The organism is Pseudomonas fluorescens (assembly GCF_002837185.1).
GTDB lineage: Bacteria > Pseudomonadota > Gammaproteobacteria > Pseudomonadales > Pseudomonadaceae > Aquipseudomonas > Aquipseudomonas fluorescens_AM.
The window spans coordinates 1-115,343 of record NZ_KZ477991.1 but is presented as its reverse complement, the minus strand read 5'-3'; the positions used below and the strand labels follow the sequence as shown (position 1 = coordinate 115,343).

The following is a 115,343-nucleotide window of genomic DNA, read 5'->3' as shown; positions in this document are numbered from 1 at the left end:
TATGTCGACATGACTTCCAGTAACTGGAGCGAGTCGTCGCTGTGTACGTTCTTCTGCGGCTGGCGCAGCCCGGACGGCGCCGCCCATGCTGTCTCAAGCATCATAGTGCGCATTCTCCAGGAGTCGGCATCCCTGGCCGACGACGCTCGGCTGCAGATGCTCGACGCGGCGGCGCACTGTGGCGAGATCATTGTCGAGGACATCGGATTGGGCGAAATGCACGGGCATCCGCACCACTCCAAGCTGTATTACCGCATGGCTTCGGCGATATGCGGCTCGGATGAATGGCGCCTGCAGGACAAATTCCTGAACCCGATCACCAAGGAATTTTCCGGCTGGGTTGGCGAAAAACGCCCGTTGGCGCCGCAGCTCATTGAGGCGCTGGAAATGATGGCCATGACGGAGCTGTTCAACACCGGCGAATACAACCTGATGACGCCGTTATGGAAGCAGTGGTTGCGCGATGTGCGCGGCTACAGCGCCGGTGAGGCCAGCCGCGTGGCGAGCTTTCTCAGCGTGCATTGCGGCAGCGTGGAAGCGCGCCACTTCAAGCATGCGGCAGAGGCGTTGCGGTTGTACGCCAGCGCCACCGGGCAGGCCGTGGATTACAGCCGTATCGCGCGGCTATCCGGGGAATACGTGGCCAGGGCCTGTGAGCATCTGCAAAAGATGGCGTCGGTGCTCAAGTGTGAACAGCCCGCCTGGGATTGAGGCGGCCCGATAACCCCCGTTGTGCCGCTGACCTGGAGCCTGAACCTTATGATGGACACCGAAGCGCGCCGACGCCCTCTGTCGGCGCTACTGGATAGCACCCGTTGCCTGCGCGTACTCGAAGCCCATAGCCCGATATCGGCGTTGCTCGCGCAGCGCGCCAGGCTGGAAATCAGCCCCGGTCATACGGTGGGGTACGACGCCATCTGGTCCAGTTCGCTGACCGACTCGACCCAGCGCGGGTTACCCGATATCGAAATTCTCTCGCCCAGCAACCGCTTGCTGGGGATCCGCGAAATATTCGATGTGTGTTCGCTGCCGCTGATATTCGATGCCGACACCGGCGGCAAGCCCGAACATTTCGCGATTCATATCAAGATGCTGGAGCGTGCGGGTGTCTCGGCGGTGGTGATCGAAGACAAGTGCGGCTTGAAGAAGAACTCGCTGTTCGGTACCGAGGTCGACCAGGCGCAGGAGCCCATCGATACCTTTTGCGCCAAGCTCCAGGCCGGTTGCGCCAGTCGCACCGGCTCGGGGCTGATGCTGATCGCACGGTGTGAAAGCTTGATCCTCGATCGCGGTATGGAAGAGGCGATGGCGCGGTGCCTGGCGTATGTAGAGGCGGGGGCGGATGGCATCATGATCCACAGCCGCAGACAGGATGGCCTGGAAATCCTCGAGTTCGCCAGGCAGTTTCGTCGGCAACGGCCCAAGGTTCCGCTGATTTGTGTGCCCACCAGCTACGCTCACCTGAAGTTCGAGGTGTTGGAGCAGGCAGGTTTCAACGCGGTGATTTACGCCAATCACATGTTGCGCAGTGCCTATCTGGCTATGCGCGACACCGCGGTGGGCATACTCGCCCATGGCAGGACCCTGGAACTTGAGCCGCGCTGCCTGGGCATCGAGGAGATACTCGACCTGGTGCCCGGGACGCGCTAACGCGATGCGCGGGGCTGTCGTACAGCCTTTCACTCATTGGTGCATGTGTCGGGTTGAAATCCCCGTTTCAGGGCGAAAATCGCTGTTTATTTATACAAATGCACCATTTAAATTCATAAAGGCGACATTTTGCCCTGTCGCGGTGCGAAATGAATTGATAAAGTCCGGCTCAATCTCTGTTTAACAACAATCATTTTGCCGAGACTTTTCATGAGCGAATCCGTCGAATCCTTCCTTGCCCACCTCAAGAAACGCGACCCCGACCAACCGGAATTCCATCAGGCCGTAGAGGAAGTCCTGCGCAGTCTGTGGCCGTTTCTTGAAGCCAACCCCCATTACCTGGCCTCGGGCATCCTGGAGCGCATGTGCGAGCCGGAACGCGCCATTACCTTTCGGGTGTCGTGGGTGGATGACCATGGCAAGGTCCAGGTCAATCGCGGTTTCCGTATCCAGATGAACAGTGCCATCGGCCCGTACAAGGGCGGTTTGCGCTTCCATCCCTCGGTGAACCTGGGCGTGTTGAAATTCCTCGCCTTCGAGCAGACCTTCAAGAACTCCCTGACCTCGTTGCCCATGGGCGGCGGCAAAGGCGGTTCGGACTTCGATCCCAAGGGCAAGAGCGACGCCGAAGTGATGCGCTTCTGCCAGGCGTTCATGAGCGAGCTGTACCGCCACATCGGTGCGGACGTGGACGTACCGGCCGGCGATATCGGTGTGGGCGCACGGGAAATCGGCTTCCTGTTCGGTCAGTACAAACGCCTGGGCAATCAATTCACGTCCGTCCTGACCGGCAAAGGCATGACGTACGGCGGCAGTCTGATCCGTCCGGAAGCCACTGGTTTTGGCTGTGTGTATTTCGCTGAGGAAATGCTCAAGCGCCAGGGCCAGCGGGTCGAGGGCAAGCGCGTGGCGATCTCGGGTTCCGGCAACGTGGCGCAATACGCGGCGCGTAAAGTGATGGACCTGGGGGGCAAGGTGGTTTCCCTGTCGGACTCCGAAGGGACGTTGTACGCCGAAAGCGGTTTGACCGAGGAACAATGGTCGGCCCTGCTGGCGCTGAAAAACGTGCAGCGTGGTCGTATCAGCGAACTGGCCGAGCGTTTCGGCCTGGAGTTTCGCAAGGGTCAAACCCCCTGGGCGCTGGCGTGCGATATCGCGCTGCCCTGCGCCACCCAGAACGAACTCGACGCCGATGCTGCCCGCACACTGTTGCGCAATGGCTGCATCTGCGTGGCCGAAGGCGCCAACATGCCGACCACCCTTGAAGCGGTGGATATCTTTATCGACGCGGGCATTCTGTTCGCGCCGGGCAAGGCATCCAATGCCGGCGGCGTGGCCGTCAGTGGCCTGGAGATGTCGCAGAACGCCATGCGCCTGCTATGGACCGCAGGTGAAGTGGACAGCAAGCTGCACAACATCATGCAGTCGATCCACCATGCCTGCGTGCACTACGGCGAGGAAAATGGCCGGGTCAACTATGTGAAGGGCGCGAACATCGCAGGCTTCGTCAAAGTCGCCGACGCGATGCTGGCCCAGGGCATCGTCTAGACGTCGGGTTCGATGCCCAGCACTTCGATCAACTGATCGCCGACCGGCCGTCGCCACAGCACCTCGTCACCCACCTGGGCGCCCAGCAACGCGCGGCCCAGGGGCGAACCCCAGTTGATCAGGCCCGCGTTGGCGTCGGCCTGATCTTCGCCGACCAACTGGATGCGCTGCTGCTCGTCCTGCTCGTTGGCGAAGGTCACCCAACTGCCGATCTGTACCTTGTCGATAGCGGTGGCCGGCGCAACGACCTGGGCGCTGTGTACACGCTGGTTGAAGTAGCGCAAATCCCGCTCAAGATCGGCCTGGCGTTGCTTGTCTGCCTGCTCGCCCTTGGCGGATTCGTTGCTGTATGCCTGCTGCAATTGCGCCACCTTGGCCTGCAGTTGCGCCAACCCTTGCGCGGTCAGGCGGTTGGGCTGTTCGCTGACCTGACGCTCCACCGGCTGGTCGGCCTGGGCGGCAGCGTTGTCCTCATTTACAAAAGCTCGGCTCATGACGTTCTCCTTCAATGGAGTTTGGGCCATGTTCACCGCCAGATCGTTCCCACGCTCATTGCGAGCGATAGGCTTTGGCCGCGTCACGGTCTTTTTCCTCCTGCCACTCGTGCTCGCGATCGTTCCTGCGGTTGTCCTGATACTCGCGCAGTTCCTCGTTCTCACGCATGGCTTTGCACTGGCGGAAACCGTCTTCCCAGCCTTCGGCGTAGTGCCGATCTTTCAGATAGCGTGGCACGTTCTTGCGAAACTCGCCCGTGATCACCCCGGCGGCCTGGCGACCGCTGCTGCAGCCGTCGTCAAAGCCGTCAGCGAAGGCGGGTGGATAACCCTTGGCCAGCAACTCCTGATGGGTTGTCTGGCAGCCCGTCAGCCACACCACTGCACACAGCATTAGCGCATACCGCCACATGGCGTACTCCCTGGCCGATCCACGGCTGATAGGGAGAGTCTAGAAGGGGATTTGTCTGAGGGGGGTGAAAGATGTGTGAGAAAGGTGTTGGTTAAAGGGCCATCAACGACGCTTCGCTTTAAATTGCAGGACATTTCCTAGAGAATCTCTAGTCTATTGCGCCTTAAGGTTTGGGTTACTAGTCTCCTGGCTTCGCTGTGAAAACGGCGTCCGGGTTTAGCGACCCGAACCACCGAGACTCATCCTCTTTACACCCTTGGCTGGCGAATTTTTTGCCTGCTGATACCGTGTTATGGCGGCTGTGCGCGGGAGATCTTCGGATCTGCCGGGTGTCTAGGTGACCGGTTCGCTAACCCGCGTACAGCTGCCACCCCTTCATGTTTAGCGACGTGCTGTGGTGGTCCTTTATTTCACTTAGAGGTACACCATGTCTAAAGTCATTCCTGATCCACCTCTGTCGTCAATCACTACCCTCGGCGTCGTCACCTTCGGCGATTACGGCGAAAACGAAAAGCCGCTATTCCGTGTCAATTCCGGCATGCCAATTGATGAGGCGCTGGAGCATGCCTCTACCTTGCTTTACTACTCCAAAAAGCTTGCCATGGAGGCCGCAATGGATGTGCGTGGCGAGCAATATGCGTGGGCTGCGCATTACTTGTGTGAGATGGGCAAAGCAGTAGTGGATGACCTGAGCCAAGCGATGACACCCGCGAAGTAAAACAGCATTACCCTGTGGCGAGCTCGCTCGCCACAGTTTTAACTTCGGTCTGTCGGTGTAGACTTTATTCGTAATAACCCACTGTCTTTTTTAGCTGGTCGGCGTATTCGTAAATCTCGTCAATGGATGAAATAGCGTGTCGGGTCTCATTCTTTTCTTCGTCGAATACCCCGAGGTACTTTTGGCTACGATTGAAGTGGAGTCGGCAGATGGGCTTACGGTTGTTATCGTCCAGTAATATCCCAAAATAGCTTTGGGTATCACGTTGAACGATTCGTTTGGCATCGACAACTGAGCGCACGACAGCGCGGACGATGTGGTAACCCTCCAGCTCTTCAAGGGTTGTGAGAATTTTATCTTCTGCTTCGTTTTGTTCCTGTATGGCTGCATTCGTGCTGTTCGCGATAGACAATGACGTTAGGGTCGGCTGAATTGCACCACTCATTGCAGACTTAAGTCGCTCATTAATTTGATCATTCAAAAATTGAGCTAACGCTTTTCGTGTCAGTTCGAAAAATTGCTCACGTACTTTCTGCGTGATTACTCCTTCGTAAACACGGGACGCGAAGAACTTCACGAAGTCGTCTTCTGGTTTACTGATTTGGGCGCCAATGAGCTTCTTGAGTTGGCTGACGTATTTCAATTCTCCCGCTGCGCTGATGATTGAGTCGACATCGAAGGCCGATTTGGTAAGTTTTATCAGCTCTGGTACGGAGTATTCATCAATGTCCAGCAGATCCAGCTCTAGAAATGGCTTTTCGTCCATTTTATTAGGGGCGTCCAGGTCTGTAAAAAATCTGTAGACCTGGCCGTTGGTAAGAATTGAGATTCTTGCACTCGTGACGTGAAAGTACCGAAAGAGCTGCGAAGCGTGATTAATGCTCAATGACTCGCCGATCTTTTTGCATTCGATGAGTATCTGAACTTCGCCATCTTTCATGATTGCGTAGTCGATTTTTTCACCTTTTTTCGTCCCGACATCGCAGACAAATTCGGGCGTCACCTCCTGTGGGTCAAACACGTCGTAACCCAACACGGTGTTGATAAAAGGCATTACAAAAGCATTTTTTGTAGCTTCTTCCGTCTGGATGGCGGCGCCTTGCAGGCGCACCTTTGACGCCAGACTGGTGAGTTTTTCAAGAAATTCCATATAAGCCTCTTACCCTATTCGGATCCGTGTATAGAAGTGGTGGCAAATTGATTGCCATCCGATACTAGACACAAAACCTCATAAAGAGAATGAAGTGAGAGGTAGTTTGTTTCGACTGAAAAAAGCTAAAAAGGCGTCTGAAATTTCCGGCCTATTTTTCAATGAGTTACGAGAGTGCTATGAATCAGTGCTTGCAGGCAAAAGGCTGATAATCCTGAGCAGCTTAGATGGATGGATCAGTTTCGTGGTTTGCGAGCGTTGTCCAGCACAGCATATTCAGCCAATTCTTGCTGGATAAACGCCGTAATCATCGCGCGATATACCTGCTCAGTAACCTCAGGGTTGGCGCCGAGTACCTGGGATAACCCCCGCACCTTGGCGATCACCTGTTCAACTCGTTGTGGCGCCTTGACGCCATCGGTGTCGTTTTTGAAGCGTGCGGCTTGGGAGACCTAGTGGCCATGTTCGGCGATCAGAGTGACTATTTGTTGGTCAAGGAGGTCGATGTTATTGCGGACTTCTTCGAGGGTAGTGCAGCGAACGGCCATATTGAGTGAGCTCCTGATTATGCGAGCAATGCTAATAAAATGTGGGAGGGGGCTTGCCCCCGATGGCGGTGTGTCAGTCAAGCTTCCCGTCACTGACACTCTGCTATCGGGGGCAAGCCCCCTCCCACATTTGGATTTTCACCAGGCTTGAGTCAGTAGTGGTACCACTTCACTTCGAGCATCACTTCATTGACCGGCGTCGACAGGTGGCTGTACTCGCGCTGGGCGCTCAGGCGCAGGCCCAGGTTGCGTGACAGTTCCCATTGCTGGTTGAGGCTGATGCTGCGCCGCACTTCGCCATTGGTGAAGAAATCACCCTTGGCTTCCAGGCTCAGGTTGCCCAGTGGGTTCTTCCACAACACGCCGGTATTGAAGCCGGCAGCGGGGGAGATGGCTTCGCTGAAGTCATTGTTGTGTTCCACCCGCACGGTGCCGAGGGCGAAGCCGAGCATGTCGTCCGAGAGCTGCCAGGTGCCACCGGCGCCGCCGTTGACGTGGGCCACCAGGGTTTCGTCGTCATGTTTGCCCGGCACCCGCTCCAGGCCGCCGGTGACTTGCCAGGACCACGGCTGCAACAGGGCGTTGCGCGGGGTCAGGGAGCGGATGGTGGCCAGGTCCAGTTGCTGCAATTGCCAGTGGTTGCCTTCGTACTGGCGCAGTTTCATCTGCAGGATTTCGATTTGTGCGCCCAGGGGGAAGCCTTCGGCGTTGTCGTTGAGGTCGTGATAGGCCATGCGCAGGCCGTATTCGCCGAAGGCTTTGTCGCCACGGATGCCGATGCCGGCCTGCCAGGTGCGCGACTCATGGCCGTTTTCCGGCAGGCCGGGCGGGGTGATCTTCAGGTCGGGCGCCGGGTTCTGATTGATCGCGCGCAGCAGTTCGAAGCTGCGCTGGGAGCGTGCGGTGTCGCGTTCCAGGCCGTTGGCACGGTAGCGGCCGAGGCGATAGGCGGCGTCCACCACCAGGGCCTGGCGCTCGCGAGGCAGCGCCTTGAAGGCAGGCTCCTGCAACTGTTTCTGGTCATCGCTGATCTTCAGTACCCATTGCTGCTCATCGCTGTCGAGCGGTTTGGCGCGCTCGAGCAGCTCGCGTTCGCGGGACGGACGATAGTCGATCTTTTCCACCAGACCCGCGTCCTTTACCGCTTTGACGGTATCGGTCGGGATCGCGGTGAGCGGGAATTGCTCGGTCAAGCGCAGGCCGGGGCGCGCCACTTGCAGCAGTTCCAGCAGGCGGTAGGAGCAGTTTTCATCGAAGAAGAAGTAGTCGAACTGGATCTGTTTGAGTTCCCACACGTGCTCGACCATGCGCTTGGTCTCGACTTCGGTGAGGTTCAGGCGGTATTCCCACAGGTCACGGTTTTCCAGGCTGCGGTATTCGGAGAGTTTTTCCTGGTAGGGCACCAGGGCGAACAGGCCGGGATAGCCGCCCATCAGGCCCTTCCAGGCATACAGAATGCTGTTGTCCGAGCCTTCGATATAGGCGCCGAAGTTGATTGCGTAGCTGAGCAGGGCGGTGTTGTTGCTCTGCACGTCGGCCTGGTCGATGCGCAGCAGGGTGTGGCCGAACATCGACGAGGGGCTGTTGAGGTACGCCGCTGGGAAAATCATCACCGCGCTGTGGGGCGCGACGTCCGAAAACCATTGTTTGAACTCTTTGCAGTCCACGGCAGGCAGGTCGGTCAGTTGCAACTGATCCTTGAGCCAGCGGGTGCGGGCGGGGTAGACGCATTGGGCATGTTTTTCGCCCAGGCTGGCCGGTGCGTAGAGCGCATCCACAGTGGCCTTGAGTTCGGCGTCCGGATGATGCGCGCCGTCAGCGGCGAGAAAGAATTTCTTGTCGCTGACATAGCTGCGCCAGCCATTGATCTTGCCGGCCTCGTAGTGCCCCAGCGAAAGCCAGAACGGATCATTGGCCAGTTGCTGCAAACGTTGATCGTCGAGGTGCGGGGCCGCGTGCAGCGGGGCGCAGGCGAAGAGAGCCAGGCAAGCGAGGCGTTTGAGCATGGGGGCTACTTAAGTCGGACTGAAAAAAAGACCCAAGGGGGACAGGTCGAAAAAACAAAACCCGCGCCTCGAAAGACGCGGGTGGGTCGAGCTTAAGCCTGGGTAGCGTATTTCGCCAGACGGGCATCGCTTTTCAGTACGGCAATGGTGTTGTTGTGCACGTCATCAGCAGTCACGTCAGCCTTGCTGAAGATCTGCTGGAAGTGCTCGTGGGTCACGGCCGCGAAGTGATCGCGATCTTCCGGAGCCACACCCAGTACCACCGCGTAGGTGGTCAGTGCTTCGCCGTTGCCTTTGGCCATGTCTTCGGACAGCTCGTTCATCATGCCATTCATGGCAATCCAGGACTTGCCGCCGTAGGTCAGGGCGCTGTTGGTGCTGCAACCGTTGGTGCCCGAGGTCATGCCGAAGGTGGCGTTACCCGAGGTGCCGTTGGTGGTGGAAGCCAGGAAGTGAGCAGGAGTACCGCGCTGGCCTTCAAACAACATGTTGCCCCAACCGCAGTTCGGGCCACCTGGTGCTTCTGCCATTGCATTGAGGGAGACGACGGTGAAGAGAGTACCAAGAAGGATCCGTTTCATAGCTTTGTTCTCTTTGTGTGCAAACCAATGGACAAGGGTTCAGGCGCTTCGCAGCACCCTAGGGGCCAGTTATTAGTCCAACCCGCGCAGTTTGGAGTTTAGGCACGTTCCCTGGGTTCCGTGAGTTTTTATAAAACATTCAGTCTTGAACGATTTTTTTGTGGGACGCGTACCGTGGCTATGCTTTCCCAACAGCGCGCCTTGCCAGAGCGCGCAACCGAGAGCCAGAATGCCCCCATCTGCCCCGCCTGATGTAAGGAAGCCCGATGCCTGATCCTGTTGCTGCCAGCTTGCGTCTAGCGCCCGAAGCGCTGACTCGCCCTTTCTCCGCTGAACAGTTCAGCTTCTCGACCACCAATGATTTGGAGCCCTTTCGCGGTGTGCTTGGCCAGGAACGTGCGGTTGAAGCCTTGCAGTTCGGTGTGGCCATGCCACGCCCCGGTTACAACGTGTTTGTCATGGGCGAGCCCGGCACCGGTCGCTTTTCATTCGTCAAACGTTACTTGAAGGCCGAAGGCAAACGCCTGCAAACCCCGTCGGACTGGGTTTATGTGAATAATTTCGACGAGCCGCGCGAACCGCGCGCGCTGGAATTGCCAGGCGGCGGCGCTGCAGCGTTTATCACCGATATCAACGCGCTGGTCGACAACCTGGTGGCGACCTTCCCGGCGGTGTTTGAACACCCGACGTATCAACAGCGCAAAAGCGCCATCGACCGGGCGTTCAACCAGCGTTATGACAAGGCCCTGGACGTGATCGAGCGCCTGGCCCTGGAAAAAGACGTCGCGCTGTACCGCGACAGCTCCAACATTGCCTTCACGCCGATGCTTGACGGCAAGGCGCTGGACGAAGCGGAGTTCTCGCAACTGCCGGAAGCCGACCGCGAGCGCTTCCACACTGATATTTCCGAGCTGGAAGAGCGCCTCAACGAAGAGTTGGCGAGCCTGCCGCAGTGGAAGCGTGAGTCAAACAACCAACTGCGCCAGTTCAACGAAGAAACCATCACCCTGGCCCTGCAGCCTTTGCTTGCGCCACTGTCGGAAAAGTACGCGGAAAACGCCGCCGTCTGCGGTTACCTGCAGGCCATGCAGGTGTATCTGCTCAAAACCGTGGTCGAGCAATTGGTCGACGACGCCAAGACCGATGCCCAGGCGCGCAAGTTGCTCGAAGAGCAATACTGCCCAAGCCTGGTGGTGGGGCATTCGCTCAACGGCGGCGCGCCGGTGGTGTTTGAACCGCACCCGACCTACGACAACCTGTTCGGCCGTATCGAATACAGCACCGACCAGGGCGCGCTTTACACCACTTATCGTCAACTGCGCCCGGGGGCGTTGCACCGCGCCAATGGCGGTTTCCTGATTCTTGAAGCCGAGAAAATGCTCAGCGAGCCGTTTGTGTGGGATGCGCTCAAGCGTTCCCTGCAATCACGCAAGCTGAAGATGGAGTCGCCGCTGGGCGAACTGGGACGCCTGGCCACCGTGACCCTCAACCCGCAGATGATTCCGTTGCAGGTCAAGGTGATCATCATCGGGTCGCGCCAGTTGTACTACGCGTTGCAGGACGCCGATCCGGACTTCCAGGAAATGTTCCGGGTGCTGGTGGACTTCGACGAAGACATCCCGATGGTCGACGAAAGCCTGGAGCAGTTCGCCCAGTTGCTCAAAACCCGCACCTCGGAAGAAGGCATGGCGCCGCTGACGTCGGATGCGGTGGCGCGGCTGGCGACTTACAGCGCACGCCTGGCCGAACATCAGGGCCGTTTGTCGGCGCGCATCGGTGATTTGTTCCAGTTGGTCAGCGAGGCGGACTTCATTCGTCACCTGGCGGGCGACGAAATGACCGATGCCGGGCATATCGAGCGCGCGCTCAAGGCCAAGGCCACGCGCACCGGCCGCGTGTCGGCGCGGATTCTCGATGACATGCTCGCCGGGGTAATCCTGATCGACACCGCCGGTGCCGCCGTCGGCAAGTGCAACGGGCTGACGGTGCTGGAGGTCGGGGATTCGGCGTTTGGCGTACCGGCGCGGATTTCCGCCACGGTGTACCCGGGCGGCAGCGGCATTGTCGACATCGAACGTGAGGTCAACCTCGGTCAGCCGATTCACTCCAAGGGCGTGATGATCCTCACCGGTTACCTGGGCAGCCGTTACGCTCAGGAATTCCCGCTGGCGATCTCGGCCAGCATCGCGCTGGAGCAGTCCTACGGTTACGTGGATGGCGACAGTGCTTCCCTGGGCGAGGCCTGCACCTTGATCTCAGCGTTGTCGAAGACGCCGCTCAAGCAGTGCTTTGCCATTACCGGCTCGATCAACCAGTTTGGCGAAGTGCAGGCAGTGGGCGGGGTCAACGAGAAGATCGAAGGCTTCTTCCGCCTGTGCGAAGCGCGCGGGTTGACCGGTGAACAGGGCGCGATCATTCCCAAGGCCAACGTGGCCACGCTGATGCTCGACGAAAAGGTATTGCAGGCGGTGCGCGCCGGGCAATTCCATATCTATGCGGTGCGCCAGGCGGATGAAGCGTTGAGCCTGCTGGTGGGCGAGGATGCCGGTGAGCCGGATGCGGAAGGGCAGTTCCCGGAAGGCACGGTCAATGCGCGGGTGGTGGAGCGCTTAAGGGCAATTGCCGAGATGATCAGCGAGGAAGATTTGAAGGAGGCAGAGAAAGAGCTGGCGCAGCAGGCTTTAGCGGAGGCCAAACCCACCTGATCCATGAAGCTTGATGAGATCAAAAATGTGGGAGGGGGCTTGCCCCCGATGGCAGTGTGTCAGTCTCAATATTTTTGACTGATCCACCGCCATCGGGAGCAAGCCCCCTCCCACAGTTTGATCTGTTTTTGTCATTAAATTGACAGGTGCCTGGAGAGAATGTCCGTTGGTCCCTACGAGCTTGGTTTGTCGCGTTTTTCTTCTATTCTCAATATCAGGGATATCCGCAGGAGTCGCAGGATAGAACCAGCCTCGCCTTTGCGCTGGGGCTGAACGCCGAACTACCGGGGGTCGCCGCCATGTCGTGCAACCTTTGCCTTACCCGCCAGTGCCTGGGTCTGGAAACCCGTATCGAATGCTCCATTCGCCCCCTTGCCGGGGAGAACGGGCTGTGGACGTTGTTATTTGCCGCAGGCATGTCGGGCGAGCAGCCCTCCACGGTCAAGTCTCAAGGCCCGTTTCACGGGCCGTTCGTGGCGCAAACCATGTTGGCTTCCATAGTCGACAGCCTGACCCTGCACGGTTACGAGCAATTGGACGAGCCGCAGATCTGGTGCCTGCACCTGCAAGCCCATCTGCGCCAACTCAACGGCGGCCAGGAGCGGTTGGCCCTGTAATTCGGGGCTATTTGCTTTCCGGTTTGTCCAGTTTCACCTCAAAGCCATATTGCACGGTGTTGAGGTCAGTGCGCTGGTAGCTTTCCAGGGTGGTCGGCTGGCCATAAAAATAATGCACATCAAACAACGCCGTACCGTATTCCTCGGCGCGGTGGCTCACGCCGAGAATTTCCTTGAGGTAGTTGCCGCTCGCATCCCTGGCGTAGAAGCGCCAGCTGTCGGCGGGGAACGCTTGCTGGTCGACGATCAGCGCGTTGTCCTTGAGCGAAAGGCCCTTGGGCAATTGGTTGACGTCAATCGCGGCCTTCTCGATGGTGGCAAGAAACAGCGGGACCGAACCGACCACAAACGCCGGGGTCTCCGGGAACAGGTTGAGGTCATAGGTCAGCGTGCCGCTGGCCGCGTTCAGCTCGTAGGCCTCGGTCGGCAACTCGATGGGGTCGCCGCGCTCGCCCTTATCGTCTGCGGTGAAAAAGGTGATCGGCGCGGCGCTGTTATTGCGCTCGGCGCCGACCAGATCGTCGTTGAAGGTGAAAGGGTGGTCGAACACGATTTTCGCCGCACTGGCGTCTTCGGTCGATTGGCTGATGGTCACGCTGTTTTTCAGCTGATCTTCAGTCATTGACGCGTCTTTGAGCCAGCTGGCGGCAGCGTCGTCATACACCGTGACCGGCATCGGCAAGGGTTGCACGCTCTGTTGCAGGCTGTTTTTATCGAAGCGCATTACCGGCAGGTCCAGCGCCCTGCGGGTTACGGTGGCCTTGGAAAAGTCCAGGACATTCACCTGCAGGGTATCGATCAAACCGTTGAAATACACCTTGGCGTAATGGCTGTTCTGTGTGTGTTCGAAGGTTTTTTGCGCGTCGGTGAGCTGTTTATCCAACGCTTCGGACCAGGCCTTCTGCTGTTGCAGCTGCGCCAGCTGTTTCTCGTAGAACGCCACTTGCGCAGCGCTTTCGTTGATTGAGCCTGAGCGGGTGAGAAATTGCCCGGTGCCGTCCCGGGCCTGTACCAGCAGCGGGTTGGGCGAGTCGTCGCCCAGCTCGGTGGCCAGCGGCTGGCTGTTGGTCAGTTCGATTTCGGCGTAATTCTTCTCCAGCGACAACAGCTTGAGGCTGATATTGCCCTCGGTGCGTGAATGACCGACGTCGTTTTTTGCCAGGTCAAAGGTCAGCACCCTGCCCGGCGCGGCGACTTCAATCGTGCCTTTAAGGCTGACAGGCTGCGGCTGGCTCTTGTTTTCCGTCTCGATGCCCTCGATGAACGGGTAGGTCACCGTCAGGTCGTCGGGGTTGGTCAGGTTGGAGCTGCTGGGGCTGAGCTGGATGCCGGGGTCGGTTTCCGACCACTCCGGCTGGAAGGGAATGACTTTGTTGTTGCTCAAGGTCACCGACTCCCACTCCAGGCCATGGGGGAAGGGGAATTGCTCGGGAGCGTTGAACGTGAACGGGAAGACAGGCTGCAAATCCGTCAGGTAGTCGGAATGAGAGGCCCGGCGCAGGACGAACAGGCCGTTGATATAGGTGTCCACCAAGGCCTGGGGACTCGGGTAATGCTTGAGCAGGGCCAGGCTGTCTTCGCCGTATTCGGCTTCGACGGGCTTGGTGTCGAGCTTGATGCGCGCACGTTCCAGCAACAGCAGCGAACCACCAAGGTCGGCGATGACGTCGCGCAGCTTGGGGTCCTGGATGCTGTCCAGGGACTGTTCGAACTGGGTGGTTTTCTCTTCGAGGGTGGCCTGCTTCTGCTCTTCTTTGGGGGAGCAGCCGCTGGCCATCAGCAACGCCGCGCACAGGCCTAGACTGGCCAAAGGGAATCGCACATCCATTATCTGAGTTTTCCTGTCCGACATCATCGAGCCGAGTGAATGGTCTCGACACTAGCAGAAAAATCCTCTTACAGATGCCACTTGGCTCAGTTTTCTCGCGGTGACAGGCGCCGGGTAGCCACTGGTATACTCGGCACCATTTTTAGCCAAGCTGTGTGAGATTCAATGGAACGCTTTATCGAAAACACGATGTATGCCGCGCGCTGGCTGCTGGCGCCGATCTATCTGGGTTTATCCCTGGGGTTGCTGATCCTGGCGATCAAGTTTTTCCAGGAAATCATTCATGTGATTCCCAATATTTTCAGCTTGCTGGAGTCGGAGGTGATCCTGCTGCTGCTGTCGCTGATCGACATGGCCCTGGTCGGTGGCTTGCTGGTGATGGTGATGATTTCCGGCTACGAGAACTTCGTCTCGCAGCTGGATATCGATGAGAACAAGGAAAAGCTCAACTGGCTGGGCACCATGGACTCTTCGTCACTGAAGATGAAAGTGGCGGCCTCCATCGTGGCGATTTCCTCCATCCACCTGCTGCGCATCTTCATGGACGCCAAGAACGTCGATCCGCAACACCTGATGTGGTACGTGATCATCCACATGACCTTCGTGGTCTCGGCGTTTGCCATGGGTTACCTGGACAAGCTGACCAAACACTGATGACGCGCGCCGGCCTTACTGCTCGACGAAATAGTAGGGCTGGCGGTTGATCGTCATGTGCTTGACCACGGTGACTGCCTGATTGAGCCGATCGGTATGATCCAGCAGCGCAACGTTGCCGGGTTTGGCGCTGAGAAAGGCGTGCAATTGGGGCTCTGTCTGCAGAATCGGCAGATACGCACGCAGATAGAACACACTGGCGCCGGCGATCCGTTCATTGGGTTGGAACAGCGCCACCTCTTTACCTTCGTCCTGCAGTGTCTGGACCTGACTGATCACGGGCACGAATGACTGGCGCACATCGGCTTTGGGTGCGAACCAGAAGGCGGCGCTGAGGTAGCAGGCGATGGCCAGGGTGAATACACCGCCGATGATCTGTCGGTGGTAGCGGTAGAGTGCCGGTTTGTGTTGTTTGACCCACTCCAGCAGCACCCGCGCATATTCCGCCGCTAGTACAGCGGCGGCCGGAGTCAATGCCATCAAGTAGACGGTGCGTTTGCTCGAGGCCAGGGTCAGCAGGGTAAATTGCGCCACCAGCCACACGCTGAAAAACAGACGGTAGCGGTTGCGCACCAGGCTCTTGCGAAAGTGCCACAGGCCCAGGTACACCAGGATGTTCCATGGCAGGAAGGCCTCAGGCAGTTTGACCAGGTAGTAATAGAACGGCTCGTAATGCCCGGCTTCCACAAACGAGCCGCTGAAGCGCCCGACACTGTTGGTCCACAGCACTTCGCCGACCGCCTGCAGGCCGCCGCGCTGAAACAGAAACCCCAGCCAGATCAGCAGCGGTATCAGCGCCAGCAGCGTGAACAGCGCCGGCTTGAGCCAGTCGCCGATACGCAGGCGCTTATCCATCAGGCTGATGCAGGCCAGGTAGACAAACATCACAATCCCCGGCATCGCCAGGCCCAGCACACCTTTGCTCAACGTGGCGATGACCATCCCCGCCGTAAACAATGCCCACGCCCAGGCGGTGGAACCCTGGCGCTCGGCCTCGGGGCGCACTGCCTGATAGAACCCCAGCAACGCTGCGGTCACGCCCAGGCTGAGCAGTGAATCCTCACCCACTCCTCGCACATTGCCCCAATAGCTGGCCATGGTCGCCAGGATCAGCGCAGCGCTGAACGCCAGCGTTGTGGGCCGTCCGAACCGGCGCAACATCCCGAAGAGCAACATCACGCTGAACAACCCGGCAAAGGCCGACGCCAAGCGCACGGCCCCGGTGCTCGCGCCAAACAGGCGAATCGCCCCGGCGTCCAGCCAAAGGCTCAATGGCGGTTTCTCCAGAAAAGGCTCACGAAACAGACGCGGCACCACCCAGTCATTGTCCAGGTGCATGGCCATGGCAATCCCGGAGACGCGGGCCTCGGTGGAACCTTGCAGTTCATGGTTGCCAAGGGCGAAGAAAAACAGCAGACCAACGAGCAGGAGCAGCAGGGGAACGGGACGCGTCATCGAGTGGCTACCGGGCAGGGGACCGCTCGGGGGAGCGGGCATGGCTGCCGGCTAGTATAGGGAGGGGTTTCTTAACGGTTCGTGAACGAGTGTGGGGTTTTTCTGCTCGCAGCGAGGCTTAATTTACCTGACACGCTGGTCCGCGTCCTTGGCAGCAAATAATCTCTTGGCCTGCGCAAAACACTTCTCCGCAATGGCCGAGCGCGGTTCGGTCTTGCGCATCACCATGCCCAGTGGCGCGAGCACGCTGGCGTCCGGCAGGTTGATGAACGCGAGGTTTTCGATCGGGCTTTCCAGGCCGCTGTCCAGGGGCATGATTGCGCAGCAAAAGCCTTCGTGAATCGCCTGGAACAGTTGATAGGTTGAGTCGCTTTCAAGCATGGGCTGGGGGGCGAGGCCGCGGCTGCGGAAGCTCAGGTCAATGGACTTTCGATAGTGCATGCCCGTGCTGATCATCCCCAGGGGCAATTGCGCGGCGTCTTCCCAGCTCATTTCGCTGCCCTCGAAATGGAAGTGACGGGTGTCGTACAGCAAGCCGACGCGGGTCTCGCCCAGTTCGAAAAAATCCAGGTAGTTGGCGTTAACGTGGTCCAGGTAACACACCCCCAGATCCAGTTGATTGGTGCCCAGTGCTTCGATGATGTTGTCCGAGCTCATCGACGTCAGGCTGAACTTGAGCTCGGGAAAGGTGTGGGACAGGCTCTGGATGAAGCTGATCGGGTTGAAACCGCTGAGCGGCACCAGGCCCAGGCGCAAGTTACCCACCAACTGGCCGCGACACGCGGCCGCTTCGGCGAACAACCCGTCATGGGCGGCGAGCAAGGTCCTGGCCCACGCCAGCACACGCTCACCGGCCTCGGTAAAGCCTTCGAAACGCTGGCCCCGGGTGACCAGCTCCAGGCCCAACTCCTCCTCCAGATTGCGCAGGCGCATCGACAACGTCGGCTGGGTGATATGGCAGCGCGCAGCCGCCTGGCCAAAGTGACGGGTCTGCTCCAGCGCAATCAGGAATTTGAGTTGCTTTATGTCCATCAGGTGCCTGCCAGGGAAGAAGTGAAAGGTCTGTCAGAGTGGAATCACCTGTTCCGAAGAACTGGACAACGCACTCGATAACCGGCCGCCAGACATTGCTGGATAGCCCGATCAGCCTTGACGATTAGACAGGCATTTTTCAGTTCAGTACACAGCGATGGCTTGAAGGACGGGCAGCAGCCCTGCCGTGCGCAGGATGGCATGGGGTTGAAACCGGGTCGATCAGCCGCCCGTCATGTTCATGAAGCGCACCACCTGCACCTCATCGTCAAGGGAGAAGTTGTGCCGATACGGCTTGAGTTTCATCGACTCCACAATCGCACTCTCCAGGCGTTTCGGCTCGCCCGGATAGCGCCGCAACACCGCCTTGAGGTCGACCGAATGCTCATTGCCCAGGCACAGCAGCAACCGACCTTCAACGGTCAGGCGCACACGGTTGCAGGTGCCGCAGAAGTTGTGACTGTGGGGCGAAATAAAGCCCAGGCGAATATGCGGCGCCTCAGCCACACGCCAGTAACGCGAAGGCCCCTGGGTCGACTCCGCAGAGTCGATCAGCGTGTAACGTTCGGCGATACGCTCGCGCACCTGCGCACTGGAATAAAACGCCTCGGCACGGCTGTGCTCGCTGATCACGCCCAGTGGCATTTCTTCGATAAAGGATATATCCAGACCACGGTCGATGGCGAAGGCCACCAGGTCGTTGATCTCATGGTCATTGCGACCCTTCATCACCACGCAATTGAGCTTGGTGTGCTCAAAGCCTGCGGCATTCGCGGCATCGATACCGGCGATCACCTTCGCCAAATCACCCGTGCGCGTCAGCTCACGAAAGCGCGTGGGGTCCAGGCTGTCGAGGCTGATATTCAAGCGCTTGAGCCCCGCATCGAACAACGGCGCGGCGAGCTTGCCCAGTTGCGAGCCATTGGTGGTCATGCACAACTCGCGCAGACCGGGAAGCGCGGCGATGCGTCGGCACAGCTCCACCACGCCCTGACGAACCAAGGGCTCGCCGCCGGTCAGACGGATCTTGCGCGTGCCCAGCGCGACGAAACTGTGTGCCAGTTGATACAGCTCTTCCAGCGACAGAATCTGCTGGCGCGGCAGGAACTCCATGTCCTCGGCCATGCAATACACACAACGGAAATCGCAACGGTCGGTGACGGACATCCTGAGGTAGTCGACCCGGCGCGAAAAGCTATCCATCAGGATTTGATCGGTCATGAGAAACCTCGGCGGCGGCGTCGGGCGCATAACCCTGGCGCTTTAATGGGCGCGATATCTACGCGAGGCTAGAGTTGTTTTGAGCGTACGTCTAATCAGTATTAGCAACTGGGTGATCGACGGGGTCTATGGGTTGTGGCTGATAGTTTTTAGGGGGGGGCGCGGTATTGGGTGATGAAGGGCTTGGTCAGTCAGGGTTCGATTCCGTCCTGTGGCGAGGGCGCCTCGCTCGCCGCAGGTACGGAGTGATCGTGCTGTCGGTTTCTATGGATTCTCGCCAGGTGTCTGCTTAGTGAATACCTGAGTTTCCAGCATCCGCTCCAGCAACAACTCACCCAGCACAACCAGTTGCTGAGCCGCCAGCAGCTTGTGGCGGTGTGAGCCCTCCAGTTCAAAGGCCAGGTCGGTGGTCATGACGTTCAGCGAGGCGAGGGTTTCACTGGCTTGGACCAGCAGGGTTTCGACGGGGATGCCGGGGGCGAGGGTGAACAGGGTTGTTGGGGGATTGGGGGTGATCTTTTTCATGATGAAGCTCCCACACTGTCTAAGGAGCTGCCGCCCCCCTGCTGTCAAACAGGATTGGGTGGCAGCTGTACGCGGGTTGACAGACCGGAAGTGTAGGAACCCGGCGCACCCGAAGATGCCCCACGCACAGCCACCATGAACGAGGCGGAACGCGTAGCGCATGCCGTCTTGCCAAGGGGTGTGAAAGGTTACACTTTTCGGCCTGTCAAAGCCGATCGCTGATGAGCAGCGACGTGGAAAAGTTAGCGTGGTGGAGGGGGTTGTGCCAGTTCATCGAAGGCGCGATATGTTGAAGGAAAATTCTGAGGGCTCGCCTGCTGGGTTTTTTGAACCCTAGAAACGACAAAACTCGCACTAGGCGGGTTTTGTTGATGCTTCGAATTGGTCGGCCGGGGTAATTTGAATCCGTCGCGTAAAATATTGATTTATAAGATCAATATAGTTCCAAATTTTTAATTGGAATACTAATTGGAATACTGCACTCCACTTGCCCACACGTTTGCATTCGATCTGACCAGCACGCTTCGTGACCATGAGCCATCAAATCCTTTTGCCGGCTGATGTGATTAGCGATGTCGGTAAAGAACCCCTTACCTCAGCAACGAAGCTGTCTCTCAGCGCCTTGATGATCTCCGACACCCGCGTCTTCTCCGAATCATGGGTCTTACCTCTGACTACAGCGGTGGCTGGGTCGAGGCTATAGTCGCCGTCTGCGTGCTTGTGCAGCCGGTAGACTCCCCCAGTTTTTTCGCTTTATGCGCTGGCCTGATTGTCCAAGTTCTTTTTGAGCACCTGCTCGATGTTCTGGCTCCATGCCGCTTTGAACGCCGGATCAGAGGCAAACAGCTTATAGAGCTCCAGCTCGTCCTTTCGCCTTTTCAGCATCACGTCCTGGAGCATCTTTTCCAATGCGAGGCCGCGATTGTAAGGGTCAGCATTGTCCTCGTACTTGGCTGTGTAGTCCGGGTGTGCGCGGATGCTGTTGACGATGTTGACGAACTTGACACGTTGCTCCTCAGGCGTCGCGCTCCAGCCATGAAACCACCGCTCGTTGAAGCTGCGAATGATTTCATCCAGCGGATCAGTTTCCGGATCGCCGTCGCGGTTGCCGCGTGGGTTCGGGTTTTGCGGCGTCAGTTCCGTGTCGGAATCGTCGAGGCCGATTTCCTGGTTCAGCTTCGTGCGCTCCAAGCCATACGATGACAGGTCAACGGCCTCAAGCAGTTCGTCGAGCATATCCTGATTGGGATCTTCGATCATGAGCTTGGGGATCAGAAACTTCAGCAGCCAGAACAGCTTTTCCCACACCAGCACTTCAAACGGGATGATCGACGCCATCTGACCGTAGATCTTCACGAACTGCTTGGCCTTGATCTTGAAGTCGATCTTCTCGGGGTCCAGCAACTCCAACTCAGTGTTGAAGCGATTGGCTGCAACATCGATGATCGGGCTGAGGGCCTGGGCATCTTCACCGGCAAAATAACGTGTGACGAAGTCTTCGACCTCCTGCCACTCGTATACTCCAACTTGGTCCAGTGCGTCCTTCAGCTCGTGCAACACGTTGACGTCGGTCGCCTCGGACAGCGTTGTCACGGTGTAGAAGGGATCGAAGGCCGTCTTGATGTCATCGACGCTGTTGAAGAAGTCGAGGATGAACAGATCTTCCGTTCGCTTGCCCAACTTTGGGGCCGAACGGTTCAGGCGAGACAGGGCTTGGACGGCTAGGACGAACTGCAGCTTCTTGTCCACATACATCGCAGCCAGCTTGGGCTGGTCAAACCCGGTCAGATACTTGTTGGCCACGATCAGCAGCCGATAGTCGTCAGTGTCGAACTTTTCCCGCGTCTCACTTTCAGGAAAGCCGTTCATTTCGGCTTCGGTGTGCTTCAACCCATCGACGGTCTTCTCTCCCGAAAAAGCGATCAACGCCTTAAACGGGGTTCCTTGTGCGTCGAGCAGCTTGTTTACAGCCTTGTAATAACGGATTGCGGATTCGATATTCTGGGTAATGATCATCCCCTTGGCCTTGCCGCGAAGCTTCTTGGCATTCACGACCTGTGGGATGAAATGGTCCAGCATAATCTCGGCCTTGGTGTTGATCGTGTGCTGGCTGCGTTCGACATAGGCCCGCAGCTTCTTCTGAGCCTTCTGGGTGTCAAAAAGCGGGTTTCCCTCCACGGACTTCTGGATTTCGTAATAGCTTTTATAGGTCGTGTAGTTAGCCAGCACATTGAGGATGAAACCCTCTTCAATGGCCTGCTTCATGCTGTAAAGATGGAATGGCTTGAAGCTCCTGTCGGATTGCTGTTCGCCAAACTTCTCAAGCGTGGTCGCCTTAGGCGTTGCGGTAAAGGCCAGATAGGACGCGTTACCGCGCATTTTGCGGGACTGCATCGCCGCCAGGATTCGGTCTTGCGGATCATCCTCGTCCAGGTCGGTGTCCCCGGCACCCATCGCGCGGTTCATGGTGTCATGGGCCTGGCCGCTTTGACCGCTGTGCGCCTCGTCGATGATCACGGCGAATCGTTTTTCGCTTAGGTCCGCAATGCCATCAATGATGAAGGGGAACTTCTGAATTGTCGTGATGATGATCTTCTTGCCGTTCTCCAGCGCGGATTTTAGGTCGGCTGAACGCAGCGCTGGGGCGACGATGTTCTTGACCTCAGAGAAGTCCTTGATGTTGTCGCGCAGCTGCTTATCGAGCAAGCGCCGGTCCGTCACCACAATAACCGAGTCAAACAAGGGCTGGTCTAGGCCCTTGGCGCCAGGGAGGCCGACGCTATTGGGGTACGCGTCGATCAGCTGATAGGCCGCCCAGGTGATCGAGTTCGATTTGCCTGATCCCGCCGAATGCTGGATCAGATAGCTGTGGCCGACACCGTTGGTGGACGCGTGGTCCAGCAAGCGGCGCACCACGTCCAACTGCTGATAGCGCGGGAAGATCAGCGATTTCTTCGCCAGCGGATCGGTGGCTTTGCCCTCCAGCAGAACGAAATGCTGGATGATGCCCGCAAGGCTGGCGGGCAGGAACACCTCTTCCCACAGATAGGCGGTCTTGTGGCCGCTGGGGTTCGGCGGGTTGCCCTCGCCATTGTTGTGGCCCTTGTTGAACGGCAGAAAGAAAGTCGAGGCCCCGGTAAGCTTGGTGGTCATGAACACCTCGTCGGTGTCCACCGCCATATGCACAAGTGCGCGGCCAAATTGCAGCAGAGGCTGGGTGGCGTCGCGTTTTTCGTGGTACTGCTTCTGGCCATGAAAGCGGGCAGTTTGCCCAGTCCAGGCGTTCTTTAACTCGACCGTGACCAAGGGTATGCCGTTCAGGAACAGCACCATGTCGATTTCTTCCAGAGGGTTACTCTGCGAATAGCGGACCTGTCGAGTGATGCTCCAAATATTGGCAGCGAAGTTTTCGTGGATGCGGGGGGCAGAGCTGGCCAGCGGAGCGGGGTACATCAGTGAGAAGAACGCGTCATCGACCGATAGACCCTTTTTCAGCAGATGCAGCAGGCCGTGCCTTTTGATCATCCGATCAAAGCGCTCAAGGATCTTAGCTTGCCAATCTGATGGGTTGCGCGATTGCAGCTTGGCCAGCTCCTTGCCCTGTGTCGACTCCAAAAACTGCCAGAACATGGCAGTGTCGAGCGCATACTGGGCGTTGAAGTCACCGGGCAGGCCGATGCTATAGGGGCCGCCGCCAACCGGCACGGGCTTGCCTGCCAGCTCTTCGGTCGTCCAGCCGGTCAGATATTTCTGAATCGCCTGCTCGAGTGCAACTTCCCTAGTATTGCTGACCATATACTATCCCTTAAATAACCTTGATCTTGCCGGTGACGGCCGCGTTGATTAGGCTGGCTTTGTATTCCTTGAGCGCGGCGATCTGGCGTTCTTTGATGGCAATACCATTCTCAACCTTCTCGCATTTTCTTTTGATTTCGTCCGCAATCTCACGCTGTTCATTGATGGGTGGAAGGAAAAGGTCGACCATCGCGAAATTTTCGAAGGTCAAGTCTTGCCCGTCGCGAATGAAGCTTGCAGTTGTTTGCAGGGCTTTAATATATCGAGGGCTTTTGAAAAGGTAGCCGAAGAAGGTCGGGCAAATCTCCTCGTGCGGTCGCAAAATAATGTAGGAGGACCTGATGCAGCCCGCCGCCCAAGCTCGCTCCAGGCCGCCTTGGAAGCTGCGCATGCTGATCACGAAGTCGTCCAACTCTACGTGCTTGCGTTTTTCGAGGTTCGTCTGGATTTTCACGACCCTGCGACCAACTAGCTCCTCAAACTTCTCTTGAGGAATAACCCCATAGGATTGGGTGGCAGAAAGCTGAATGTCATCCTTTCGCGCCAACTCTTTGCGTTGCGTGAAGACAAACTTGCTGCGCCGCACCTCCCAATGCGCTGGGATTTGGCCAATCCAGTCGATGCCGCTGTCTTTCAATGGAGTGGCGGAATTCAGGCCGCGGGTTACGGCTTCCTGAATGATGATCTGACGCCGCTCGCGTAGCAGCGTGATCTGGTCTTCCTTGATCTTCACAGCTACATCGATCTTGGCGCACTTCTCGTCCAAGAATGTCGCGATCGAACGCTGCTCCTCAATGGGAACGATGAATAGGTCGACCGCCGAGAAGTTGTCAAAGCGAAGCGCCTGCCCATCACGCACTAGATTGGATGTGCTTTGTAGGGCCTCAATATATCTGGTGCTTTTAAGTAGATAGCGAAAAAAGGCTGGCTCTACGCGCGGTCCAGGTCGCAAAGCGACATATGCTGAACTAACGCACCCCGTGTGTTCAGAGTACTCAATTCCGCCCTGGAAGCTACGCATGCTCATCACGAAGTCGCCAGATTCAACATGTTTTAGAATGTCAAAATCAAGAAAGACTTGGGTCACTCGGCGTCCCTCAATCTCCATGAATTGCGATTGAGGAATCACGCCGTATTTTTGAGTAGCTGCAAGTTGTGGCTCGCCCCGTCTTGCGCGCTCTTTGCGGTCAGAAAAAAGCCATTTGCTTCGCTCAACTTTCCAATGCGATGGTAATTTACCAATCCATCTAACATTGCTTTCTGCGTAGCTTTCGTACTGCTCGAACCCAAACCTATCCATCATCCCACCTCCGACAACGCCGCCATCGGGACACCCAAAATATCCGAGATCAGTCCGTCAGCCTGCTGCTCCAGCGTCAGAATATCCGCCGTAACTTCGCCCAAACTCCGCAGCGGCTTGTGATAGTGGAAGTATTTGTTGAAGCTGATCTCGTATCCGATTTTGACCGAGTCGAGGTTGATCCAGGCCTCTTCGACATAGGGCCTCACCTCGGCCAGGAAGTAGCCGTGAATGCTGTCCTTCAGCGGCACAGACTCGCTGTCGCGGAGGTCGGTGTTTGAGGCGTAGGTCAGCCAGGTGCCATCGGCCTGTGCATAAAAGCCAAAATCGCCTAGCGCTGATACGTCGCAGCCTAGCTGCGCAGCTACCGATGCGAGCTCCAGGTCGGTAAAGCGAAGAGATTTGTCTATCACCTTTTCTGCGTCCTCGGCATACCAGCTCACCGCATTCAAGATGGCGTTCTTCTCGGTCGCTGACAGCTTGATCTTTCGGGTCTTCAGCACCTTGCTAATGCGATCACAAAACTCGTTGTAGTCGGCAGTTTCATCCGTACCGATGGCCTGCATCAACTGGTGTCCGTGATCGAGCAATTCGCGCAGACGCTTCCAGTTGGCGGTATCAATTAACTTGGCGCGGGCCTTGGCGTTCAGGGTGATGCCCTGCTCTTCGCACCACTCCATGACCGGCTTAGCATGCGCATTCAGGAAGCCCGGCTCATAGACCGCCTCACCGTGTGCTTCCCACAGATACTCCATCGGTTCGCGCAGGGATTTATCGAAGCGCAGGGGAGCAAGCCGTTCAGCGCTGAACTGGGCGCGGCGGCGGTCGGGGCGCTCGATAGTGACCTTGTGATAGCCGAAATCGGTGTTGTCGTAGATCTGCACGGCAATGCCGGTGGGGTCGCCGTTGGCATCCAGCTTCCGTTCGACCGATTGGAAAGCAAGATAGGCGCTTGTGATTTCTTCGACATGTTCAGGAGCGAATTCGCAGTTCTTGTCACCAAGGTTTTTGCGTAGCTTACGAAATAGCGGGTTGGCGTCGATCAGTTGCACCTTGCCCTGTCGTGCTGCGGGCTTGGCGTTGGTCAGCAGCCAGATATAGGTGGTGATGCCGGTGTTGTAGAACAAGTTGTTCGGCAACTGGATGATGGTGTCGAGCAGGTCGTTTTCGATGATGTGGCGGCGGATGTTGGACTCGCCGCTGCCAGCATCGCCTGCAAACAGGCTGGAGCCGTTGTGGACCGAGGCGATACGCGAGCCTATGGAACTGTCCTTGGTGGACTTCATCTTGCCCACCATATCCATCAGGAATAGCAGTTGGCCGTCATTGGAGCGGGGGGTTGCGTCTTTGGTTTCCCTGGTGCCCCAGTAATTATTCAGCTCGACCTTGAAGCGCGGGTCGATGACGTCGTTGCCGTCCTTGATGTATTTGAGTTCACTGTTCCAGCTTTTGCCGTAGGGCGGGTTGGATAACATGAAATCAAAGCGCTGGGCGGCGAACTCATCGGTGGACAGGGTGGAGCCGACCTTGATGTTTTCGGGGTTGTTGCCCTTAATCATCATGTCGGATTTGCAGATGGCATAGGTCTCGTCGTTGATTTCCTTACCGTACAGATAGACGTCGCCGGTAGCTTTGATCAAACCATCGGGGTCAATGACGTAGTTCTGCGACTCCGTTAGCATGCCGCCGCTACCACAGGCGGGGTCATAGATGGTCATAACGGGGGGCAGCCGATCCTTGATCGGGTCGAAGACCAAGTGGGTCATAAGGTGGATCACTTCACGCGGAGTAAAGTGCTCGCCCGCCTCCTCGTTGTTATCTTCATTGAACTTGCGGATCAGCTCTTCGAAGACATAGCCCATGCCGAGGTTGCTGAGGGCTGGCAGGGTGTTACCGTCAGGGTCTTCGACCTGATGTGGCGTGAGGTTGATGTAGGGCGAGATAAACTTTTCTAGCACGTCCAGTAAGACCTGCTTGTTTGCCATGTGCCGCATCTGCTCCAGTAGCTTGAAGCGCGAGATGATCTCTTTGACGTTGTCGCTGAACCCGTTCAAGTAGTCTTCCACGTTGGCCAGCAGTATCTGTTGGTTGTTAGTGGCGGTTGCATGCAGCAGCTTCAGTGTCCATTTGCTCGTGTTGAAGAATACGTAGCCAGAGGCCGCCTTTAGCGGTGCATCGTCCAGCTCAGTCGCCTTCATTTCGCCTTTCTGAAAGCGGACCTCCTCCAGGACTTCGGCCTTGGTGGGCTCGAGGAGAGTATCGAGGCGACGCAGAACAACCATCGGCAGGATGACGTCACGGTATTTGCCCCGGACGTAAACGTCGCGAAGGCAGTCATCCGCGATAGACCAAATGAATGAGACAAGTTTGGTATGTGCGTAATGGTTCATGGGGAAGGGGCTATTGTCCTGGTGTCAAAGGGGCGCGACGTGTAGCTGAACGGCCGGAAACCCACCATTATCCATGAGCGTTACAGACTCGGCCACCGTGGTGTTTTTTACTTGTCAAATCCATTAAAGGAGACCCATGAATACGAACATTCGGTGAGGTCTGGACTCTGTACGAAACCAGCTGTCGTAAACACCGCAGCGAACAGTCCAGCGAGAGCATCGCAGAAAAGCTGTCCGCGAGGTTGTCGTAGCGGTTACCAATCAGGTGGTTGTCTTTCAGCCAGCAGAACATCCGCTCAATGATGTCTCGTCTCGTGTATTGGGGCTTGTTGAGCCGGCGGGGTGCCGCGGGCTTTGGCTTACGTATCATCTTGCGCAGCGGGATGACTGGCTGCATTCGATAACGGTCAGAGTGCTGACGAAATGCCTCTGCGTTATAGCCCTTGTCGGCAACCAGCCTTTACTGGGTCAGTTTTCGGTCAGCGGTAACAGTCACAGCGTCATTCCTGACATATTACGCAGCCGAAAGCTCCAACCTCCGCACAGGCAGCAAAGAAAGACGACAATAACCAATAGAGCTGGACGAAGTAGGGGCTTGCAGTGTGGCCCGCTGCGATGTCCTGAAACGCTTTCTCAACCGCGCCCTTGCTCAGGGATGAGGTCACGATGGCCACCCGTTTGAAGGTGTGAGGGGCATTCCTGCAAAACTCCACTGCAGTTCGAGAATCTGCGGTTGTGCCTCGGCATGTGCGATGAATGCCTGTTTTTACCCTGTTGTTGGTATAAAGCCGATTCCATCGCGCGAATTTCTTGGTCATGGCCGGTGCGGGCAAATTGAGATTGCCCAGGTTTTTGATAGCCTGGCTGACAGAAACGTGGAACGCGCTCGCGCCGAGAGTCAACTCCCCGTGCTTGGCATGGTAGAAGGTGATTCTTGGAGAGGCTGGATCCGTTCGGAAGCCAATGAAATCAGCCCATTCGTCACCAAGATCATCGCAGACCATAACATCGTCTTCGGGCGCGACCGTCGATAGTACTGCGCCGAACGTGGAGTCAAGATCGAACGTATGATGGACAGCGGTAAAGGCACCTTTCTCGTCCGTGACATTAGCCAGCTCTGCATTGCCGAAGAGGTAGCCCAGGAACTGATTGCCACCGTTCACCAAGGAGTCGTCCTGGTAAAGGTTGCCGTCCAGATAGGCAAAGCGAGGCTGGTCGAATAGGACAATGTACGTGTCTTCTTTGTCGATGAACTGCTTAAGCAGAACGCGACCTTCGTCCGCTCCTAGAGCGAACTGTGTGTCCTCGACATAGACATTGGCGAGCAGAGGTAGCGTGAGGCGTTTCAAGGCGATTCGCGTTTTGTTGATCGCGAGTTCGCCCACTTCGGCGCCTGTTGCAAGCTGGGACACGAGCAGTTTGCCGGCGGCGTTTTTGGCAACTCCCAAGACGTCTGTCAGCTCTGCGAGTATCGGATCGACTTCAACTTTTGGCAGCTCTCGATAGCCACCTCCGTCCCGCTTGACCAAACGAATAACTTTGTCGTCAAAGATGGCCTGTCCGAGGATGGCGGTATCAACCGCAAATTGGGTAGGGCTAGCCGTCAGATCCGATAGCTCCAGCGGTCGCGCGAAAGCTGCCAGAAAAGGGGAGGACGATGGCCTTCCAGGTCGAGGGTGCAGGCGGTCAATGATACTGCAGGCATAGTCCACCAGTTCCAGGTAGCCAGCACGATCCGCTCGAAGTGAAATCCGGCCGGTTCGCGGTGTTGTTGAGAAGTGCTCGTCCGCCTCTGTGAAGCTGTAACCCAGCGGGGCAAATCGAGCCGAGGAGGCCATGCCCACGTTATTCTGGAGGTTCTCGCCCTCAAGTGTCTTGCTGCGCAATGCAAAGCGGGACAACGTCATATGGCGCAGCCGAACCCGGGCAAATACTGAATCCTTGCTAGTGAGTCCACGGTCAACATCTTGGGAGCTGATGCGCTGCAGGTGCCGCTTGGTGAAATCTGCGGGGACGTCGATCTGGGATTTGAAAATGGCGACGTAATCACGGTGCTCGACGATCAGCAAATATCCGGTTACTCGGTCGATCACGTCGTCAGCGTCAGGTAGGAAAGCTGGTGTCTTGTCGAATTGAAAGCATAGAGCAGACCAGATTGATGCCCCGTGGGCCTGCCGTATGAAAGAGAATAGGTTGTTCGAGGGAGATGTGTGAGCACATCTGATCGCCCGGAACAACGCCGTGATTGCGCCCATTGTGATCGGAGCTTTTCGGCGATAGAAGTTGCAGGATTTGCTGGCTTGAAGCTCATCGATCATGTCCGTTTCCCTACGGCAAGGGGTAAAACGTGGAATCCATAAACTCGATGAGGGTAGCCCAATGCCACTAAGACTGTATAGATGGATTCGCTTTAACAGAGCTGGCTGCTTGCGAGCAATCATAGGCTGACATGAAGGACTGCTAATGGCGGATTACTTCCTGTAATGACTGACCGGTTTGGATCGTCTGTAGTCGGTCGTGACTATCAAAATCAGATCCTCTCTCTGGGAGGCAAAGTCCATGATTTTTCTAAACGACGAACGATCAGCCGCACGGTCAGCAAATAGTAATACCGCGTCGCGCCGTTGCGTCGATCTAGGCGATGTTCAAGGAACCAAACCACATGCTTTCTCTGCCAAGCCCAAGGCGTTTTTCGCTGCCAGCGCTCTGCAATTTCAGTCTGGATGATTTTCGCCTGTCGCACATGGCGTTGCCGGGTTGCGTGCGAGCCGGTCAGCACGCCAGCCAAAAACAGCTCCATATCGAATGGCTTACTCAAGACCACCCTCCAATGTACGCGGCGACCACGTCGATCCGCCCGTGCCCCAGCTCATAGCTGATTTGCCTCCAGGCCTCACGATCAAGTTGCCTATCTACCCGGCAACATTGGCCGCCGTTGATAGGCGCCCGGTGTTGAGTAATTTGCTCATAGCGCTCACACGCGTACGCCGCTCGTAGCTCATGGAAGCCTTTCAGGTTGTGCGCATGCAGGATGGCCCGCGCAGGGCGGATGATTTTTTGTACAAGATTCAGGTAGCTTTCGTGTGGCGCAATCAGGTTGCTGCTACCCACAGGCGACACCTGCCGTGCAAACCTAAGCGCACCAAGAATATGGTCATTCACCGTAATCCAACGGGGTGCCGAGGCGCCGGCGCGGCCGCCTTTGGTGCCATCCTGAATGTTAATCCTGCCTTGGCCGTTAGCCTCACGGCTCAGCCGTGGCAGGTCAGCCAAGATAGCCTCACGCAAACGCATGCCAGTGGCTCGTGCCAACAGAACGATCGCGGCGGCCCGTAACTGATGATGGCTGCAAAGCGCATCGACGATCTGCTTAACCTGTTCGTGGTCCTGGCCCTGCGGCACCGAGTGTCGAACCCCGGTGCGCTGCATACCCAACGCCTTGCTCGGACTTGGCAATTTCACGCACTGATCACCGCGAAGCGCCGCCATGGTCCTGTTAACGCTGGATAGCCGATTTTGCGCAGTGCTGGTGGCGAGGCCACCGCGCCCAACCAGGTCATGGAGATACGCCGCATAGTTGGCCAATACCTTCCGATCAACCTGCCGCGCATCATTGATACCGGGCCCCTGTTCGGATCGGCACCACTTCACAAATGCCTGCCACCGATCAGAATGCGCCTTGACCGTGCCGTAGTGGCCACCGCCGAACATGTCTTTCAATGCCTGCGGCCCTGCGTAGCTCAATTGCCTGCCGTAGCCGAAATTGCGGCCATCGCGTCTACCTACCAATGCCATGTCAGTCACCTCATCTTCCGTTCTCCAATCCTCGCCCCACGTCATCCCGCCAAGAATGTTGAGTGTTATCAGGGATCAAGGCCCCTGCGACCTGTGAGGGTGTCCACTGACGCAGGACTGGCGGCTCCTTACGGCCGGGAGCGAGGGCATCTCATGATCTGGCCTCCTGAGCACCGATACCGGTGGGCGGGTGGAGGCTGCACTGGCTGACGACACCAGCGCCGCGAGATCCTGAGCCGGGTAAAAGCAGCACTGCGATGACCGGGGCATGCCTGACTGTCAGTCAGATGCAGTCCATTCCGTGGGCTGCGGCACCATCATCTGCATCGCTGTTGCTGGTGACTTCGGTGTTTGTCACGCCGATTGTCACGAGGGGAAATGCCGCAAAGCCTTGTACGATGTGGGCTGCAGCAGCAGTAGGAGCGCCCGTCTCTTTCCGGAAGAAAGAGACGGGCGCAGGTTGGCGCAATGAAATGGCCAAGCGGATAGGTTGCTGCAGGGCAGCGAAGTAGGAAGTGTCGTCTGGCGCACGAGGGCAATGATCTGAAGTAGGCATCCATCACCGGGGAGGTGACCGGGCGAGCTGCCGGACGCGAATCGCCTTTTGGGCTGAACCACCGCGAAAGCGGCGTGACCTTCAAGGTTCGGGCCACCTGGGTTGCTGTCATCGACAGCGCTTGCACGGCCAGTTGTACGCCTGTGGATAAACCCGGTCAAGGTTCGAAATTCAGCGTCACTTTGGACTTGAAGAACGGTTATCCACCGGTGGAATTCCGTGGTAAATCCTGGACAACGTGGTCGATTTTAGCTCTTCAAAGTAAGGTCCATCCAAACGGGGCGGCTTTGCAGCCCTGTTTGGATGGACCCGCGCTTAGAAGCGGATAAGCGAGGCTGCTTGCCCCGAATGTTGAGTGCACAGTTGTTGTCGCTGGCATAAGTGCAACTGTATAGCGCTAGCGGATCGGCACCACGTTCTTGTCTCTGACTTGGCCGTATGCTGAGGCGAGTAGGCTACCGGTGGCAGCTTTCTGGATGTACTCACTCCACCAAGCCATCATCGGACGCCGACGCTCGATGTAGTCGGCTCGATTGTAAGCGCTACGCACCTCATCCTTGTCGACATGCGCCAGTGCGACCTCAATGAGTTCCGGGTCCCAACCATGCTCATTCAAGATGGTGCTGGCCATCGAGCGCATGCCGTGACTGACCAAGCGATCCTGGAACCCCATGCGTTTCAACGCCATGTTGGCGGTCTGGCTATTGGCGTGGGTGCGCGGATTTCTGTCTGCCGGGAAGACGTATTTGCGATGGCCGCTGTGAGTCTTCAGTGACTCCAGCAGTGCGACAGCGTGATCACTCAATGGGATGCTGTGTGGGCTACGCTTCTTCATCCGTTCCGGTGGGATAGTCCAGACACGCCTTTCAAAGTCGATGTCTGCCCAGCGAGTAGTCGCCGCCTCGGCGGGCCGAGTCATCGTGTGCAACTGCCATTCGATGAGGCAACGGGTCGTGCGCTTGATGCTGGCATTTGCGATTTCCAGCATGAGCTTGGGGAGCTCTTCGGGCGGAAGCGCAGCCATGTTCTCTTTCTTGGGCTTCTTGAATACTGCCCTGATGCCGCTGAGCGGGTTGGCGAAGATCAGGCCGGAGTTTACGCCGTAGGTCATGATCTCGTTTAGCCGCTGGCTAAGACGTTTGACCGTCTCCAGGCTGCCTTTCGCTTCGATTGGGCGAAGCAATCCGATCACCATCGGCGCAGTGATTTTCGCGAGTGGAGTCGTCTTCAAATCTGGGAACACGTGCAGCGTGAGCGACCGCCAGATGTCCTCGGCGTAGGCCGGGGTGACCGAGTCTTTCTTGAGCTCGAACCAGGCGGTGGCTACGTTCTCGAAGGTGTGTTCCGTTTCCGCGCGCTTGGCTTCATTCAACGTATTGCGTTGCACCTTCGGATCGATGCCCTGGGCCAGCAGTTCGCGGGCCTCGACTGCCTTCTTTCGTGCATTCGCCAGTGACAGTTCGGGGTAGGTCCCGAAGCCGATGTTGATGCGCTTTTTGGTCACCGGTTCGCGGTAGTTGAAATTCCACAGTAACGAGCCGTTGCTGCGTACGCGGAGCTGCAAACCGTCACCGTCCGTGAGGACGTAATCCTTAGACGCGGGTTTGACTCCCTTGAGCTGTCGATCGGAGAGACGGAGGTTTTGAGCAGGCATGAGATTCTCCTCAGGCACTGATTCGGTATTCCAAAGATTAGCACCGGATGAGGTGGAATACCGTCTGGAATACCCGAATGGCTGGAACTCAAAAACTTTCAAAAGACCGCAAAAGCGCTGGAGGCCGCGTATTTACTGGATCGCAGGCACAAAAAAAGACGTCCGTGGACGTCTTTTTTTGATCATTTGGTGGAGCCGGGGGGATTTGAACCCCCGTCCGCCAGTACTCCGCTGTCGGTACTACATGCGTAGCCGTTTCTATTAAGTTAACCCTCAGCGACCCGAAGGGCAGGGTGCTTTGGGCGAGTTGTGTAAGTTTTAGCCGCTTCGTCCACAACGTACTGCACGGCGATTCTGTTCTATATGACAATCACTTTGGGTTTACAGACATCCCCTGGTGATTGCTGGACCCGAAGGTACCAGAAGCTCAGGGCTAAGGCTGCTTACGCAGCGAGAGCGAATTCCTGGCCGTAGTTTTCGTCATTGGCAACTATAAGAAGTTGCAACAGTGGATTTACGAGTTCTGTTACCAACTCGGCATGCACCTAAAGTTTCGCGACCGGCGTCGAATCCTAAACGGCCCCGTGCTTGTAACTCGTTGTTTCTAGTGAGTGACAAGCTTGTGCAGTGTACGCCAAACCTTCACGAAAGGCCAACCCGAAGGTCGGCCCTATCGCTTACTGACCGCCTTTTTCGCTGTTCTGCAGGTCTTGCAGGGCCTTGGAGGTGATTTCGATGCACTTCTTGTCATCACCTGCCGCATGAGCGGCCTTGGCTTGGGCGACGGCGGTGTCGATTTCGCCGCTTTTGCCACTGGTGTCGGTGGACAGCAGGGCTTTACCGTTGTTGATTTTGTCCAGGTTGATCTGGCACAGGTCTTTATCACCGGCCGCGAAAGCGGGGGACGCCAGCATCGCAGCGGTAATGAACAAGCCAGCAAGAGCGGAACGCTTCATAGGGTATCTCCTTGCGCAAAAGGGCTCGACGCTGCTGGCGTTGAGGGGCTGCCAGCGACATCACTGTGAGCCTCGTTTGTCGAGGCCTATGCAGATGACTACACCGGCGCGCAGGGGTTCTGTTTTATTTTGCGGGCTTAATGGGCGCGGGCCTGGGTGACGCGGTCCACGAGGTACACCAGCCCGTGATAATCGATGCCGCCGTGCTTGCTCAGGCCGATCTCGCAGGTGCGGCTGGTGGAGATGCCTTCGCTGCAGTGTTGCACCGCGTCCTTGAGGGTGCGCAGTGAGTGGGCGTTGAGTTCCGGGGTGGTGAAGCCTTTGTCGCCGGCAAAGCCGCAGCAGTGAATGCCTTCGGGGATGACGACGGTCTTGGCGCAGCGTCGGGCGAGGTCGATCAGCGCCTGGCTTTCGCCGAGGTGCTGGGTGCTGCAGGTGACGTGGACGGCAATGGGCGCTTCCTGCGGCGTGAAGTCGAGGCGGTCCATGAGGTGCGTGCGGATGAAACGTACTGGGTCGTAGAGGTCCAGGCGTGTCTCGCCCAGGTCTTGCGTCAGGCGCAGGGTGCACGGGCTGGTGTCGCAATAGATCGGGTCGAGGCCGCCACGGCTGGCGTGGAGCAGGGCGCCGATCAGTTCCTGACGCTTGTGTTCGGCCTGTTCGGCATAGCCTTTGGAGGCGAAGGGCTGGCCGCAGCACAGGTTGTCCTGGTGGTCGGGGAAGACAACCTGGTAACCGGCTTTTTCCAGCAGGCCACGGGTTTTGTCGTACAGCGACATTTGCTCTTTATCACCCGCCGCCGGGCCCATGGCGCGTGAGACGCACGCCGCCAGGTAGACCACCCGTGGTCGCTCGTCGGTAACGGCGGGGCTGAAGCGAATGGCTTTTTCCGGTTGTGGCATGGCGTTGGTCCATTGCGGGACTTGCCCCTTGGACAGCCGGGTCACGGTGGCCGATAACTTCGCCAGGCGCGGAGCACCCAGCAGCATGCGCGCGCCGTTGGCGACATGCAGGGTAAAACGCGCGCCTTGCAGCGCGGTGGCGAAATGGGTGGCGAGCCATTCGGCGGTTTTCGTACGGTCGGCGTCACGGCTGCGCAGCTTTTTCACCAGGTCGCCGGTATTGATGCCTACAGGGCAGCGTTGGGCGCAGAGCCCGGTCGCGGCGCAGGTATCGATGCCTTGGTAGTGGTAGGCCGCTTCCAATTCGGTGGTGTCGACGCCGGCGCGCTGTTTGGCCTGGATGTCGCGCCAGATCACAATGCGCTGACGTGGGCTCAAGGTCAGGCCTTTCGACGGGCACACCGGCTCGCAGAACCCGCATTCGATGCACTTATCCACAAGCTCGTCGGCGGCCGGCAGGGGTTTGAGGTGTTTGAGGTGAATCTGCGGATCTTCGCTGAGCACCACGTCCGGGTTGAGGATGCCGTTAGGGTCGAGCAGGCGCTTGAGCTGCCACATCAGTTGATAGGCATCGCTGCCCCATTCCAGTTCGACAAACGGCGCCATATTGCGACCGGTGCCGTGTTCGGCTTTCAACGACCCACCGAATTCAACCGCGACCAGGTGTGCAACGTCGTCCATGAACGCCTGATAGCGTGCGATTTCTTCCGTGCTGTTGAAGCCTTGAGTGAAGACGAAGTGCAGATTGCCTTCCAGGGCATGTCCGAAAAGGATGGCTTCGTCGTAGTGGTGTTTGTCGAACAGTTCGATCAAGCGGTTGACGCCAAGCGCCAGTTGTTCGACCGGAAAGGTAACGTCTTCGATGATCACGGTAGTGCCGGTTTTGCGTACGGCGCCCACGGCAGGGAAGGTGTCCTTGCGAATTGCCCAGAGCCGGGCGTTTTCCAGTGGGTCTTCGGTGAAGTCGACCTGCTTCTCCACCGGAAAAGAGGCGAGTGAGGCCATGATCAGCGCCAATTGTTCATGCAGTAACGAGGAAGTGGCGGCGCGGGATTCGATCAGCAGCGCGCAGGCATTGTCCGATAGTTGCTGTACGAACGCTGGCATACCCGGTTTGTTCTGTACCGAGCGCAGGCTGCGTCGGTCCAGCAGCTCAACTGCCGAGACTGGCTGAGTCTTCAGCACGATGACCGCGTTGCAGCAGGTCTCCACATCCGGGAATACGATGAGTGCCGAGGCCTTGTGCGGGTGATCGATCACCGTGTCGTAGGTCACGGCACTGATAAATCCCAGCGTGCCCTCGGACCCCACCAGTAAATGGCTGAGGATATCCAGCGGGTCATCAAAATCCACCAGAGCATTCAGCGACAGGCCGGTGGTATTTTTCAGACGGTATTTGTGGCGGATTCTTGCCGCCAGTTCGGCGTTTGCCCGCGTCTCGCAACCCAGTGTGGCCAGGCGTTCAAGCAGCGCGCCATGGGTCTGGCGGAAGGCCTGGACGCTGGCGGGATCTTCGGTGTCCAGGCGGCTGCCATCGGCCAGGACCAGACGAATGCCTGCCAGGGTGTGGTAGGTATTTTGCGCCGTACCGCAGCACATGCCGCTGGCGTTGTTGGCGACGATGCCGCCGATCTTGCAGGCGTTGATCGATGCCGGGTCCGGCCCGATCTTGCGCCCGAATGGCGCCAGCCAGGCGTTGGCCTGAGCGCCGATGACGCCGGGCTGCAGGCGGATCTGCAGGCCTTGCCCGCGAATTTCGCGGCCATTCCACTGATCGCCCAGCACGATCAGCACCGAGTCGCTGATGGCCTGGCCAGACAAGCTGGTGCCCGCTGCGCGGAAGGTCACGGCGACGCGGTCGCGCTGGGCCAGTTGCAGCAGCGTGACGACTTCGTCTTCCGACTCGACGCGTATCACCAGCTGTGGGATCAATCGGTAAAAGCTGGCATCGGTGCCGAAGGCGAGGGTGGAGAGTGGATCGTCAAAACGACGATCCTTCGGGATCAGTTGTGCGACGTCGCTCAGGAATGCGGCAGGCAGGCTCATCGGTCCTCCAGAAATAGCTGACGCCGGAACCGTTGTCCGGCGTCGATTCTTACCCTATTGCGTGCAGGTCTCAGTGCACCAGCATACCGGTGAACCAATACGCCTGTGCCAAGGTGATCAGCCCGACGATCGTGGCAAAGAACAGGCTGTGTTTAAGGGTGAAGCGGAACAGGTCGGATTCCTTGCCCACCAGGCCGGTCGCCGCACAGGCCACGGCGATGGATTGCGGCGAAATCATTTTGCCGGTCACGCCGCCACTGGTATTCGCCGCCACCAGCAAGGTGTCGTTGACGCCGATCTGGTGGGCGGTGGTGGCTTGCAACGAGCTGAACAGTGCATTGGACGACGTGTCCGAGCCTGTCAGGAACACACCAAGCCAGCCGAGGAACGGTGAGAAAAACGGGAAGGCCGCGCCGGTGCCCGCCAGGACCAGGGCCATGGTCGAGGACATGCCCGAATAGTTGGTAACAAAGGCGAAGGCCAACACCATGCCAATGGACAGGATCGGCCAGCGCAGCTCATAAAAGGTTTCTTTTAAAGTGGTAAGACCAGTTTTAATGTCTATTTTCAGTACGGCCATCGAGATCAGCGCAGAGAAGAAAATCGCGGTGCCGGTTGCTGAAATCGGGTCCAGCTTGAATACCGCCGGTATGGCGGTGGGGTTGATGACGATTGGGGCGACTTTGATCACCAGTTGGTCCAGATGCGGAATCGCAAAGTTGAACACCCAGCTGTACATCGAGCCGCCGGCGGCAAACATCGCCTTGAAGGGTTTGAGGGTCCAGATGGTGACCAGCACGGTGAGTATCAGGAAGGGCGACCATGCCTTGAAAATCTGCCCCAGGCTGTACGGAGAAACAAGGGTGTTGCGGGGCAAGCCGAAGCCGCCGGCGCTGGCGGTAACCGCCGTGCTCGAGGTGGCGCCGGCGATCTGCGCGCCGGCGCTGCGCTTGGGTTGCCAGACTTTGAGGAATAAGGTCAGGGCGATCAGGCTGGCCAGTGCCGAGGTGATGTCGGGCAGCTCCGGGCCGATGAAATTGGAGGTGAAGTACTGAGTGACGGCAAAGCTCAGGCCGGCCACCAGGGCTGCGGGCCAGGTTTCGCGAACACCGCGCAGGCCGTCCATCATGAACACCAGCCAGAACGGCACGAACAGTGACAGCAGGGGCAGTTGGCGCCCGGTCATGGCGCCGATCTTGAAGGCGTCGATGCCGGTGACCTGGCCCGCCACGATGATCGGGATGCCCAGCGCACCAAAGGCGACCGGGGCGGTGTTGGCAATCAGGCACAGGCCGGCGGCGTAGAGCGGGTTGAAACCCAGGCCGACCAGCAGCGCGGCGGTGATTGCCACGGGGGCACCAAAACCGGCCGCCCCTTCGAGGAAGGCGCCGAAGCAGAAGCCGATCAGCAATACCTGCAAGCGCTGGTCGTCGGTAATCGACAGGACCGAGCTGCGGATAACCTCAAACTGACCACTCTTGACCGTCAACTTGTAGAGAAATACAGCCGCCACGATGATCCACGCAATCGGCCACAAGCCATAGGCGAAGCCGTAGCCGGCGGCGGCCAGGGCCATGTCGACCGGCATCTGGAAGGCGAAAATGGCCACCAGGATCGACAGCGCGAGGGTGATGCTGCCGGCCACGTGCCCCTTGAGGCGGAATACAGCCAGGGCCAGGAAGAAAAATACAATGGGGATAACGGCGGCCAGTGCGGATACACCGAGACTGCCGAGAGGGCTGTAGAGCTGTTGCCAGGTTTGCATGTGGGGTGGCCCCTGATTGTTGTTGTTTGTACGCCGTGGATAATTGGTAATACCAATTCACCGTCGCTGTGGGCTAGATTAAGAGGCTTGGCAGGGGTGTGTCAATTTGCCGCCCACGAAACTTTGGTCGTACGGGTGGGTGTGCAGCGTTCTGATCGGGATAATCCGAGGCGTTCTGATAGGTGCCGGGAGCGCGGCGATAGGCCAGAATAGAGAGCCCGGCGCGTGGTCGGGATGGTGGAGAGCGGGTTATGGGGTTTGATCAGGTGCGTCAGCGCCGTTTGTCTGACGATATTGTCGAGCAGCTCGAGGGCATGATCCTTGAGGGCACGCTGAAGTCGGGCGAGCGCTTGCCGGCCGAGCGCGCATTGGCTGAACGATTTGGTGTGTCGCGTCCGTCGCTGCGAGAAGCGATCCAGAAGCTGGCGGCCAAAGGGTTGTTGGTCAGTCGTCAGGGCGGCGGCAACTATGTGGTGGAATCCCTGGGCTCAACCTTCAGTGACCCTTTGTTGCATTTGTTGGAAAACAATCCTGAAGCGCAGCGAGACCTGCTGGAGTTTCGCCAGACGCTTGAGGCTTCCTGTGCTTATTACGCGGCATTACGTGCAACGGAAGTGGACCGTGAGCGGCTGACAGCGGCGTTTGAGGCCTTGCAGGATTGCTATGCGCGGGCCGATGAGGTGAGTCGAGTGGAGGAGGGGGCGGCCGATGCGCGGTTTCACCTGGCCATTGCCGAAGCCAGTCATAACGCCGTTTTGCTGCACACCATCCGCGGGCTGTTCGATCTGCTCAAGCGTAACGTGGTGACCAACATTGGCGGCATGTATCAACAGCGCACCGAGACCCGCGACATGCTCATCAGCCAGCATCGTGATCTGTACTTGGCCATTATTGAAGGGCGGGCCGAGCAGGCGCGGGAGATTTCAACACGTCACCTGCTGTATGTGCAGGAAGTGCTGGAGGAGGTTCGTCAGGAGGTTCAGCGCGTAGCTCGGGCGCAGCGACGTAAGGGCATGTAGCCTCGGGCGAGTCGCCCGAAGCTGCATCGTCACAAGCTTAGTCTTCCTTGCCCTTGTTGCGCACCGCGCGATGCAATTCGCGATTGGAGTCGCGCTCGCGTTCGGTATCGCGTTTGTCGTATTCCTTCTTGCCCTTGCCCAGCGCGATTTCGCACTTGACCAGGTGCTTGCTCCAGTACCAGGACAAGCAGATGCAGGCGTAGCCTTTCTGTTGCACTGCCGCAGCGAGTTTTTCCAGCTCGCGGGCATTGAGCAGCAGCTTGCGCGTGCGCACCGGGTCGGCAATCACGTGGGTGCTCGCGGTGGTCAGCGGGGTGATATGACTGCCAAGCAGCCACGCCTCGCCATCCTTGAGCAGCACATAGCTGTCGACCAGCTGCAGCTTGCTGGCACGCAGACTTTTTACTTCCCAGCCGGCCAGGACCAGACCAGCCTCGAACCGATGTTCGATGAAGTAATCGTGTCGCGCCTTTTTATTTTGCGCGATGGTCCCTGTGGGGTGTTTCTTTTGTTTAGCCATAGGGGCGGCATTATAGGGAGTTGCGAGCGTGTCGGCTACGGTCAACCTGCGTGCTTGAGCGTGTTGGACGAATCCCGGACAATGCGGTCAGTTCTTTGGTTTTTTTCTCTCGCGGATCTGGCTGTTGTTTCGCGATGTTTGCCCGCTCAGCTGTGGAAATAACGCTCACATGACGACGCATATTCAACGTTCGGCCCTGCTGCCATATCCCGCACAGGCGCTCTATGACCTGGTCAACGACGTGGCGCGTTACCCGGAATTCCTGCCGTGGTGCTCCACTGCCGAGGTTTTGGAGAGCGGTGACGCATACATGGTTGCCAGCGTCGGCGTAGCCAAGGGTGGGCTTAGCCAGCATTTTGTGACCCGCAATGTGCTGGTGCCTGGGCAATCCATCGAAATGAATCTGCAGGAAGGGCCGTTCACCCAGTTGCATGGGGTATGGGTATTCAAGGCGCTGACGGACAAGGCCTGCAAGATCAGCCTGGATCTGTCGTTCGATTACGCAGGGCCGATTATTCGCGCGACATTGGGGCCTTTGTTCAATCAGGCGGCGAATACGCTGGTGGACGCGTTCTGTCAGCGGGCCAAGCAACTGCATGGTTGACATTGAAGTGGTGCATGCCGCTGTTGACCGCCAGGTTTTATTGCAGGTGAAGGTTCCGGCGGGCACGAGCCTGAGGGCAGCGGTGCGGATGTCGGGGATCGCCGAGCAATTTGCGCAGTTGGCGCTGGCTGAATGCCCGTTGGGGATTTTCGGAAAGGTGGTTGCTGACGCGGATGTGCGTGTCGTGCAGCCAGGTGATCGAATTGAAATCTACCGGCCGTTGCTGGCAGATCCCAAGGAAGTACGCAGGCAGCGTGCGGCCAGGGCGGCGAAGAACAGGCCGCAAGGCTCATAAAACCGTCAGACAACAAAAAGCCCGGCATGCCGGGCTTTTTGTTGAGTGTCGCTTTGTTACTGCGGGCTGGTGTCCAGAGGCTGTGGCGTCGGGACTGGCACGGTTTCCACGCCATCGACGTCCTTCTGGATCTGGTCCAGCAAGGAGCCTGGCTTGGCCGGCACCTCGGATTTCGGCTTCTCGGCTTCCTGTGCAGGGGCGGTCACGCTGGTACCGCTGTCCTTGCCCAACAGCGCTTCATCGCGGCTTACGCCAGGCATGAAGTCGCCGGAAAGGCTGACAAGCTGGTCATTGCCATTGAAAATGACACTGACGCGCTCCTGCTGGCGCTCACCGCCGCCAGGCTGGAGGCTGTAGAGGTAATCCCAGCGATCGGCATGGAAAGTGTCGGTCAGCAGGGGATTGCCCATGATAAACCTTACTTGCCGTCGGGTCATTCCCGGGCGTAACTGGTCTATCATGTCCTGCGTGACGACATTGCCCTGCTGGATGTCGATTTTGTAAACCCCGGGGAATGAACAACCGGCGAGTGCGAGCAGTCCCACAAAGGTGAAACTGGTTAGCAAGAGCTTGGTGTTTTGCATCGGTGGGCGACTTCCACTATCTTGGCTGGGACAACGTAAACGCCGATCATACCCGTATTATGAGAAGCTGCGAAGCAGCATCCGCGAGAAAGCTAACCATGGTTGAAAATAGCGAACTACGCAAAGCCGGTCTCAAAGTGACTCTGCCCCGAGTCAAGATTCTACAAATGCTCGATTCTGCTGAGCAGCGCCACATGAGTGCCGAGGACGTTTACAAGGCGCTGATGGAGGCTAATGAAGACGTCGGCCTGGCCACGGTTTACCGTGTCCTGACCCAGTTTGAAGCCGCAGAGCTGGTGGTTCGTCATAATTTCGACGGCGGTCATGCAGTGTTTGAATTGGCCGACGGTGGGCACCACGACCATATGGTTGACCTGGATACCAATGAGGTTATCGAGTTCACCAGCCCTGAGATCGAAGCGCTGCAGCATAAGATCGCTGAGGAGCATGGCTTCGATTTGGTCGACCATAATCTGGTGCTGTACATCCGTAAGAAAAAGTAAAAATCGACGCAGATTTGCTCTGCGAAACGATTGAAGGCGACCCTAGGGTCGCCTTCGTGCTTTATATAAGAAGGAAAAAGCTCGCTTCAAGCCTTCGCCGCTACGACCATCTTCTTCGCATGCGCCAGGGACTCCTTGGTCAAATCAATACCGCCGAGCATCCGCGCCACTTCCTCCACGCGCTCCGACTTGTTCAGCTTGGACACGGCCGTGCGCGTCGCTTCGCTGCCTCGCACCTTGTGCACGAACAAGTGCTGATGCCCTTGGGCCGCCACTTGCGGTAAGTGGGTCACCGTAAGCACCTGGCCACGATCGCCCAGGCGTCGCAACAACTGGCCAACAATCTCGGCAGTCGGCCCGCCAATGCCTACGTCCACCTCATCGAATACCAGGGTCGGTACACGCGAAGTTTGCGCAGTGATGACCTGGATCGCCAGGCTGATCCGTGAAAGCTCGCCGCCGGAGGCGACTTTTGCCAGGGCCTTGAGCGGTTGCCCCGGGTTGGCGCTGACCAGCAACTCCACCTGTTCCAGTCCTTGGGGTTGCAGTTCATGGCTGGTATTGGCGTGCAACTGGATGGTGAAGCGGCCACCGGGCATGCCCAGCCGCTGGATTTCCTGCTCCACGGCATCGGCCAGGCGGGTGGCGGCTTGCTGGCGAAGGTCGCTCAGCTCGCGAGCTTTTTCCTGATAATGGCGGGCGAAGGAGGCGAGTTCTTCGCCGAGGCGCTCAATGGACTCGTCGTTCGCGTTCAAGGTTTCGATTTCATCCAGCAGCTTTTGCTGCATCGCCGCCACTTCGGTTGGCTGGATGCGATGTTTGCGCGCCAGGGTGTAGATAGTGTCCAGGCGCTCTTCTATTTCCTGCAGGCGCGCCGGGTCGGCATCGAAATGATCCAGGAAGCGGTTCAGCTCACCTACCGCCTCCTCTACCTGGATCTGCGCGCTGGTCAGCAGGGTAGTGGCCTCACTCAGTGAGCCGGAGGCGTTAGTCACGCTGGACAGGCGATTAAGGCTTGCCGTCAGTGCGTTGAGCACATTGCCGGAATCACTTTCGCTGCATTGCTCGATCACTTGGCGACAGATACCCAGCAGCGTCTCGGCGTTGGTCAGGTTTTTGTGTTCCTGTTCAAGCTGTTCCAGTTCGGTCTCGCCCAGGCCCAGGCTTTCAAGCTCTTCGAGTTGATAGCTGAGCAATTGGTGGCGAGCGCGTTGCTCGTCGCCGGAGTTGGAAAGACGTTCCAGTTCCTGGCGTGTCTGGCGCCAGCGGTGGGCGGCCAGGTGAACCTGGCGAGCAAGGTCGGTGGCGCCGGCGTACTCGTCGAGCAGGCGGCGATGGGTGTCGGTTTTCAGTAGGGACTGGTGCTCATGCTGGCTGTGGATATCAATCAGCAGTTCACCCAGGGCTTTCAAGTCGCCAAGGGGGCAGGGCGTGCCGTTGATGTAGCCGCGTGAGCGTCCTTCGGCGGTGATGACCCGGCGCAGAATGCACGGCCCTTCATTATTGAGGTCGCGCTCGGCCAGCCAGGCCTCGGCCTCGGGAATATCCGCCAGGTCGAAGGTGGCCAGGATGTCGGCCTTGTCGGCGCCGGGGCGTACCACTCCGCTGTCGGCGCGGTCCCCGAGCGTCAGGCCCAGGGCGTCGAGCATGATCGACTTGCCGGCGCCGGTCTCGCCTGTGATTACGCTCATGCCGCGATCCAGTTCGAGATCCAGATGTTCAACGATGGCGTAGTTATGTACGGACAGGTGCACGAGCATGAAGGTCGCTCCCAGGCTTTAGGTATGGTTATTTATACAGTGTTTTATCTGAGGCTGACAATCCTGGCGCTTAGCTCGATTTGCTTGATCAATGGCTTTTTTTAGCTCAATAAGGCATGTACAGGCAGGAAATGATCCGAGACATACGAAAGACTTTTGGTAACCCCTGCACCCTTGAACCTGAAAATTGTGGCCCCATATACCGGAACAGAAGCGCGAGTTGAGTTCGCGCATGATTTTGAAAGGAGAAATCTATGGCTGACGAACAGACGCAGGATACGCAAACGCCAGACGCCAATTCGGCTGCCGGTGATGAGCTGGGGACTCGTGTGCAAGTGCTCGAAGAGCAGCTGGCCGCAGCGCAGGATCAGTCGTTGCGTGTTGCCGCCGATCTGCAGAACGTCCGCCGCCGTGCCGAGCAGGATGTAGAAAAGGCTCACAAATTCGCATTGGAAAAATTCGCCAACGACCTGCTGCCGATTATCGACAGCCTGGAGCGTGGCCTTGAACTGTCCAATCCGGATGACGAAAACATCCGCCCGATGCGCGAAGGGATCGAACTGACCCTGAAAATGTTCCAGGACACCCTGAAGCGTTATCAGTTGGAAGCCATCAATCCACTAGGCGGTGAGCCGTTCAACGCAGAGCACCACCAGGCGATGGCGATGCAGGAAAGCCACGACCTGGAGCCCAACAGCGTATTGAAGGTATTCCAGAAGGGTTATCTGCTTAACGGTCGCTTGTTGCGTCCGGCGATGGTGGTGGTGAGCAAGGCGCCCGCACCCGTTTCGCCTTCTATTGATGAGCAGGCTTGAAATCCGCCGCAAGGCCCCCATCTATAAGTCAAGCGTTTAAGTGCTACCGCAGTTAGCCACAACTGCTGCGGCATCCAAATTCAAGTTTCGGGAGAGTGAATCATGGGCAAAATTATCGGTATCGACCTGGGGACCACCAACTCGTGCGTCTCGGTCATGGAAAACGGCAAGGCCAAAGTCATCGAAAACGCTGAAGGCGCGCGTACCACGCCGTCGATCATCGCTTACGCCAACGACGGCGAGATCCTGGTCGGTCAGTCGGCCAAGCGTCAGGCCGTTACCAACCCGCACAACACCCTGTACGCGGTAAAGCGTCTGATCGGTCGTAAGTTCGACGAAGAAGTCGTACAGAAAGACATCAAGATGGTGCCTTACAAAATCGCCAAGGCCGACAACGGTGACGCCTGGGTTGAAGTAAACGGCAACAAGATGTCTGCGCCGCAGATCTCGGCTGAAGTCTTGAAAAAGATGAAGAAGACTGCCGAAGATTACCTCGGTGAAACCGTGACCGAGGCGGTGATCACCGTTCCGGCCTACTTCAACGACAGCCAGCGCCAGGCGACCAAAGATGCCGGCCGCATCGCCGGGCTGGACGTAAAACGTATCATCAACGAACCCACCGCGGCCGCCCTGGCCTACGGTATGGACAAGGCCAAAGGCGACCACACTGTGATCGTTTATGACTTGGGTGGTGGTACTTTCGACGTCTCCGTCATCGAGATCGCTGAAGTTGACGGCGAGCACCAGTTCGAAGTGTTGGCCACCAACGGCGACACATTCCTGGGTGGTGAAGACTTCGACATCCGTCTGATCGACTACCTCGTTGACGAATTCAAGAAAGAAAGCGGCATGAACCTCAAGGGTGACCCGCTGGCGATGCAGCGCCTGAAAGAAGCCGCCGAGAAAGCCAAGATCGAACTGTCGTCGAGCATGTCCACCGACGTGAACCTGCCGTATATCACTGCAGATGCTACCGGTCCTAAGCACTTGAACGTGAAGATCTCTCGCGCCAAGTTGGAAGCACTGGTTGAAGACCTGGTTCAGCGCACCATCGAGCCATGCCGTATCGCATTGAAAGACGCCGGTATCGACGTTGGCGCGATCAACGACGTGATCCTGGTCGGTGGTCAGACCCGTATGCCGCTGGTACAGCAGAAAGTCACCGAGTTCTTCGGTAAAGAAGCACGTAAAGACGTGAACCCGGACGAAGCGGTCGCCATGGGCGCTGCCATCCAGGGCGCGGTATTGGCTGGTGACGTGAAAGACGTGTTGCTGCTGGACGTGAGCCCTCTGACCCTGGGTATCGAAACCATGGGCGGCGTGATGACTGCGCTGATCGAGAAAAACACCACGATTCCTACCAAGAAATCCCAGGTGTTTTCGACTGCCGACGATAACCAGGGCGCCGTGACCATTCACGTGCTGCAAGGCGAGCGTAAGCAAGCTGCGCAGAACAAATCCCTGGGCAAGTTCGACTTGGCCGAGATTCCACCAGCACCACGTGGCGTGCCGCAAATCGAAGTGACCTTCGACATCGACGCCAACGGCATCCTGCACGTTGGCGCGAAAGACAAGGCTACCGGCAAAGAGCAGAAGATCACCATCAAGGCCAACTCCGGCCTGTCTGATGAAGAAATTCAACAGATGATTCGTGATGCTGAAGCCAATGCTGATGCGGATGCCAAGTTTGCCGAGTTGGCTGGCGCCCGTAACCAGGGTGATGCGCTGGTTCACTCGACGCGCAAAATGGTCGCTGATGCTGGCGACAAGGTGAGTGCCGAAGAGAAAGCTGCAATCGAAGCCGCTGTAGTTGCCCTGGAAGCCGCTATCAAAGGCGATGACAAGGCCGCTATCGAAGCCAAGGTTGAGGAGTTGTCGAAGGTTTCCGCGCCAGTGGCTCAGAAAATGTACGCCGAACAAGGCCAGCCGGCTGAAGGTGCTGCGCAGCAAGCAGAGCCTGAAGCCAAGCACGATGATGTTGTCGATGCCGAGTTCGAAGAAGTCAAAGACCAGAAGTAACTTGGTCGCCCGGTTGACCGCTCACAAGCGGTGACTGGTAGGATGTCGCCGCGCGGGAGCTTGCTCCCGCGTTGGCGTGTCTGGGGTATGCGAATTTTTACAGTATGCGACAGCGTTCGGGTGCTGGCGGTGTGGTCGGGAATGCTCCTGCTTTCCGAGCAGTAAATGCCGCGTTTTTAGTCGGGTGGCCGGCTAAAAAGTAGTAATGACCAGGATCGTTGAATTGACGTGAGTTGGGTCCGGGCCTGCATTGGGGCTCAACGAGTTTGGCGAGGCTCAGGAGGGTCTGGCTGAACGTCCTTAAGAGTGCAAAGACTTATGGCAAAGCGTGACTATTACGAAGTATTGGGTGTGGAGCGCGGGGCTAGCGAGGCGGACCTGAAAAAGGCTTACCGTCGCCTGGCGATGAAGCACCACCCGGACCGTAATCCGGATAGCAAAGAATCCGAAGAAATGTTCAAAGAGGCCAATGAGGCCTACGAATGTCTGTCTGATCCCAACAAGCGTGCAGCCTACGACCAGTATGGCCATGCCGGTGTCGACCCGAGCATGGGCGGCGGCGGTGCCGGTTTTGGTGGCCAGAACTTCTCCGATATTTTCGGTGATGTGTTCAGTGATTTCTTTGGCGGTGGCCGTGGTGGTCAGCGTGGCGGGGCCCAGCGTGGCAGCGACCTGCGCTATACCCTGGAGCTGAACCTGGAAGAAGCCGTGCGCGGCACCAGCGTCAACATCCGTGTACCGACGCTGGTCAACTGCAAACCGTGCGACGGCTCGGGTGCCAAGAAGGGTTCTTCGCCAATCACCTGCCCGACCTGCGGCGGTATCGGCCAGGTTCGGATGCAGCAGGGCTTCTTCTCGGTGCAGCAAACCTGCCCGCGTTGCCATGGCCAGGGCAAGATCATTTCCGACCCGTGCGATTCCTGCCATGGCGAAGGTCGTGTCGAAGAGTACAAGACGCTGTCGGTAAAAGTGCCGGCGGGCGTGGATACCGGTGACCGCATTCGTCTGTCGGGTGAAGGGGAAGCGGGTACTCAAGGTGGGCCTACGGGCGACCTGTATGTGGTGATCAATGTGCGCGAGCACTCGATCTTCCAGCGCGATGGCAAGCATCTGTTCTGTGAAGTGCCGATCAGCTTTGTCGATGCGGCCCTGGGTGGTGAACTGGAAATTCCGACGCTGGACGGTCGGGTCAAGCTCAAGATTCCAGAGGGCACGCAGACCGGCAAGCAGTTCCGTATCCGTGGCAAAGGCGTTGCGCCGGTGCGCGGTGGTGGGGCAGGCGACCTGATGTGTCGTGTGGCGGTAGAAACGCCCGTCAACCTGAATCGCCGTCAGCGTGAGCTGCTTGAAGAGTTCCGCAGTTCGTTGGAAGGTGATGACTCCCATTCGCCAAAAACCACGGGTTTTTTCGATGGCGTGAAGCGCTTCTTCGGCGACCTGTAAGGAATTGAGTATGCGACGTATAGCCGTAATGGGCGCTGCCGGGCGCATGGGCAAAACGCTGGTCGAAGCCGTGCAGCAGCGCTCGCCGGCGTCCGGGCTGACTGCGGCGATCGTTCGTCCGGGCAGCACGTTGATCGGTGCAGATGCGGGTGAGTTGGCTTCGCTGGGCCGTATTGGCGTTTCGTTGTCCGGTCACCTGGGGCAGGTGGCCGACGAGTTCGACGTGTTGATCGATTTCACGCTGCCGGAGGTGATGCTGGAAAACCTGGCATTCTGCCGTAAGGCAGGCAAGGCGATGGTGATCGGTACCACCGGTTTGACGGTTGAGCAGAAGCAGTTGCTGGCTCAGGCGGGCAAGGATATTCCGATCGTCTTTGCAGCGAACTTCAGCGTGGGCGTGAATCTTTCCCTCAAGTTGCTGGACATGGCGGCTCGTGTATTGGGCGATGAAGCGGATATCGAAATTATCGAAACCCATCATCGTCACAAGATCGATGCGCCGTCCGGGACTGCCTTGCGGATGGGCGAGGCCATCGCTGATGCGTTGGGGCGTGACCTGTCGAAAGTGGCGGTGTATGGCCGTGAAGGGCATACCGGTGCGCGTGCGCGCGACACCATTGGATTTGCCACTGTGCGCGGTGGTGATGTGGTCGGTGATCACACTGTGCTGTTTGCCACTGAAGGCGAGCGCCTGGAGATCACGCACAAGGCGTCCAGCCGAATGACGTTCGCCAAGGGCGCGGTGCGTGCTGCGCTCTGGTTGGAGGGGCGCGAGCCTGGTCTGTACGACATGCGTGATGTACTCGACCTGCACTAATCGGTAGCTTAAACAGGGCCTCAAGCTTATGCTTGGGCCCCGTTTTACCCGCTAAGCGACGCCCTGTCGCATTCCCCTGCCTTTCAGGCTCATTAGCGGTGGACCAAAAAAGCCTTTTTCTGTAAGCTACAGCTTTAGTGTGTCCACTAAAAGCGCGCAGAATAATTCAGTGAAGAAGCGGGGTGACGTGTCCATACGTCACTCCGCTTTTTTGCAACCTGCGATCGCCCTTTCAGGCTTTATTTACGGGAGGTCTTCTTGACTAAGCCAGCCATACTCGCCCTTGCTGATGGCAGCATTTTTCGCGGCGAAGCCATTGGAGCCGACGGTCAAACCGTTGGTGAGGTGGTGTTCAACACCGCCATGACAGGCTATCAGGAAATCCTTACCGATCCTTCCTACGCCCAGCAGATCGTTACCCTGACCTATCCGCACATCGGCAACACCGGTACTACACCGGAAGACGCCGAGTCTGATCGTGTCTGGTCGGCAGGTCTGGTGATTCGTGACCTGCCACTGGTTGCGAGCAACTGGCGTAACACGATGTCGCTGTCCGATTACCTGAAAGCCAACAACGTTGTGGCGATCGCCGGTATCGATACGCGCCGCCTCACGCGCATCCTGCGTGAAAAAGGCTCGCAGAACGGCTGCATCATGGTCGGTGAGAATATCTCCGAAGAGGCGGCGATTGCCGCAGCGCAAGGGTTCCCTGGCCTGAAGGGCATGGACCTGGCGAAAGTCGTCAGCGTCAAAGAGAAGTACGAATGGCGCTCCACTGTCTGGGACCTGAAGACCGACAGCCACGCGACTATCGATGCCGCTGAGCTGCCTTATCACGTTGTGGCCTACGATTACGGCGTCAAGTACAACATCCTGCGCATGCTGGTTGAGCGCGGCTGCCGCGTGACCGTGGTGCCGGCGCAAACCCCGGCCAGCGATGTACTCGCCCTGCAACCGGACGGCGTGTTCCTGTCCAACGGCCCTGGTGACCCCGAGCCATGCGACTACGCCATCCAGGCGATCAAGGACGTGCTGGAAACCGAGATTCCGGTATTCGGTATCTGCCTCGGCCACCAGTTGCTGGCCCTGGCCTCGGGCGCCAAGACCCTGAAAATGGGCCACGGTCACCACGGTGCCAACCACCCCGTGCAGGACCTGGACACCGGCGTTGTCATGATCACCAGCCAGAACCACGGTTTTGCGGTGGATGAAGCGAGCCTGCCTTCGAACGTGCGCGCTATTCACAAGTCGCTGTTCGACGGCTCCCTGCAAGGCATCGAGCGCACCGACAAGAGCGCGTTCAGCTTCCAGGGTCACCCTGAAGCCAGCCCGGGCCCGAACGACGTAGCGCCGCTGTTCGACCGTTTCATCAATGAGATGGCCAAGCGACGCTGACTGAGCGGCCTGCGGGTGGCCCCGAACTTCGGTGGCCCCCGCAGGTTCTTCAAAGAATGTTCAAGACGGCTTGCCGACTGACCTGCGGATTTGAGTGACAAACCCATGCCAAAACGTACAGACATAAAAAGCATCCTGATTCTCGGCGCTGGCCCGATCGTGATCGGCCAGGCCTGCGAATTCGACTACTCCGGCGCCCAGGCCTGTAAAGCCCTGCGCGAGGAGGGCTACCGCGTCATCCTGGTGAACTCCAACCCGGCCACCATCATGACCGACCCGGCCATGGCCGACGCCACCTACATCGAACCGATCAAATGGCAGACCGTGGCCAAGATCATCGAAAAAGAGCGTCCGGACGCGCTGTTGCCAACCATGGGGGGCCAGACCGCACTGAACTGCGCCCTGGACCTGGAGCGCGAAGGCGTCCTGGAAAAGTTCGACGTCGAGATGATCGGTGCGAACGCGGACACCATCGACAAGGCGGAAGACCGTTCGCGTTTCGACAAGGCGATGAAGTCCATCGGCCTTGACTGCCCGCGCTCCGGTATCGCCCACAGCATGGAAGAGGCCAACGCGGTTCTCGAAAAGCTGGGCTTCCCCTGCATTATCCGTCCGTCCTTCACCATGGGCGGCACCGGTGGTGGCATTGCTTACAACCGCGAAGAATTCGAAGAGATCTGCGCCCGTGGCCTGGACCTGTCTCCGACCAAAGAGCTGCTGATCGACGAATCCCTGATCGGCTGGAAAGAGTACGAGATGGAGGTTGTCCGCGATAAAAAGGACAACTGCATCATCGTCTGCTCCATCGAAAACTTCGATCCGATGGGCGTGCACACTGGTGACTCGATCACCGTTGCGCCGGCGCAGACCCTGACGGACAAGGAATACCAGATCATGCGCAACGCCTCGTTGGCGGTATTGCGTGAAATCGGCGTTGAAACCGGTGGTTCCAACGTTCAGTTCGGTATCTGCCCGGACACAGGCCGCATGGTCGTGATCGAGATGAACCCGCGTGTATCGCGTTCTTCGGCGCTGGCCTCGAAAGCGACCGGCTTCCCGATTGCGCGTATCGCTGCCAAGCTGGCGATCGGTTACACCCTGGACGAGTTGCAAAACGAAATCACGGGCGGCGCCATGCCGGCGTCTTTCGAGCCGTCTATCGACTACGTTGTGACCAAGCTGCCGCGCTTTGCCTTCGAAAAATTCGCCAAGGCCGATGCGCGCCTGACCACTCAGATGAAGTCGGTCGGTGAAGTCATGGCGATCGGCCGCACGTTCCAGGAATCCCTGCAGAAAGCCCTGCGCGGCCTGGAAGTCGGTGTGTGCGGCCTGGACGAGAAGCTCGACCTGAGCAACCCGGAAAGCATGAGCATCCTCAAGCGCGAGCTGACCGTGCCAGGCGCCGAGCGTATCTGGTACGTGGCTGACGCCTTCCGTGCCGGCCTGAGCGTCGAAGATATTTTCGGCATGAACATGATCGACCCGTGGTTCCTGGTGCAGATAGAAGACCTGATCAAGGAAGAAGAGAAGGTCAAGACCCTTGGCCTGTCGTCCATCGACCGCGACCTGATGTTCCGTCTCAAGCGCAAAGGCTTCTCCGACCAGCGTCTGGCCAAGTTGCTGGGTGTGACCGAGAAGAACCTGCGTACCCATCGCCACAAGCTGGACATCTTCCCGGTCTACAAGCGCGTTGACACCTGCGCCGCCGAGTTCGCCACCGACACTGCGTACATGTACTCCACCTATGAAGAAGAGTGTGAAGCCGCGCCGTCAGGCCGCGACAAGATCATCATTCTGGGTGGCGGTCCGAACCGTATCGGCCAGGGCATCGAGTTCGACTATTGCTGCGTTCACGCCGCACTTGCACTGCGCGAAGACGGCTACGAGACCATCATGGTCAACTGCAACCCGGAAACGGTTTCCACTGACTACGACACGTCCGACCGTCTGTACTTCGAGCCGGTAACCCTGGAAGACGTACTGGAAATCTGCCGCGTCGAGAAACCAAAAGGCGTGATCGTCCAGTACGGCGGCCAAACCCCGTTGAAACTGGCGCGTGCCCTGGAAGCCGCTGGCGTGCCGATCATCGGTACCAGCCCGGATGCCATCGACCGTGCAGAAGACCGTGAGCGCTTCCAGCAGATGGTCGAGCGCCTGAACCTGCGCCAGCCGCCAAACGCCACCGTGCGCAGCGAAGACGAAGCCATCCGCGCAGCCAGCAAGATCGGCTACCCGCTGGTGGTGCGTCCGTCCTACGTACTGGGCGGCCGCGCGATGGAAATCGTCTACGAAGAAGAAGAGCTCAAGCGCTACCTGCGTGACGCGGTGAAAGTTTCCAACGACAGCCCGGTGCTGCTCGACCACTTCCTCAACTGCGCCATCGAAATGGACGTGGACGCGGTGTGCGACGGTACCGACGTGGTGATCGGCGCGATCATGCAGCACATCGAGCAGGCGGGCGTTCACTCCGGTGACTCCGCATGCTCGCTGCCGCCGTACTCGCTGCCGGCGCACATCCAGGACGAGATGCGCGAACAGGTCAAGAAAATGGCCCTGGAGCTGGGTGTGGTCGGCCTGATGAACGTGCAGTTGGCGCTGCAAGGCGAAGACATCTACGTCATCGAAGTCAACCCGCGCGCTTCGCGTACCGTGCCTTTCGTGTCCAAGTGCATCGGTGTGTCCCTGGCCATGATCGCTGCGCGCGTAATGGCCGGTAAGACCCTGAAGGAAATCGGCTTCACCAAGGAAATCATTCCGAACTTCTACAGCGTGAAAGAGGCGGTGTTCCCCTTCGCCAAATTCCCTGGCGTGGACCCGATCCTGGGCCCGGAAATGAAGTCCACCGGTGAAGTGATGGGCGTGGGCGACACCTTCGGCGAAGCCTTCGCCAAGGCCCAGATGGGCGCCAGCGAAGTGCTGCCGACCGGCGGTACTGCGTTTATCAGCGTGCGCGATGACGACAAGCCACTGGTTGCGGGTGTGGCCCGTGATCTGATCAACTTGGGCTTTGAAGTCGTGGCTACCGCCGGGACCGCCAAGCTGATCGAAGCGGCCGGCCTGAAAGTACGCCGCGTGAACAAAGTGACGGAGGGCCGTCCGCACGTGGTCGACATGATCAAGAATGACGAAGTCACCCTGATCATCAACACCACCGAAGGTCGCCAGTCGATCGCGGACTCCTACTCCATTCGTCGTAATGCCTTGCAGCACAAGATCTATTGCACCACCACCATTGCTGCTGGCGAAGCCATCTGCGAAGCGCTCAAGTTCGGTCCGGAAAAGACCGTGCGTCGCTTGCAGGATCTACACGCAGGATTGAAGGCATGAGCATAACCAAATACCCGATGACCGTTCAGGGCGCTCGCGCCCTGGAAGAGGAGCACGCCCATCTGACCAAAGTCGTACGTCCAAAGCTGAGCCAGGACATCGGTACGGCCCGCGAGTTGGGTGACTTGAAGGAAAACGCCGAATACCACGCTGCTCGCGAGCAGCAGGGTATGGTCGAGGCGCGGATCCGTGATATCGAAGGCCGCATGCAGAATGCGGTGATCATCGACGTCACGACCATCCCGCATACCGGCAAGGTGATTTTTGGCACGACCGTGGAAATCGCCAACGTCGAGACCGATGAAAGCGTGACCTACCAGATCGTGGGCGAGGACGAGGCTGACTTCAAGAAAGGCAAGATCTCTGTCGGCTCACCGATTGCCCGTGCCTTGATTGCCAAGGAAGAGGGCGACGTGGTTGCCGTGAAAACGCCGAGCGGCGTGATCGAGTACGAGATTGTCGAAGTTCGTCACATCTGAAAGACGGCGCCCGCTTCGTGCGGGCGCCATGCTTTGGCAGCTTTCCCAGATGCTTTGGGTGGGTGGCCTGTGGTTGTTGCACATTGGCGTGTTGCCGGTGCTGGGCCTGATTGGCCTGGCACCGCTGCTGATCGATGAGATCGACGGATTGCTCAGTACGTTGCTGGTGGCTTTTGCGGCGGCGTGCGTGACGCTCCAGGCATGGGTGCTGGTCAGGGCCGAAGGCTTGGGGAGTTTGTGGCGGGATATTCGCGGCCAACTGCTACTGATGGCGCTGTATGCGTGTGCAATGTATTGCGTTGTGCATGTCTGGCTGCCGCAAGCGTTGCGCTGGCAGCTATTCAGCTATCTTGTGCTAGGGTTCTCCGGCCTGGTGCTGGTTGTACAGCCCGCACCGGGATGGAGTGGCGGGGCGCGCGAAGCACGCCCTTGACCCTTTTCATCACTTGAAGCGATGAACGTTCGACAGTTGCTTGTTGACGCTGAAGTTCTTGCGGTACAGCAGCGCCATCTTGCCGATAACCTGGACCAGGTCCGCCTTGCCCACCTTGCACAGTTCTGCAACGGCGGCCAGGCGCGCTTCGCGATCAAGGATATTGACCTTGATCTTGATCAGTTCATGATCATTGAGTGCGCGTTCGAATTCGGCTAACACACCTTCAGTCAAACCGTTGTCTGCCACAATCAGAACTGGTTTCAGATGGTGGCCAATGGATTTGTACTGTTTCTTCTGCTCTTGAGTGAGCGGCATAATCTGACCCCTGCGTCTGATCTTGTAAAAAGCGGCGGCCAGTTTACCCGAGCGAGTCCGGGACCGCCCAGTTAATCACGACCCGTTTTATTTTTCGAGGTGGCCCGTGGCCCGTTCCAAAACCAGCCTTAAATGGCTACAAGAGCATTTCAACGATCCTTACGTCAAAAAGGCGCAGAAGGACGGCTACCGTTCCCGGGCCAGCTACAAGTTGCTGGAGATCCAGGACAAGGACAAATTGATCCGTCCCGGCATGAGCGTTATTGACCTGGGTGCGGCCCCGGGTGGCTGGTCCCAGGTGACCAGTCGTCTGATTGGTGGGCAGGGCCGCTTGATCGCTTCAGACATCCTGGAGATGGACAGCATCCCGGATGTGACCTTTGTTCATGGTGATTTCACCCAGGACACTGTGCTCGCAGAGATTCTTGAGGCGGTGGGAAATTCGCAGGTAGACCTTGTGATTTCCGACATGGCCCCCAATATGAGTGGATTACCGGCCGTCGATATGCCGCGTGCCATGTTCCTGTGTGAACTGGCGCTGGATCTGGCGGGTCGGGTACTGCGTCCTGGTGGTGATTTCCTGGTGAAAGTCTTCCAGGGCGAAGGGTTTGACGAGTACCACAAGAACATCCGCAAGCTGTTCGATAAGGTGCAAACACGCAAGCCTGACTCTTCCCGGGACAGGTCTCGGGAGCAATACCTGCTCTGCCGCGGCTTTCGCGGCGTTGAAGGCGCGGCGAGCGAAGAGCGTTTTTGAGAGATTCGAGGAGGGCGATAGGTTTTTTTATATCGCTTTCGTCATGAAGCTTTACGATTATTGTGTAGTCAAAGTTTCACAAAGGGTTACAGACGGCGCCTGCCAGTGTTGTAGGTAATGTAGTAAGTTAGGCCGGTGAATATCATGCGAAGCGCGCGCCAGTAGCGGAGCTTGCTTCAGAGGGTAGTTAATTGAACGATATGGCAAAGAATCTGATCCTGTGGTTGATCATCGCGGCTGTCCTGGTGACGGTGATGAACAACTTCTCCAGCCCTAACGAGCCGCAGACCCTCAACTATTCCGACTTCATCCAGCAAGTTAAGGATGGCAAGGTCGAGCGCGTAGCGGTTGATGGCTACGTGATTACCGGCAAGCGTATTGATGGCGACAGCTTCAAGACCATTCGTCCGGCCATTCAGGACAACGGTCTGATCGGCGACCTGGTGGACAACAAGGTCGTTGTGGAAGGCAAGCAGCCTGAGCAGCAGAGCATCTGGACCCAGCTCCTGGTGGCCAGCTTCCCGATCCTGGTGATTATTGCCGTGTTCATGTTCTTCATGCGCCAGATGCAAGGGGGTGCGGGAGGCAAGGGCGGGCCGATGAGCTTTGGCAAGAGCAAGGCACGCCTGCTCTCTGAGGACCAGGTGAAAACTACCCTGGCTGATGTCGCCGGTTGCGACGAAGCCAAGGAAGAAGTGGGTGAGCTGGTCGAGTTCCTGCGTGATCCGGGCAAGTTCCAGCGCCTGGGCGGGCGCATTCCTCGTGGCGTACTGATGGTCGGCCCGCCGGGTACCGGTAAAACCTTGCTGGCCAAGGCGATTGCCGGCGAAGCCAAGGTGCCGTTCTTCACCATTTCCGGTTCTGACTTTGTCGAGATGTTCGTCGGTGTCGGTGCCAGCCGTGTTCGCGATATGTTCGAACAGGCCAAGAAGCACGCGCCATGCATCATCTTCATTGACGAAATCGATGCCGTTGGTCGCCATCGTGGCGCCGGCATGGGTGGCGGTCATGACGAGCGTGAGCAGACCCTCAACCAGTTACTGGTGGAGATGGACGGTTTCGAGATGAATGACGGCATCATCGTCATCGCCGCAACCAACCGTCCGGACGTACTGGACCCTGCGCTGCTGCGTCCAGGCCGTTTTGACCGCCAGGTGGTGGTGGGCTTGCCGGACATCCGCGGTCGCGAACAGATCCTTAAAGTACACATGCGTAAAGTGCCGATGGGCGACGACGTGGCCCCGGCCGTGATTGCCCGTGGTACGCCAGGCTTCTCCGGTGCTGACCTGGCCAACCTGGTCAACGAGGCTTCGTTGTTTGCGGCCCGTACCGGCAAGCGCATCGTTGAAATGAAAGAGTTCGAGTTGGCCAAGGACAAGATCATGATGGGCGCCGAGCGCAAATCCATGGTCATGTCCGAGAAGGAAAAGCAGAACACTGCGTATCACGAAGCGGGTCACGCCATCGTGGGTCGTGTTGTGCCTGAGCACGACCCGGTCTACAAGGTGTCGATCATTCCGCGCGGTCGTGCCTTGGGTGTGACGATGTTCCTGCCGGAAGAGGATCGTTACAGCCTCTCCAAGCGCGCACTGATCAGCCAGATCTGTTCGCTTTACGGCGGTCGGATTGCGGAAGAGATGACGCTGGGCTTCGACGGTGTCACCACCGGCGCTTCCAACGACATCATGCGCGCCAGCCAGATCGCACGGAATATGGTGACCAAGTGGGGCCTGTCGGAAAAACTCGGTCCCTTGATGTATGCCGAGGAAGAAGGCGAGGTGTTCCTGGGACGCGGCGGTGGCGGTCAAAGTGCCAGTTTTTCGGGCGAGACAGCCAAGCTGATCGACTCCGAGGTGCGCAGCATCATTGATCAATGCTACGGCACGGCCAAGCAGATCCTCACCGACAACCGCGACAAGCTGGACGCGATGGCTGATGCGCTGATGAAATACGAGACCATTGATGCCGATCAGATCGACGACATCATGGCGGGGCGCACGCCTCGTGAGCCTCGCGATTGGGAAGGTGGTTCAGGTACCTCGGGCACTCCGCCAGTGGTGCAGAATGAACGTCCTGAAGCTCCAATCGGCGGCCCGGCAGCTGACCATTAAGGTTTGAAATGATTTCTGCGTCGTCCTCCACCCGGTTGCTTTGCGGCAACCGGGTTCTTGATTTGGCCCATACGCATGTCATGGGCATTCTTAATGTCACTCCCGATTCGTTTTCCGATGGCGGCCGCTTCAGCCAGCAGGATGCCGCGTTGCGTCATGCGCAGGCGATGGTGGCTGCCGGCGCGACGTTGATCGATATCGGCGGCGAGTCGACTCGGCCGGGTGCCCGCGTTGTTTCTCCTGTGGAGGAACTGGAGCGCGTGGCGCCGATTGTCGAGCGCATTGCGCGCGAGCTGGATGTGATCATCTCGGTGGACACGTCAACGCCAGCGGTGATGCGTGAAACTGCACGCTTGGGGGCGGGCCTGATTAATGATGTGCGTTCGTTGCGGCGTGACGGTGCCCTCGACGCCGCTGCAGCGACCGGCCTGCCCGTGTGTCTGATGCATATGCTGGGTGAACCCGGCAATATGCAGGATAATCCGCACTACGACGACCTGGTTGGCGAGGTCAGTAGCTTTCTTGCTGACAGAATCGCCCAGTGCGCGTCAGTGGGTATTGGCGCTGAAAAGATCATTCTCGATCCGGGGTTTGGCTTCGCCAAGACCCTGCAACATAATCTAAGCCTGTTCAAGCATATGGAAGCCCTGCACGCCCTTGGCCGGCCTCTTCTGGTCGGTGTTTCGCGCAAGAGCATGATAGGGCAGGCCCTGAATCGCCCGGTCGGTGAGCGCTTGTTTGGCGGCCTCGCGCTGGCTGCGCTTGCTATGACCAAGGGCGCGCGTATTTTGCGTGTGCATGATGTCGCCGAGACGGTGGACGTGGTGCGCATGATTGCCGCTGTTGAATCAGCCGAATAAGAATGATGGAGCACTCATGACTAAAAAATATTTTGGCACCGACGGTATCCGTGGTCGGGTCGGCGAATACCCGATTACCCCTGATTTCATGCTCAAGTTGGGTTGGGCGGCAGGCATGGCGTTCCGCAGCATGGGTGCGTGCCGCATCCTGGTGGGCAAGGACACGCGTATTTCGGGCTACATGTTTGAATCCGCGCTGGAAGCGGGGTTGTCCGCTGCGGGCGCCGACGTGATGCTGCTGGGCCCCATGCCCACACCGGCGATCGCCTACCTGACGCGTACCTTTCATGCTCAAGCCGGTATCGTGATCAGTGCCTCGCACAATCCGCACGATGACAATGGCATCAAGTTTTTCTCGGGGCAGGGCACCAAGTTGCCTGACGAGATCGAGCTGATGATCGAAGAGTTGCTGGATGCGCCTATGACCGTGGTCGAGTCCAGCAAACTGGGCAAGGTGTCGCGTATCAATGATGCCTCCGGTCGCTACATCGAATTCTGTAAGAGCAGCGTGCCGAGCAGCACCAATTTTGCCGGGCTGAAAATCGTCGTCGATTGTGCCCACGGAGCGACGTACAAGGTGGCGCCGAGTGTATTCAAGGAACTCGGTGCGCAAGTCACTGTGCTGTCGGCTCAGCCTAACGGGTTGAACATCAACGACAACTGCGGTTCCACGCACATGGAGCAGTTGCAGGCGGCGGTTCTGGCCGAGCATGCAGACTTGGGCATTGCCTTTGACGGCGATGGCGACCGTGTGTTGATGGTGGATCACACTGGCATGATCGTGGATGGTGATGACCTGCTGTTCATCATTGCCCGTGACTTGCATGAGCGTAACAAGCTGCAAGGGGGTGTCGTCGGTACGCTGATGAGTAACCTGGGCCTCGAATTGGCGTTGGCTGAACTGGGGATTCCCTTCATTCGCGCCAATGTCGGTGACCGTTACGTGATCGCCGAGTTGCTGGAACGCAACTGGGTGATTGGTGGTGAAAACTCGGGGCATGTTGTTTGCTTCCAGCACACCACCACAGGCGACGCAATCATCGCCGCGCTGCAGGTGTTGCTGGCCTTGCGTCGTCGCGAAGAGAGCCTGGCGCAGGCGCGGCAGGCTCTGCGCAAGTGCCCGCAGGTGCTGCTCAATGTGCGTTTCGGCGGTGGCGAAAATCCAATCGAGCACCCCTCTGTCAAGGAAGCTTGCGAGCGTGTAACCCAGGCTATGGCTGGGCGTGGGCGCGTGTTGTTGCGCAAGTCTGGCACAGAGCCTCTGGTGCGTGTCATGGTCGAAGGCGAGGACGAAACACAGGTTCGCGGCCATGCCGAAGACCTGGCAAAACTGGTAACTGAAGTTTGCGCCTGAATTCGGCTTGCCAGTGATGATGTGGTTGGGTAACATCTGCGCCCACTTTGACCGACGGGGTACAGCATGCGTCGCACGATGGTAGCTGGTAACTGGAAGATGCACGGTACCCGCGCCAGTGTCGCTGAGCTGATCAATGGCCTTCGTCACCTGGCCTTGCCTGGCGGTGTTGATGTCGCGGTTTTCCCGCCTTTCCTGCATATCGGCCAAGTGGTTGATGGCTTGGAAGGTCAGTCGATTCAGGTCGGCGCGCAGAATTCTGCGGTGGAGCCCGCCCAAGGTGCGTTGACCGGTGAGATTGCACCGAGTCAGTTAGTTGATGCGGGTTGTGCCTATGTACTTGTTGGGCACTCCGAGCGCCGCCAGTTGATGGGTGAAAGCGATCAGACGCTCAACCGCAAGTTCGCCGCCGCACAGGCTTGTGGCTTGATTCCGGTGTTGTGCATAGGGGAAACCCTTGAGCAGCGCGAGTCGGGCAAAACGCTTGAAGTTGTCTCGCGTCAGCTGGGCAGCATCATCGAGGAGCTGGGTGTTGGTGCGTTTGCAAAGGCAGTAATTGCTTACGAGCCGGTCTGGGCCATTGGTACCGGGCTGACTGCTACACCGCAACAGGCGCAGGATGTGCACGCCGCCATCCGCGCCCAGTTGGCGGCAGAGAATTCTGAAGTCGCACAAGGTGTGCGGCTTCTATACGGCGGCAGCGTGAAGGCGGCCAATGCGGTCGAACTGTTCGGCATGCCGGATATCGATGGGGGGCTCATTGGTGGAGCTTCCCTGAATGCAGATGAGTTCGGTGCGATCTGTCGCGCCGCGGGAAACTGAAAAAATGCTGGAAACAGTCGTAGTCGTTTTTCATCTGTTGGCTGCCCTGGGCGTAGTTGCCCTGGTTTTGTTGCAACAGGGTAAAGGTGCGGATGCTGGTGCGTCTTTCGGTGCAGGTGCTTCAAATACTGTGTTCGGAAGCCAAGGTTCCTCTACCTTTCTTAGTAAGTTTACTGCTATACTTGCCGCCGGTTTCTTCATAACCAGCTTGGGGTTAGGTTACTTTGCTAAAGAGAAGGCTCATGTGCTGACTCAAGTAGGTTTGCCAAACCCAGCAGTGTTGGAAGTACCAAAAGCAAAACCGGCTTCTGATGATGTCCCGGTGCTTCAAGAGCAAAAGTCGGCTACTCCAGCGACTGACGTGCCTCCAGCTCAAGAGCAGAAGTAAGAAGGTTGTAAACGCTGTATTGCCGAGGTGGTGGAATTGGTAGACACGCAACCTTGAGGTGGTTGTGCCCATAGGGTGTAGGGGTTCGAGTCCCCTTCTCGGTACCAATTATCAGGAGAGCCCGCTGTTGCGGGCTTTCTTGTAGGTGGAAGGTTACATTGACCCTGTAAGGGATCGGTCGTATACTTCCGCCCCAGCTTTGTCGCGGGGTGGAGCAGTCTGGTAGCTCGTCGGGCTCATAACCCGAAGGTCGTCGGTTCAAATCCGGCCCCCGCAACCAGTTTTAGCGGAGCCCCTTTTAAGGGGCTTTTTGTTAGCTGGACACTTTCAACGCCGCTGTTCGACGGCGTTTCAAGGATGGGCGTTTCGCCCATTTTTTTATTTTGCACAGCATGCACATACATGCACGAGGGGGTTCAGGTGTCGAGCAAGCTAGAAGAGTTGCAGGCCTTGCTGGCCCCGGTGGTCGTGGCCCTAGGCTATGAATGCTGGGGTATTGAGTTTTCGGCTCAAGGTCGCCACTCAATGTTGCGCGTTTATATCGATAAAGAGGGCGGCGTGCTGGTGGACGATTGTGCAATTGTCAGCCGTCAGATCAGCGGTGTCCTGGATGTTGAAGATCCGATTTCCGTTGAATACACCCTTGAAGTTTCCTCGCCAGGCATGGAACGCCCACTGTTCACTATTGATCAGTTTGCAAAATTTGCCGGTGAACAAGTGAAGATCAAGCTGCGCTCCCCATTCGAAGGGCGACGCAACTTTCAGGGCCTTCTGCGCGGTGTAGAAGAGCAGGATGTCGTGGTGCAGGTAGAAGACCATGAGTTCCTGTTGCCGATCGATATGATCGACAAGGCCAACATTATTCCCAGTTTTGACTGAGACGCGGATCCCGCGGATCCAATGGCTTGCGAAAGGCGAGGCGTACGATGAGCAAAGAAGTACTGCTGGTTGTTGAGTCGGTATCCAATGAAAAAGGCGTACCGGCAAACGTGATTTTTGAAGCGCTGGAGCTGGCCCTGGCCACTGCTACCAAAAAGCGTTTTGAAGATGAAGTTGATCTGCGTGTGGAAATCAACCGCCACACCGGTGCCTATGAGACTTTCCGTCGCTGGACGGTCGTCGAAGAAGCCGATCTTGATGATCCGGCGATTGAGACCTGGCCAAGCAAGGTTGCGCAAACGCACCCTGGCGCCAACGTCGGTGATGTCGTCGAAGAAAAGATCGAATCGATCGAGTTCGGCCGTATCGCTGCACAGACCGCCAAGCAGGTCATTGTGCAGAAGGTTCGCGAAGCCGAGCGTGCTCAAGTCGTTGACGCCTATCGCGAACGCCTGGGTGAAATCATCTCCGGTACCGTGAAAAAAGTGACCCGCGACAACGTGATCGTCGACCTGGGCAACAACGCCGAAGCGTTGCTGGCCCGTGAAGACATCATCTCTCGCGAAACTTTCCGTGTAGGCGTGCGCTTGCGTGCGCTGCTCAAGGAAATCCGCACCGAGAACCGCGGCCCTCAGTTGATCCTGTCGCGTACCGCGCCGGAAATGCTGATCGAGCTGTTCCGTATCGAAGTGCCGGAAATCGCCGAAGGCCTGATCGAAGTCATGGCTGCGTCCCGCGACCCGGGTTCGCGCGCCAAGATCGCGGTCCGCTCCAAGGACAAACGCATCGACCCGCAGGGCGCTTGCATTGGTATGCGCGGTTCGCGCGTCCAGGCAGTGTCGGGCGAATTGGGCGGTGAGCGTGTGGACATCGTCCTGTGGGACGATAACCCGGCGCAGTTCGTGATCAACGCCATGTCGCCGGCTGAAGTGGCGGCAATTATCGTTGACGAAGATGCCCATGCAATGGACATCGCCGTTGGCGCAGACAATCTGGCTCAGGCCATTGGTCGTGGTGGTCAGAACGTGCGTCTGGCCAGCCAACTGACCGGTTGGACCCTGAACGTGATGACCGAATCGGACATCCAGGCTAAGCAGCAAGCTGAAACCGGTGACATCCTGCGCAACTTTATCGAAGAGCTGGAAGTCGATGAAGACCTGGCGCAGGTGCTGGTAGATGAAGGCTTCACCAGCCTGGAAGAGATTGCCTACGTACCGTTGGAAGAAATGCTCAACATCGACGGCTTTGACGAAGACACCGTCAACGAGCTTCGCGCTCGGGCCAAGGATCGTTTGTTGACTAAAGCCATCGCTACTGAGGAAAAGCTGGCAGACGCCCATCCGGCCGAAGACCTGCTCTCGCTTGAGGGTATGGACAAGGATTTGGCGATGGAACTGGCGGTGCGCGGCGTAATTACCCGCGAAGACCTGGCCGAGCAGTCTATTGACGATCTGCTCGACATCGACGGCATTGACGAAGATCGTGCCGGCAAGTTGATCATGGCCGCCCGAGCCCATTGGTTCGAGTAATTAGGCGCGGCCTGAGGAGAGAAGTGCATGACGCAAGTCACGGTGAAACAACTGGCCGATGAGGTCAAAACACCGGTAGAGCGCCTGTTGCAGCAGATGCGTGAGGCAGGTCTGCCGCACACCGCCGCCGAGGAACATGTGAGCGACAGTGAGAAGCAGTCTTTGCTGACTCACTTGAAAAGCAGCCACAAGGCGAAAGTGGAAGAACCGCGCAAGATTACATTGCAGCGCAAAACTACCAGCACCCTGCGTGTTGCAGGTAGCAAGAGCATCAGCGTTGAAGTACGCAAGAAGAAAGTCTTCGTACAGCGCAGCCCGGAAGAAATCGAAGCCGAGCGCAAACGCGAGCTGGATGAACGTCGCGCAGTAGAAAATGCTGCTCGTCAGAAGGCTGAAGAAGAAGCCAAGCGTCGCGCCGAAGAAGAAGCGCGTCGCCAGCCTGCTGCTGCGCAAACTGCCAGCACTGAGGCGGTCGCCGCTCCTGTTGAAGCGGTGCGTGAGGCTGCTCCGGTGGCTGCCGCACCTGCTCCAGCAGCAGACGCCCGCAAGCGCGACGAACCTCGTCGTCCGGACAAACCACGTGCCGACGATAACAATCGTCGCGGTGGTGGCGGTGATGGCGAGCGTAAAAACGCTCCGCATCGCGCCTCGGTCAAAGAGAAAGCGCCTGCGCCACGCGTTGCCCCACGTACCACCGACGAAGAAAGCGACAGCTTCCGTCGTGGTGGTCGCGGCAAGGCCAAGCTGAAAAAACGCAACGCCCACGGTTTCCAGAGCCCAACCGGCCCTGTCGTGCGTGATGTGCAGATCGGCGAGACCATCACCGTTGGCGATCTCGCCAACCAGATGTCGGTCAAGGCTGCTGAAATCATCAAGTTCATGTTCAAACTGGGTACCCCAGCGACCATCAACCAGGTGCTTGATCAGGAAACTGCTCAACTGGTAGCCGAAGAACTGGGCCACAAAGTGACCCTGGTCAGCGACACCGCCCTGGAAGATTCCCTGGCCGAGTCCCTGAAGTTTGAAGGTGAGACGTTCTCCCGTGCGCCAGTTGTGACCGTAATGGGCCACGTTGACCACGGTAAGACGTCGCTGCTCGACTACATCCGTCGTGCCAAGGTAGCTGCTGGCGAAGCCGGTGGTATCACCCAGCACATCGGTGCGTACCACGTTGAAACCGAGCGCGGCATGGTCACGTTCCTCGACACCCCGGGTCACGCCGCGTTTACCGCAATGCGCGCCCGTGGTGCCAAGGCGACCGACATCGTGATCCTGGTCGTTGCAGCGGACGACGGCGTAATGCCGCAGACCATTGAAGCTGTCCAGCACGCCAAGGCCGCTGGTGTTCCACTGGTGGTTGCAGTGAACAAGATCGACAAGCCGGGCGCCGATCTTGATCGCATCCGTAGCGAATTGTCGGTTCACGGCGTGACTTCCGAAGAGTGGGGCGGTGATACGCCGTTCGTTTCGGTCTCGGCCAAAGTCGGTACCGGTGTGGACGAACTGCTCGAAGCGGTCCTGCTGCAAGCTGAAGTACTCGAACTGAAAGCAACCCCATCGGCCCCAGGCCGCGGTGTTGTGGTTGAATCGCGTCTCGACAAGGGTCGCGGCCCGGTTGCAACCGTACTGGTTCAAGACGGTACCCTGCGTCAAGGCGACATGGTGCTGGTCGGCTCGAACTATGGCCGCGTGCGTGCCATGCTCGACGAGAACGGCAAGCCAATCAAGGAAGCCGGTCCTTCCATCCCTGTCGAGATCCTCGGCCTGGACGGTACCCCGGACGCTGGCGACGAGATGAGCGTGGTTGCCGACGAGAAGAAAGCCCGTGAAGTGGCTCTGTTCCGTCAAGGCAAGTTCCGCGAAGTCAAACTGGCTCGTGCTCACGCCGGCAAGCTGGAAAACATCTTCGAGAACATGGGCCAGGCAGAGAAGAAGACGCTCAACATCGTCCTCAAATCTGATGTACGTGGTTCCCTCGAAGCGTTGAACGGCGCCTTGAACGGCCTGGGTAACGACGAAGTGCAAGTGCGCGTTGTCGGCGGCGGTGTCGGTGGTATCACCGAATCCGATGCCAACCTGGCACTGGCTTCCAACGCTGTACTGTTCGGCTTCAACGTGCGTGCCGATGCCGGCGCTCGCAAGATTGTCGAGCAGGAAGGCCTGGACATGCGTTACTACAACGTCATCTACGACATCATCGAAGACGTCAAGAAAGCCCTTACCGGCATGCTTGGCAGCGACGTCCGGGAGAATATCCTGGGTATCGCCGAGGTGCGTGACGTGTTCCGCTCGCCGAAATTCGGCGCGATCGCCGGTTGCATGGTTATCGAAGGTACTGTGCACCGTAACCGTCCAATCCGTGTACTGCGTGAAGACATCGTTATCTTCGAAGGCGAGCTGGAATCCCTGCGCCGCTTCAAGGATGACGCTTCCGAAGTACGTGCCGGCATGGAATGCGGTATCGGCGTCAAGAGCTACAACGACGTCAAGCCTGGCGACAAGATCGAAGTCTACGAGAAGGTTCAGGTTGCTCGCAGCCTCTAACTCGCGCACTTCCGGAGCCACGTCGCGTGTGGGCATGCAGATGCCCCGCGCAGCGTACGGACTCTAAACGCAACGCCCGGTCTGGCTTTTGTCAGGCCGGGCGTTTGCCGCTTTCAGACCCCACGGGTTTCACCGTGTGGCAGTAACAGGTAACAAGACATGGCAAAAGAATACAGCCGTACCCAGCGTATCGGCGATCAGATGCAGCGCGAGCTGGCCCAACTGATCCGTCGCGAAGTCAAAGACCCGCGCGTTGGCCTGGTCACCATCACCGCTGTTGAAGTGAGCCGTGACGTGGGTCACGCCAAGATCTTCATCACCGTGATGGGCCAGGACAACAGCGAAGAGATCGCGCAAAGCATCAAGGTGCTCAACGCCGCCGCAGGTTTCCTGCGCATGCAGTTGGCCCGTGAAATGAAGTTGCGCAGCGTTCCCCAGTTGCACTTCCACTACGACGAAAGCGTCGTGCGTGGTGCGCACCTGTCGGCATTGATCGAGCGCGCCGTGGCTGAAGACAGCCAGCATCCGTCCACACCTGAAGACGCCAAGGAGTAAGCGGTGGCTCAGGTCAAACGTATCCGCCGTAACGTCAGTGGCATCATTCTGCTCGACAAGCCCATTGGTTTTACCTCCAATGCCGCGTTGCAGAAAGTCCGCTGGCTGCTCAACGCCGAGAAGGCCGGGCACACCGGCAGCCTCGATCCCCTGGCCACCGGTGTACTGCCGTTGTGCTTTGGCGAGGCAACCAAGTTCTCGCAATACCTGCTCGATTCCGACAAGGGTTATGAAACCTTGATGCAACTGGGCAAGACCACCACCACGGCCGACGCCGAAGGTGATGTCCTGCAGGTTCGCGATGTGACCGTTGGTCGTGCCGATATTGAAGCTGCCTTACCCGCTTTTCGTGGGCAAATCAGCCAGATACCGCCGATGTACTCGGCGCTCAAGCGTGATGGCCAGCCACTTTACAAGCTGGCACGTGCGGGTGAAGTGGTGGAGCGCGAACCGCGTTCTGTTACTATTGCCCGGCTGGAATTGCTCGCCTGTGAAGGTGACACGGCCCGATTGGCGGTGGACTGCAGCAAAGGCACCTATATCCGTACCCTGGTGGAAGATATTGGTGAGCAACTGGGCTGTGGCGCATACGTTGCCGAACTGCGACGTACACAGGCCGGCCCTTTCACCCTGGCCCAGACGGTCACGCTGGAAGAGCTCGAAGCGGTACATGCCGAAGGCGGCAACGAAGCAGTTGATCGCTTCCTGATGCCATCGGACAGCGGTTTGCTGGATTGGCCATTGCTGCACTTCTCGGAGCACAGCGCGTTCTATTGGCTCAACGGCCAGCCGGTACGCGCACCGGATGCCCCGAAGTTCGGCATGGTGCGAGTACAGGATCATAACGGTCGCTTTATCGGTATCGGTGAAGTGAGCGAAGACGGGCGCATCGCGCCGCGTCGACTGATTCGGTCAGAATGACCGAACGAGTGTGGCTGTTAACAGGCATGGTCAACACTCATTTTTAGATACAGGGATTTGTCCCTGGCCTGTTGAAACTGCCCTCTGGGTGGTTTCCTGAAAAAAGGATTGCCTCATGGCTCTCGACGTTCAAGAAAAAGCACAAATCGTAGCTGACTATCAGCAAGCTGTTGGTGACACTGGTTCGCCAGAAGTGCAAGTTGCACTGCTGACCCACAACATCAACAAACTGCAAGGTCACTTCAAGGCCAACGGTAAAGATCACCACTCCCGTCGTGGTCTGATCCGCATGGTAAACCAGCGCCGTAAGCTGCTGGACTACCTGAAAGGCAAGGATCTGGGTCGTTATCAGGCTCTGATCGGTCGCCTGGGTCTGCGTCGCTAATCAGCGATTGCGCTAGAGGTTGGTTGTCTGTCGTGTGTCAGCGGGATTCCCGCTGATCCATGGCAGGCTCCCAGCCTCAAGTTTTATCTGGATACACGTTTTACCCTGGACAAGGGTTGGGCCGATTCCCGACGTTGCCCAAGAATTTCGCAAGAAGACAAGTTCCCCAAGAGCCACAAAGAAGGTAGGACACCGTGAACCCGGTTATCAAAAAATTCCAGTTCGGTCAGTCGACCGTTACCCTCGAGACAGGCCGTATCGCCCGTCAAGCCTCCGGCGCAGTGCTGGTCACCGTTGACGACGACGTTACCGTACTGGTGACCGTGGTTGGCGCCAAGACCGCTGACCCGAGCAAAGGCTTTTTCCCTCTGTCCGTTCACTACCAGGAAAAAACTTACGCTGCCGGTAAGATCCCTGGCGGTTTCTTCAAGCGTGAAGGCCGTCCTTCCGAGAAAGAAACCCTGACTTCCCGACTGATCGACCGTCCGATCCGTCCGCTGTTCCCAGAAGGCTTCATGAACGAAGTGCAGGTTGTCTGCACCGTCGTTTCCACCAGCAAGAAAACCGATCCGGACATCGCTGCGATGATCGGTACCTCGGCTGCCCTGGCGATTTCCGGCATTCCTTTCGACGGCCCGATCGGCGCCGCGCGCGTTGCGTTCCACGAAAGCACCGGCTACCTGCTGAACCCGACTTACGAGCAACAGAAAGCATCGAGCCTGGACATGGTCGTAGCCGGTACCTCGGAAGCCGTGTTGATGGTTGAATCGGAAGCCAAAGAGCTGACCGAAGACCAGATGCTGGGCGCCGTGCTGTTTGCTCACGACGAGTTCCAGGTTGTGATCAACGCCGTCAAGGAACTGGCTGCCGAAGCTGCCAAGCCAACCTGGACCTGGGCTCCACAGCCTGAAGCCACCGCATTGCTGGGCGCTATCCGTGCCGAGTTCGGCGACGCGATCTCCCAGGCCTACGCCATCACCGTCAAGGCCGACCGTTACGCTCGCCTGGGTGAGTTGAAGGATCAGGTTGTTGCCAAGCTGTCCGGTGAAGAAGGCCAGCCTTCTTCCAGCGAAGTCAAAGCTGCCTTCGGTGAAATCGAATACCGCACCGTTCGCGAAAACATCGTTAACGGCAAGCCACGTATCGACGGTCGCGACACCCGCACTGTACGTCCTCTGAACATCGAAGTCGGCGTGCTGCCTAAGACTCACGGTTCGGCGCTGTTCACCCGTGGTGAAACCCAGGCCCTGGTAGTCGCGACCCTGGGCACCGCCCGTGACGCACAACTGCTGGACACCCTGGAAGGCGAGAAAAAAGACCCGTTCATGCTGCACTACAACTTCCCTCCGTTCTCGGTGGGCGAGTGTGGTCGCATGGGCGGTGCTGGCCGTCGTGAAATCGGTCACGGCCGTCTGGCCCGTCGTTCGATTGCCGCGATGCTGCCGGCGGCCGACGTGTTCCCGTACACCATCCGTGTGGTGTCGGAAATCACCGAATCCAACGGTTCCAGCTCCATGGCTTCGGTTTGCGGTGCTTCCCTGGCACTGATGGACGCCGGTGTGCCGATGAAGGCACCGGTTGCCGGTATCGCCATGGGCCTGGTTAAAGAAGGCGAGAAATTCGCCATTCTGACCGACATCCTGGGCGACGAAGACCACTTGGGCGACATGGACTTCAAGGTAGCCGGTACCGCCAAAGGCGTGACCGCGCTGCAGATGGACATCAAGATCAAGGGCATCACCGAAGAGATCATGGAAATCGCCCTGGGCCAAGCCCTGGAAGCGCGCCTGAACATCCTCGGCCAGATGAACCAGATCATTGGTCAGTCGCGTACCGAGCTGTCGGAAAATGCTCCGACCATGATCGCGATGAAAATCGACACCGACAAAATCCGTGATGTCATCGGTAAAGGCGGCGCGACTATCCGTGCGATCTGTGAAGAAACCAAGGCTTCGATCGATATCGAAGACGACGGTTCGATCAAGATCTTTGGCGAAACCAAGGAAGCGGCTGAGGCTGCACGCCAGCGCGTCCTGGGTATTACCGCTGAAGCCGAGATCGGCAAGATCTACGTGGGTAAGGTTGAGCGTATCGTCGACTTCGGCGCATTCGTCAACATCCTGCCGGGCAAGGACGGTCTGGTTCACATCTCCATGCTGAGCGACGCTCGTGTTGAGAAAGTGACCGACATTCTGAAAGAAGGCCAGGAAGTGGAAGTGCTGGTGCTGGACGTGGACAACCGCGGCCGTATCAAGCTGTCCATCAAGGACGTAGCAGCAGCCAAGGCTTCGGGCGTTTAATTACCCGCAAGCGTCACGCTGAAAAAAGGACTCCTCGGAGTCCTTTTTTTATGAGCGCAAGAAAGTGAAGCAGAATCAGCTGTTTAGCCCGACCCAAAAGCCGCAACTTGCATGCAGGCATGACCAGCTTCATGCAAGTTGCACGATTCCGAAAATCTTAGTTTTCTATAACTTATTGTTTTATATGGCTTTTTTCGAGTATCACTACTTGGCACACTGCCTGCAATAACCCTGTTAGCGCTGCAGTACCAAGATTTATGTACTGCAGTCTTTTAATAAAACAGGAGTTACTCGTATGAAGAAGTTCGCTCTCGCTACTGCTACCGCTCTGACTCTGGCCATGGGTGCTAACGTAGCCTTTGCTCAGACTTCCCAAGCCCCTATGACTTTGGCGGCCGGCGAAGCCACCCAGGCTAAGGAAAGCGTTTCGGATACTTGGATCACCACCAAAGTCAAAGCTGACCTGCTGACTGAAAAAGGCATTCCAGGTTCGGACATCAAGGTTGAGACCAACAAAGGTGTGGTTTCCCTGTCCTCCGAAGTAGCCGTCTCGGACTCGCAGAAAGCGACTGCCGTAGCGATCACCAAGAGAATCAAAGGCGTGACCGCTGTATCTGCTGACGGCCTGCTGGCTGGCGGCGCTACCAAGGCTGACGGTATCGACAAAACCAAAGGTGCAGCCCATAACGCTGGCGAGGCGACTGGCGATACCTGGATCACCACTAAAGTAAAAGCGGACCTGGTTACCGAGAAAGGTATCCCTGGCACCGACATCAAGGTTGAAACCAACAAAGGCGTCGTATCCCTGTCGTCCCCAACGGCTGTAACTGCTGCGCAGAAAGAAACTGCTGTAGCGATCGCCAAGAAAATCAAAGGCGTTAAAGCTGTATCGGCCGATGGCCTGAAAGCTCAGTAACACTACAGATCGCGTCTGAACTGAATGGCGGCGGCTTAGGGTGAGTTAGATTTCCACCCAAGGCACCTCTGGAGTTCATGCGACCGACCACACGGATGTGGTCATTACAGGCTCCGGCACTTGTGTCGGGGCCTGTTCTATTTGGGGCGCGATAATTTGCCGGCCAAGCAAGGAATTGAAATGTGGGAGGAGGTTGCTCCCGATAGCGGTGTACCCGTCAACAATATCGTTGACTGACCTACCGCCATCGGGGGCAAGCCCCCTCCCACAATTGGTTGCTTGGCAACCCGATGCATCGGCGTTACCACCCGACCGTTTCCGTCTGTCTCAGATGCATAACACTTTCTAGCTTGCCGGGCGAGGAGCAAAAAAAGTGGGAGGGGGCTTGGCAACCCGATGCATCGGCGTTACCACCCGACTGTCTCCGTCTGTCCCAAATGCACGGCACTTTCTAGCTTGCCGGGCGAGGAGCAAAAAATGTGGGAGGGGGCTTGCCCCCGATGGCGGTGTATCAGTCAATTTATCACTTACTGACCTAGAGCCATCGGGAGCAAGCCCCCTCCCACATTTGGTTACTCGGCATCCAGATGCATCGGCGTCACCACCCGACCATCTTTTTCCGCCTGTCCCAGTTGCGCATCAATGAAGTACACGCGGTCGTCTTCCAGCTGAGCCTTGTCCACCAGGTAATCCTTGATGGTACTGGCCCGGTCCTGGCCGAGCTGGCGCAGAAGCACGTCACTGCCACTCCAGAACTTGATCACGCCGTCCTTGAGCCTGGCCGCGCGCTCATCATCGCCCAGGCCTTTCCATTCGGCCGGTGGCTGTTGTTTCAGGCGGGTGCGGTAAATGCCTTCCAGCAGAGGCGCTTTTTCCTTCTCGGGCACGACAAGCAATGACGCCTGGGCCGGGACTTTATCGCCGCGACGCTGCAGGATTTTGTAGTAATTGTATTGGTACTCACGCTCCAGTCGTTGCGCGGCCAGGAACGGGCCGTCACTGCTGGCCGCTGCGGTGCCTTCGATTTCCAGGCGCAGGGCAGGGCGTTCCTTGAGTGCCTTGGCCAGCGTGTTGAGGGCACCTTCGGCGTTTTTATCCAGTTCACTGGAGCCCGCCGCGAACGACACACTGCCCAGGTCTTGCGAACCGCCGCCGGTGACCAGCCCGCCGATGAACTTGAAGGGCGCCGTCGCTGCGCGGACCACGAGGTTGCGCAGGGTCTGCCACACAATCGGCATGACACTGAATTGCGGGTTGTTCAGGTCACCACTTACCGGCAGCTCGATGGAGATTTTACCGTTGCTGTCCTTGAGCAAAGCAACCGCAAGACGAATCGGCAAGTCCACGGCATCGGCGCTGTCGACTTTCTCCCCCAGTTGCAGTTGCTCGACCACCACCTTGTTTTCAGCCTTCAACTGGCCTTTGGTGATCATGTAATGCAAGTCCAGGTTCAAACGACCTTTGCGGATTCGGAAGCCCGCGAATTTGCCTGAGTACGGCGTCAGGGTGGTCAACTCGACACGTTTGAAGCTGGTCGCGATGTCCAGCGCCGCCATAGGGTCAAACGGATTCACGCTGCCCTTGATAGTCACCGGTGCATAGCGGTCCACCTTGCCCTTGATGTCGACGCTGGCCGGCCTGGCCTGGCGGCTGTCGATGGTGCCGATCTGGCCGTTGAGTTGTTGAATGGCGGTAGCGAAGTTGGGCGTGAGGCTGAAGTCGGCGAAATTGGCCGAGCCGTCGTTGATCGCGATCTGTCCGACGTGGATACCCAATGGCTTGTCTTTGCTCGCTGCCGGTTTGGCTGACGACTGGGTGCCGCCGTCGGCCGGCTGCGGGATCAGCAGGTCGTCGATGTTGGTGGTGCGGTCCTCGTTGATCATGAAGCGCGCATAGGGTTGCAGCAGGTTGACCTTGTCGATCGACAGGCTGTCGCCATGTTGGTAATTGACCCCTTCCAGCACCAGGCGCTGCCATTTGAGGAAGTCACGGGACTTGAGGGTGTCGAGCGTGTGCAACTGATCCACTTGCGCGCGGCCGGTGACTTGCAGGGTCAGCGGCTCGGTACTTTTCAGGTTGACATCCAGGTTGCTGCCCAGCATGCCGCTGCGCAGTTCCAGACGGATGAACGGGCTGACATAGGACTGCGCGACGCGCAGGTCGATGTCCTGGGTGTTCACTTTGAGCCTGGCGCTGACCGGATTCAGGTTGACCTCGCCGGTTGCCTGGATCTTGCCTTGCTTGCCCAGGCCGGTGTCGACCTTCAAGGTAAAAGGGCTCTGGTTGAGGCTGTCGAAGTTCTGCACATCGACGTTCAACGGGCCCAGCTCCAGGGCTACCGCAGGTTTGGCCTGGCGGTCAGCCAGGTGCACCTGGTAGTTGCGCAGTTGCACGTCCTTGAGCAGCACTTGCCACGGTTTGTTCGGCGCCGCCGGTGGCGCTTCAGGCGAGTCGGCAGTCGCGGGCGCGGAGGCCGGCTCCGGCGTCCTGGCCGTTTTGTCGGGTTGGCTGGCGAACAGTTTCTGCCAGTCCAGTTGTCCATCAGCCTCCCGGGCCGCCCAGGTTTCGAGTTTGTTGCTGCGGATTTTGCCAATCACCACGTGTTGCTTGGCCAGGTCCACGGTGGTCTCGCTGACGTCCAGGCGTTCCAGGCGTGCCAATGGCCGTCCATCCGGAGCCTTGATTGCAAAGGGCGCAATGCTGGCGGTGGTATTGGTCAGGTTCAGTTCGGTCTCTTTGGCCAGGCTGAATTTATAGTGGGTGCTGAAATTGAGCACACCGTCCTCAAGCACCAACGGCACGGCATCGCGTACATACGGCCACCAGGCTTTCATTTGACCGTCGGTGACTTTCAGCGAGCCTTCGGAGGTGATCGGCACCAGGCTGAAGTTGCCTTTCCAGTCGATCTGCCCGCCCTGGGGGCCAGCGGCCACCAAGGTCATGTCGGCGTTGTCTTCCGGCAAGGTGCTGAGGTTTTTCAGCTCGAAGTCGAGTTTGTCGTAGAGAAATTCGATGGGTTCGCTGGGGCGCAGGTCGCGAAAATGCACATAGCCGCCCGCCAGCTTGATGCTGTCGATACGCAGCGGGAAAGGCTTGGCGTCGGGGTCGGCGGGGGTTGGCTCGCTTGGGGGCAATTTGAACAATTGCGCCAGGTTCAACTGGCCGGATTTGTCGAAGAGCAATTCGGTCTTGGGTTGCTCGAGTTGAACATCGGCCAGGTGCAGGGCGCGGGTCCAGAGGCTGTCGATCTGCAGGTTGGCATAGAGGCGCTCGAAACCCAGCTGTTCCTTGCCCGGGTCACCGATCTTCAAGCCCCATAGCGTCAGCTCCAGGCTGAACGGGTTGAGTTCGATACGCTCGATACGCGCCGGCACCGTTGCGTAATTGGCCAACTGCTGGTTGGCAATACGAAGGGCAATGCCGGGCAGAATCAGAAAGCCCAGCAAGCTATACACAGCAAGGGCGGTCAACAAGGCGCCGATGGCGCGGATCAATCCTTTGGGCATGGGTGACAGCCATCTATGTCGAACAGGAGTGCCTTGGAGTATGGCACGTGATTTCGGTTCCGAAGAACAGCCAGGTCTGGGAAACTTCCTACAATTGCAGGATCAGGGTCTTCAGCGGAGGTTGCTGGTCTTTCGATGGAAAGTCCGCTCCCGGTGCCATGATCTGCCACTCGCGCACGGGGCGACCGGCTTTTTCCGCGCAACGCAGCACCTGTTCGCGCCAGTCATCCATGCTCACTTTCGCCAGGTTGTTGCAGCAAATGAGCACGCCATTATCGGCGGTGGCCAACAGTGCGGGCTTGAGCAGGCTTTGGTAGTCGCGCAACAGGTCGACGGTGCCGAAGGCGCTTTTGGCCCAGGCGGGCGGATCGAGCAGCACCAGGTCATACTGGCGCTGTTCCAGGCGCGGATAGCTCGGCAGTTTCTGGCCACGGCGCTGAGTGATCGCAAGGCCGGCCAATTGGCGAATGGCCGGGAAGTAATCGGACTGTACGAAGGCCATGGTCGGCAACTGCGGGTTAAGCAGACCGTTCTCGCGACCCACGGCGAGGTTGCCCTCGGCAAAGTCCAGGTTGCAGACTTCTCGTGCGCCACCGGCCGCCGCGCTCAAACCTACGCCACAGGTGTAGGCGAACAGGTTGAGCACGCTTTTACCGGCGCTGTGGTCCTTGACCCAGCCACGGGTGTTGCGCAGGTCAAGGAACAGCAGCGGGTCCTGCCCGGCATGCCGCCCACGCACACGGTAGTTGAGGCCCCATTCGTGACCGACCAGATCCTCCAGTGCGGCAGGTTCGGCGCGGTACACGCTGTCTTCACGGTCGATCCGTGAGTTGCCACGGGAGCGGTCGTTGTACACCAGCAGCAGCTCCAGGCCCATGTATTGGCTGATCAGTTGGTGCAGGTCCAGCAGATCAGCGTTTTGCAGCGATTGGTGGAAGCTTTGCACCAGCAATTGCGGGCCGTAGCGATCGATCGTCAGGCCAGCGGCGCCTTCCTGGCTGCCGTGGAACAGCCGGTAGCAATCGGTGCCTTGTGCATGCAGTTCACTGATCAGGTCTTGGCGATGGTCGAGGGCGGCGCGCAGCGCCTGGTTCAAGGAAGTCATGGAGCGCGCCTTGCTTGCGGGGGAATGAGGACAATGGGGGCGCGCAGTTTAACAGCCCCGGCCTGAACAGGCCGGGGGTTATTTCGAGGCTATCGGTTCAGTCGTTGATCAGCCGCGGTGACGACCGCGGAAGTAGTTGATCAGGCCCTGGGTCGAAGCATCTTCGGCCGAGCTTTCTTCGGCGCCGGTCAAGCGGTTATAAACGCCTTTGCCCAGCTCCTTGCCCAGCTCGACACCCCATTGGTCGAAGGCGTTGATGCCCCAGATGACGCTTTGGACGAACACTTTGTGTTCGTACATGGCCACCAGTGCGCCCAGGCGGCGTGGGCTGATGCGTTCGACCACGATAGTGTTGCTTGGACGGTTGCCCGGGATCACCTTGTGGGGTGCCAGTTTCTGCACATCGGCTTCAGGGATGCCCTTATCGCGCAGCTCCGCTTCGGCTTCGGCGCGTGTCTTGCCGAGCATCAGCGCCTGGCTCTGGGACAGGCAGTTGGCATACAGCCATTGGTGGTGGTCGGAGACCGGGTTGAAGCTGACGATCGGCACGATGAAGTCGGCCGGAATCAGTTGGGTGCCCTGATGCAGCAACTGGTGATAGGCATGCTGACCGTTGCAACCCACGCCGCCCCAGATGACCGGGCCGGTATCGGTGGCGACCGGCGTACCGTCCTGGCGCACGCTCTTGCCGTTGGACTCCATGTCCAACTGTTGCAAATGCTTGGTGATGTTACGCAGGTAGTGGTCGTACGGCAGGATCGCATGGCTCTGCGAACCCCAGAAATTGCCGTACCACACGCCCAGCAAGCCCAGCAGCACCGGCATGTTCTGTTCGAATGGCGCGTTCTGGAAATGCTGGTCCATGGTGTAGGCACCGGACAGCAGTTCCTTGAAGTTGGACATGCCGATCGCCAGGGCGATAGGCAAGCCGATCGCGGACCACAGCGAGTAACGACCACCGACCCAGTCCCACATCGGGAAGATATTCTCTTCGCGGATGCCGAACGCTACGGCCGCTGCGTTGTTGCTCGACACGGCAATAAAGTGGCGGTACAGCTCGGCTTCCGAGCCACCCTGGGCCAGGTACCAGGCGCGGGCGGCCTGGGCGTTTTTCAGGGTTTCCAGGGTGTTGAAGGATTTCGACGAAACGATAAACAGCGTGGTCTCGGCGCGCAGCTTCATGGTCAGCTCGTGGAACTCGCTGCCGTCGATGTTCGCCAGGTAGTGGCAGCGTACGCCCTTGTGGGCGTAGGACAGCAGCGCTTCGGAGACCAGTTCCGGGCCGAGGAACGAGCCACCGATGCCGATGTTCACCACGTCGGTGATCGGCTTCTCGGTGTAGCCACGCCACAGGCCGTCGTGGATACGGCCGACCAGGTCAGTGATCTGGTTCAGCACCTTGTGCACGTCGGGCATGATATTCACGCCGTTGACCGACAATTTGTCGCCAACCGGGCGACGCAGTGCGGTGTGCAGCGCCGGACGGCCTTCCGAGGAGTTGACCGGCTCGCCGGCATACAGCGCGTTGATCGCGTCTTTAAGGCCGACTTCGTTGGCCAGGCCCACCAGCAGGTCACGGGTTTCGCGGGTGATCAGGTTTTTCGAGTAATCGAGGAAAAGCCCACAGCTGCTCAGGGTGAATTCGGAAAAACGCTGGGGGTCGGCATTAAAGGCTTCGCGCATGCTGAAATCCTGCATGGCTTGGCGATGTTGATCGAGCGCTTGCCAGGCGGGCAGCGCGGTAACGTCATGAGGGGTGCGGTAGTACGCCATCGCTGCGGGTTTCCTTTTATTACGGGGACTGCCTTTAGGACACTTCAAAGCCCGGAACCTCCAGTCTTTTAACACGCGACGGGGTCCGGACAGCGCTAACCAGGAGCGCAGGGCGATTACATTAAACCTAGCGTGTCGATATGTCTTGGCTTTGTCTGCGCTGTGGCCGGTACTTTTTTATACCGGCACAGCGATGAAGGCAATCGGCGGGGTGTCGAGAAGGGTCAGTTGAGGTTCAGGTGCAGGTTGTCGATCAGGCGTGTCGCGCCCAGATAGGCCGCAACCAGGATCACAATGTCCCGGTCCTCGGGCGTGGCCGGACGCAAGTGCACGCCGTGACGCACTTCCAGGTAGTCCATGCGCAAGCCGGCGGCTTCGATCTGCTGGATGTGCTCGGCGCGCAGCGTGGCGAAATCACGCTCACCGCTTTTGATGGCTTCGGCCATCTGGCTGAGGCTGCGGTACAGCACGGGGGCAATTGCGCGTTGCTCCTGGGTGAGATAACCGTTGCGCGATGACAGCGCCAGGCCGTCAGTTGCGCGGACGGTCGGCTCGCCGATGATCTGGATCGGCATGTTCAGGTCATGCACCATGGCGCGGATCACCGCCAGTTGCTGATAGTCCTTCTGGCCAAACACGGCCATATCCGGCTGGACCATGTTGAACAGCTTGCTGACCACCGTGGCGACGCCTTCGAAATGCCCTGGACGGCTGGCCCCGCAGAGGCCTTCGGACAGCTGCGGAACGCTGACGCGGGTTTGGCCGGTCATGCCGTCGGGGTACATTTCCTCGACCGTGGGCGCGAACAGCAGGTTGCAACCGGCTTGCAGCAGCATTTCCTGATCGGCGGCAAGGGTGCGCGGGTATTTGTCCAGGTCTTCGCCGGCGCCGAATTGCAGCGGGTTGACAAAAATGCTCGTCACCACGAAATCCGATTGCTGCGCGGCCTTGGTCACCAAGGTGGCGTGGCCGTTGTGCAGGTTGCCCATGGTCGGCACGAAGCCGATGCGTTTGCCGGTACTGCGCGCGTGGGTCACGGCGGCGCGCAGTTCACGTAGGGTTTTAACGGTGTTCATGCAGAAAACCCGTGTTCGGTGCCGGGAAAGGTCACGGCTTTGACTTCGCTGACGTAAGCGCTCAGTGCGGCGTGAATGCTGGCCTGGCCGGCCATGAAGTTCTTCACGAACTTGGGCACGTGGCCGCTGATCGACAAGCCGAGCATGTCGTGCAGCACCAGCACCTGGCCATCGGTGGCGGCGCCTGCACCGATGCCGATCACCGGTATCTTGACGGCCTGGGTGATTTCGGCGGCCAGTTCACTGGGCACGCACTCCAGCAGAATCATCGCGGCGCCGGCTTGTTCCAGAGCAATGGCGTCGGCGCGCATCTGGCGTGCCTGGGCTTCATTGCGCCCCTGTACCTTGTAGCCGCCGAGCAGGTTGACCGACTGCGGCGTCAGGCCCATGTGCGCGCATACCGGGACGCCGCGCTCAGCCAGCAGTCGGATCGACTCGGCGAGCCATACGGCGCCTTCGACCTTGACCATGTGTGCGCCCGCCTGCATCAGTTTGCCGGCGTTCTGGAAGGTCTGTTCGAGGGTGGCATACCCCATGAACGGCAGGTCGGCGATGATAAACGCGCCGTCATTGCCACGCTTGACGCTGGCGGTGTGGTACGCGAGCTCGTCGGTGGTGACGGGAAGCGTGCTGTCATTCCCTTGAAGCACCATGCCCAGGGAGTCGCCTACCAGCAACACCTCGACCCCGGCCTGACAGCTGGCGTGGGCGAAGGTAGCGTCGTAGCAGGTCAGCATAGTGATTTTTTCACCTCTGAGCTTGAGGCTCTGCAAGGTGGTCAGGGTAATGTCTGGCATGAAAAGGGTCCTCGTTCAGGCGCTTGGAAACAGCGAGTAACGCGCGTGAGTCTTCGTTTATACAGGCGCACTGTCTTGAGAGCAGTGCTTATAAGGCCTGGATTGCGCCCTTCAGCGCCGGGTTGGCGGCAGCGGGACGCCTATAGTCGTGAGGAGGACACGGGAAGTCAATTGGATGTGTTACCGCATTGTTACGATGGCGGTGTTACCGCTGTTACTGAAGCGATTCGGCAACTTGGGCGCAGCTTTTACGACACAAGAGATCAAAGGTGGGAGGGGCTTGCCCCCGATAGCATTACCGCCGTACGTCAGATACACCGAGTCGCCTGTATCGCAGGCAAGCCAGCTCCCACATTGACCGAGTCATTCTTGATGTAAGCGTTCCAGCCCGACAAATGGGCAGGCCTTAAGCAGGCCGCTGAGGCTTTGCCCGTCAGGCAGTTGCAGATCGGCAGGCGCCAGCTCGGCCAGCGGATAAAGCACAAACGCCCGCAAATGCATCTGGTAATGCGGCACTTTGAGGCGCGGCTCGTCGATCAGGCGATCACCGAAGAGCAGGATATCCAGGTCCAGCGTGCGTGGCCCCCAACGCTCGAGGCGCTGGCGACCCTGATCGTTTTCGATGGCTTGCAGCGCGTCGAGCAGGTCGAGCGGCGCAAGGTCGCTGTCCAGGGCCGCCACCGCGTTGGTGTAGCGCGGTTGGCCGGGGAGCAGGGAGTCACTTTGATAGAAGGCGGATACACCGGCCAGAGCAGTGCCGGGCAATTGCGCCAAAGCTTCGATAGCGTTGCGCAATTGCTGTTGCGGGGCAGCCAGGTTACTGCCCATGCCGATGTAGATACGTTCCACGTTTATTCGCCTGTTGCGCCTGAGGCATCGGCGGCGCTGCGTTTGCGCTTGCTGGAACTGCGGCGACGCTTTTTCGGCCCGTCGCCGGTGCTTTCGCCTTTACTGCCGAGTTCACGAATCATCTCGCGGCGATGGCTATCATTGGCGTCCTGGTAGTCGGTCCACCATTCGCCCAGGCCGTCGGTCTGCTCGCCGGCGCTTTCGCGCAGCAACAGGAAGTCGTAGCCGGCGCGGAAGCGCGGATTGTCCAGCAACAGGTCGGCGCGTTTGCCGCTGCGGCGCGGCAGGCGCTCCTGCATGTCCCAAATCTCGCGGATCGGCAAGGTGAAACGCTTCGGAATGGCGATGCGCTGGCACTGCTCGCTGATCAATTCGTGGGCGGCTTCCTGCATGGCTGGGATCGGCGGCATGCCGCGATCCTGCAAGCGCAGTACGCGTTTGGGCAGGGCCGGCCACAACAGCGCGGCAAACAGGAAGGCCGGGGTGACCGGCTTGTTCTGTTTGATGCGCAAGTCGGTGTTGATCAAGGCTTCGCTGATCAGGGTGTGGGTGTACGTCGGGTTGTATTCCAGGGCCTCGGCGCTGGCCGGGAACAGTGGATCGAACAATTGCAGGTCGACGAGCATTTCAAAGGTGTCGGCCGCATAGCCCGAGAGGAACAGCTTGAGCACTTCTTCAAACAAGCGTGCCGACGGAATTTCCCGCAGCATCGGTGCCAGTTCGCGAATCGGCGCGGCTGTGTGTTTCTCGATGCCGAAGTTCAGCTTGGCGGCGAACCGCACCGCGCGCAGCATGCGCACCGGGTCTTCCTGGTAGCGCTGCGTCGGGTCGCCGATCAAGCGGATCAGGTTGTTGCGGATGTCGTGTACGCCGTTGGCGTAATCGAGGATGCGCTCGCTGACCGGATCGTAATACAGGGCATTGATGGTGAAGTCGCGGCGTTGCGCGTCTTCTTCCAGGGTGCCGTAGACATTGTCGCGCAGGATGCGTCCGCTTTCGTTGCGGGAAGACTGGTTGGTGTCTTCCTCTTCATCGTTTTGCGGATGGCCGGCGCGGAACGTCGCGACCTCGATGATTTCGCGACCGAAGTGGATATGCACCAGCTTGAAGCGGCGCCCGATGATCCGCGCATTGCGAAATTCGGCACGCACCTGTTCAGGTGTGGCGCTGGTGGCAACGTCGAAATCCTTCGGCGTGATATTGAGCAGCATGTCGCGTACGCACCCGCCCACCAGGTAGGCCTGGTAGCCGGCGTTCTGCAAACGTTCGACGATGTTCACTGCGTAACGGCTGAATTGAGCGCGCTGCAATGAATGCTGATTGCTGTTAAGCACTTCAGGCGTGCTGCGAATGTGTTGCGTACGACGCAAGGGAGAACGGAATGACTGGAACAACTTCTTCAGCATGGGATGCACTGTTTGAAGGAATGTTCGGCCATAACGAAGAATGACCGCATGATGGGCCGGGATTCTAGCATTTAGTCAGGGGATGGTGTAGGAACAAGCTGCGGGCGTTGCGCCAAAAGCGTTTGAGGGCCAATCCAGGGGCAATCTGTCGGAAACTACAAGGGGAGCCGAAGCTCCCCCAGAAGTAGTTGCGTGCTCTATTTTTATTATTGATTTCGGGCTTCTTGTTTTTGTTGATCGCCCTCGTCATGAAGCTTCACCTTCATGACACTCCCAATCGGGAGCCAAGAGCAAACGGATTGCTTTGGTCGCTGTGTTGCTGATCTACGATCCAACCAGTTCAGGCTCTGCCTTAGGGCAGTTTTTGTTGTTCTCGGCCTGGTTGCGGGGCAAGCCCCAAATGCAACGCCTCTCCAAAAGAATCAGTTAGCTGCGCCTCCGCCGTGTTGTTTTTGTTATGCGTGAGTCGATTCGTCTTATTTTTATTGTCTTGTACAAAGCTTGTTATTGTTTTTGTACTAAGCATATAGCAGGGGGCGTGCCAACTTTAGCGTCGACCAGTAAAACCGGGGGTTTGAGTCCGATTCGGGTTTTTGAGGGACCAAAAAAAGCCGGGGCTTCGTTACCGTAAGCCCCGGCTTTTGTTACGCGAAATATCCGCGGTAACAGTTTTTTCACATCTGCACGTGTTACCTGTGGCGCGGCCCCTCAACTTTCGCTGGCGACGCCGGTCTTGCGCCGTGGAATGCCCAGGCGCTGGCGACGTTCCCACAGGCACTTGCGGCTCACGCCCAGCTTGCGTGCCAGTTCGGTCTCGGTCATGTGGTCCTGGTGCTCGAGGACGAAATGCTGGAAGTAGTCTTCCAGGGACAAATCTTCCGTCGGCTCGTGGCTGGTATTGCTGCCCGCGCCCTGTTGCGGCGCCAGGCCGATGAAGTCGTCGTCGTCCAGATCGCTGAGTTCGATATCGATGCCCAGCAGCTCGGCGGATATTTCCGGGCTTTCCGACAGGATGACCGCACGCTCGACGGCGTTTTCCAGTTCGCGCACGTTGCCCGGCCATGAGTAATGCCGGATCGCCTGCTCCGCGTCGGGCGCAAATGTCAGGTCGGTACGGTTGATGCGTGCGCTCTGGCGCAGCAGGAACGCCTGGGCGATTTCGTTGACGTCGGCGCCCCGCTCACGCAGTGCCGGCAGCTTGAGCGCAATCACGTGCAAGCGGTAATACAAGTCTTCGCGGAATTGGCCGATTTTGGCCAGGCTCTTGAGGTCACGGTGCGTCGCGGCTATCAGACGTACATCGACCTTTTGCGATTGCACCGACCCGACCCGGCGAATTTCGCCTTCCTGCAACACGCGCAACAAGCGCGCCTGGGCTTCCAGGGGCAGCTCGCCGATCTCGTCGAGGAACAGCGTGCCGCCATCGGCCGCTTCGACCAGGCCCGCGCGCCCGGCGCTGGCACCGGTGAACGCGCCTTTTTCGTGGCCGAACAATTCGGACTCGATCAAGGATTCGGGGATTGCCGCGCAGTTTACCGAAATCATCGGTGCCTTGGCGCGCCTGGACAGGTTATGCAGGGCGCGGGCCACCAGTTCCTTGCCGGTGCCCGACTCGCCCTGGATCAATACATTGGAGTCGGTCGGCGCGACCTTGCGGATCTTGCTGTAAAGGTCCTGCATGGGCGGGCAGGAACCAATGATGCCGATCTCGCCGTTGCTGTTGTCGACGCCCGGTTTGTCGGCAGCTTTGCCTGCCGGGCGTTGTTCGACCGGCGCATTGCTGGCCGACTGGCGGTCACGCAGGATGCGCGCCACTGCCTGAAGCATCTCGTCGTGGTCAAAAGGCTTGGCGATGTAGTCCACCGCGCCCATCTTCATCGAGTCCACCGCCGAGCGCAGGCTGGCGTAGCTGGTCATGATCAGCACCGGCGTGCCCTGGCCGAGCTTGATCAATTCGGTACCCGGTGCGCCCGGCAGACGCAGGTCGCTGACGATCAGGTCGAACGTGGGAATGCTGAACCGCTCCTGGGCTTCCTGCACCGAGCCGGCTTCGCTGACCTGGTACTGATTACGTTCAAGCAGGCGACGCAAGGCAGAGCGGATAATGGTTTCGTCTTCGACGATCAAAATGTGCGGCATTGATTCAATTCTCTCGACGGTCTCAGTTCACAGCGGACGTCGCTTCGACATGACGCGGCAAGGTCACCCGAATACGGGTGCCGCGTTGGCTTTCGGTGTCAGCCGGGCTGTCGATGGTGATTTGTCCATAATGCTCTTCAACGATGGAATAGACCAGTGCAAGGCCCAGACCGGTACCTTCACCCGGGTCCTTGGTGGTGAAGAATGGTTCGAACAATCGGTCCATGATGTTCTGTGGAATGCCGCTGCCTTCGTCTTCCACGATCAGGTCGACCGTGTGCTCGAAAGCCTCGCTCTTGACGCGGACTGCACTGTGCGGGGGGGATGCGTCGCGGGCGTTGGACAGCAGGTTGATCAGGACCTGGGCCAGGCGTTGCGAGTCGCCATCGACCCAATGGTCCGGGTCGCACAAGTTAAAGAACTGTACTTCGAAATTGCGCCGGTTCAAGGCCAGCAGCCCAATGGCATCCTGCGCCACTTCGGCCAGGCATACCGCTTCGTCCTGATTCTGGTGGGCGCCGGAGTGGGCGAAGCTCATCAGTGACTGCACGATGCGCGACACGCGCTTGGTCTGCTCAAGGATTTGCCCGCTGATCTCGGTGATTTCATCGTCTTCCTCACGTTCTTCCCGCAGGTTCTGCGCCAGGCAGGCGATACCGGTGATCGGGTTGCCGATCTCGTGAGCCACGCCAGCGGCCAGGCGACCGATGCTGGCCAGGCGCTCGGAGTGCACCAGCTTGTCTTCGAGCATCTGCGTGTCGGTGAGGTCTTCGACCAGTAACACCAGGCCGCTGTTACCGGGTGCGAGGGGCTCGTCAATGGCGGCCTTGTGCAAGTTCAGCCAGCGGGTCTGGCCGTCGAGGGCCAGGTGCTGCTTGTGCAAATGCTCGTCGGGCAGGTTGATAAAGCCCTGGAGCAGTTCTTTCCAGGGGTCGCCCAGGGTATTGAGGCGAGAGCCGACCACGCGTTGCGCGGCGATACCGGTAAGCTCTTCCATGGCCTTGTTCCACATCAGGATTTCCTGGTCCTTGGCCAGGGAACACACGCCCATCGGCAGTTCCTGCAGGGTCTGGCGGTGATAACGGCGCAGGGCATCGAGTTCGGCGGCCAGGCCGGTGAGGCGCGAGTGGTAGTCCTCGAGCCGGCTTTCGATGAAGTGGATGTCTTCGGTCACGTAGTTCTCGCCGCCCGCCTTGTAGGGCAGGAAGGTTTCCACCATGTCCTGGGACACGCTGGGGCCCATCAGCCCCGACAGGTTGGCTTCGATACGGTCACGCAAACGCCGCAGGGCATAGGGCCGGCGCTCGTCGAACGGCAGGTACAAATCGCGCAAGGCCTGCTCGACTTCCTTTTGCGCGGCCTTGGCACCGAGTGGCTTGGCCAGTTGCGTGGCGAATTCCTGGGGCGAGGCCGCGTGCAGCTCGCGGCGTTGCGGGCGGCGCACGTTGTCCACTGCGCAGGCTTCGGCGGCGCTGATTTCTTCGGGGCTGGCATTGGTGAACAACGAGATCAGCGTGAACATCAGCACGTTGGCGGCCAGCGAGGCGATCGCGGCCATGTGCCAGCTGGTGTCGTCCAGCACGTAAATCATGTTCAGCAAGGGGATATAGAACCCCTGCAGGTTGCCGACCAGTGGTAGCAACATAGTGACCAGCCACACCAGGATGCCCGCCAGCAACCCGGCGATGAAGCCACGGCGATTGGCGGTGGGCCAGTACAGTACCGACAGCACGCCCGGCAGGAACTGCAAGGTGGCGACAAAAGCCACGATGCCGAGGTTGGCCAGGTCCTGTCCGGCACCCAGCAGCAGATAGAAGGCGTAGCCGGCCATGATGATGGCGACGATCAGCGCGCGACGTGTCCATTTCAACCAGCGGTAGATATTGCCCTCGGCCGGTGGCTGGTACAGCGGCAGCACCAGGTGGTTAAGCGCCATTCCGGAGAGGGCCAGCGTGGTGACAATGATCAGGCCGCTGGCCGCGGACAAACCGCCGACATACGCCAGCAGCGCCAGGGCCGGGCTGTTGGCCGCGATACCGATGCCCAGGGTGAAATACTCGGGGTTGGTGGTGGCCCCCAGTTTCAGGCCGGCCCAGAGGATCAGCGGCACCGCCAGGCTCATCAACAGCAGGAACAGCGGCAAACCCCAGCTGGCGCTGACCAGCGAACGTGGGTTGAGGTTCTCGGTGAAGGTCATGTGGTACATGTGCGGCATCACGATCGCCGACGCGAAGAACACCAGCAGCAGTGTTCGCCACGGGCCTTCCTGCAGCGGCGTGTGCAGCGCGGCCAGGGCGGTCTGGTTTTGCAGCAACCACAATTCCAACTGTTGCGGGCCGTCGAACACGCCGTAAAGCGCGTAAAGGCCGACACCGCCGATGGCAATCAACTTGATCACCGACTCGAAGGCAATCGCGAACACCAGGCCCTGGTGTTTTTCGCGGGTGGCGATATGGCGTGAGCCGAAGAAAATCGTGAACAGGCTGATCAAGGCGCAGAAGGCCAGGGCAACGCGATGTTGCACGGGCTCGCGGGTGAGGATGCTGATGGAGTCGGCCACTGCCTGGATCTGCAGGGCCAACAACGGCAGCACGCCGATCAACATGAAAATCGTGGTGAGCGCACCGGCCCAGGTGCTGCGAAAGCGAAAGGCAAACAGGTCCGCCAGGGAGGACAACTGATAGGTACGCGTGATTTTCAGGATCGGGTACAGCAGCACCGGCGCCAGGAGGAACGCGCCGGACACCCCGAGGTAGCTGGAAAGGAAGCCATAGCCGTATTGATAGGCCAGGCCCACCGTACCGTAGAACGCCCAGGCGCTGGCGTACACGCCCAGGGACAAGGTGTAGGTCAAGGGATGGCGAATGATCGCCCGCGGAATCATTCCGCGCTCACTGATCCAGGCGACGCCGAACAACGCCGCCAGGTAGGCGGCGCTGATCAGCAGCATCTGGGTGAGGCTAAAGCTCATCGGCATCTTTTTGGCTCTGCAGGATGAAAGTCACGACGATCAGGATCAGCCACAGCAGATAAGGGCGGTACCAGGCGCCCGTGGCGTCGATCCACCAATCCATGATGGCGGGGGAAAACAGGTAGATCCCGACGACCAGCAGCAGGACCAATCGATAGATGTACATGTTGGCCTCTGATTGAAAAACTGCGGCGATGGTAACGGATGCCCGGCAAGCTGCAAGCGCCTTCAGCTCAATTGCGCTTCGGCCAGCGTGAGTGTGCGCGGGATCAGTGTGGCATCCCACTGCTGGATGCCCCAATCCAGCAGTTCCCGTGGGCTTGCGTAAAGCAGTTCGTCTACGACCGGCTGACCGAGGGCGCGCAGTGCTCTGAGCAGCAACGGCGTGGCCTGGTCCGCGGTCAGCGGTGGCGAACGGTACGATTTGCCCAGTTTGTTACCGTCGGGCTGGACGATCAGCGGCACATGCAGATAGCGCGGCTGGCGCAGGCCGAGCAATTCCTGCAGGTAAAGCTGGCGGGGCGTGGAATCGAGCAGGTCGGCACCGCGCACGATGTCGGTAACCCCTTGCCAGGCGTCATCCAGCACCACGGCCAATTGATAGGCGTACAGGCCGTCGCGGCGGCGGATGATGAAGTCGCCCGCATCACGCCCCAGGTGCTGTCGGAATTGGCCCTGTACCCGGTCGGTAAAATGATATTCGAGCTCGGGTACACGCAGACGGATAGCGGCATCTTGCTGGTCGTGGCCAGCATTGCGGCAAAGTCCGGGGTAAATCCCGTTGTAGGGCTCCAGCTGTTTGCGCGAGCAGGTGCAGGCGTAGGCCAGGCCGTGGTTGAACAGGTCGTTCAGTACCTTGGCGTAGGCCTCGTGTCGCTCGCTTTGCCGGACCTGTTCGCCGTCCCATTCAAAGCCGTAGCTCTCAAGGGCATGCAGAATTGCCGCCTGGGCGCCGGGTTCTTCCCGGGGCGGATCGAGGTCTTCCATGCGCATCAGCCAGCGGCCGTGGTTGGCGCGGGCGTCGAGGTAGGAGGCGAGGGCGGCGACCAGGGAGCCGAAGTGCAAATGGCCGCTGGGCGTAGGGGCAAAACGCCCGATATAGGTAGAGGCAGTCATGGGCCGGATACTACTGGAAAATCGGTAAACGCCAGAAACAAAAATGGGGCGTTCGCACGCCCCATTCGTTCAGCTCGGCAGGTATTACTTGCCGACCTGTTTTTCCTTGATTTCGGCCAAGGTCTTGCAGTCGACACAGAGGTCCGCGGTCGGGCGGGCTTCCAGGCGACGAATACCAATCTCGACGCCGCAGGATTCGCACCAGCCGTATTCTTCGTCTTTGATCAGTTGCAGGGTCTTGTCGATCTTCTTGATCAACTTGCGCTCGCGATCGCGGGCGCGCAGTTCGAGGGCGAACTCTTCTTCCTGGCTGGCACGGTCGGCCGGGTCAGGGAAGTTGGCGGCTTCGTCCTTCATGTGGTCAACGGTACGATCAACCTCCTGCATCAAGTCTTGTTTCCACTTGTTCAGGATCTTGGTGAAGTGCAAGCGCATGGGCTCGCCCATGTACTCCTCACCTTTCTTCTCTACGTAAGGTTCGAAGCCGCTGATGCTTTGCTTTTCTTGGGTGGACATGAATAGACCGCCTCTCACTCTTCTAATCCATTGCGCAGGATTGCAACGTCACCGACACCTGCCGGCCCTGCGGCTGCAAGCGGGCGAACTTACCAGATAGATTCAGGGTGCGCCACTCCCGGTTGTCGAGCCTGTCGCGCCGGGGTTGCAAACTGCAGGGCCCCGTCGTGGCTGGGTATGTCGCGTCTGGAATGTTGATTTTAGTCGTTTTGCCGGCGCTTGCCCGAGCCGTGAAGTCGGCCGGGCAGGCAATAGAGCATGTTTTAGCGCCAGGGTTCGGTAGAATCCGGATTTTGTCCTCACCGTCTAAGGAAGGCTAATGGCTCAGCCCTACAGTGCGCGCAGTCGCGCCATCGAACCTTTTCATGTCATGGCGTTACTGGCGCGGGCCAATGAGCTGCAATCAGCCGGCCGCGACGTGATCCATCTGGAAATCGGCGAGCCGGACTTCACCACCGCCGAACCGATTATCCAGGCTGGCCAGGCGGCCCTGGCCAACGGCAAGACCCGCTACACCGCCGCCCGTGGGCTGCCCGAGTTGCGTGAAGCGATCAGCGGTTTCTACCAGCAACGCTATGGGTTGGACATCGATGCGCAGCGCATTCTGATCACGCCCGGCGGCTCCGGCGCGCTGTTACTGGCCAGCAGCCTGCTGGTGGATCCGGGCAAGCACTGGCTGCTGGCGGATCCAGGCTACCCCTGCAACCGGCACTTTTTGCGCCTGGTCGAGGGCGCGGCGCAGTTGGTGCCGGTGGGACCGGACGTACGCTATCAATTGACTGCGGGCCTGGTGGCAGAACACTGGAACCCGGACAGCGTAGGCGCGCTGGTTGCCTCCCCGGCCAATCCTACCGGGACCATGCTCACTCGGGACGAACTGGCCGGGCTATCGAGCGCCATCAAAGCGCGTGACGGCCACTTGGTGGTGGACGAGATCTATCACGGCCTCACCTACGGCGCAGACGCCGCGAGCGTGCTGGAAGTCGATGACGATGCTTTCGTCCTGAATAGTTTTTCGAAGTATTTCGGCATGACCGGCTGGCGCCTGGGCTGGCTGGTGGCACCCCCGGAAGCGGTCGGTGAATTGGAGAAGTTGGCGCAAAACCTCTACATCAGCGCGCCGAGCATGGCCCAGCATGCGGCGTTGGCCTGTTTCACCGCGCAAACCCTGAGCATTCTGGAGGAGCGTCGCGCCGAATTTGGCCGGCGCCGTGACTTCCTGCTGCCGGCTCTGCGCGAGTTGGGGTTCGGGATCGCCGTGGAGCCGGAAGGGGCGTTCTATCTCTATGCGGATATCAGCGCGTTCGGCGGTGATGCCTTCGCGTTCTGTCGGCATTTCCTGGAGACAGAATATGTAGCGTTTACTCCCGGGCTGGATTTCGGGCGTTATCAAGCCGGTCATCACGTGCGGTTTGCCTACACGCAAAACCTCGATCGGCTACAAGAAGCGGTGGAACGGATTGCCCGTGGCTTGCGGAGCTGGCAAGGCTGATGCGTTTTCATCCTCCTCTCGAAGAAGGGCGGCTGATCCGCCGCTACAAGCGCTTTCTCACCGATATCGAAACCGTTACCGGCGAGTTGCTCACCATTCACTGCCCGAACACCGGTTCGATGCTCAATTGCATGGTTGAAGGTGGCCAGGTGTGGTTCAGCCGTTCCGCCGACCCCAAGCGCAAGTTGCCAGGCACCTGGGAAATCGCCGAAACGCCTCAGGGCCGGCTGGCATGCGTCAACACGGCACGCGCCAATCAGTTGGTCGAGGAGGCATTGCGCGCCGGCGTCATCACTGAGCTCAACGGTTTCACTGGGTTGAAGCGAGAAGTGCCTTACGGTCAGGAAAAAAGCCGGATCGATTTTCGCCTGGAATACCCGCAGGGGGCCGCATTTGTCGAAGTCAAAAGTGTCACGTTGGGCTTTGATGGCAGCTCAGTGGCGGCGTTCCCCGATGCGGTGACCCAACGCGGTGCCAAGCACCTGCGGGAGCTGGCTTACCTGGCGCGTGAAGGTGTGCGGGCGGTGCAGTTGTATTGCGTGTGTCTATCGGGTGTTGATGCGGTGCGGCCCGCCGAGGAAATCGACGCGGGCTATGCCACCGCATTGCGTGAAGCCAAGGCTGCCGGCGTTGAAGTCTTAGCTTACGGTGTACGGGTCACGCACGAAGAAATACGCATTGAGCGGCCGATCCAGATCGTTCTGGGTAATTGAACGTCGTTGCGGACTTCCTTACCATCATGACAGACGGCGAAGCCTGGTCACGCATCGACCAGGTCACGCCCAATCTACTTGTTTAAGGTGGTGGCCCAACGGATCGAATTAAGAATGGAAGTCTGAAGTGGGGTTGAAGGTGCCCACCCCAACAACTCGCGGGCCAGCTTACTCGATGCATAACCGCCAATGATGTCGCCCGGACGTCGCCCGGCCCTGTTTACGACCAATTCAGATTTAGTGGCACTCATGAATGCCAGCACAAACTCCTCTACAGTAACGCCTCGCTCGGAACCCAGGTTGATGACAGGCATTCCAAACCGGTTCAGCGGCACCGATAAACTATTGTTGTTAAAGGCAAGCGCAGCCAGCACGTGTGCGGCGGCAAGGTCTGCGACGTCCACAAAGTCCCGGACCGTAGAACCATCCCGAGTATTCCAGTCAGTGCCGTTGATTTGAAATGGCTTCCTTGATGCTGCGCATTGGATCAGCGAATTTAAAAGACTGCTTTTATTGTCGCCTCTGAAGCCCGTTCTGAATGAGTGATCACTGCCAATGGGGTTGAAATATCGGAAAGTGAGAAATTGAAAGTCCCTTGCGTTAGAAATATCTTTGAGTGCCAGTTCAAGAAAGTATTTGGATCTGGCATAGGGACTCATTGGGACAGGGTTTGAATGCTCGTCAAAGCGATGTGCATTGTCCGCGCTGTAAAGAGCTGCAGTTCCGCTTAAAATTAACTTATTGACGCCCAAATCAAGCAGATGGTTGACCATGCTTACTGACTTTGAAAAATTATTTTCATAATAAGTGTCTGGTTGTGTTATGGATTCGGCGACGTCAATTTTTGCTGCACAATGAACGACCAAGGAAAGGTCAGGATGAGCCTTTGCAATCTGCGTGAGAAGTTGTCGGTCAGAAATATCACCTTGATAGTATGAAACCGTCCCAGAGGCTTTTTCAGTGGGGCAAGGCTGCTCATCAAGGATAACCGGATGATGCCCGGCGTCGGCAAGTGCCAAGCAAATTGTGCTGCCTATGTAGCCGGCGCCTCCAGTTATGAGAATTTTCATTTAATACTCCTGAATAAATCTAAGAACGTGGATGTCGCCGTCGCCAGCTGATCTTGCGGGCAAGCGAAATTAAATCTGATCCAGCCGGGCGAACCAAACTCGTGACCGTCGGATACTGCGACGCCTGCTTGCAGAAGTTTGGCAAAAACGTTCCCGTCGGCCGCCCTAGTATCAATCCATGCAAGGTAGGTTGCTTCTGAAGGGCTGTAATTAAGGGACGTATGACGCAGCGTAGTTTGGATGATGTTCTGGTTGATCTTCAACTGCTGCAGCAATGACTGGAGCCAATTGGAGCAATTGAAGTAAGCACTTTCAAGCGCCACGAGCCCCAACGCGTTTATACCGGTGGCAAAAAATGCCTGGGTCTCTTTAAACTTCTCGCGAATAGTTGTGGATGGGATAACGGCATAGCCTACGGATATGCCAGCTAAATTAAAAGTCTTACTAGGCGATAGAAGCGTAATAGATTTGTTTTCCAGTCCCTTTATTGATCCCGCTGGAATATGACGACAGTCACCGAGAATTATATCCGCGTGAGCCTCATCCGAAATAACGACTGTGTCAAGATCTTTGATATTGAATGCTAGCCTTTCAAGCTCCTCTCGGGTTGAAACAATGCCGGTCGGATTAGTAGGGTTGCAGAGAATAATTGCCGATGGCCTGGTCCGCCTAATTTGACCGAGATCGCTAGTCGTGAACGGCTTGCTGTTCTCGGTCAGCGCTATTGCCCACTGCGTAAAATTAAATCCCTTGCTTAAATTAAGCAGCTTGCCGTAGTTAGGCGACTGCACAGCAATGGTCCCATGGGGGCATGTGCTCTTGATAGAGATTCGAACACCCGATATTGTATTAGGAACTATAACAATCCATTCTTCTCGTATGCCCCAATCATACTGCTTTATGCACCATTGTTGAATGGATTTGTAGACAGAACTTGGAATGTTTGGATAGGAAAAATGCCCCTCTTCAATTCTTTCTCTGACGGCAGAAAGTATGGGGTCTGGCGTTGCAAAACCCATATCCGCTACCCAGTGAGGTTGTGCGCCGGGATATTTAGCTAGCGCCAGTGTATTTGTCGCTTGACGGGTGATCGGGCGTAATCCGGTCATTTGAATAATTCACTCATTGCGGTGAAATCCAATTCGTCATAGCCGATGCTTTGATCCGACTCTAAAATAGAAAATAGGCAGTGAGACAAGTCTAATTTGTAATCGCTGAATTCATCCAAGGCGTACTTTATGTCCTTTTTTGCATATTTTAACTTGCAATGTATATCCTGATGGTTTCGTGCCAGGCTTTGATTAAGCTTTTGTTGCGCAATTGAGTTCATCCAGAAGTCATCGTGTGAAGTGATTATCGTGGCAGCCAGTTCGTTCTGAGGCAGCGCCTCCAGTAGCCTTAGCATTTGACCTAAAAGCCCGAGCGCAGTCAGTCCCCACAGGTTATAGAATAATTTAAATTGAGTGGCTGCGCCGATATGGTCGAACGTATAGACTTTCGAAGAGGTCGTATTAAGGAATGGGTCATGTTGAGTGTCTACCCTTTGCGAATAGGCGAAATATATCAGGCTCCCTTTCAGTGATCCTGTTTTGCTACCAGTAAAAGGGGCCTCAATAAAATTCAGTCGTTCGTCGTTAAAGGAGTTTCCTATTTGCTTGATGGCTTCACAGGTGAGTGTCGAAAGTTCAATGAACACTGTTTGGAATGCATGGCTGGCAAGCGCGACTGCTAAAATATTGCTCCAGACGCGTGTAGAAATTTCTGCGTTGGGAAGACAAGAAACAATATAGTCATATTTCGACAGATCGATAAAGTTCAATCTTGTCTCTGTCCGAGAGTAATAGTCAACTTTCCAGTCAGCACTACTGAGGCGTTCGGCCAGTGAAGTAGTAATCAATCCTTTTCCAACAAAAAGGATGTTATGCATAGTTGCAACCATTCAGCGTGAAAGATTCTGACAACTTGCCGAGCTTATACGGCGTGATGGGTGATATTCCGAAATTTTCCAGAAAGGGAAGGTTGACCACTGCCGACGTGCATCGCAAGGTCGGCGAACATGTGTGATCTTGGATATCCAGTGTCGATAATCCTTTTACCCCTACGTCAGGGGTGCGGTAGTTCCGAAATGTGAGATGTGGGAGTAATAAGATATCTTCAATCTCGTTGTCAGTGGAACTTAAGGTTATAGAGTTTTCCGTGCGGTTCCAATCAAATTGACTATGGTCGTTTTCCATTTCTACAGTGCCAATGTCTTTCATGTAGCCCAATAATGCTCCGCGCGCGATGGAGTGAGGGGCGTCGACTACGGCAAGTACCGGGAAATAGTAACGAGCAGAGCGCCATGTAATGGCGACTTTTAATATGGCTTCATGACTTGTGATGAAGTCTTCATCAGTAAAGCAAGTTGAACGCATTTTTGAAATGGTCAGAAGAAAGGTATTGCTGATCGCAGCATCAGTAGGCAACACACGCAGCGCCTGCGAGAGGGCAGGCTTTGGCGCTTTAACAGAAAAGTTTGCTTCAAATTGAATGTGAAGATTTTTACATTGAAACTTCCAAGGGGCTATCATTATGTATGCCTCTGAGTGAGTTTTAGTTGAAACGACATCAATGTCTTCCTAGATGCCAGGCCTTGCATAATCGAGTGAATTGTTTAAGCGTAGATGATGGAGAACTCTAAAGAGAAGCAACGCTACGACGCTGCATGTCGCGAAAGATAAAGGCGTTCCGCCAAACTCATACAGTAGAGGCCCCGCGAAGTAACCGATGGTGACTCCTGCAAACGTATACAGTCCACGCGTGCCATTTGCTTTAGCGGTCAAACCATGAGGGATCATGCGCTGAAACTGGTTATGAGACCTAAGGAACATAATTTGAAATGAGAATCCGATGATAAAGGAAAGCGTGTTTACCACCACGAACGACGTCGTATAAATAAAAGCCGATTCAGCGACAACTATGCTGATGATTAGCAGCTCGTATCGGTTGAAGCGATGATTGAAAAAGCGCTCGAACATACTATTGGCAATAATTAAGCCGATGACTTGCGAGAACAAAATGGTTGAGTAAAGTTGAGTGGGATTAATTGATATGCTTTGGCAATATCTGAGTAGTATGCTTAGAAATAGTCCTGACAATAGCATGCCGATAAAGATAAAGTGGTGAGCCGACGTCATCGCGCAACCTGTGATGGTTGCGGGTTTAACTGAGGTAGAATGTTTTGAGTGAGGCGCGACCGACGACGTACAGCTGCTTAAAATAACGGAACTTATGAGCAGGCAAAAGGCAAGGTGCAGATAGTTGTCAGCCGCCGTCACGGCCAGGAGTAATGGCGCCAGTGCCATCGCTAGCGTTATGGATAACTGCATGCGAGTATGTGCGTGGGATAATTTGGATTTATCTACTTCGAGGTTTATGGTTGAAAGTCGTTTAAAGTTTATTATGCGAAGAATAGCGCCGATGTTGAATGTCAACAGACAGCCCCAAATGAGCGCTTCGTTACGGTTGAACAAGAAGAACGATACAGATGCAATGAGCGTAAATAAACCAATCAAGCAAAGAAAACGTTTTTGACTAAAACTGTCTATACAGGGGGCAATGGCCACGCCTATGAAAACAGTCGATGCGGACATGGCACTTAGAAATAACGACATTTCTAACCCGGAAAGATCCAAATGGTTAACAATGAGCGGTATTGAGGCTTGGGTGAACCGCTCAGTGAGCGAAATTACAAAGCAAAGCAGTATGATGATCTGGTTTTTGGTACGCTTCACTGCCTTTCCTTTTGATTATGTCCGCCGCTGGGTTTTCCAATAATGAGCTACAGTTATCGACCGTTAAGGCGATCCAGTTGATCGGGAAACGCCCATGTCTAAAGAATTCGCGCGGTAAAGGCACCACACCATTGTTGGAGTAAATTGGGATTTAATATAAAGTTCATCGAGTGCTTGATCAAATGTCCAGCTGCTCGTCAACGCCGAGGCTACCTCTCCTTTTTTGTAGAGTTGATAGGCATGGATTTTCGATTGAGTGTATTTAATTTCTTTGTATGAGTTCAGGTCGGCTATTAGTGAGCACGTTGACGGGTGTAGTGCAATCGAGTCATAAGACTTGTGCAATAACGCCATAGGCAGTGTTTTTTCAAACCAGACGCTTTGTAGTTCGAATGAATCCAAGTATTCGAAGTGAAAATCTACCCACGAAAATTGTTTACCGTCGCGGTATTCTCTAAATCCCGCCGGCACTAATAACCTCGTCTTGCATTTTTTTGCATGTTCAATCGCTGCATGAAAGGTCGAGTGTAAAGATACAGTGGATCCAGTACTCGCAGCTTGTGTGTGTGAATCGGTTCCGATAGGGCCGAGGGTCGTTATTATATCGATCATTCAATGGGCTCTTAAAAATAAGCTTTCTGGTTTACTTAACTTGTTGTTTTCCAAAAATACGGCTTGGATTATCTTGTCGGCCTGCTGGTCTTCACTTGAGAAATAGAGGGCTGTCGAATCAAGGAAAGTCGCACTTTCAGTTATAAGCCTGTGCTGTGTAATTAAGTTTTTTAGATGCTGTGCGACAGATTCCAACTGATCATCTGGCAGGTCTCGGTTGACAATGTGTTCGACAAGGGCAGTGCTTACCTCGGGAAAGCGGTGAGGTATCAATTCGTGTTCGAATACGAAACGTCGTCGTTCTGGATATTCAGATAGATAGAGTAGTTTTAAACAGGTGATACAAATTTTGCTATAAAGCCTGCGTGCGACGTGTGCTGTTGAGTTCGTTAATTGAGCATTGTAGTACGCCAGAGGTTGTGTCTGGTACGCCAGGAATTCATCTGCCCGGTGTCCACTAAAGTCAGGTTTCTGCAAGAGAAGACCATTGTCTCCGAACCAATCAAGCTCCATGGAAAGGATTGCGTTTGAAGGGTGCTTTAAAGCTTCGCTGCTCATCAATATCAGCGAACTGCACTTCTCGTAGGCGTTCTTACAACACAAGGTTTGCGGTATATCTTTAGGGTCTATGAGGCAAAGTACATCAATGTCTGATGTGTAGTCATGTCGAGAGGTATTCTTGCGTGCCTCGCCTCTGGCTGTTGATCCAGTTAGCGCGAGCGTATAAACGATATCCTTGTCTGTTAGACGACTTAAAAAGTCTTCTTCGATGAAATTCATGAGTTAACATCCGTTTCTATGAGCGTTCTTTGTGTCGTCACTTCAGTTGTCAATCGCTAGCCAAAAGCACCGCTGGCCATGCTGTTAAACATGGCATAGGCGGATTGCACTTCACTCACATACTGTGTTTTCGGGGCGTCGAGAGGTGTAATATTTGTTGAAATAACATCAATTTTATTTGTTTGCGGATTTTGTTGATAACTCACTGTTACCGAAATCGCGTAATGCGTGCCACAGAGGCTGAAGCAGACATTCATATACTCTGGTGTCATGAGAGGCAATTGATTGAACAGCGAATACACGGCCAGCGCACACACCCGTGCTTGACACGCGGCCGCGAATGCCGATTTTGGCAAGCTGTGAGCGTCTGCTGCGTCGCCAATAACATGAACGTTCGCAACCTTCAAAGACTCGAATGTCTGTGTATTTACCGGGCACCAACCGTTCTCGCCAGTCAGGCCGTTTGCAGCGGTGAAAAGGTCGGCTTTTTGTCTCGGAATAATATTGATGACATCGCCCTTGAAAGCCCCTGCCTGGCACACAAGTTCCCGCGTGTCCGGCCTCAATTCTGTAACCGTTCCGCCCTGTTGGGCGCCGATCCAGGTAATGATGCTTTCTGCGGTCCCGTACCCATACAACTGCTTCCAAGCCAATTCGAACTGGGCTTGCTTGGGAAACCTCTCTTTGGAGTCGAGGAAGATAATCTTTGAGTTTGGCTTATGCGCGATAAGGTATTCGGCGATCTGACTCACTCGCTCATACGGCCCCGGTGGACACCTGTATTCTGTGTTGGGAGCCGACATCAGAACCGTACCGCCGTCCGGCATTTCTTCCAGTTGTTTTTTCAGGGCACTCAACTGGTCTTTCCCTTTCCAGGCGTGTGGAAAAACATCAGCAAGCCCTTCGCTATGACCCTTAATATGGTCAAAATCAAAGTCGATACCAGCAGCCACAATGCATCGATCGTACCGGTGGGTGGTGTTTGGTGTTTTTACTATTTTTTGAGTAGCATCAATTGTCAGCGCACGCTCATGCACGACATTTATCCCTTCAGATACGAGCTTTTTATAGTCGAACGTCAAGGTCTCTTCATTACGTTTTCCTGTCAGGCACTCCGCACTGAGCGGGCCCGAGAAGTATTCCGTATACTCTTCAATTAATGTTATTACAGTGTTGGGTATGAGACGTTTTAGCGTGCGAGCGAATGTGGCACCTGCAAACCCCCCACCCACCACTACAACTTTATAAACTTTTGCCTGTGACATCTTAATTGAAGGGCCTGCCGCTGCGTCTAGTGCAGCTATTCCGGCGCCCGTGATCAACCATTTAATGAGAGTTCTACGATCATCTATCATTGTATCTTCCGAATTCACACGTACTGCCTGACGCCTGCTTGCGTATGCCAAGCGGTACACTAAAAACCCAATCGGATTTAGTGCCCTTAACAGGCCTTGGCAGCAAGCTCTCTATGAAGATGGAACAAGAAAGAAGTTATTTAACTACGTCTGCAAAGTAAGATTGCGAGTTTTGAAGATATATTTTAGGGATGTTCAGGTCGCCGTACTTTTCTGAGTGCTTGCCTACATAAGCGCCCCGGTTTTCTTGTGGACCAAATGCTTGGAAGGTTTTTTCGTAGGCCGCTCTATCTTTGAGTATTGTGATATGAATGAGCGGCTCACCTAATTTTGTAGGAATTAGGTTAATGGACTCAGTCGTTTTTTTGTCACTGCTGCCATGCGCTTTGAAGTTCGCCGCTTGCTCTTTAGTGAAAGATTCAAGAAATTCCTGCTCCATGCCTTTGGGAGGATTGAACACTATCACTACAGCTTTCTGCGGCGCTAAGGCAGCCTTGGCATCCTCTGCCATGGCTTGGGTAGCACTGATGCTCAGTGCGATTGATATCATAGACAGCGCTATGCAGCGTTTCATGAAATTCCTTTTCCACTTTTCTGTGATTCGATGGTTGGTGCGTAACCCCATTAATGCGTTAGTTGTGCGGGATTACACGAGTCGATAGTTAAGGCCACAGGATTCATAATCGGCAAGTTGTAATATGTTTCAAAGTGTTTATTTGTACAAATCTATCTTTTTTGTACATAGGGTGTTTGACTGTCAATGCGTAGGGTTCGCTATTAGTACCGTTGTGGCTGATTTGTTTTTAAGTGAATATCGTCCTTGACCTTTCGAGACTTCGCACTATAAATTAATAAGCAGTCGGTTGGCGCGCCATGTAGTTATAGTGCCAAGGGCCGTGGATTTCGCTGTTTGTAGTATTAATGGTTTAATCAATATACAAGGGTGTAATGGAGTGGTATTGAATCGAGGATTGATGTTTATGCTGTTTTTTCTCTGCGCGACTACGGCGGCAGCGGAAGAAAACGTCATCGGAATCATGGCGAGCAATGGGTGCGTTAATTGTCATGGGTATGAGGGGCGAGGCGGGGCTATTGGTACTATTCCTTCGTTACAAGGGCGCTCAAAGGAATTTCTCCGTACTGCGATGCAAGCTTACAAGCACAACGTATCGCACGGTACGGTAATGAACCGAGTCATGAAGGATATGGATGACAGGAAGATTGAAGTGTTGGCGGAGTACTTCAGTGGCATAAAGTAAATGATCGCCCGTGTTCAATAGCTTGTTTAATAATATCCGCTGACGCTAAACCTGTACCCATAAGCCATTCTCATCTTCCGTGCTGGGCAATGTGATTAGACGTTGGCCAGCACAGGGACCGGAAACGCATTCGCCAGTTTCTATCAAAAATAGTGCACCGTGGGTTGCACACTGGATCAAGCTGGCGCTTTTGTCGAGAAATTGATCGGGTTCCCATTCCAGTGATACGCGGCGATGTGGGCAGCGATTGACGTAAAAGTAGGCAGTACCCTCCCGGCGTACGGCAAACAGCTTTTGGCCATCAATTTCGAAACCGCGGCTGGCATTTTGCGCGAGCGCATCGGATGGGCAAACAAACTTCATATTTAGCCTATTTTACTAGCGGGTCGGGCCTTACAGCTGCTCGTTCCGAAGCATGTCGCTTGACGTGAAAATGCAAACAATTATCAAATGCCGCTTCGCCCGTCAGCTGGTCGGGTGCTCATTACGATGCCGGACAGGCTGTATCTGTCACATTGATGAGTGCATGAGCGGCTCTGTCTTGAAAGGAAACCCTGTTATGCGCCTGAGTGCCAGCGTTATTGCGCTTGTTGCCGGATTGCTGGTCAGCCACGCGGCCCAAGCCCTGGAGCTGCCGCAACGCTGGGTCAGCGCCGGTGGCGCGTTATCGGAGTGGGTGACGGCATTGGGGGCGGAATCGAAAATGGTCGGCGTGGACACGACAAGTCAGCATCCGGCGTCACTCAAGGCATTGCCAAGCATCGGTTATCAGCGCCAATTGTCGGCCGAGGGCATTCTCAGCCTGCGCCCGCAGCTGCTGGTGGGTACCGAGGAGATGGGGCCACCGCCGGTGCTGGCGCAAATCCGCAGCGCCGGGGTGCAGGTTGAGATGTTCTCGGCACAGCCGGATTTAGCGAGCCTGAAAACCAACCTGTCGCATTTGGGTAAGCTGCTGGACAGCGAGGTCAAGGCCAACCAATTGTTCAGCGGCTATGAGCAAGCCCTGGACCGGCAGAAAGCCTGGGTGGCCAAGGCGCAGTTGACGCAAAAAGCACCGGGCGTGTTGCTGTTGCTCGGGCACGCCGGCGGCAAGCCGTTGATCGCCGGTAAGGACACCGCCGCTGACTGGATCGTGCAGCAGGCCGGCGGCCATAACCTGGCGACTCACACCGGTTACAAGCTGTTCTCGGTGGAGTCGCTGGCCGGGTTGAGTCCTGATGTGCTGGTATTTGCTGATCGAGCATTGAGCGGTGAGGCAGCCCGTGCAGCGCTGTTCAAGGAAAATCCTATCCTCGCGTCCACCCCGGCGGCCAAGAGCGGCCGAGTGTTTGAGTTGGACCCGACGCTGCTGGTGGGCGGGCTTGGGCCACGCTTGCCGCAAAGCCTGACGCAGTTGTCGGCTGGCTTTTACCCGTCCAGCGCGCAACCCGCCCCATGACGACGTTGGTTAAACCGAAAACGCTGTTTATCGGGCTGGCGCTGTTGTGTCTGGTGGCGATCTGGCTCTCATTGGCCCTGGGCCCGGTCAGCCTGCCGTTGTTCGACACACTCAGGGCCGCATTGCGATTGATGGGGATGCCGATCGATGCCCCGGGGCTTGAGCAGGCAGAGTTGATCCTAGGGCAGATTCGTTTGCCGCGCACGTTATTGGGCCTGGCTGTCGGGGGTGTGCTCGCCTTGTCGGGCGTGGCGATGCAGGGGTTGTTTCGTAACCCGCTGGCTGATCCTGGCCTGGTCGGCGTGTCCAGTGGCGCGGCATTGGGGGCTGCGGTGGCCATTGTCGCAGGCTCGTTTTTTGGCGGGTTACCGGACGCAGTCGGGCCGTATCTATTATCGATCTGCGCGTTTCTGGGAGGCTTGGGCGTCACCGCGCTGGTTTATCGATTGGGACGGCGCAATGGCCAGACCAACGTCGCGACGATGCTGCTCGCCGGTATTGCGCTGACGGCGCTCGCCGGTTCCACAGTCGGGCTGTTTACCTACCTGGCAGACGACGCCACCTTGCGCACCCTGACGTTCTGGAACCTGGGCAGCCTCAACGGTGCCAGCTATTCGCGATTATGGCCGTTGCTGCTGGTCAGTGCGGGCGTGGCGCTGTGGTTACCGCGTCGAGCGAAGGCGTTGAATGCGCTGTTGCTGGGTGAATCCGAGGCCAGCCATCTGGGCATTGATGTTGAAAAGCTCAAGCGTGAACTGGTGTTTTGTACGGCGCTGGGCGTTGGCGCAGCGGTGGCTGCGGCCGGCATGATCGGCTTTGTCGGATTGGTGGTGCCGCATCTGGTGCGGTTGCTGGCAGGGCCGGATCACCGAGTGTTGCTGCCGGCGTCGGTGCTGGCGGGCGCGAGTTTGCTGCTGTTTGCGGATCTGGTGGCACGCTTGGCGTTGGCGCCGGCGGAATTACCGATCGGTATCGTTACCGCGTTCATTGGCGCACCATTTTTTCTCTATTTGTTGTTGCGAGGGCGCGCCTGATGCTGCGGGTGGAAGCGTTGCAGATCCGTCGCGCAGGCAAGACCGTGTTGGCGGATGTGACCCTGGACCTGCTGCCGGGCGAAGTGCTCGGCGTATTGGGTCCCAATGGTGCGGGTAAAAGTACCTTGTTGAATGCGCTGTGCGGTGAATTGTTGCCTGATCAGGGCAAGGTCTGGCTGGGTCAGCAGGAATTGAAGAATTTGAGCGGCGCGCAACGCGCCCAACGCCTGGCAGTCTTACCCCAGACCTCAACCCTGGATTTTGCATTCCGTGTCGAGGAGGTTGTAGGCATGGGACGTTTGCCCCATCAGACCGGTCGGGTACGAGATGAGGACATTATCAACGCAGCACTGCATGCGGCAGATGTGGGACACCTGAGCGGTCGCAGTTACCTGGCCTTGTCGGGTGGGGAGCGACAACGGGTGCACCTGGCCCGAGTATTGGCGCAATTATGGCCGGGCGAGGCGGGGCAGACGTTGTTGCTGGATGAGCCGACATCGATGCTCGATCCGTTGCATCAGCATACGACGTTACAGGCCATCCGCAGCTTTGCCGATCGTGGCGCAGCGGTGCTGGTGATCCTGCATGACCTGAATCTGGCGGCGCGATACTGTGATCGTATTCTGTTGCTGGAGGACGGGCGCCCGCATGCCCTCGACACGCCGACACAGGTGCTGCGGCCCGAGCCGCTCAAGGCGGTGTTTGGTCTGGATGTGTTGGTGCAGTCGCATCCGGAACGTGGTCATCCGTTGATCATCGCGCGCTGAGCCCAGCGTTCTCCAGGCAAAAAAAGACCCGGCAAGAGCCGGGTCAAATAACCGTGATTAGCCTGATGAGGAGATAATCTGAGAGTCCGAACCAATGGTCTTTCAGTTATCGGCTGATCTCGCGACCAGTTGTGATAATCATAACGATTCTCATTTGAGAGTCAACAGTTGTTTTATCCATTCCCGTATTTTTCTCCACGCACCCGTCCGCGGACCTAAATCTTCTTGTGCGTCGAGAGTGCATCGAACTGACGGTTCAACGCCTCTTTGCGCTCCGTGGGAATGTCGTTCCAATGCACATCCATCAATGCGCCTTCAATGGCATACAGCAGTACTTTCGATGCTCGGAACCCGCGAGTTCGCACGGCGCGGTAAGCATCGACCGCCCCCAGACGACGTAAGTCGGATGCGCTGTGGATGCCCACCGCATGCAGCCACTGCGCCGACGTCTTGCCAAGATTTTTCAGGTGCTGCAGCTCATCGTTCATCAAGCCTCCTTGCGACAGCCGAAGGGTGCGGTGGGTATCGTGACCAGGCAAGCCTGAAAATGAGTGTAGCGCTCAGTAGGAAAAGCGTGATTCTTTGGACGGGAACGGCTCAAAAGCTTATAAGAACGCCGCTGCATCTCAGGCAGGGTAAAGCGCCCGGCGCGACTTGCGCAGCCGGGAGCCGAAGTCTTGAGGTTATTTGGTGCGGTAACGCAGGCGGGTGCCGAAATTGACCGACATCAGAATCTCGTCAGCCGTCAGTTCGGGAGAGAAGTAAGTGCCTGAAATCTGCGCATGGGCCAGGCTGGCGCCTTCCAATGAGCAGTCACGTAAGTCCAGCCCGCGCAGGTCGGCGGAGCGGAAGTAGGCGTCGGTAAAGTCGATACCTGCGGTGTTCAGTTCGCGCAGGTCCAGCCCTCGGAAGTCGCCGCCACGCATGTCGATAACCCCGTCGTCGGGGCGTTCCTGATTGAAGCCGCGGATGTCGTCCTTGTGCAGGAGCGCGTAGAGCGGGGTATCAAGAAGCTTGGGCTGACTCATGATGACGACTCCTGTTGGTATTATGGCGCCATTATAGTGCCACTATTGCTGGGCCGTGCGCCAAAGTAGGCGACACGACCAAGAAATATTTCTTACAGGCCGGGCAAGCGATGACGAATGTGCGCAACCAACGCATCGAGTGTCCCGCTTTCGTTGGTCTCGACGCGCTTGCTCAACAGCAGCTCCTGCGCTGCCAGCGGGTCACGATTGGCTTGCTGCTGTTCTATAACCACCAACGTTGCGTCGGACGGATCGCTTTTATCTGCCTGACGTTGTGCCAGCCAGCTGGCGATGACGGCCTGGGGCGCATTGCAATCCAGAATCAGGAACGGCGCCCCGGTGGCTTCGGCAACCCGGGCTGCCGCGTCGCGTTGTTCGCGCTTGAGGAAGGTGGCATCCAGCACCACCGGGAAACCGGCGCGAAGCACGGTGTCGGCAATTTCGTTCAACCGCGTGTACGTTGCAGCACTGGCGTCATGGCTATAGATGCCGGCCTGCGGTGTATTTTCCACGTGCTGCTCGCCAAACAGGCGCTTGCGCTCCACGTCCGACCGCAGGCGAACAGCGCCCAAGGCCTCGACCAGGCGCATGGCGACGTGGCTTTTGCCCACGGCCGAAACACCATGGGTGATTGCCAGGAAGCGCGAGGGAATCGTGCTGTAGCTTTCAGCCAGATTGGCGTAGTTGCGGTACTGGCGCAGGGTGGTGGCGCGTTGCACCGGGTCGGCTTCGCTCGGCATGCTGAACAGCGCAACTTTGGCCCGGACCAGGGCGCGATACGCCTTGTAGAAGTTGAGCAGCTCCAGGCCCTGATAGTCCCCGGTCAGTTCCAGGTACTGGCTGATAAACCGTCGCGCCAGGCATTTCAGGCCGCGGTCTTCCAGGTCCATCGCCAGGAACGCGGTGTCGGCGTACACGTCTGTGAAGCGGAACGGCTCGTTGAACTCGATGCAGTCGAAGATCACCACATGACCGTCGATCAGCGTGGCGTTGCCGAGGTGGATGTCACCATGGCATTCGCGGGTGAATCCATTGAGCTTGCGCTGTTCCAGCAGCGGCTTGAGGCGTTCGAAGCTGCTTTCAGCCCAGGCTTGCAGGGCTTCCAGTTGAGTCAGGTCGGCCTTGTCGCTGAGGAACGGGCGGATCTGTTCAAAGTTTTGGCGTACCGGGGCCATCACTTCATCCGGGGTGCCGGCCGGGTGTTCCTGTGGGACTTTGGGCGCGTTGAGATGGAAGTGCGCAATCTGCCTGGCCATTTCGTCAATGTGCGCGCTGGTGAGTTCGCCGTTGGCTTGCAAGGTGCTCAGCATCTGGCTTTGCGGGAACTGACGCATTTTCAGCGCGTACTCGATTACCGGGCCGTCGCCAGCCAGTTGCGGTGTCTCGGCAGTGCCGGTAATTGGCAACACTTCAAGATACAAATCTTCGGTCAGGCGCTGGTTGAGGCGCAGCTCTTCATTGCAGAAGTGGCCGCGCTTTTCCAGATCGGTGAAGTCCAGGAACCCGAAGTTCATCGGTTTCTTCAGTTTATAAGCGTAAGGACCGGTCAGGATCACCCAGGAAATATGGGTTTCAATGACTTGAAATGCTTCCACCGGATGCGGGTACAACGCCGGGTTTTGCAGGGCTGCGATCAGGGACTGGCTCACGGGCGATCCTTCAAAGTCTGGGAGAAATCATGGCAGGCATTATGGCCGCTACGGGCGGTCGTGCAAACCGCTGTCCGGCTCATGTTGATCATCAATAAAGTGCGTATAATCCGCCGCCATGACTCGAACCCGATCTCCCCGTTCCCGTAAAAAACCTCCTTCGCGCAGTCTGCGCCCGTGGCTGGGCTGGGCGCTCAAGCTCGGCCTGGTTGGCCTTGTGGCGCTCGCCGGCGTTGCGGTGTATCTCGACGCCGTGGTCCAGGAGAAGTTCTCCGGCAAGCGCTGGACCATTCCGGCCAAGGTGTATGCACGCCCGCTGGAATTGTTCGCCGGGCAGAAACTGAGCAAGGAAGACTTCCTCACCGAACTCGATGCGCTGGGCTATCGACGCGAGCCCGTGAGCAACGGTCCGGGCGCGGCGGCGGTCAGCGGCAATACCGTCGACTTGAACACCCGTGGCTTCCAATTCTACGAAGGCCTGGAAAAAGCCCAGCCGGTACGCGTGCGCTTTTCCGGCGATTATGTGGCCGAGCTGTCGTCGCTCAACGGCGCCAAGCTGCCGGTGGTACGTCTCGAACCGCTGATGATTGGCGGCATCTACCCGAAGAACCTTGAAGATCGCATCCTGATCAAGCTTGATCAGGCGCCTGCGTATTTGCTGGAAACCCTGGTCGCTGTCGAAGACCGCGATTTCTACAGCCACTGGGGCGTTTCGCCGAAGTCGATTGCCCGCGCAGTCTGGGTCAACACCTCCGGCGGCAAGATGACCCAGGGCGGCAGCACGCTCACCCAGCAGTTGGTGAAGAACTTCTACCTGACCAACGAGCGCAGCCTGACGCGCAAGCTCACCGAAGCCATGATGGCCATGCTCCTGGAGTTGCATTACAGCAAGCAGGAAATTCTTGAGGCGTACCTCAACGAGGTCTTCGTCGGCCAGGACGGTCAGCGCGCGGTGCATGGGTTCGGTTTGGCCAGCCAGTTTTTCTTCGGGCAGCCGCTGTCCGAATTGAAGTTGCATCAGGTGGCCTTGCTGGTGGGGATGGTGAAGGGGCCGTCCTATTACAACCCGCGTCGCAACCCGGAACGTGCGCTTGAGCGCCGTAACCTGGTGCTCGATGTTCTGGAACAGCAGGGCGTTGCCACTGCCGAACAGGTCGCCGCCGCGAAGAAAATGCCGCTGGGCGTCACCACCCGCGGCAAGCTGGCGGACAGCTCGTTCCCCGGCTTTATCGACCTGGTCAAACGTCAGTTGCGCGAAGACTACCGCGACGAAGACTTGACCGAGGAAGGCCTGCGCATCTTCACCAGCTTTGACCCCATTCTGCAGATGAAGGCCGAGGCGTCGGTCAATGACACCTTCAAACGCCTGACCGGCCGTAAGGGCTCCGATGAAGTCGAAGCCGCCATGGTCGTGACCAACCCGGAAACCGGTGAAGTCCAGGCCATGATCGGTAGCCGTCAGGCCAGTTTCGCCGGTTTCAACCGTGCGCTGGATGCCGTGCGGCCGATCGGTTCGCTGGTCAAACCGGCGGTTTACCTGACCGCCCTGGAGAAGCCGAGCAAGTACACGCTCACCAGTTGGCTGTCGGACGATCCGCTGTCGATCAAAGGCGCCGATGGTCAAGTGTGGACACCGAAGAACTTCGACCGCCGCTCCCACGGCACCGTGTTTCTGTACCAGGGGCTGGCGCATTCCTACAACATTTCGACGTCGCGCCTGGGGCTCGAAGTCGGTGTACCGAATGTGTTGAAGACGCTGGCGCGATTGGGCATCGAACGAGAGTTCCCGGCGTTCCCGTCGATGCTTCTGGGGGCGGCAGCCATGAGTCCGATGGAAGTGGCCACCATGTACCAGACCCTGGCCAACGGTGGGTTCAATACTCCGATGCGCGGTATTCGCAGCGTGCTGACCGCCGAGGGCGAGCCGCTCAAGCGCTACCCGTTCCAGATCCAGCAGCGTTTCGATGCGGGCTCCATCTACCTGATCCAGAACGCCATGCAGCGCGTGATGCGTGAAGGCACCGGGCGCTCGGTCTACAGCGTGCTGCCGTCGAACCTGACGCTGGCGGGCAAGACCGGCACCAGTAACGACTCGCGTGACAGTTGGTTCGCAGGTTTTGGCCAGGACGTACTGGCCGTGGTGTGGCTGGGCCGTGACGATAATGGCAAGACGCCGTTCACCGGTGCGACCGGTGCGCTGCAGGTCTGGACCAGCTTCATGCGCAAGGCTGACCCGTTGCCACTGAACATGCCGCAGCCGGACAATATCGTGCAGGCCTGGATTGATCCGCACACAGGCCAGGGTTCCGATGCCAACTGCCCGGGGGCGGTGCAGATGCCGTATATTCGCGGCAGCGAGCCACCACCCGGTGCCGCCTGCGGGGGCAGTGCCCCGGCTGATGCGGAGTCGGTGATGGATTGGGTCAAGGGCTGGATGAATTAAGCAAAGAGGGTTTCAAGTGAACAAGTTGTGGATTCCAGCGATTACAGTTCTGGCTTTGCTCGGCGGTTGCTCCAGCGTGCAACGCGGCTCTATTCCGGTCGTGGACGCGAGTACGGGCGTCTCCAATAGCGAGCGGATTTCGGCCAAGGGCGGGTTTCGTCAAACCGTGACCAACCGTCCGGCACAGGCCAAGCCGCAGGCAATGCCGCAGGACTCGGGCGTGGTGGTCATGGTGCCTGGCAGTGGTGCTGCTACCGCAGCACCGATCAGCGCCGAACCCTGGACCCCGGGGCCAAGCACTTCGGGGCCGGTCGACTCCACGCCGATCCAGACGGCGCCAGTCAACCAGGGCACCTACACGACGCCGTCGACGCCGAGCGGCATTCCTTCGTCATCCAGCGCGGGCGGCCTGTCCGCTGACGAGCAACTGGACGGCCCGGTATTGGCGCTGCTCACCACCGCCCAGCAACAGCAGGCCGGTGGTGACCTCAATGGCGCTTCGTCGAGCCTGGAGCGTGCCCAGCGCGTTGCGCCTCGCGAGCCGCAAGTGCTTTATCGCCTGGCCCAGGTGCGCATGGCCCAGGGTGATGCGCCGCAAGCCGAGCAGTTTGCACGCCGTGGTTTGAGCATGGCCAACGGTCGTCCGGACCTGCAAGCCAGCCTGTGGGCGTTGATCGGCGACGCGCGTGCCGCCCAGGGGGACGCTGCCGGCGCTGCCCAGGCTCGGGCGAAAGCCAAGGTCAACCTCTGATGGATGAACGTTTTCCGGCGATTGCCGAACAGTTGTTGCTGATCGAGCGAGAGCTGCGCGTGCAGGGCTGGTGGGATGAGGTGTCCCCCAGCGCCGAAGCGCTCGGCAGCGTCGAACCGTTTTCGGTCGATACATTGGATTTTCATCAATGGCTGCAATGGATTTTCCTGGTCCGTATGAAGCAGATCCTCGAACAGGACCTGCCTTTGCCCAATGCTTCCGGGATTCTGGAGATGGCCGAGATGGTCTACGCCGACCGTCCTCGGGAGAGCCTCGGCTTGCGCAATGCGCTGAAAAAGTTCGACCAATTGATCGCTGACGCTCGTTAATTGCCTGACTGCCGGTTTTTCCGGCAGTCTTGCGCATATTTCTACCGCTTGACGACATTCAGGCGAGTTTTATCCCTCCTCAAAGCCCTTTCTTCTACGTTCTCATGCGCTTAGTTGGAAAAAAGCGCAATTATTGCTTGACTTGAAGGGCCTGAAACAGAAGAATCCAAAGTCCGCTGTATCGGGACTGCCAGAAGCAGGCCCGCTCAGCAGATCATGAGGCGCACATCCGCGCCGACCTGTAACACCCGCAACGCGTTACCTCGCGCTGGGTGGGAAAAGCCCGCAACACTTGGGACGATCCCAATACTTGCTCAGTCAGTGCTGACGTAGTCGGCGACCACCGTCGCTCATGCTCTGTTGAGAAGTAAACCTATTAAGACCCGTCGGTTTTTAACGGACGGTATTCTGGCGTTTTAGAGGTGAACAACGTGGAGCTTTTATCTGGCGGTGAGATGCTCGTCCGCTTTTTGCGTGACGAAGGCGTCGACTATATCTACGGGTACCCAGGTGGTGCTCTGCTGCATGTCTACGACGCACTGTTCAAGGAACCGGCTGTTACCCACATCCTGGTTCGCCACGAACAGGCCGCGACCCATATGGCTGACGGCTACGCCCGTGCCACCGGTAAAGCCGGTGTGGTACTGGTAACGTCCGGCCCAGGCGCAACCAATGCCATAACCGGCATCGCGACTGCTTATATGGACTCCATTCCGATGGTGATCATTTCCGGCCAGGTCGCCAGCACCATGGTCGGCACCGACGCGTTCCAGGAAACCGACATGATCGGTATCTCCCGGCCGATCGTGAAACACAGCTTCATGATCAAGCACGCGTCGGAAATTCCGGAAGTCATGAAAAAGGCGTTCTACCTCGCACAATCCGGTCGCCCGGGTCCTGTCGTGGTGGATATTCCCAAGGACATGACCAACCCGGCCGAGAAATTCGAATACATTTTCCCAAAGAAAGCCAAGCTGCGCTCCTACAGCCCGGCTGTGCGCGGGCACTCGGGGCAAATCCGCAAGGCGGCTGAAATGCTCCTGGCGGCCAAGCGCCCTGTGCTGTACTCCGGTGGTGGCGTGATTCTGGGGGGCGGTTCCGCACCGCTGACCGAATTGGCCAAGCTGCTCAACCTGCCGGTGACCAATACCTTGATGGGCCTCGGCGCATTCCCGGGTTCGGACCGTCAGTTCGTCGGCATGCTCGGCATGCACGGCAGCTACACCGCCAACCTGACCATGCACCACGCCGATGTGATCCTGGCCGTGGGCGCACGGTTCGATGACCGCGTGATCAACGGTGCGAGCAAGTTTTGCCCGAATGCCAAGATCATCCATATCGACATCGACCCGGCGTCCATTTCCAAGACCATCAAGGCGGACGTGCCGATCGTGGGTCCTGTTGAAAGCGTCCTGACTGAAATGGTCGCTGCGCTCAAGGACATCGGCGAAACACCGAACAAGGAGTCCGTTGCGAGCTGGTGGAAGCAGATCGACGAATGGCGCGGCGACCGCGGCCTGTTCCCTTACGACAAGGGCGACGGCAGCATCATCAAGCCACAAACCGTGATCGAGACCCTGTGCGAAGTGACCAAGGGCGATGCCTTTGTGACCTCCGACGTGGGCCAGCACCAGATGTTCGCCGCGCAGTACTACACCTTCGACAAGCCTAACCGTTGGATCAACTCCGGTGGCCTGGGCACGATGGGCTTCGGTTTCCCTGCGGCCATGGGGGTGAAGCTGAGCTTTCCGGAGGCTGACGTTGCCTGTGTCACCGGTGAAGGCAGTATCCAGATGAATATCCAGGAACTGTCGACGTGCCTGCAGTACGGTCTTCCCGTGAAGATCGTCTGCCTGAACAACGGCGTACTGGGCATGGTTCGTCAGTGGCAGGACATGAGCTATGGCAGCCGTCACTCCCATTCCTACATGGAATCGTTGCCGGATTTCGTCAAATTGGTTGAAGCCTACGGCCACGTCGGCATGCGCATCACCGATTTGAAAGATCTGAAGCCGAAGATGGAAGAGGCGTTCGCCATGAAGGACCGCCTGGTGTTCATCGATATTCAGGTGGATACCAGCGAGCACGTCTACCCGATGCAGATCAAAGACGGCTCTATGCGCGACATGTGGCTGAACAAGACGGAGCGTACTTAATCATGCGGCACATTATCTCCCTGCTTCTGGAGAACGAGCCCGGCGCTCTGTCTCGTGTTGTCGGCCTGTTTTCGCAACGCAACTACAACATCGAAAGCCTGACCGTGGCCCCAACCGAAGACCCGACCCTGTCGCGGCTGACGTTGACCACCGTGGGCCACGATGAGGTGATCGAGCAGATCACCAAGAACCTCAACAAGCTGATCGAAGTGGTCAAGCTGGTCGACCTGTCGGAAAGTGCCCACATCGAGCGCGAGCTGATGTTGGTCAAGGTCAAGGCCACGGGCGCCCAGCGTGCCGAGATCAAGCGCACTACCGATATTTATCGCGGGCAGATCGTCGATGTGAGCGCCAGCGTTTATACCGTTCAACTGACCGGTACAAGCGACAAGCTGGACAGCTTCATCCAGTCGATCGGGACGGCCTCGATTCTGGAAACCGTACGCAGTGGTGTCACCGGGATTGCCCGTGGCGACAAAGTACTCAGCATCTAACCCAATTAGCGAATGGCCTTACGGCCTGGATATATAGAGGAACCTCATGAAAGTTTATTACGATAAAGATTGTGACCTGTCGATCATCCAGGGCAAGAAAGTCGCCATCATCGGTTACGGCTCCCAGGGCCATGCTCAAGCGTGCAACCTGAAAGATTCCGGCGTTGACGTTACCGTTGGCCTGCGCAAAGGCTCGGCTACCGTTGCCAAGGCTGAAGCCCACGGCCTGAAAGTGACTGACGTGGCTTCCGCTGTTGCGGCCGCCGACCTGGTCATGATCCTGACCCCGGACGAATTCCAGTCCGCGCTGTACAAGAATGAAATCGAGCCGAACATCAAGAAGGGCGCCACCCTGGCCTTCTCCCACGGCTTCGCGATTCACTACAACCAGGTAGTGCCACGCGCTGACCTCGACGTGATCATGATCGCGCCGAAAGCCCCGGGCCACACCGTGCGTTCCGAGTTCGTCAAAGGCGGCGGTATCCCTGACCTGATCGCGATCTACCAGGACGCTTCGGGCAACGCCAAGAATGTTGCGCTGTCTTACGCTGCCGGTGTTGGCGGCGGTCGTACTGGCATCATCGAAACCACCTTCAAGGACGAGACTGAAACCGACCTGTTCGGCGAACAAGCCGTACTGTGCGGCGGTACCGTCGAGCTGGTGAAAGCCGGTTTCGAAACCCTGGTTGAAGCGGGCTACGCGCCGGAAATGGCCTACTTCGAATGCCTGCACGAACTGAAGCTGATCGTTGACCTCATGTACGAAGGCGGTATCGCCAACATGAACTACTCGATCTCCAACAACGCCGAATACGGCGAGTACGTGACCGGCCCGGAAGTGATCAACGCCGAATCCCGTCAGGCCATGCGCAACGCCCTGAAACGTATTCAGGACGGCGAATACGCCAAAATGTTCATCAGCGAAGGCGCGACCGGCTACCCTTCGATGACCGCCAAGCGTCGTAACAACGCCGCTCACGGTATCGAAGTCATCGGCGAGCAACTGCGCTCCATGATGCCGTGGATCGGTGCCAACAAGATCGTCGACAAAGCCAAGAACTAAGTCGTACGTATCAAGGGAAAACGCGGCTTAGGCCGCGTTTTTTCGTTTGGGTAAGCGGGTTCTGGTATAAAGCTGCATCGTTTGCAGGCGAACACTCGCCGCAAGTATCTGTCGAATTTTTTTCACACCGTTGCAAGGTAAAGTCCATGAGCGAACGTCCCGAAGAGCCAAACCAGGCTTACGACGCCGAAAGCATGCTGCCGATCGATGAACATGTCGAAGAAGGGCATGACGCGGAAGGCCGCAAGGTCCGGCATCGTGGTATCTATCTGCTGCCCAACCTGTTTACGACGGCGAACCTGTTTGCCGGCTTCTATTCCATCATCAACTCGATGAGCGCCCAGAGCGCCTTGGCGGCAGGTGATGCCGCGAGTGCCAGCAAGTACTTCGGTTTCGCTGCCATCGCTATCTTCGTCGCCATGGTGCTTGATGGCCTGGATGGTCGTGTGGCGCGCATGACCAATACCCAAAGCGCCTTCGGTGCCGAGTACGACTCGTTGTCGGACATGGTCGCCTTCGGTGTTGCCCCTGCGTTGCTGGCGTTTGCCTGGGCGTTGGGGGATATGGGTAAGGTCGGCTGGATGGTCGCCTTCATCTATGTTGCAGGTGCGGCGTTGCGTCTTGCGCGCTTCAACACGCAAGTGGGCACTGCCGACAAGCGTTACTTCATTGGCCTGGCCAGTCCCGCTGCCGCGGGCGTGGTGGCGGGTATCGTCTGGGCGTTCAGTGACTACGGCATCCAGGGTTCGAAGATGTCGTTCCTGGTAGCGCTCATGGTTGCTGCGGCCGGCATGTTGATGGTCAGCAACATCAAGTACAACAGCTTCAAGGAACTGGACCTCAAGGGGCGTGTGCCTTTCGTAGCGATTCTCGTTGTGGTGCTGGTGTTTGCGGTGGTGTTCAGCGATCCGCCGCGCATTCTATTGTTGGCCTTCCTGGTCTACGCTGCTTCCGGGCCGATCCAGTACTTGCTGCATCTTCGCCGGGACAAAACATTGCCTTAATGTAATTTCCCCCATACTCCGCAGTCTATTGGTGCATCTGTCCTCCAATGCTGCGGAGTTGCCATGTTAATCAAGATCCCCAAAGCGTCCGATTGCCATGAATCGGATGTCACGCCTGAATCTTTCTACCTCTCTCGCCGCAGCTTGCTCGGTGGCGCGCTTGCCGGTGTTGCCGCCAGCAGTTTGCCCCGTTGGGCCAGTGCTGAGGAGGCGGCACGCTATGCCGATGTCGAGCCGGGCAGGGCGCCTGACTGGTTTGCGCAAAAGCTCCCCGGCACCAAGTGGCAGGCAGTGACCGTCAAAGACGAGGCCATCACGCCGTTCAAGGACGCAACCCACTACAACAACTTCTATGAATTTGGCACGGACAAGGGCGATCCGGCGGCCAATGCCGGTTCACTCAAGACTGAGCCCTGGAGCGTTGTGATTGATGGTGAGGTCGCAAAGCCTGGGCGTTACGCGCTTGAAGACTTCATGAAGCCTTACCAGTTGGAAGAGCGCATCTACCGTCTGCGGTGCGTTGAGGCGTGGTCGATGGTTATTCCCTGGATCGGCTTTCCCATTTCCGCCTTGCTCAAGCAGGTCGAGCCCACTTCCAAGGCGAAGTTCATCCGCTTTGAAACGCTGCAGGATCCGAAAAGCATGCCGGGTCAGCGCTCCAGTTTCGGTTTGATCGACTGGCCTTATATAGAAGGGCTGCGCCTGGACGAGGCGATGAATCCATTGGCGATTCTTGCCGTTGGTATGTACGGGCGAGAGTTGCCTAACCAGAACGGTGCGCCGTTGCGTTTGGTGGTGCCATGGAAGTATGGCTTCAAGAGTGTGAAGTCGATTGTGCGCATCAGTCTCGTCAGCGAGCAGCCTAAAACGACCTGGCAAAGTATTGCTGCGGATGAATATGGCTTCTATGCGAATGTGAACCCGACGGTTGACCATCCTCGCTGGACCCAAGCGCGTGAGCGTCGTCTGCCGAGCGGCCTTTTCAGCCCGAACGTGCGTGAGACCCAGATGTTCAATGGCTACTCGGATGAGGTCGCCTCGTTATATGCGGGTCTCGACCTGCGGAAGAACTATTGATGCGCTATCCGCTCTGGCGCATCGGCGTCTTTATAGCTGTCGCGGTATGGCCGTTGTTCTGGCTATATGAAGCCTGGAGTTTTGCCCTCGGGCCCGACCCTGGGAAAGTGCTGGTGGATCGCCTCGGCCTGGGCACCTTGATTCTCTTGCTGATCACGCTTGGCATGACGCCGCTTCAGAAACTGAGCGGTTGGGCGGGGTGGGTTGCGGTACGCCGGCAACTGGGGTTGTGGTGCTTTGCCTATGTGGTGCTGCATTTGGCGTCTTATTGCGTATTTGTACTTGGGCTTGACTGGTCGCAGCTAGGTGTGGAGTTGCGTAAACGTCCGTACATCATTGTCGGCACGCTGGGGTTTCTGGGCTTGCTGGTTTTGGCTGCGACCTCCAATCGTTATAGCCAGCGACGGTTGGGGAGCCGCTGGAAGAAACTGCATCGCCTGGTGTACGTCATTCTGGGGCTCGGTTTGCTGCATATGCTCTGGATCGTTCGGGCGGATCTGAAAGAATGGGCGATATATGCGGCTATAGGGGCACTGCTCCTGGTGCTGCGTGTGCCACCGGTAATGCGTCGAATCCCGCGTCTTATTACTAAAAAAGCGCCTTCTTCAACAAAAGCGTAATTAAGCCTTGACGGCAGATTCTGTGCGCCTATAATTCGCCCCACTTCCGGCGCAGTCGAAACGGAAAACTCCTTGGTAAACAATGAGTTAAGTAGTTTTCGGCAGCAAGTTGCTTCAGTTCATCGAAGCCAGCAGGAAGTTGAAAAAGAGGTGTTGACAGCAGCGTGTAACGCTGTAGAATTCGCCTCCCGCTTACGAGAGATCGCAAGCGCAAGTGGTTGAAGTTG

Annotated in this window: 97 protein-coding genes, 2 tRNA genes, 1 other RNA gene and 2 pseudogenes (1 of these 102 running past the window's edge); 50 read left to right on the top strand and 52 right to left on the bottom strand. The window is 57.6% G+C overall.

The features are described 5' to 3' along the window. The 3 genes from CIB54_RS08955 to gdhA form a co-directional block, all read left to right on the top strand. On the top strand, positions 1–711 hold the 3' portion of the coding sequence (locus CIB54_RS08955; RefSeq protein WP_101219567.1) for a hypothetical protein. Its footprint begins 135 nt before the window's first position; only the last 711 of its 846 coding nucleotides appear in the window; its start codon lies beyond the left edge, outside the window; it ends in the stop codon at positions 709–711. Between the two features lie 48 nt (positions 712–759). After that, complete coding sequence (gene aepX / locus CIB54_RS08950; RefSeq protein ID WP_101219565.1) at positions 760–1,650, top strand: phosphoenolpyruvate mutase; 891 nt, start codon at positions 760–762, stop codon at positions 1,648–1,650. Positions 1,651–1,860: 210 nt separating this feature from the next. Further along, entirely contained in the window at positions 1,861–3,198 is a 1,338-nt protein-coding gene (gene gdhA, locus CIB54_RS08945; protein ID WP_101219563.1) for an NADP-specific glutamate dehydrogenase, read from the top strand. On the opposite strand, the gene CIB54_RS08940 is transcribed toward gdhA, so the two are convergent. Together CIB54_RS08940 and CIB54_RS08935 are read right to left on the bottom strand one after the other, a co-directional pair. Then, positions 3,195–3,692 (bottom strand): GreA/GreB family elongation factor, encoded by a 498-nt coding sequence (locus CIB54_RS08940; RefSeq protein WP_065952132.1) that lies wholly within the window; start codon positions 3,690–3,692, stop codon positions 3,195–3,197. The two genes, gdhA and CIB54_RS08940, sit on opposite strands and share 4 nt — an antisense overlap. Before the next feature lie 55 nt (positions 3,693–3,747). Then, positions 3,748–4,104 (bottom strand): hypothetical protein, encoded by a 357-nt coding sequence (locus tag CIB54_RS08935; RefSeq protein ID WP_101219561.1) that lies wholly within the window; start codon positions 4,102–4,104, stop codon positions 3,748–3,750. A 427-nt stretch (positions 4,105–4,531) separates the two neighbouring features. Here CIB54_RS08935 and CIB54_RS08930 point away from each other — a divergent pair, with 427 nt between their 5' ends. Next, positions 4,532–4,822 carry a DUF3077 domain-containing protein gene (locus CIB54_RS08930; RefSeq protein WP_065952134.1) on the top strand — a complete coding sequence of 97 codons (291 nt, stop codon included), beginning with the start codon at positions 4,532–4,534 and terminating at the stop codon, positions 4,820–4,822. A gap of 64 nt (positions 4,823–4,886) precedes the next feature. Here the strand turns inward: CIB54_RS08930 and CIB54_RS08925 are convergent, their stop codons facing one another. The 4 genes and pseudogenes from CIB54_RS08925 to CIB54_RS08910 all read right to left on the bottom strand — a co-directional run bounded on the left by CIB54_RS08925 (position 4,887) and on the right by CIB54_RS08910 (position 9,107). Then, the gene (locus CIB54_RS08925; protein WP_065952135.1) at positions 4,887–5,972 is read right to left on the bottom strand and encodes a type I restriction endonuclease; all 1,086 of its coding nucleotides are present in this window, start codon (positions 5,970–5,972) and stop codon (positions 4,887–4,889) included. A gap of 236 nt (positions 5,973–6,208) precedes the next feature. After that, positions 6,209–6,520, bottom strand: a pseudogene (locus CIB54_RS08920) (chorismate mutase). A gap of 152 nt (positions 6,521–6,672) precedes the next feature. Then, on the bottom strand, positions 6,673–8,526 hold the full coding sequence (locus tag CIB54_RS08915; RefSeq protein ID WP_101219560.1) for an Lnb N-terminal periplasmic domain-containing protein: 1,854 nt from the start codon (positions 8,524–8,526) through the stop codon (positions 6,673–6,675). A 92-nt stretch (positions 8,527–8,618) separates the two neighbouring features. Then, positions 8,619–9,107 (bottom strand): DUF3015 domain-containing protein, encoded by a 489-nt coding sequence (locus CIB54_RS08910; RefSeq protein ID WP_003194274.1) that lies wholly within the window; start codon positions 9,105–9,107, stop codon positions 8,619–8,621. Positions 9,108–9,373: 266 nt separating this feature from the next. On the opposite strand from CIB54_RS08910, the gene CIB54_RS08905 reads away from it, so the two are divergent. After that, positions 9,374–11,812 (top strand): Lon protease family protein, encoded by a 2,439-nt coding sequence (locus CIB54_RS08905; RefSeq protein ID WP_065952137.1) that lies wholly within the window; start codon positions 9,374–9,376, stop codon positions 11,810–11,812. Positions 11,813–12,111: 299 nt separating this feature from the next. Beyond that, positions 12,112–12,429 carry a PA4575 family protein gene (locus CIB54_RS08900; protein WP_101219558.1) on the top strand — a complete coding sequence of 106 codons (318 nt, stop codon included), beginning with the start codon at positions 12,112–12,114 and terminating at the stop codon, positions 12,427–12,429. 7 nt (positions 12,430–12,436) lie between these two features. On the opposite strand, the gene CIB54_RS08895 is transcribed toward CIB54_RS08900, so the two are convergent. Then, positions 12,437–14,257: a hypothetical protein gene (locus CIB54_RS08895; protein WP_101219556.1), complete on the bottom strand. Its 1,821-nt coding sequence runs from the start codon at positions 14,255–14,257 to the stop codon at positions 12,437–12,439. A gap of 165 nt (positions 14,258–14,422) precedes the next feature. Here CIB54_RS08895 and CIB54_RS08890 point away from each other — a divergent pair, with 165 nt between their 5' ends. Continuing rightward, positions 14,423–14,911: a TIGR00645 family protein gene (locus CIB54_RS08890; protein WP_057724985.1), complete on the top strand. Its 489-nt coding sequence runs from the start codon at positions 14,423–14,425 to the stop codon at positions 14,909–14,911. Positions 14,912–14,926: 15 nt separating this feature from the next. Here the strand turns inward: CIB54_RS08890 and CIB54_RS08885 are convergent, their stop codons facing one another. The 16 genes and pseudogenes from CIB54_RS08885 to CIB54_RS08805 form a co-directional block, all read right to left on the bottom strand. Next, a complete protein-coding gene (locus CIB54_RS08885) occupies positions 14,927–16,366 on the bottom strand; it encodes an ArnT family glycosyltransferase (RefSeq protein WP_101219554.1) in 1,440 nt (479 codons plus the stop codon). 123 nt (positions 16,367–16,489) lie between these two features. Further along, the gene (locus CIB54_RS08880; RefSeq protein WP_065952141.1) at positions 16,490–17,398 is read right to left on the bottom strand and encodes a LysR family transcriptional regulator; all 909 of its coding nucleotides are present in this window, start codon (positions 17,396–17,398) and stop codon (positions 16,490–16,492) included. A 222-nt stretch (positions 17,399–17,620) separates the two neighbouring features. Next, a complete protein-coding gene (gene moaA, locus CIB54_RS08875; RefSeq protein ID WP_101219660.1) occupies positions 17,621–18,619 on the bottom strand; it encodes a GTP 3',8-cyclase MoaA in 999 nt (332 codons plus the stop codon). Positions 18,620–18,883: 264 nt separating this feature from the next. Beyond that, a complete protein-coding gene (locus CIB54_RS08870; RefSeq protein ID WP_101219552.1) occupies positions 18,884–19,144 on the bottom strand; it encodes a DUF6124 family protein in 261 nt (86 codons plus the stop codon). Between the two features lie 753 nt (positions 19,145–19,897). Next, the gene (locus tag CIB54_RS08865; RefSeq protein ID WP_047882040.1) at positions 19,898–22,939 is read right to left on the bottom strand and encodes a type I restriction endonuclease subunit R; all 3,042 of its coding nucleotides are present in this window, start codon (positions 22,937–22,939) and stop codon (positions 19,898–19,900) included. A 10-nt stretch (positions 22,940–22,949) separates the two neighbouring features. Continuing rightward, on the bottom strand, positions 22,950–24,242 hold the full coding sequence (locus CIB54_RS08860; RefSeq protein WP_047882041.1) for a restriction endonuclease subunit S: 1,293 nt from the start codon (positions 24,240–24,242) through the stop codon (positions 22,950–22,952). Next, on the bottom strand, positions 24,239–26,629 hold the full coding sequence (locus tag CIB54_RS08855) for a type I restriction-modification system subunit M (RefSeq protein ID WP_047882042.1): 2,391 nt from the start codon (positions 26,627–26,629) through the stop codon (positions 24,239–24,241). The genes CIB54_RS08860 and CIB54_RS08855 overlap by 4 nt, the downstream gene beginning before the upstream one ends. A gap of 166 nt (positions 26,630–26,795) precedes the next feature. Then, positions 26,796–27,086, bottom strand: a pseudogene (locus tag CIB54_RS08850) (IS5/IS1182 family transposase); the annotation flags it as partial. Between the two features lie 43 nt (positions 27,087–27,129). Continuing rightward, positions 27,130–28,947, bottom strand: a complete 1,818-nt coding sequence (locus CIB54_RS27445) for a hypothetical protein (protein WP_198557188.1) — start codon at positions 28,945–28,947, stop codon at positions 27,130–27,132. Positions 28,948–29,159: 212 nt separating this feature from the next. Then, on the bottom strand, positions 29,160–29,447 hold the full coding sequence (locus CIB54_RS08840) for a hypothetical protein (protein WP_101219550.1): 288 nt from the start codon (positions 29,445–29,447) through the stop codon (positions 29,160–29,162). After that, on the bottom strand, positions 29,444–30,424 hold the full coding sequence (locus tag CIB54_RS08835) for an integrase domain-containing protein (protein ID WP_101219658.1): 981 nt from the start codon (positions 30,422–30,424) through the stop codon (positions 29,444–29,446). Before CIB54_RS08835 ends, CIB54_RS08840 begins: the two co-directional genes overlap by 4 nt. Positions 30,425–31,377: 953 nt before the next feature. Beyond that, on the bottom strand, positions 31,378–32,634 hold the full coding sequence (locus tag CIB54_RS08825; protein ID WP_101219546.1) for an integrase domain-containing protein: 1,257 nt from the start codon (positions 32,632–32,634) through the stop codon (positions 31,378–31,380). 187 nt (positions 32,635–32,821) lie between these two features. Further along, positions 32,822–33,218, bottom strand: a transfer-messenger RNA (tmRNA) gene (ssrA, locus tag CIB54_RS08820). Positions 33,219–33,311: 93 nt separating this feature from the next. Then, positions 33,312–33,590, bottom strand: coding sequence for a hypothetical protein (locus tag CIB54_RS08815; protein ID WP_065883919.1), 279 nt, complete (start codon positions 33,588–33,590; stop codon positions 33,312–33,314). Between the two features lie 137 nt (positions 33,591–33,727). Next, complete coding sequence (locus CIB54_RS08810) at positions 33,728–36,538, bottom strand: FAD-binding and (Fe-S)-binding domain-containing protein (RefSeq protein WP_101219544.1); 2,811 nt, start codon at positions 36,536–36,538, stop codon at positions 33,728–33,730. Between the two features lie 70 nt (positions 36,539–36,608). Continuing rightward, positions 36,609–38,303: a lactate permease LctP family transporter gene (locus CIB54_RS08805; protein ID WP_065952166.1), complete on the bottom strand. Its 1,695-nt coding sequence runs from the start codon at positions 38,301–38,303 to the stop codon at positions 36,609–36,611. 251 nt (positions 38,304–38,554) lie between these two features. On the opposite strand from CIB54_RS08805, the gene CIB54_RS08800 reads away from it, so the two are divergent. Further along, positions 38,555–39,322 (top strand): FCD domain-containing protein, encoded by a 768-nt coding sequence (locus tag CIB54_RS08800; protein WP_101219542.1) that lies wholly within the window; start codon positions 38,555–38,557, stop codon positions 39,320–39,322. A 37-nt stretch (positions 39,323–39,359) separates the two neighbouring features. Here the strand turns inward: CIB54_RS08800 and smpB are convergent, their stop codons facing one another. Then, positions 39,360–39,842: an SsrA-binding protein SmpB gene (gene smpB / locus CIB54_RS08795; RefSeq protein ID WP_003235073.1), complete on the bottom strand. Its 483-nt coding sequence runs from the start codon at positions 39,840–39,842 to the stop codon at positions 39,360–39,362. Between the two features lie 169 nt (positions 39,843–40,011). Here smpB and CIB54_RS08790 point away from each other — a divergent pair, with 169 nt between their 5' ends. Both CIB54_RS08790 and CIB54_RS08785 read left to right on the top strand, forming a co-directional pair. Further along, positions 40,012–40,446, top strand: a complete 435-nt coding sequence (locus CIB54_RS08790; RefSeq protein WP_065952168.1) for a type II toxin-antitoxin system RatA family toxin — start codon at positions 40,012–40,014, stop codon at positions 40,444–40,446. Next, positions 40,439–40,741 (top strand): RnfH family protein, encoded by a 303-nt coding sequence (locus CIB54_RS08785; protein ID WP_065952169.1) that lies wholly within the window; start codon positions 40,439–40,441, stop codon positions 40,739–40,741. Before CIB54_RS08790 ends, CIB54_RS08785 begins: the two co-directional genes overlap by 8 nt. Before the next feature lie 56 nt (positions 40,742–40,797). On the opposite strand, the gene CIB54_RS08780 is transcribed toward CIB54_RS08785, so the two are convergent. After that, the gene (locus tag CIB54_RS08780) at positions 40,798–41,325 is read right to left on the bottom strand and encodes an outer membrane protein assembly factor BamE (protein WP_057725005.1); all 528 of its coding nucleotides are present in this window, start codon (positions 41,323–41,325) and stop codon (positions 40,798–40,800) included. Between the two features lie 98 nt (positions 41,326–41,423). Here CIB54_RS08780 and fur point away from each other — a divergent pair, with 98 nt between their 5' ends. Continuing rightward, the gene (gene fur, locus CIB54_RS08775; protein ID WP_065952170.1) at positions 41,424–41,828 is read left to right on the top strand and encodes a ferric iron uptake transcriptional regulator; all 405 of its coding nucleotides are present in this window, start codon (positions 41,424–41,426) and stop codon (positions 41,826–41,828) included. A gap of 86 nt (positions 41,829–41,914) precedes the next feature. On the opposite strand, the gene recN is transcribed toward fur, so the two are convergent. Continuing rightward, positions 41,915–43,588, bottom strand: a complete 1,674-nt coding sequence (gene recN / locus CIB54_RS08770) for a DNA repair protein RecN (protein ID WP_065952171.1) — start codon at positions 43,586–43,588, stop codon at positions 41,915–41,917. Between the two features lie 254 nt (positions 43,589–43,842). Here recN and grpE point away from each other — a divergent pair, with 254 nt between their 5' ends. The 8 genes from grpE to CIB54_RS08730 all read left to right on the top strand — a co-directional run bounded on the left by grpE (position 43,843) and on the right by CIB54_RS08730 (position 54,316). Next, positions 43,843–44,403 (top strand): nucleotide exchange factor GrpE, encoded by a 561-nt coding sequence (gene grpE, locus CIB54_RS08765; RefSeq protein WP_065952172.1) that lies wholly within the window; start codon positions 43,843–43,845, stop codon positions 44,401–44,403. 102 nt (positions 44,404–44,505) lie between these two features. Beyond that, positions 44,506–46,422, top strand: a complete 1,917-nt coding sequence (gene dnaK / locus CIB54_RS08760) for a molecular chaperone DnaK (RefSeq protein ID WP_101219540.1) — start codon at positions 44,506–44,508, stop codon at positions 46,420–46,422. A gap of 318 nt (positions 46,423–46,740) precedes the next feature. Then, positions 46,741–47,865: a molecular chaperone DnaJ gene (dnaJ, locus tag CIB54_RS08755; RefSeq protein ID WP_065883934.1), complete on the top strand. Its 1,125-nt coding sequence runs from the start codon at positions 46,741–46,743 to the stop codon at positions 47,863–47,865. A gap of 10 nt (positions 47,866–47,875) precedes the next feature. Further along, complete coding sequence (dapB, locus tag CIB54_RS08750) at positions 47,876–48,682, top strand: 4-hydroxy-tetrahydrodipicolinate reductase (RefSeq protein WP_065952174.1); 807 nt, start codon at positions 47,876–47,878, stop codon at positions 48,680–48,682. Between the two features lie 258 nt (positions 48,683–48,940). Beyond that, a complete protein-coding gene (gene carA, locus CIB54_RS08745) occupies positions 48,941–50,077 on the top strand; it encodes a glutamine-hydrolyzing carbamoyl-phosphate synthase small subunit (RefSeq protein WP_065952175.1) in 1,137 nt (378 codons plus the stop codon). Between the two features lie 105 nt (positions 50,078–50,182). Further along, positions 50,183–53,404: a carbamoyl-phosphate synthase large subunit gene (carB, locus tag CIB54_RS08740; protein ID WP_101219538.1), complete on the top strand. Its 3,222-nt coding sequence runs from the start codon at positions 50,183–50,185 to the stop codon at positions 53,402–53,404. A gap of 2 nt (positions 53,405–53,406) precedes the next feature. Continuing rightward, positions 53,407–53,883, top strand: a complete 477-nt coding sequence (gene greA / locus CIB54_RS08735) for a transcription elongation factor GreA (protein ID WP_065952218.1) — start codon at positions 53,407–53,409, stop codon at positions 53,881–53,883. Between the two features lie 28 nt (positions 53,884–53,911). Then, positions 53,912–54,316, top strand: coding sequence for an MFS transporter (locus CIB54_RS08730; protein WP_101219536.1), 405 nt, complete (start codon positions 53,912–53,914; stop codon positions 54,314–54,316). Between the two features lie 9 nt (positions 54,317–54,325). Here CIB54_RS08730 and CIB54_RS08725 read toward each other — a convergent pair whose 3' ends face one another. Then, complete coding sequence (locus CIB54_RS08725; RefSeq protein WP_003176146.1) at positions 54,326–54,634, bottom strand: YhbY family RNA-binding protein; 309 nt, start codon at positions 54,632–54,634, stop codon at positions 54,326–54,328. 106 nt (positions 54,635–54,740) lie between these two features. Here CIB54_RS08725 and rlmE point away from each other — a divergent pair, with 106 nt between their 5' ends. From rlmE to CIB54_RS08645, 16 genes are all read left to right on the top strand, one after another. Further along, on the top strand, positions 54,741–55,391 hold the full coding sequence (gene rlmE / locus CIB54_RS08720; protein ID WP_065892263.1) for a 23S rRNA (uridine(2552)-2'-O)-methyltransferase RlmE: 651 nt from the start codon (positions 54,741–54,743) through the stop codon (positions 55,389–55,391). A 200-nt stretch (positions 55,392–55,591) separates the two neighbouring features. After that, the gene (gene ftsH / locus CIB54_RS08715) at positions 55,592–57,502 is read left to right on the top strand and encodes an ATP-dependent zinc metalloprotease FtsH (RefSeq protein ID WP_057725015.1); all 1,911 of its coding nucleotides are present in this window, start codon (positions 55,592–55,594) and stop codon (positions 57,500–57,502) included. Between the two features lie 8 nt (positions 57,503–57,510). Next, positions 57,511–58,362: a dihydropteroate synthase gene (folP, locus tag CIB54_RS08710; RefSeq protein ID WP_101219534.1), complete on the top strand. Its 852-nt coding sequence runs from the start codon at positions 57,511–57,513 to the stop codon at positions 58,360–58,362. A 16-nt stretch (positions 58,363–58,378) separates the two neighbouring features. After that, complete coding sequence (gene glmM, locus CIB54_RS08705) at positions 58,379–59,716, top strand: phosphoglucosamine mutase (protein WP_101219532.1); 1,338 nt, start codon at positions 58,379–58,381, stop codon at positions 59,714–59,716. A gap of 66 nt (positions 59,717–59,782) precedes the next feature. After that, on the top strand, positions 59,783–60,538 hold the full coding sequence (gene tpiA / locus CIB54_RS08700; RefSeq protein ID WP_065952179.1) for a triose-phosphate isomerase: 756 nt from the start codon (positions 59,783–59,785) through the stop codon (positions 60,536–60,538). Between the two features lie 4 nt (positions 60,539–60,542). Then, a complete protein-coding gene (gene secG / locus CIB54_RS08695) occupies positions 60,543–60,926 on the top strand; it encodes a preprotein translocase subunit SecG (protein ID WP_010206600.1) in 384 nt (127 codons plus the stop codon). Between the two features lie 21 nt (positions 60,927–60,947). Beyond that, positions 60,948–61,033, top strand: a tRNA-Leu gene (locus CIB54_RS08690). A 96-nt stretch (positions 61,034–61,129) separates the two neighbouring features. Then, a tRNA-Met gene (locus CIB54_RS08685) sits at positions 61,130–61,206 on the top strand. A 140-nt stretch (positions 61,207–61,346) separates the two neighbouring features. Next, positions 61,347–61,805 carry a ribosome maturation factor RimP gene (rimP, locus tag CIB54_RS08680; protein WP_003235029.1) on the top strand — a complete coding sequence of 153 codons (459 nt, stop codon included), beginning with the start codon at positions 61,347–61,349 and terminating at the stop codon, positions 61,803–61,805. A 47-nt stretch (positions 61,806–61,852) separates the two neighbouring features. Beyond that, on the top strand, positions 61,853–63,334 hold the full coding sequence (nusA, locus tag CIB54_RS08675; protein WP_057725019.1) for a transcription termination factor NusA: 1,482 nt from the start codon (positions 61,853–61,855) through the stop codon (positions 63,332–63,334). 27 nt (positions 63,335–63,361) lie between these two features. Further along, positions 63,362–65,878 (top strand): translation initiation factor IF-2, encoded by a 2,517-nt coding sequence (infB, locus tag CIB54_RS08670; RefSeq protein ID WP_101219531.1) that lies wholly within the window; start codon positions 63,362–63,364, stop codon positions 65,876–65,878. Between the two features lie 159 nt (positions 65,879–66,037). Continuing rightward, complete coding sequence (gene rbfA / locus CIB54_RS08665; protein WP_065883945.1) at positions 66,038–66,433, top strand: 30S ribosome-binding factor RbfA; 396 nt, start codon at positions 66,038–66,040, stop codon at positions 66,431–66,433. A gap of 3 nt (positions 66,434–66,436) precedes the next feature. Continuing rightward, entirely contained in the window at positions 66,437–67,354 is a 918-nt protein-coding gene (gene truB, locus CIB54_RS08660) for a tRNA pseudouridine(55) synthase TruB (protein ID WP_003176136.1), read from the top strand. Positions 67,355–67,469: 115 nt separating this feature from the next. After that, entirely contained in the window at positions 67,470–67,739 is a 270-nt protein-coding gene (gene rpsO / locus CIB54_RS08655) for a 30S ribosomal protein S15 (RefSeq protein ID WP_003176135.1), read from the top strand. Positions 67,740–67,933: 194 nt separating this feature from the next. Further along, entirely contained in the window at positions 67,934–70,039 is a 2,106-nt protein-coding gene (gene pnp, locus CIB54_RS08650; RefSeq protein ID WP_049711495.1) for a polyribonucleotide nucleotidyltransferase, read from the top strand. A gap of 295 nt (positions 70,040–70,334) precedes the next feature. Next, positions 70,335–70,955 (top strand): BON domain-containing protein, encoded by a 621-nt coding sequence (locus tag CIB54_RS08645; RefSeq protein WP_065952181.1) that lies wholly within the window; start codon positions 70,335–70,337, stop codon positions 70,953–70,955. A gap of 572 nt (positions 70,956–71,527) precedes the next feature. On the opposite strand, the gene CIB54_RS08640 is transcribed toward CIB54_RS08645, so the two are convergent. The 12 genes from CIB54_RS08640 to dksA form a co-directional block, all read right to left on the bottom strand. Beyond that, on the bottom strand, positions 71,528–74,461 hold the full coding sequence (locus CIB54_RS08640; RefSeq protein ID WP_101219529.1) for a DUF748 domain-containing protein: 2,934 nt from the start codon (positions 74,459–74,461) through the stop codon (positions 71,528–71,530). 88 nt (positions 74,462–74,549) lie between these two features. Next, positions 74,550–75,566 (bottom strand): class I SAM-dependent rRNA methyltransferase, encoded by a 1,017-nt coding sequence (locus tag CIB54_RS08635; protein WP_101219527.1) that lies wholly within the window; start codon positions 75,564–75,566, stop codon positions 74,550–74,552. A 108-nt stretch (positions 75,567–75,674) separates the two neighbouring features. Continuing rightward, on the bottom strand, positions 75,675–77,339 hold the full coding sequence (gene pgi / locus CIB54_RS08630; RefSeq protein WP_065952184.1) for a glucose-6-phosphate isomerase: 1,665 nt from the start codon (positions 77,337–77,339) through the stop codon (positions 75,675–75,677). A 224-nt stretch (positions 77,340–77,563) separates the two neighbouring features. Beyond that, entirely contained in the window at positions 77,564–78,415 is an 852-nt protein-coding gene (gene panC, locus CIB54_RS08625) for a pantoate--beta-alanine ligase (protein WP_101219525.1), read from the bottom strand. Then, positions 78,412–79,212, bottom strand: a complete 801-nt coding sequence (gene panB / locus CIB54_RS08620) for a 3-methyl-2-oxobutanoate hydroxymethyltransferase (RefSeq protein ID WP_101219523.1) — start codon at positions 79,210–79,212, stop codon at positions 78,412–78,414. The genes panC and panB overlap by 4 nt, the downstream gene beginning before the upstream one ends. A 363-nt stretch (positions 79,213–79,575) precedes the next feature. Beyond that, positions 79,576–80,061: a 2-amino-4-hydroxy-6-hydroxymethyldihydropteridine diphosphokinase gene (folK, locus tag CIB54_RS08610; protein ID WP_101219519.1), complete on the bottom strand. Its 486-nt coding sequence runs from the start codon at positions 80,059–80,061 to the stop codon at positions 79,576–79,578. A gap of 2 nt (positions 80,062–80,063) precedes the next feature. Further along, entirely contained in the window at positions 80,064–81,467 is a 1,404-nt protein-coding gene (locus CIB54_RS08605; protein ID WP_101219517.1) for a polynucleotide adenylyltransferase PcnB, read from the bottom strand. Positions 81,468–82,175: 708 nt separating this feature from the next. Further along, complete coding sequence (locus tag CIB54_RS08595) at positions 82,176–83,606, bottom strand: sigma-54-dependent transcriptional regulator (RefSeq protein ID WP_101219515.1); 1,431 nt, start codon at positions 83,604–83,606, stop codon at positions 82,176–82,178. Positions 83,607–83,628: 22 nt separating this feature from the next. Then, a complete protein-coding gene (locus CIB54_RS08590) occupies positions 83,629–86,583 on the bottom strand; it encodes a sensor histidine kinase (protein ID WP_162515427.1) in 2,955 nt (984 codons plus the stop codon). Then, a complete protein-coding gene (locus CIB54_RS08585; protein ID WP_003176118.1) occupies positions 86,567–86,743 on the bottom strand; it encodes a hypothetical protein in 177 nt (58 codons plus the stop codon). The genes CIB54_RS08590 and CIB54_RS08585 overlap by 17 nt, the downstream gene beginning before the upstream one ends. 62 nt (positions 86,744–86,805) lie before the next feature. Further along, the gene (gluQRS, locus tag CIB54_RS08580; RefSeq protein WP_101219514.1) at positions 86,806–87,693 is read right to left on the bottom strand and encodes a tRNA glutamyl-Q(34) synthetase GluQRS; all 888 of its coding nucleotides are present in this window, start codon (positions 87,691–87,693) and stop codon (positions 86,806–86,808) included. Positions 87,694–87,777: 84 nt separating this feature from the next. Continuing rightward, complete coding sequence (gene dksA / locus CIB54_RS08575; RefSeq protein WP_065883968.1) at positions 87,778–88,209, bottom strand: RNA polymerase-binding protein DksA; 432 nt, start codon at positions 88,207–88,209, stop codon at positions 87,778–87,780. 319 nt (positions 88,210–88,528) lie between these two features. Here dksA and CIB54_RS08570 point away from each other — a divergent pair, with 319 nt between their 5' ends. After that, positions 88,529–89,701: a pyridoxal phosphate-dependent aminotransferase gene (locus CIB54_RS08570; RefSeq protein ID WP_101219512.1), complete on the top strand. Its 1,173-nt coding sequence runs from the start codon at positions 88,529–88,531 to the stop codon at positions 89,699–89,701. After that, positions 89,701–90,414, top strand: coding sequence for a DNA/RNA nuclease SfsA (gene sfsA / locus CIB54_RS08565; protein ID WP_065952194.1), 714 nt, complete (start codon positions 89,701–89,703; stop codon positions 90,412–90,414). Before CIB54_RS08570 ends, sfsA begins: the two co-directional genes overlap by 1 nt. Before the next feature lie 74 nt (positions 90,415–90,488). On the opposite strand, the gene CIB54_RS08560 is transcribed toward sfsA, so the two are convergent. From CIB54_RS08560 to CIB54_RS08530, 9 genes are all read right to left on the bottom strand, one after another. Next, a complete protein-coding gene (locus CIB54_RS08560) occupies positions 90,489–91,484 on the bottom strand; it encodes an NAD-dependent epimerase/dehydratase family protein (RefSeq protein ID WP_065952195.1) in 996 nt (331 codons plus the stop codon). Continuing rightward, a complete protein-coding gene (locus CIB54_RS08555) occupies positions 91,481–92,593 on the bottom strand; it encodes an aminotransferase class I/II-fold pyridoxal phosphate-dependent enzyme (RefSeq protein ID WP_101219510.1) in 1,113 nt (370 codons plus the stop codon). Before CIB54_RS08555 ends, CIB54_RS08560 begins: the two co-directional genes overlap by 4 nt. Next, on the bottom strand, positions 92,590–93,411 hold the full coding sequence (locus CIB54_RS08550; RefSeq protein ID WP_157829699.1) for an NAD(P)-binding domain-containing protein: 822 nt from the start codon (positions 93,409–93,411) through the stop codon (positions 92,590–92,592). Before CIB54_RS08550 ends, CIB54_RS08555 begins: the two co-directional genes overlap by 4 nt. Continuing rightward, positions 93,404–94,054 carry an acetoacetate decarboxylase family protein gene (locus tag CIB54_RS27270; protein WP_137200417.1) on the bottom strand — a complete coding sequence of 217 codons (651 nt, stop codon included), beginning with the start codon at positions 94,052–94,054 and terminating at the stop codon, positions 93,404–93,406. Before CIB54_RS27270 ends, CIB54_RS08550 begins: the two co-directional genes overlap by 8 nt. A 48-nt stretch (positions 94,055–94,102) precedes the next feature. Beyond that, complete coding sequence (locus CIB54_RS08545) at positions 94,103–95,257, bottom strand: MFS transporter (RefSeq protein ID WP_101219506.1); 1,155 nt, start codon at positions 95,255–95,257, stop codon at positions 94,103–94,105. A gap of 63 nt (positions 95,258–95,320) precedes the next feature. Further along, positions 95,321–95,869: a hypothetical protein gene (locus tag CIB54_RS27265; RefSeq protein ID WP_157829698.1), complete on the bottom strand. Its 549-nt coding sequence runs from the start codon at positions 95,867–95,869 to the stop codon at positions 95,321–95,323. Further along, positions 95,870–96,649: a nucleotidyltransferase family protein gene (locus tag CIB54_RS08540; protein ID WP_101219504.1), complete on the bottom strand. Its 780-nt coding sequence runs from the start codon at positions 96,647–96,649 to the stop codon at positions 95,870–95,872. Positions 96,650–96,705: 56 nt separating this feature from the next. After that, a complete protein-coding gene (locus CIB54_RS08535; RefSeq protein ID WP_101219502.1) occupies positions 96,706–98,004 on the bottom strand; it encodes an FAD-dependent oxidoreductase in 1,299 nt (432 codons plus the stop codon). Between the two features lie 136 nt (positions 98,005–98,140). Next, complete coding sequence (locus CIB54_RS08530; protein WP_101219500.1) at positions 98,141–98,578, bottom strand: hypothetical protein; 438 nt, start codon at positions 98,576–98,578, stop codon at positions 98,141–98,143. Positions 98,579–98,984: 406 nt separating this feature from the next. Between CIB54_RS08530 and CIB54_RS08525 the strand changes: the two genes are divergently transcribed. Continuing rightward, positions 98,985–99,263 carry a c-type cytochrome gene (locus tag CIB54_RS08525; RefSeq protein ID WP_157829697.1) on the top strand — a complete coding sequence of 93 codons (279 nt, stop codon included), beginning with the start codon at positions 98,985–98,987 and terminating at the stop codon, positions 99,261–99,263. Positions 99,264–99,308: 45 nt separating this feature from the next. Here CIB54_RS08525 and CIB54_RS08520 read toward each other — a convergent pair whose 3' ends face one another. Continuing rightward, positions 99,309–99,626 carry a Rieske (2Fe-2S) protein gene (locus CIB54_RS08520; RefSeq protein ID WP_083218017.1) on the bottom strand — a complete coding sequence of 106 codons (318 nt, stop codon included), beginning with the start codon at positions 99,624–99,626 and terminating at the stop codon, positions 99,309–99,311. A gap of 196 nt (positions 99,627–99,822) precedes the next feature. Between CIB54_RS08520 and CIB54_RS08515 the strand changes: the two genes are divergently transcribed. The 3 genes from CIB54_RS08515 to CIB54_RS08505 are packed head-to-tail and all read left to right on the top strand — an operon-like array spanning position 99,823 to position 102,502. Beyond that, positions 99,823–100,701, top strand: a complete 879-nt coding sequence (locus CIB54_RS08515; RefSeq protein WP_101219498.1) for a heme/hemin ABC transporter substrate-binding protein — start codon at positions 99,823–99,825, stop codon at positions 100,699–100,701. 50 nt (positions 100,702–100,751) lie between these two features. Continuing rightward, positions 100,752–101,735 (top strand): FecCD family ABC transporter permease, encoded by a 984-nt coding sequence (locus CIB54_RS08510; RefSeq protein WP_198557189.1) that lies wholly within the window; start codon positions 100,752–100,754, stop codon positions 101,733–101,735. Further along, the gene (locus tag CIB54_RS08505; RefSeq protein WP_101219494.1) at positions 101,735–102,502 is read left to right on the top strand and encodes a heme ABC transporter ATP-binding protein; all 768 of its coding nucleotides are present in this window, start codon (positions 101,735–101,737) and stop codon (positions 102,500–102,502) included. Before CIB54_RS08510 ends, CIB54_RS08505 begins: the two co-directional genes overlap by 1 nt. Positions 102,503–102,717: 215 nt before the next feature. On the opposite strand, the gene CIB54_RS08500 is transcribed toward CIB54_RS08505, so the two are convergent. The 3 genes from CIB54_RS08500 to CIB54_RS08490 form a co-directional block, all read right to left on the bottom strand. Then, positions 102,718–102,990: a TfoX/Sxy family protein gene (locus CIB54_RS08500; protein WP_065952206.1), complete on the bottom strand. Its 273-nt coding sequence runs from the start codon at positions 102,988–102,990 to the stop codon at positions 102,718–102,720. 195 nt (positions 102,991–103,185) lie between these two features. Beyond that, positions 103,186–103,530 (bottom strand): pentapeptide repeat-containing protein, encoded by a 345-nt coding sequence (locus CIB54_RS08495; protein ID WP_065952207.1) that lies wholly within the window; start codon positions 103,528–103,530, stop codon positions 103,186–103,188. A 92-nt stretch (positions 103,531–103,622) separates the two neighbouring features. Then, the gene (locus tag CIB54_RS08490) at positions 103,623–105,179 is read right to left on the bottom strand and encodes a bifunctional aminoglycoside phosphotransferase/ATP-binding protein (protein ID WP_101219492.1); all 1,557 of its coding nucleotides are present in this window, start codon (positions 105,177–105,179) and stop codon (positions 103,623–103,625) included. 118 nt (positions 105,180–105,297) lie between these two features. On the opposite strand from CIB54_RS08490, the gene mrcB reads away from it, so the two are divergent. The 9 genes from mrcB (at position 105,298) to msrQ (ending at position 115,116) form a co-directional block, all read left to right on the top strand. Beyond that, positions 105,298–107,622 (top strand): penicillin-binding protein 1B, encoded by a 2,325-nt coding sequence (gene mrcB, locus CIB54_RS08485; protein ID WP_065952209.1) that lies wholly within the window; start codon positions 105,298–105,300, stop codon positions 107,620–107,622. Positions 107,623–107,638: 16 nt separating this feature from the next. After that, positions 107,639–108,373 (top strand): tetratricopeptide repeat protein, encoded by a 735-nt coding sequence (locus CIB54_RS08480; protein ID WP_065952210.1) that lies wholly within the window; start codon positions 107,639–107,641, stop codon positions 108,371–108,373. Then, positions 108,373–108,702, top strand: a complete 330-nt coding sequence (locus tag CIB54_RS08475; RefSeq protein WP_065892292.1) for a YqcC family protein — start codon at positions 108,373–108,375, stop codon at positions 108,700–108,702. Before CIB54_RS08480 ends, CIB54_RS08475 begins: the two co-directional genes overlap by 1 nt. 431 nt (positions 108,703–109,133) lie before the next feature. After that, positions 109,134–110,858, top strand: coding sequence for an acetolactate synthase 3 large subunit (locus CIB54_RS08470; protein WP_065884006.1), 1,725 nt, complete (start codon positions 109,134–109,136; stop codon positions 110,856–110,858). Positions 110,859–110,860: 2 nt separating this feature from the next. Next, on the top strand, positions 110,861–111,352 hold the full coding sequence (gene ilvN, locus CIB54_RS08465) for an acetolactate synthase small subunit (protein ID WP_003176102.1): 492 nt from the start codon (positions 110,861–110,863) through the stop codon (positions 111,350–111,352). 46 nt (positions 111,353–111,398) lie between these two features. Further along, positions 111,399–112,415, top strand: a complete 1,017-nt coding sequence (ilvC, locus tag CIB54_RS08460) for a ketol-acid reductoisomerase (protein ID WP_003176099.1) — start codon at positions 111,399–111,401, stop codon at positions 112,413–112,415. Positions 112,416–112,561: 146 nt separating this feature from the next. After that, positions 112,562–113,419 (top strand): CDP-diacylglycerol--serine O-phosphatidyltransferase, encoded by an 858-nt coding sequence (pssA, locus tag CIB54_RS08455; protein ID WP_065952211.1) that lies wholly within the window; start codon positions 112,562–112,564, stop codon positions 113,417–113,419. A gap of 63 nt (positions 113,420–113,482) precedes the next feature. Further along, entirely contained in the window at positions 113,483–114,496 is a 1,014-nt protein-coding gene (msrP, locus tag CIB54_RS08450; RefSeq protein ID WP_101219490.1) for a protein-methionine-sulfoxide reductase catalytic subunit MsrP, read from the top strand. Beyond that, complete coding sequence (gene msrQ / locus CIB54_RS08445; protein WP_065952213.1) at positions 114,496–115,116, top strand: protein-methionine-sulfoxide reductase heme-binding subunit MsrQ; 621 nt, start codon at positions 114,496–114,498, stop codon at positions 115,114–115,116. The genes msrP and msrQ overlap by 1 nt, the downstream gene beginning before the upstream one ends. Positions 115,117–115,343 lie beyond the last annotated feature (227 nt).

Bases quoted from the DNA above. Each gene is read 5' to 3' on its own strand.
- CIB54_RS08810 (WP_101219544.1), bottom strand. From the start codon at position 36,538: ATGAGCCTGCCTGCCGCATTCCTGAGCGACGTCGCACAACTGATCCCG.
- CIB54_RS27265 (WP_157829698.1), bottom strand. From the start codon at position 95,869: ATGATCGATATAATAACGACCCTCGGCCCTATCGGAACCGATTCACAC.
- mrcB (WP_065952209.1), top strand. From the start codon at position 105,298: ATGACTCGAACCCGATCTCCCCGTTCCCGTAAAAAACCTCCTTCGCGC.
- ilvN (WP_003176102.1), top strand. From the start codon at position 110,861: ATGCGGCACATTATCTCCCTGCTTCTGGAGAACGAGCCCGGCGCTCTG.
- fur (WP_065952170.1), top strand. From the start codon at position 41,424: ATGGTTGAAAATAGCGAACTACGCAAAGCCGGTCTCAAAGTGACTCTG.
- msrQ (WP_065952213.1), top strand. From the start codon at position 114,496: ATGCGCTATCCGCTCTGGCGCATCGGCGTCTTTATAGCTGTCGCGGTA.
- dksA (WP_065883968.1), bottom strand. From the start codon at position 88,209: ATGTCCACCCAAGAAAAGCAAAGCATCAGCGGCTTCGAACCTTACGTA.
- ftsH (WP_057725015.1), top strand. From the start codon at position 55,592: ATGGCAAAGAATCTGATCCTGTGGTTGATCATCGCGGCTGTCCTGGTG.
- CIB54_RS08800 (WP_101219542.1), top strand. From the start codon at position 38,555: ATGGGGTTTGATCAGGTGCGTCAGCGCCGTTTGTCTGACGATATTGTC.
- CIB54_RS08835 (WP_101219658.1), bottom strand. From the start codon at position 30,424: ATGGCATTGGTAGGTAGACGCGATGGCCGCAATTTCGGCTACGGCAGG.
- secG (WP_010206600.1), top strand. From the start codon at position 60,543: ATGCTGGAAACAGTCGTAGTCGTTTTTCATCTGTTGGCTGCCCTGGGC.
- CIB54_RS08900 (WP_101219558.1), top strand. From the start codon at position 12,112: ATGTCGTGCAACCTTTGCCTTACCCGCCAGTGCCTGGGTCTGGAAACC.
- grpE (WP_065952172.1), top strand. From the start codon at position 43,843: ATGGCTGACGAACAGACGCAGGATACGCAAACGCCAGACGCCAATTCG.
- smpB (WP_003235073.1), bottom strand. From the start codon at position 39,842: ATGGCTAAACAAAAGAAACACCCCACAGGGACCATCGCGCAAAATAAA.
- CIB54_RS08495 (WP_065952207.1), bottom strand. From the start codon at position 103,530: ATGAGTCAGCCCAAGCTTCTTGATACCCCGCTCTACGCGCTCCTGCAC.
- pssA (WP_065952211.1), top strand. From the start codon at position 112,562: ATGAGCGAACGTCCCGAAGAGCCAAACCAGGCTTACGACGCCGAAAGC.
- CIB54_RS08535 (WP_101219502.1), bottom strand. From the start codon at position 98,004: ATGATAGATGATCGTAGAACTCTCATTAAATGGTTGATCACGGGCGCC.
- CIB54_RS08530 (WP_101219500.1), bottom strand. From the start codon at position 98,578: ATGAAACGCTGCATAGCGCTGTCTATGATATCAATCGCACTGAGCATC.
- CIB54_RS08895 (WP_101219556.1), bottom strand. From the start codon at position 14,257: ATGGATGTGCGATTCCCTTTGGCCAGTCTAGGCCTGTGCGCGGCGTTG.
- CIB54_RS08785 (WP_065952169.1), top strand. From the start codon at position 40,439: ATGGTTGACATTGAAGTGGTGCATGCCGCTGTTGACCGCCAGGTTTTA.
- dnaK (WP_101219540.1), top strand. From the start codon at position 44,506: ATGGGCAAAATTATCGGTATCGACCTGGGGACCACCAACTCGTGCGTC.
- CIB54_RS08590 (WP_162515427.1), bottom strand. From the start codon at position 86,583: ATGCCGATGAGCTTTAGCCTCACCCAGATGCTGCTGATCAGCGCCGCC.
- infB (WP_101219531.1), top strand. From the start codon at position 63,362: ATGACGCAAGTCACGGTGAAACAACTGGCCGATGAGGTCAAAACACCG.
- CIB54_RS08645 (WP_065952181.1), top strand. From the start codon at position 70,335: ATGAAGAAGTTCGCTCTCGCTACTGCTACCGCTCTGACTCTGGCCATG.
- CIB54_RS08540 (WP_101219504.1), bottom strand. From the start codon at position 96,649: ATGAATTTCATCGAAGAAGACTTTTTAAGTCGTCTAACAGACAAGGAT.
- CIB54_RS08515 (WP_101219498.1), top strand. From the start codon at position 99,823: ATGCGCCTGAGTGCCAGCGTTATTGCGCTTGTTGCCGGATTGCTGGTC.
- panB (WP_101219523.1), bottom strand. From the start codon at position 79,212: ATGCCAGACATTACCCTGACCACCTTGCAGAGCCTCAAGCTCAGAGGT.
- CIB54_RS08605 (WP_101219517.1), bottom strand. From the start codon at position 81,467: ATGCTGAAGAAGTTGTTCCAGTCATTCCGTTCTCCCTTGCGTCGTACG.
- carB (WP_101219538.1), top strand. From the start codon at position 50,183: ATGCCAAAACGTACAGACATAAAAAGCATCCTGATTCTCGGCGCTGGC.
- CIB54_RS08855 (WP_047882042.1), bottom strand. From the start codon at position 26,629: ATGAACCATTACGCACATACCAAACTTGTCTCATTCATTTGGTCTATC.
- glmM (WP_101219532.1), top strand. From the start codon at position 58,379: ATGACTAAAAAATATTTTGGCACCGACGGTATCCGTGGTCGGGTCGGC.
- CIB54_RS08730 (WP_101219536.1), top strand. From the start codon at position 53,912: ATGCTTTGGCAGCTTTCCCAGATGCTTTGGGTGGGTGGCCTGTGGTTG.
- CIB54_RS08805 (WP_065952166.1), bottom strand. From the start codon at position 38,303: ATGCAAACCTGGCAACAGCTCTACAGCCCTCTCGGCAGTCTCGGTGTA.
- CIB54_RS08640 (WP_101219529.1), bottom strand. From the start codon at position 74,461: ATGCCCAAAGGATTGATCCGCGCCATCGGCGCCTTGTTGACCGCCCTT.
- CIB54_RS08570 (WP_101219512.1), top strand. From the start codon at position 88,529: ATGGCTCAGCCCTACAGTGCGCGCAGTCGCGCCATCGAACCTTTTCAT.
- nusA (WP_057725019.1), top strand. From the start codon at position 61,853: ATGAGCAAAGAAGTACTGCTGGTTGTTGAGTCGGTATCCAATGAAAAA.
- CIB54_RS08930 (WP_065952134.1), top strand. From the start codon at position 4,532: ATGTCTAAAGTCATTCCTGATCCACCTCTGTCGTCAATCACTACCCTC.
- CIB54_RS08595 (WP_101219515.1), bottom strand. From the start codon at position 83,606: ATGCCGCACATTTTGATCGTCGAAGACGAAACCATTATCCGCTCTGCC.
- CIB54_RS08825 (WP_101219546.1), bottom strand. From the start codon at position 32,634: ATGCCTGCTCAAAACCTCCGTCTCTCCGATCGACAGCTCAAGGGAGTC.
- sfsA (WP_065952194.1), top strand. From the start codon at position 89,701: ATGCGTTTTCATCCTCCTCTCGAAGAAGGGCGGCTGATCCGCCGCTAC.
- CIB54_RS08935 (WP_101219561.1), bottom strand. From the start codon at position 4,104: ATGTGGCGGTATGCGCTAATGCTGTGTGCAGTGGTGTGGCTGACGGGC.
- CIB54_RS08725 (WP_003176146.1), bottom strand. From the start codon at position 54,634: ATGCCGCTCACTCAAGAGCAGAAGAAACAGTACAAATCCATTGGCCAC.
- CIB54_RS08525 (WP_157829697.1), top strand. From the start codon at position 98,985: ATGCTGTTTTTTCTCTGCGCGACTACGGCGGCAGCGGAAGAAAACGTC.
- CIB54_RS27445 (WP_198557188.1), bottom strand. From the start codon at position 28,947: ATGATCGATGAGCTTCAAGCCAGCAAATCCTGCAACTTCTATCGCCGA.
- moaA (WP_101219660.1), bottom strand. From the start codon at position 18,619: ATGACCGATCAAATCCTGATGGATAGCTTTTCGCGCCGGGTCGACTAC.
- CIB54_RS08500 (WP_065952206.1), bottom strand. From the start codon at position 102,990: ATGAACGATGAGCTGCAGCACCTGAAAAATCTTGGCAAGACGTCGGCG.
- CIB54_RS08910 (WP_003194274.1), bottom strand. From the start codon at position 9,107: ATGAAACGGATCCTTCTTGGTACTCTCTTCACCGTCGTCTCCCTCAAT.
- CIB54_RS08550 (WP_157829699.1), bottom strand. From the start codon at position 93,411: ATGCATAACATCCTTTTTGTTGGAAAAGGATTGATTACTACTTCACTG.
- CIB54_RS08925 (WP_065952135.1), bottom strand. From the start codon at position 5,972: ATGGAATTTCTTGAAAAACTCACCAGTCTGGCGTCAAAGGTGCGCCTG.
- pgi (WP_065952184.1), bottom strand. From the start codon at position 77,339: ATGGCGTACTACCGCACCCCTCATGACGTTACCGCGCTGCCCGCCTGG.
- dapB (WP_065952174.1), top strand. From the start codon at position 47,876: ATGCGACGTATAGCCGTAATGGGCGCTGCCGGGCGCATGGGCAAAACG.
- CIB54_RS08560 (WP_065952195.1), bottom strand. From the start codon at position 91,484: ATGAAAATTCTCATAACTGGAGGCGCCGGCTACATAGGCAGCACAATT.
- CIB54_RS08555 (WP_101219510.1), bottom strand. From the start codon at position 92,593: ATGACCGGATTACGCCCGATCACCCGTCAAGCGACAAATACACTGGCG.
- CIB54_RS08865 (WP_047882040.1), bottom strand. From the start codon at position 22,939: ATGGTCAGCAATACTAGGGAAGTTGCACTCGAGCAGGCGATTCAGAAA.
- rbfA (WP_065883945.1), top strand. From the start codon at position 66,038: ATGGCAAAAGAATACAGCCGTACCCAGCGTATCGGCGATCAGATGCAG.
- CIB54_RS08635 (WP_101219527.1), bottom strand. From the start codon at position 75,566: ATGACTTCCTTGAACCAGGCGCTGCGCGCCGCCCTCGACCATCGCCAA.
- CIB54_RS27270 (WP_137200417.1), bottom strand. From the start codon at position 94,054: ATGATAGCCCCTTGGAAGTTTCAATGTAAAAATCTTCACATTCAATTT.
- ilvC (WP_003176099.1), top strand. From the start codon at position 111,399: ATGAAAGTTTATTACGATAAAGATTGTGACCTGTCGATCATCCAGGGC.
- CIB54_RS08885 (WP_101219554.1), bottom strand. From the start codon at position 16,366: ATGACGCGTCCCGTTCCCCTGCTGCTCCTGCTCGTTGGTCTGCTGTTT.
- CIB54_RS08475 (WP_065892292.1), top strand. From the start codon at position 108,373: ATGGATGAACGTTTTCCGGCGATTGCCGAACAGTTGTTGCTGATCGAG.
- CIB54_RS08505 (WP_101219494.1), top strand. From the start codon at position 101,735: ATGCTGCGGGTGGAAGCGTTGCAGATCCGTCGCGCAGGCAAGACCGTG.
- tpiA (WP_065952179.1), top strand. From the start codon at position 59,783: ATGCGTCGCACGATGGTAGCTGGTAACTGGAAGATGCACGGTACCCGC.
- msrP (WP_101219490.1), top strand. From the start codon at position 113,483: ATGTTAATCAAGATCCCCAAAGCGTCCGATTGCCATGAATCGGATGTC.
- CIB54_RS08585 (WP_003176118.1), bottom strand. From the start codon at position 86,743: ATGTACATCTATCGATTGGTCCTGCTGCTGGTCGTCGGGATCTACCTG.
- CIB54_RS08940 (WP_065952132.1), bottom strand. From the start codon at position 3,692: ATGAGCCGAGCTTTTGTAAATGAGGACAACGCTGCCGCCCAGGCCGAC.
- CIB54_RS08790 (WP_065952168.1), top strand. From the start codon at position 40,012: ATGACGACGCATATTCAACGTTCGGCCCTGCTGCCATATCCCGCACAG.
- CIB54_RS08520 (WP_083218017.1), bottom strand. From the start codon at position 99,626: ATGAAGTTTGTTTGCCCATCCGATGCGCTCGCGCAAAATGCCAGCCGC.
- CIB54_RS08815 (WP_065883919.1), bottom strand. From the start codon at position 33,590: ATGAAGCGTTCCGCTCTTGCTGGCTTGTTCATTACCGCTGCGATGCTG.
- CIB54_RS08915 (WP_101219560.1), bottom strand. From the start codon at position 8,526: ATGCTCAAACGCCTCGCTTGCCTGGCTCTCTTCGCCTGCGCCCCGCTG.
- panC (WP_101219525.1), bottom strand. From the start codon at position 78,415: ATGAACACCGTTAAAACCCTACGTGAACTGCGCGCCGCCGTGACCCAC.
- CIB54_RS08780 (WP_057725005.1), bottom strand. From the start codon at position 41,325: ATGCAAAACACCAAGCTCTTGCTAACCAGTTTCACCTTTGTGGGACTG.
- CIB54_RS08880 (WP_065952141.1), bottom strand. From the start codon at position 17,398: ATGGACATAAAGCAACTCAAATTCCTGATTGCGCTGGAGCAGACCCGT.
- CIB54_RS08905 (WP_065952137.1), top strand. From the start codon at position 9,374: ATGCCTGATCCTGTTGCTGCCAGCTTGCGTCTAGCGCCCGAAGCGCTG.
- CIB54_RS08870 (WP_101219552.1), bottom strand. From the start codon at position 19,144: ATGAAAAAGATCACCCCCAATCCCCCAACAACCCTGTTCACCCTCGCC.
- folP (WP_101219534.1), top strand. From the start codon at position 57,511: ATGATTTCTGCGTCGTCCTCCACCCGGTTGCTTTGCGGCAACCGGGTT.
- CIB54_RS08890 (WP_057724985.1), top strand. From the start codon at position 14,423: ATGGAACGCTTTATCGAAAACACGATGTATGCCGCGCGCTGGCTGCTG.
- rpsO (WP_003176135.1), top strand. From the start codon at position 67,470: ATGGCTCTCGACGTTCAAGAAAAAGCACAAATCGTAGCTGACTATCAG.
- gdhA (WP_101219563.1), top strand. From the start codon at position 1,861: ATGAGCGAATCCGTCGAATCCTTCCTTGCCCACCTCAAGAAACGCGAC.
- gluQRS (WP_101219514.1), bottom strand. From the start codon at position 87,693: ATGACTGCCTCTACCTATATCGGGCGTTTTGCCCCTACGCCCAGCGGC.
- recN (WP_065952171.1), bottom strand. From the start codon at position 43,588: ATGCTCGTGCACCTGTCCGTACATAACTACGCCATCGTTGAACATCTG.
- CIB54_RS08860 (WP_047882041.1), bottom strand. From the start codon at position 24,242: ATGATGGATAGGTTTGGGTTCGAGCAGTACGAAAGCTACGCAGAAAGC.
- aepX (WP_101219565.1), top strand. From the start codon at position 760: ATGATGGACACCGAAGCGCGCCGACGCCCTCTGTCGGCGCTACTGGAT.
- dnaJ (WP_065883934.1), top strand. From the start codon at position 46,741: ATGGCAAAGCGTGACTATTACGAAGTATTGGGTGTGGAGCGCGGGGCT.